The 111,851-nt window shown below is 67.9% G+C and carries 106 protein-coding genes and 2 pseudogenes (1 of these 108 running past the window's edge); 62 read left to right on the top strand and 46 right to left on the bottom strand.

Features of this window, described 5'->3' with window-relative positions; genetic code table 11:
• The 5 genes in view from fabZ to HWY37_RS23760 are tightly spaced (each overlapping or abutting the next) and all read left to right on the top strand, a layout consistent with a single transcriptional unit that may run on beyond the window.
• Positions 1-261, top strand: partial view of a 3-hydroxyacyl-ACP dehydratase FabZ gene (gene fabZ, locus HWY37_RS23780; protein ID WP_008167730.1) — the 3' portion only. Its footprint begins 195 nt before the window's first position; only the last 261 of its 456 coding nucleotides appear in the window; its start codon lies off the left edge, out of view; it ends in the stop codon at positions 259-261.
• The gene (gene lpxA, locus HWY37_RS23775) at positions 262-1,056 is read left to right on the top strand and encodes an acyl-ACP--UDP-N-acetylglucosamine O-acyltransferase (protein WP_176089996.1); all 795 of its coding nucleotides are present in this window, start codon (positions 262-264) and stop codon (positions 1,054-1,056) included. It abuts the gene before it with no gap.
• Positions 1,053-2,249, top strand: a complete 1,197-nt coding sequence (gene lpxB / locus HWY37_RS23770) for a lipid-A-disaccharide synthase (RefSeq protein WP_175208340.1) — start codon at positions 1,053-1,055, stop codon at positions 2,247-2,249. Before lpxA ends, lpxB begins: the two co-directional genes overlap by 4 nt.
• A complete protein-coding gene (gene rnhB / locus HWY37_RS23765) occupies positions 2,236-2,844 on the top strand; it encodes a ribonuclease HII (protein ID WP_373418123.1) in 609 nt (202 codons plus the stop codon). The genes lpxB and rnhB overlap by 14 nt, the downstream gene beginning before the upstream one ends.
• Positions 2,841-3,626 carry a TrmH family RNA methyltransferase gene (locus tag HWY37_RS23760; RefSeq protein WP_175208339.1) on the top strand — a complete coding sequence of 262 codons (786 nt, stop codon included), beginning with the start codon at positions 2,841-2,843 and terminating at the stop codon, positions 3,624-3,626. The genes rnhB and HWY37_RS23760 overlap by 4 nt, the downstream gene beginning before the upstream one ends.
• A 51-nt stretch (positions 3,627-3,677) precedes the next feature.
• On the opposite strand, the gene HWY37_RS23755 is transcribed toward HWY37_RS23760, so the two are convergent.
• Together HWY37_RS23755 and ppsR are read right to left on the bottom strand one after the other, a co-directional pair.
• Positions 3,678-3,860 carry a hypothetical protein gene (locus tag HWY37_RS23755; RefSeq protein WP_176089995.1) on the bottom strand — a complete coding sequence of 61 codons (183 nt, stop codon included), beginning with the start codon at positions 3,858-3,860 and terminating at the stop codon, positions 3,678-3,680.
• Positions 3,861-4,141: 281 nt separating this feature from the next.
• On the bottom strand, positions 4,142-4,969 hold the full coding sequence (gene ppsR, locus HWY37_RS23750; RefSeq protein ID WP_175208337.1) for a posphoenolpyruvate synthetase regulatory kinase/phosphorylase PpsR: 828 nt from the start codon (positions 4,967-4,969) through the stop codon (positions 4,142-4,144).
• A 192-nt stretch (positions 4,970-5,161) separates the two neighbouring features.
• Between ppsR and ppsA the strand changes: the two genes are divergently transcribed.
• Complete coding sequence (gene ppsA, locus HWY37_RS23745; RefSeq protein ID WP_175208336.1) at positions 5,162-7,528, top strand: phosphoenolpyruvate synthase; 2,367 nt, start codon at positions 5,162-5,164, stop codon at positions 7,526-7,528.
• A 146-nt stretch (positions 7,529-7,674) separates the two neighbouring features.
• Here ppsA and HWY37_RS23740 read toward each other — a convergent pair whose 3' ends face one another.
• Entirely contained in the window at positions 7,675-8,514 is an 840-nt protein-coding gene (locus HWY37_RS23740) for a bifunctional transcriptional activator/DNA repair enzyme AdaA (protein ID WP_176089994.1), read from the bottom strand.
• 114 nt (positions 8,515-8,628) lie between these two features.
• On the bottom strand, positions 8,629-9,366 hold the full coding sequence (locus HWY37_RS23735) for a glutamine amidotransferase (protein ID WP_175208334.1): 738 nt from the start codon (positions 9,364-9,366) through the stop codon (positions 8,629-8,631).
• Positions 9,367-9,535: 169 nt separating this feature from the next.
• On the opposite strand from HWY37_RS23735, the gene HWY37_RS23730 reads away from it, so the two are divergent.
• From HWY37_RS23730 to HWY37_RS23720, 3 genes are all read left to right on the top strand, one after another.
• On the top strand, positions 9,536-9,970 hold the full coding sequence (locus HWY37_RS23730) for an NfeD family protein (protein ID WP_176089993.1): 435 nt from the start codon (positions 9,536-9,538) through the stop codon (positions 9,968-9,970).
• 100 nt (positions 9,971-10,070) lie between these two features.
• Positions 10,071-10,997: an SPFH domain-containing protein gene (locus tag HWY37_RS23725; protein WP_175208404.1), complete on the top strand. Its 927-nt coding sequence runs from the start codon at positions 10,071-10,073 to the stop codon at positions 10,995-10,997.
• Positions 10,998-11,022: 25 nt separating this feature from the next.
• A complete protein-coding gene (locus tag HWY37_RS23720) occupies positions 11,023-12,210 on the top strand; it encodes a GGDEF domain-containing protein (RefSeq protein WP_176089992.1) in 1,188 nt (395 codons plus the stop codon).
• Between the two features lies 1 nt (position 12,211).
• Here HWY37_RS23720 and smpB read toward each other — a convergent pair whose 3' ends face one another.
• Positions 12,212-12,685, bottom strand: coding sequence for an SsrA-binding protein SmpB (gene smpB / locus HWY37_RS23715; protein ID WP_042793334.1), 474 nt, complete (start codon positions 12,683-12,685; stop codon positions 12,212-12,214).
• 139 nt (positions 12,686-12,824) lie between these two features.
• On the opposite strand from smpB, the gene HWY37_RS23710 reads away from it, so the two are divergent.
• The 7 genes from HWY37_RS23710 to HWY37_RS23680 all read left to right on the top strand — a co-directional run bounded on the left by HWY37_RS23710 (position 12,825) and on the right by HWY37_RS23680 (position 18,310).
• Entirely contained in the window at positions 12,825-13,259 is a 435-nt protein-coding gene (locus HWY37_RS23710; RefSeq protein ID WP_042793335.1) for a type II toxin-antitoxin system RatA family toxin, read from the top strand.
• The gene (locus tag HWY37_RS23705; protein WP_175208331.1) at positions 13,249-13,596 is read left to right on the top strand and encodes an RnfH family protein; all 348 of its coding nucleotides are present in this window, start codon (positions 13,249-13,251) and stop codon (positions 13,594-13,596) included. Before HWY37_RS23710 ends, HWY37_RS23705 begins: the two co-directional genes overlap by 11 nt.
• A 193-nt stretch (positions 13,597-13,789) precedes the next feature.
• Positions 13,790-14,944: an acyl-CoA dehydrogenase family protein gene (locus tag HWY37_RS23700; protein WP_175208330.1), complete on the top strand. Its 1,155-nt coding sequence runs from the start codon at positions 13,790-13,792 to the stop codon at positions 14,942-14,944.
• Positions 14,941-16,116 (top strand): enoyl-CoA hydratase/isomerase family protein, encoded by a 1,176-nt coding sequence (locus tag HWY37_RS23695; protein ID WP_176089991.1) that lies wholly within the window; start codon positions 14,941-14,943, stop codon positions 16,114-16,116. Before HWY37_RS23700 ends, HWY37_RS23695 begins: the two co-directional genes overlap by 4 nt.
• Positions 16,052-17,104: a 3-hydroxyisobutyrate dehydrogenase gene (gene mmsB, locus HWY37_RS23690; RefSeq protein ID WP_281372266.1), complete on the top strand. Its 1,053-nt coding sequence runs from the start codon at positions 16,052-16,054 to the stop codon at positions 17,102-17,104. The genes HWY37_RS23695 and mmsB overlap by 65 nt, the downstream gene beginning before the upstream one ends.
• Before the next feature lies 1 nt (position 17,105).
• The gene (locus HWY37_RS23685) at positions 17,106-17,543 is read left to right on the top strand and encodes a PaaI family thioesterase (protein ID WP_176089990.1); all 438 of its coding nucleotides are present in this window, start codon (positions 17,106-17,108) and stop codon (positions 17,541-17,543) included.
• 77 nt (positions 17,544-17,620) lie between these two features.
• Positions 17,621-18,310, top strand: a complete 690-nt coding sequence (locus HWY37_RS23680) for a VIT1/CCC1 transporter family protein (RefSeq protein ID WP_175208326.1) — start codon at positions 17,621-17,623, stop codon at positions 18,308-18,310.
• Positions 18,311-18,373: 63 nt separating this feature from the next.
• Here the strand turns inward: HWY37_RS23680 and ygfZ are convergent, their stop codons facing one another.
• A complete protein-coding gene (gene ygfZ / locus HWY37_RS23675; protein WP_176089989.1) occupies positions 18,374-19,378 on the bottom strand; it encodes a CAF17-like 4Fe-4S cluster assembly/insertion protein YgfZ in 1,005 nt (334 codons plus the stop codon).
• Between the two features lie 154 nt (positions 19,379-19,532).
• On the opposite strand from ygfZ, the gene mltG reads away from it, so the two are divergent.
• Genes mltG through HWY37_RS23650 form a run of 5 tightly spaced genes read left to right on the top strand, consistent with a single transcriptional unit; the run spans position 19,533 to position 24,190 of the window.
• Positions 19,533-20,735 (top strand): endolytic transglycosylase MltG, encoded by a 1,203-nt coding sequence (gene mltG / locus HWY37_RS23670; protein ID WP_176089988.1) that lies wholly within the window; start codon positions 19,533-19,535, stop codon positions 20,733-20,735.
• Positions 20,732-21,355 (top strand): dTMP kinase, encoded by a 624-nt coding sequence (gene tmk, locus HWY37_RS23665; RefSeq protein WP_176089987.1) that lies wholly within the window; start codon positions 20,732-20,734, stop codon positions 21,353-21,355. Before mltG ends, tmk begins: the two co-directional genes overlap by 4 nt.
• The gene (gene holB / locus HWY37_RS23660) at positions 21,352-22,443 is read left to right on the top strand and encodes a DNA polymerase III subunit delta' (RefSeq protein WP_176089986.1); all 1,092 of its coding nucleotides are present in this window, start codon (positions 21,352-21,354) and stop codon (positions 22,441-22,443) included. The genes tmk and holB overlap by 4 nt, the downstream gene beginning before the upstream one ends.
• A 20-nt stretch (positions 22,444-22,463) precedes the next feature.
• Entirely contained in the window at positions 22,464-23,234 is a 771-nt protein-coding gene (locus HWY37_RS23655) for a TatD family hydrolase (RefSeq protein WP_175208783.1), read from the top strand.
• 38 nt (positions 23,235-23,272) lie between these two features.
• The gene (locus HWY37_RS23650) at positions 23,273-24,190 is read left to right on the top strand and encodes an ankyrin repeat domain-containing protein (protein ID WP_175208784.1); all 918 of its coding nucleotides are present in this window, start codon (positions 23,273-23,275) and stop codon (positions 24,188-24,190) included.
• A 49-nt stretch (positions 24,191-24,239) separates the two neighbouring features.
• Here HWY37_RS23650 and HWY37_RS23645 read toward each other — a convergent pair whose 3' ends face one another.
• Entirely contained in the window at positions 24,240-24,938 is a 699-nt protein-coding gene (locus tag HWY37_RS23645) for a GntR family transcriptional regulator (protein ID WP_175208785.1), read from the bottom strand.
• Between the two features lie 165 nt (positions 24,939-25,103).
• On the opposite strand from HWY37_RS23645, the gene gabT reads away from it, so the two are divergent.
• From gabT to HWY37_RS23565, 16 genes are all read left to right on the top strand, one after another.
• Positions 25,104-26,462: a 4-aminobutyrate--2-oxoglutarate transaminase gene (gene gabT / locus HWY37_RS23640; protein ID WP_175208786.1), complete on the top strand. Its 1,359-nt coding sequence runs from the start codon at positions 25,104-25,106 to the stop codon at positions 26,460-26,462.
• A 10-nt stretch (positions 26,463-26,472) separates the two neighbouring features.
• On the top strand, positions 26,473-27,453 hold the full coding sequence (locus HWY37_RS23635) for an aminopeptidase (RefSeq protein ID WP_175208787.1): 981 nt from the start codon (positions 26,473-26,475) through the stop codon (positions 27,451-27,453).
• Positions 27,450-28,223 (top strand): enoyl-CoA hydratase/isomerase family protein, encoded by a 774-nt coding sequence (locus HWY37_RS23630; RefSeq protein ID WP_175208788.1) that lies wholly within the window; start codon positions 27,450-27,452, stop codon positions 28,221-28,223. Before HWY37_RS23635 ends, HWY37_RS23630 begins: the two co-directional genes overlap by 4 nt.
• A 29-nt stretch (positions 28,224-28,252) precedes the next feature.
• Entirely contained in the window at positions 28,253-29,452 is a 1,200-nt protein-coding gene (locus HWY37_RS23625; RefSeq protein WP_176089985.1) for a CaiB/BaiF CoA transferase family protein, read from the top strand.
• A 119-nt stretch (positions 29,453-29,571) separates the two neighbouring features.
• Positions 29,572-30,807: an ABC transporter substrate-binding protein gene (locus HWY37_RS23620; protein ID WP_246302390.1), complete on the top strand. Its 1,236-nt coding sequence runs from the start codon at positions 29,572-29,574 to the stop codon at positions 30,805-30,807.
• A gap of 28 nt (positions 30,808-30,835) precedes the next feature.
• Positions 30,836-31,711 (top strand): branched-chain amino acid ABC transporter permease, encoded by an 876-nt coding sequence (locus HWY37_RS23615; protein ID WP_175208791.1) that lies wholly within the window; start codon positions 30,836-30,838, stop codon positions 31,709-31,711.
• Between the two features lie 4 nt (positions 31,712-31,715).
• Complete coding sequence (locus tag HWY37_RS23610) at positions 31,716-32,618, top strand: branched-chain amino acid ABC transporter permease (protein ID WP_176089984.1); 903 nt, start codon at positions 31,716-31,718, stop codon at positions 32,616-32,618.
• Entirely contained in the window at positions 32,615-33,376 is a 762-nt protein-coding gene (locus tag HWY37_RS23605; protein ID WP_175208793.1) for an ABC transporter ATP-binding protein, read from the top strand. Before HWY37_RS23610 ends, HWY37_RS23605 begins: the two co-directional genes overlap by 4 nt.
• Positions 33,373-34,101 (top strand): ABC transporter ATP-binding protein, encoded by a 729-nt coding sequence (locus tag HWY37_RS23600; RefSeq protein WP_175208794.1) that lies wholly within the window; start codon positions 33,373-33,375, stop codon positions 34,099-34,101. Before HWY37_RS23605 ends, HWY37_RS23600 begins: the two co-directional genes overlap by 4 nt.
• 37 nt (positions 34,102-34,138) lie before the next feature.
• The gene (locus HWY37_RS23595) at positions 34,139-35,491 is read left to right on the top strand and encodes an amidase (RefSeq protein WP_175208795.1); all 1,353 of its coding nucleotides are present in this window, start codon (positions 34,139-34,141) and stop codon (positions 35,489-35,491) included.
• A 181-nt stretch (positions 35,492-35,672) separates the two neighbouring features.
• On the top strand, positions 35,673-36,419 hold the full coding sequence (locus HWY37_RS23590) for an IclR family transcriptional regulator (protein WP_175208796.1): 747 nt from the start codon (positions 35,673-35,675) through the stop codon (positions 36,417-36,419).
• Between the two features lie 71 nt (positions 36,420-36,490).
• Entirely contained in the window at positions 36,491-37,234 is a 744-nt protein-coding gene (locus tag HWY37_RS23585) for a transporter substrate-binding domain-containing protein (RefSeq protein WP_175208797.1), read from the top strand.
• The gene (locus HWY37_RS23580; protein WP_175208798.1) at positions 37,231-37,899 is read left to right on the top strand and encodes an amino acid ABC transporter permease; all 669 of its coding nucleotides are present in this window, start codon (positions 37,231-37,233) and stop codon (positions 37,897-37,899) included. The genes HWY37_RS23585 and HWY37_RS23580 overlap by 4 nt, the downstream gene beginning before the upstream one ends.
• Positions 37,900-37,946: 47 nt before the next feature.
• Positions 37,947-38,705, top strand: coding sequence for an amino acid ABC transporter ATP-binding protein (locus HWY37_RS23575; RefSeq protein WP_175208853.1), 759 nt, complete (start codon positions 37,947-37,949; stop codon positions 38,703-38,705).
• Positions 38,702-39,649, top strand: coding sequence for a formimidoylglutamase (gene hutG, locus HWY37_RS23570; RefSeq protein ID WP_176089983.1), 948 nt, complete (start codon positions 38,702-38,704; stop codon positions 39,647-39,649). The genes HWY37_RS23575 and hutG overlap by 4 nt, the downstream gene beginning before the upstream one ends.
• A 298-nt stretch (positions 39,650-39,947) precedes the next feature.
• A complete protein-coding gene (locus HWY37_RS23565; RefSeq protein ID WP_175208800.1) occupies positions 39,948-41,237 on the top strand; it encodes a Glu/Leu/Phe/Val family dehydrogenase in 1,290 nt (429 codons plus the stop codon).
• Positions 41,238-41,405: 168 nt separating this feature from the next.
• Here HWY37_RS23565 and HWY37_RS23560 read toward each other — a convergent pair whose 3' ends face one another.
• From HWY37_RS23560 to HWY37_RS23535, 6 genes are all read right to left on the bottom strand, one after another.
• Positions 41,406-42,224, bottom strand: a complete 819-nt coding sequence (locus HWY37_RS23560; protein ID WP_176089982.1) for an RsiV family protein — start codon at positions 42,222-42,224, stop codon at positions 41,406-41,408.
• A gap of 33 nt (positions 42,225-42,257) precedes the next feature.
• Positions 42,258-43,034 carry a lipoate--protein ligase family protein gene (locus HWY37_RS23555; RefSeq protein WP_176089981.1) on the bottom strand — a complete coding sequence of 259 codons (777 nt, stop codon included), beginning with the start codon at positions 43,032-43,034 and terminating at the stop codon, positions 42,258-42,260.
• Positions 43,031-43,306, bottom strand: a complete 276-nt coding sequence (gene lplB, locus HWY37_RS23550) for a lipoate-protein ligase small subunit (protein ID WP_013393496.1) — start codon at positions 43,304-43,306, stop codon at positions 43,031-43,033. Before lplB ends, HWY37_RS23555 begins: the two co-directional genes overlap by 4 nt.
• A gap of 34 nt (positions 43,307-43,340) precedes the next feature.
• Positions 43,341-43,805: a GNAT family N-acetyltransferase gene (locus HWY37_RS23545; protein WP_175208803.1), complete on the bottom strand. Its 465-nt coding sequence runs from the start codon at positions 43,803-43,805 to the stop codon at positions 43,341-43,343.
• 10 nt (positions 43,806-43,815) lie between these two features.
• Complete coding sequence (locus HWY37_RS23540; RefSeq protein WP_176089980.1) at positions 43,816-44,517, bottom strand: glutathione S-transferase N-terminal domain-containing protein; 702 nt, start codon at positions 44,515-44,517, stop codon at positions 43,816-43,818.
• A gap of 132 nt (positions 44,518-44,649) precedes the next feature.
• A complete protein-coding gene (locus HWY37_RS23535; RefSeq protein WP_175208805.1) occupies positions 44,650-45,555 on the bottom strand; it encodes a DMT family transporter in 906 nt (301 codons plus the stop codon).
• Between the two features lie 123 nt (positions 45,556-45,678).
• Here HWY37_RS23535 and HWY37_RS23530 point away from each other — a divergent pair, with 123 nt between their 5' ends.
• Complete coding sequence (locus HWY37_RS23530; RefSeq protein WP_175208806.1) at positions 45,679-46,146, top strand: Lrp/AsnC family transcriptional regulator; 468 nt, start codon at positions 45,679-45,681, stop codon at positions 46,144-46,146.
• Between the two features lie 39 nt (positions 46,147-46,185).
• On the opposite strand, the gene HWY37_RS23525 is transcribed toward HWY37_RS23530, so the two are convergent.
• From HWY37_RS23525 to HWY37_RS23510, 4 genes are all read right to left on the bottom strand, one after another.
• Positions 46,186-46,677 carry a glutathione peroxidase gene (locus HWY37_RS23525; protein WP_175208807.1) on the bottom strand — a complete coding sequence of 164 codons (492 nt, stop codon included), beginning with the start codon at positions 46,675-46,677 and terminating at the stop codon, positions 46,186-46,188.
• Between the two features lie 9 nt (positions 46,678-46,686).
• Positions 46,687-47,886: an MFS transporter gene (locus tag HWY37_RS23520; RefSeq protein ID WP_175208808.1), complete on the bottom strand. Its 1,200-nt coding sequence runs from the start codon at positions 47,884-47,886 to the stop codon at positions 46,687-46,689.
• 71 nt (positions 47,887-47,957) lie between these two features.
• Complete coding sequence (locus HWY37_RS23515) at positions 47,958-49,154, bottom strand: DUF1501 domain-containing protein (protein WP_175208809.1); 1,197 nt, start codon at positions 49,152-49,154, stop codon at positions 47,958-47,960.
• Positions 49,155-49,200: 46 nt separating this feature from the next.
• Positions 49,201-50,736 (bottom strand): DUF1800 domain-containing protein, encoded by a 1,536-nt coding sequence (locus HWY37_RS23510; protein ID WP_175208810.1) that lies wholly within the window; start codon positions 50,734-50,736, stop codon positions 49,201-49,203.
• Between the two features lie 223 nt (positions 50,737-50,959).
• Here HWY37_RS23510 and HWY37_RS23505 point away from each other — a divergent pair, with 223 nt between their 5' ends.
• The gene (locus tag HWY37_RS23505) at positions 50,960-51,292 is read left to right on the top strand and encodes a hypothetical protein (RefSeq protein ID WP_175208811.1); all 333 of its coding nucleotides are present in this window, start codon (positions 50,960-50,962) and stop codon (positions 51,290-51,292) included.
• A gap of 105 nt (positions 51,293-51,397) precedes the next feature.
• Here HWY37_RS23505 and HWY37_RS23500 read toward each other — a convergent pair whose 3' ends face one another.
• Both HWY37_RS23500 and phrB read right to left on the bottom strand, forming a co-directional pair.
• Positions 51,398-52,366, bottom strand: a complete 969-nt coding sequence (locus HWY37_RS23500; RefSeq protein WP_175208812.1) for a PAS domain-containing protein — start codon at positions 52,364-52,366, stop codon at positions 51,398-51,400.
• Positions 52,367-52,464: 98 nt separating this feature from the next.
• Positions 52,465-53,883: a deoxyribodipyrimidine photo-lyase gene (gene phrB, locus HWY37_RS23495; RefSeq protein WP_175208813.1), complete on the bottom strand. Its 1,419-nt coding sequence runs from the start codon at positions 53,881-53,883 to the stop codon at positions 52,465-52,467.
• 292 nt (positions 53,884-54,175) lie between these two features.
• On the opposite strand from phrB, the gene HWY37_RS23490 reads away from it, so the two are divergent.
• Entirely contained in the window at positions 54,176-55,624 is a 1,449-nt protein-coding gene (locus HWY37_RS23490; protein WP_176090068.1) for a CoA transferase, read from the top strand.
• 462 nt (positions 55,625-56,086) lie between these two features.
• On the top strand, positions 56,087-60,517 hold the full coding sequence (locus HWY37_RS23485; RefSeq protein WP_176089979.1) for an Ig-like domain-containing protein: 4,431 nt from the start codon (positions 56,087-56,089) through the stop codon (positions 60,515-60,517).
• An 18-nt stretch (positions 60,518-60,535) separates the two neighbouring features.
• On the opposite strand, the gene HWY37_RS23480 is transcribed toward HWY37_RS23485, so the two are convergent.
• The 6 genes from HWY37_RS23480 to HWY37_RS23455 form a co-directional block, all read right to left on the bottom strand.
• Complete coding sequence (locus HWY37_RS23480; protein WP_176089978.1) at positions 60,536-61,072, bottom strand: peroxiredoxin; 537 nt, start codon at positions 61,070-61,072, stop codon at positions 60,536-60,538.
• 114 nt (positions 61,073-61,186) lie between these two features.
• Complete coding sequence (locus HWY37_RS23475) at positions 61,187-62,629, bottom strand: YXWGXW repeat-containing protein (protein ID WP_176089977.1); 1,443 nt, start codon at positions 62,627-62,629, stop codon at positions 61,187-61,189.
• Positions 62,630-62,659: 30 nt separating this feature from the next.
• Positions 62,660-62,815 carry a hypothetical protein gene (locus HWY37_RS23470; protein ID WP_175208817.1) on the bottom strand — a complete coding sequence of 52 codons (156 nt, stop codon included), beginning with the start codon at positions 62,813-62,815 and terminating at the stop codon, positions 62,660-62,662.
• Between the two features lie 233 nt (positions 62,816-63,048).
• The gene (locus HWY37_RS23465; RefSeq protein WP_176089976.1) at positions 63,049-63,456 is read right to left on the bottom strand and encodes a DoxX family protein; all 408 of its coding nucleotides are present in this window, start codon (positions 63,454-63,456) and stop codon (positions 63,049-63,051) included.
• Between the two features lie 166 nt (positions 63,457-63,622).
• Positions 63,623-65,011, bottom strand: coding sequence for an ATP-dependent RNA helicase DbpA (gene dbpA / locus HWY37_RS23460; RefSeq protein WP_176089975.1), 1,389 nt, complete (start codon positions 65,009-65,011; stop codon positions 63,623-63,625).
• A gap of 172 nt (positions 65,012-65,183) precedes the next feature.
• Entirely contained in the window at positions 65,184-65,942 is a 759-nt protein-coding gene (locus HWY37_RS23455) for an IclR family transcriptional regulator (protein ID WP_175208820.1), read from the bottom strand.
• A 160-nt stretch (positions 65,943-66,102) separates the two neighbouring features.
• Here HWY37_RS23455 and xsc point away from each other — a divergent pair, with 160 nt between their 5' ends.
• The 11 genes from xsc (at position 66,103) to HWY37_RS23400 (ending at position 79,213) form a co-directional block, all read left to right on the top strand.
• The gene (gene xsc / locus HWY37_RS23450) at positions 66,103-67,914 is read left to right on the top strand and encodes a sulfoacetaldehyde acetyltransferase (RefSeq protein ID WP_176089974.1); all 1,812 of its coding nucleotides are present in this window, start codon (positions 66,103-66,105) and stop codon (positions 67,912-67,914) included.
• 84 nt (positions 67,915-67,998) lie between these two features.
• The gene (locus tag HWY37_RS23445) at positions 67,999-68,919 is read left to right on the top strand and encodes a bifunctional enoyl-CoA hydratase/phosphate acetyltransferase (protein ID WP_175208822.1); all 921 of its coding nucleotides are present in this window, start codon (positions 67,999-68,001) and stop codon (positions 68,917-68,919) included.
• 132 nt (positions 68,920-69,051) lie between these two features.
• A complete protein-coding gene (locus tag HWY37_RS23440) occupies positions 69,052-70,629 on the top strand; it encodes an ABC transporter substrate-binding protein (RefSeq protein WP_176089973.1) in 1,578 nt (525 codons plus the stop codon).
• 12 nt (positions 70,630-70,641) lie between these two features.
• A complete protein-coding gene (locus tag HWY37_RS23435) occupies positions 70,642-71,610 on the top strand; it encodes an ABC transporter permease (RefSeq protein ID WP_176089972.1) in 969 nt (322 codons plus the stop codon).
• Entirely contained in the window at positions 71,607-72,509 is a 903-nt protein-coding gene (locus tag HWY37_RS23430; protein WP_176089971.1) for an ABC transporter permease, read from the top strand. Before HWY37_RS23435 ends, HWY37_RS23430 begins: the two co-directional genes overlap by 4 nt.
• Positions 72,506-73,507 (top strand): ABC transporter ATP-binding protein, encoded by a 1,002-nt coding sequence (locus HWY37_RS23425; RefSeq protein WP_175208826.1) that lies wholly within the window; start codon positions 72,506-72,508, stop codon positions 73,505-73,507. Before HWY37_RS23430 ends, HWY37_RS23425 begins: the two co-directional genes overlap by 4 nt.
• Positions 73,504-74,526 carry an ABC transporter ATP-binding protein gene (locus tag HWY37_RS23420; RefSeq protein WP_176089970.1) on the top strand — a complete coding sequence of 341 codons (1,023 nt, stop codon included), beginning with the start codon at positions 73,504-73,506 and terminating at the stop codon, positions 74,524-74,526. Before HWY37_RS23425 ends, HWY37_RS23420 begins: the two co-directional genes overlap by 4 nt.
• 26 nt (positions 74,527-74,552) lie before the next feature.
• Positions 74,553-76,208 (top strand): amidohydrolase, encoded by a 1,656-nt coding sequence (locus HWY37_RS23415; protein WP_176090067.1) that lies wholly within the window; start codon positions 74,553-74,555, stop codon positions 76,206-76,208.
• Between the two features lies 1 nt (position 76,209).
• Entirely contained in the window at positions 76,210-77,244 is a 1,035-nt protein-coding gene (locus HWY37_RS23410; RefSeq protein ID WP_175208829.1) for a CobW family GTP-binding protein, read from the top strand.
• A gap of 124 nt (positions 77,245-77,368) precedes the next feature.
• Positions 77,369-77,761 (top strand): nuclear transport factor 2 family protein, encoded by a 393-nt coding sequence (locus tag HWY37_RS23405; RefSeq protein WP_175208830.1) that lies wholly within the window; start codon positions 77,369-77,371, stop codon positions 77,759-77,761.
• Positions 77,762-77,809: 48 nt separating this feature from the next.
• Complete coding sequence (locus HWY37_RS23400; protein ID WP_217481314.1) at positions 77,810-79,213, top strand: NAD(P)/FAD-dependent oxidoreductase; 1,404 nt, start codon at positions 77,810-77,812, stop codon at positions 79,211-79,213.
• Here the strand turns inward: HWY37_RS23400 and pdxR are convergent.
• From pdxR to HWY37_RS23365, 7 genes are all read right to left on the bottom strand, one after another.
• Entirely contained in the window at positions 79,193-80,779 is a 1,587-nt protein-coding gene (gene pdxR, locus HWY37_RS23395; protein WP_175208832.1) for a MocR-like pyridoxine biosynthesis transcription factor PdxR, read from the bottom strand. The genes HWY37_RS23400 and pdxR overlap by 21 nt on opposite strands.
• 105 nt (positions 80,780-80,884) lie before the next feature.
• On the bottom strand, positions 80,885-81,712 hold the full coding sequence (locus HWY37_RS23390; RefSeq protein ID WP_175208833.1) for an ABC transporter permease subunit: 828 nt from the start codon (positions 81,710-81,712) through the stop codon (positions 80,885-80,887).
• Positions 81,705-82,538 (bottom strand): taurine ABC transporter ATP-binding protein, encoded by an 834-nt coding sequence (locus HWY37_RS23385; RefSeq protein WP_176089969.1) that lies wholly within the window; start codon positions 82,536-82,538, stop codon positions 81,705-81,707. Before HWY37_RS23385 ends, HWY37_RS23390 begins: the two co-directional genes overlap by 8 nt.
• Positions 82,539-82,634: 96 nt before the next feature.
• Positions 82,635-83,663, bottom strand: a complete 1,029-nt coding sequence (gene tauA / locus HWY37_RS23380; protein WP_176089968.1) for a taurine ABC transporter substrate-binding protein — start codon at positions 83,661-83,663, stop codon at positions 82,635-82,637.
• A gap of 216 nt (positions 83,664-83,879) precedes the next feature.
• On the bottom strand, positions 83,880-84,425 hold the full coding sequence (gene folE, locus HWY37_RS23375) for a GTP cyclohydrolase I FolE (protein ID WP_175208836.1): 546 nt from the start codon (positions 84,423-84,425) through the stop codon (positions 83,880-83,882).
• A 157-nt stretch (positions 84,426-84,582) separates the two neighbouring features.
• Positions 84,583-85,242: a response regulator gene (locus HWY37_RS23370; protein ID WP_176089967.1), complete on the bottom strand. Its 660-nt coding sequence runs from the start codon at positions 85,240-85,242 to the stop codon at positions 84,583-84,585.
• Positions 85,239-86,657 (bottom strand): cache domain-containing protein, encoded by a 1,419-nt coding sequence (locus HWY37_RS23365; protein WP_175208838.1) that lies wholly within the window; start codon positions 86,655-86,657, stop codon positions 85,239-85,241. Before HWY37_RS23365 ends, HWY37_RS23370 begins: the two co-directional genes overlap by 4 nt.
• Positions 86,658-86,973: 316 nt before the next feature.
• Between HWY37_RS23365 and HWY37_RS23360 the strand changes: the two genes are divergently transcribed.
• Both HWY37_RS23360 and HWY37_RS23355 read left to right on the top strand, forming a co-directional pair.
• Positions 86,974-89,055: a carbon starvation CstA family protein gene (locus tag HWY37_RS23360; RefSeq protein WP_175208839.1), complete on the top strand. Its 2,082-nt coding sequence runs from the start codon at positions 86,974-86,976 to the stop codon at positions 89,053-89,055.
• Between the two features lie 20 nt (positions 89,056-89,075).
• Positions 89,076-89,288 (top strand): YbdD/YjiX family protein, encoded by a 213-nt coding sequence (locus HWY37_RS23355; protein WP_343061048.1) that lies wholly within the window; start codon positions 89,076-89,078, stop codon positions 89,286-89,288.
• A gap of 51 nt (positions 89,289-89,339) precedes the next feature.
• Here the strand turns inward: HWY37_RS23355 and HWY37_RS23350 are convergent, their stop codons facing one another.
• Positions 89,340-90,515, bottom strand: a complete 1,176-nt coding sequence (locus HWY37_RS23350) for an MFS transporter (protein WP_176089966.1) — start codon at positions 90,513-90,515, stop codon at positions 89,340-89,342.
• A 188-nt stretch (positions 90,516-90,703) separates the two neighbouring features.
• Between HWY37_RS23350 and HWY37_RS23345 the strand changes: the two genes are divergently transcribed.
• The 4 genes from HWY37_RS23345 to HWY37_RS23330 all read left to right on the top strand — a co-directional run bounded on the left by HWY37_RS23345 (position 90,704) and on the right by HWY37_RS23330 (position 95,504).
• Entirely contained in the window at positions 90,704-91,255 is a 552-nt protein-coding gene (locus tag HWY37_RS23345) for a Dps family protein (protein ID WP_176089965.1), read from the top strand.
• Positions 91,256-91,470: 215 nt separating this feature from the next.
• Positions 91,471-91,998, top strand: coding sequence for a sigma-70 family RNA polymerase sigma factor (locus HWY37_RS23340; RefSeq protein WP_175208842.1), 528 nt, complete (start codon positions 91,471-91,473; stop codon positions 91,996-91,998).
• A 7-nt stretch (positions 91,999-92,005) separates the two neighbouring features.
• Complete coding sequence (locus HWY37_RS23335) at positions 92,006-92,968, top strand: FecR domain-containing protein (RefSeq protein ID WP_176089964.1); 963 nt, start codon at positions 92,006-92,008, stop codon at positions 92,966-92,968.
• Positions 92,969-93,170: 202 nt separating this feature from the next.
• Entirely contained in the window at positions 93,171-95,504 is a 2,334-nt protein-coding gene (locus tag HWY37_RS23330) for a TonB-dependent siderophore receptor (protein ID WP_246302388.1), read from the top strand.
• A 42-nt stretch (positions 95,505-95,546) separates the two neighbouring features.
• Here the strand turns inward: HWY37_RS23330 and HWY37_RS23325 are convergent, their stop codons facing one another.
• From HWY37_RS23325 to msrB, 3 genes are all read right to left on the bottom strand, one after another.
• Positions 95,547-96,047: a hypothetical protein gene (locus HWY37_RS23325; RefSeq protein WP_175208845.1), complete on the bottom strand. Its 501-nt coding sequence runs from the start codon at positions 96,045-96,047 to the stop codon at positions 95,547-95,549.
• A gap of 133 nt (positions 96,048-96,180) precedes the next feature.
• Complete coding sequence (gene msrA / locus HWY37_RS23320; protein WP_175208846.1) at positions 96,181-96,885, bottom strand: peptide-methionine (S)-S-oxide reductase MsrA; 705 nt, start codon at positions 96,883-96,885, stop codon at positions 96,181-96,183.
• A 31-nt stretch (positions 96,886-96,916) separates the two neighbouring features.
• The gene (msrB, locus tag HWY37_RS23315; protein WP_175208847.1) at positions 96,917-97,417 is read right to left on the bottom strand and encodes a peptide-methionine (R)-S-oxide reductase MsrB; all 501 of its coding nucleotides are present in this window, start codon (positions 97,415-97,417) and stop codon (positions 96,917-96,919) included.
• Positions 97,418-97,455: 38 nt separating this feature from the next.
• On the opposite strand from msrB, the pseudogene HWY37_RS34915 reads away from it, so the two are divergent.
• Positions 97,456-97,521: pseudogene (locus HWY37_RS34915) on the top strand (hypothetical protein); the annotation flags it as partial.
• On the opposite strand, the pseudogene HWY37_RS23310 reads toward HWY37_RS34915, so the two are convergent.
• The 3 genes and pseudogenes from HWY37_RS23310 to HWY37_RS23300 form a co-directional block, all read right to left on the bottom strand.
• A pseudogene (locus tag HWY37_RS23310) lies at positions 97,519-97,797 on the bottom strand (pentapeptide MXKDX repeat protein); the annotation flags it as partial. The pseudogenes HWY37_RS34915 and HWY37_RS23310 sit on opposite strands and share 3 nt — an antisense overlap.
• Positions 97,798-97,838: 41 nt before the next feature.
• Complete coding sequence (locus tag HWY37_RS23305; RefSeq protein ID WP_176089962.1) at positions 97,839-98,630, bottom strand: molybdopterin-dependent oxidoreductase; 792 nt, start codon at positions 98,628-98,630, stop codon at positions 97,839-97,841.
• A gap of 10 nt (positions 98,631-98,640) precedes the next feature.
• Positions 98,641-99,273 carry a cytochrome b/b6 domain-containing protein gene (locus HWY37_RS23300; RefSeq protein WP_175208850.1) on the bottom strand — a complete coding sequence of 211 codons (633 nt, stop codon included), beginning with the start codon at positions 99,271-99,273 and terminating at the stop codon, positions 98,641-98,643.
• Between the two features lie 163 nt (positions 99,274-99,436).
• On the opposite strand from HWY37_RS23300, the gene HWY37_RS23295 reads away from it, so the two are divergent.
• Both HWY37_RS23295 and HWY37_RS23290 read left to right on the top strand, forming a co-directional pair.
• Positions 99,437-100,165, top strand: a complete 729-nt coding sequence (locus HWY37_RS23295) for a response regulator transcription factor (protein ID WP_175208851.1) — start codon at positions 99,437-99,439, stop codon at positions 100,163-100,165.
• The gene (locus tag HWY37_RS23290) at positions 100,162-101,634 is read left to right on the top strand and encodes a sensor histidine kinase (RefSeq protein WP_176089961.1); all 1,473 of its coding nucleotides are present in this window, start codon (positions 100,162-100,164) and stop codon (positions 101,632-101,634) included. Before HWY37_RS23295 ends, HWY37_RS23290 begins: the two co-directional genes overlap by 4 nt.
• An 84-nt stretch (positions 101,635-101,718) precedes the next feature.
• Here the strand turns inward: HWY37_RS23290 and HWY37_RS23285 are convergent, their stop codons facing one another.
• The 6 genes from HWY37_RS23285 to HWY37_RS23260 form a co-directional block, all read right to left on the bottom strand.
• Positions 101,719-104,298, bottom strand: a complete 2,580-nt coding sequence (locus HWY37_RS23285; protein WP_176089960.1) for a PEP/pyruvate-binding domain-containing protein — start codon at positions 104,296-104,298, stop codon at positions 101,719-101,721.
• On the bottom strand, positions 104,295-104,945 hold the full coding sequence (locus HWY37_RS23280) for a TetR/AcrR family transcriptional regulator (protein WP_176089959.1): 651 nt from the start codon (positions 104,943-104,945) through the stop codon (positions 104,295-104,297). The genes HWY37_RS23285 and HWY37_RS23280 overlap by 4 nt, the downstream gene beginning before the upstream one ends.
• An 84-nt stretch (positions 104,946-105,029) precedes the next feature.
• The gene (locus tag HWY37_RS23275; protein WP_176089958.1) at positions 105,030-106,187 is read right to left on the bottom strand and encodes an NAD(P)H-dependent flavin oxidoreductase; all 1,158 of its coding nucleotides are present in this window, start codon (positions 106,185-106,187) and stop codon (positions 105,030-105,032) included.
• A 102-nt stretch (positions 106,188-106,289) separates the two neighbouring features.
• Positions 106,290-107,678: a tripartite tricarboxylate transporter permease gene (locus HWY37_RS23270; protein WP_175211676.1), complete on the bottom strand. Its 1,389-nt coding sequence runs from the start codon at positions 107,676-107,678 to the stop codon at positions 106,290-106,292.
• Complete coding sequence (locus HWY37_RS23265) at positions 107,675-108,160, bottom strand: hypothetical protein (protein ID WP_175211675.1); 486 nt, start codon at positions 108,158-108,160, stop codon at positions 107,675-107,677. The genes HWY37_RS23270 and HWY37_RS23265 overlap by 4 nt, the downstream gene beginning before the upstream one ends.
• 117 nt (positions 108,161-108,277) lie before the next feature.
• A complete protein-coding gene (locus tag HWY37_RS23260) occupies positions 108,278-109,567 on the bottom strand; it encodes a hydroxymethylglutaryl-CoA reductase, degradative (protein WP_176090066.1) in 1,290 nt (429 codons plus the stop codon).
• A gap of 130 nt (positions 109,568-109,697) precedes the next feature.
• Here HWY37_RS23260 and HWY37_RS23255 point away from each other — a divergent pair, with 130 nt between their 5' ends.
• Entirely contained in the window at positions 109,698-111,116 is a 1,419-nt protein-coding gene (locus HWY37_RS23255) for an aminotransferase-like domain-containing protein (RefSeq protein WP_175211673.1), read from the top strand.
• On the opposite strand, the gene HWY37_RS23250 is transcribed toward HWY37_RS23255, so the two are convergent.
• Complete coding sequence (locus HWY37_RS23250) at positions 111,107-111,829, bottom strand: anaerobic ribonucleoside-triphosphate reductase activating protein (protein ID WP_176090065.1); 723 nt, start codon at positions 111,827-111,829, stop codon at positions 111,107-111,109. The two genes, HWY37_RS23255 and HWY37_RS23250, sit on opposite strands and share 10 nt — an antisense overlap.
• Positions 111,830-111,851 lie beyond the last annotated feature (22 nt).

Raw genomic sequence — 111,851 nt, 5'->3', positions numbered from 1 at the left:
GCTCAGGCTTCCGCCCTGTTCTCGTTCACAGACGAAAATGGCGGCCTGAAATGCGAAGGTTCCAAGACCGCGTATTACCTGGTCGGTATCGACGGCGCGCGTTTCCGCCGCCCCGTGGTGCCGGGTGACCAGCTGCGCATCGAGGTCGAAGCCGAGCGCCTGAGCCGCAGCATCTGTAAGTACCAAGCGCGCGCGACGGTCGACGGCCAGGAGGTCGCATCGGCCAAGCTGATGTGCGCGATTCGCAGCCTGGAAGAGTAAATGGCAGGAAACATCCACCCCACCGCTGTCGTTGATCCGGCGGCAAAGATCGACCCGACCGCGGTGGTGGGTCCGTTCGCGATCGTCGGTCCCAACGTGACCATCGGTGCGGGCACCGAGATCGGCCCGTACTGCATGGTGGACGGGGTGACGACCATCGGGCGCGACAACCGTTTCTACCGCTATTGCTCCATCGGCGGCATGCCGCAGGACAAGAAGTACCAAGGCGAGCCTACCCGCCTGGAAATCGGCGACCGCAACACCTTCCGCGAGTACGTCACGCTCAACACCGGCACCGTGCAGGATGGCGGCGTCACGACGCTGGGCGACGACAACTGGATCATGGCGTATGTGCATGTGGCGCATGACTGCCACATCGGCAACAACACCATCTTGGCCAATTCGGTGCAGCTGGGCGGTCACGTCCACGTCGGCGACTGGGCCATCGTGGGCGGTCTGACCGGCGTGCATCAGTTCTCGCGCATCGGCGCGCACAGCATGACGGGCGGCAACAGCTCGCTCATGCAGGACACGCCGCCTTTTGTGCTTGCGGCGGGTAATCCCTGCCGCCCGGTGGGCATCAACGTCGAAGGCCTCAAGCGCCGCGGCTTCACGCCCGCCGACATCGCGGCGCTGCGCGATGCCTACAAGATCATCTACCGCCGCGGCCTGTCCCTGGACGCGGCGCGCGCCGAACTGCGCGCGCGTCAGCAGGCGGAGCCCGAGGTCGCGCCGCATCTGCAGGCCTTGCTCGACTTCCTGGACGTCGCGAGCCGCGGCATCATCCGCCCATGAGCTCGCGGATCGGCATGGTGGCCGGCGAGCCTTCGGGCGATCTGCTGGCCGGTCGCATCATTGCCGGTCTGCAAGCGCGTGACGCCGGCGTCCGCTGCGAGGGCATCGGAGGGCCGCAGATGCAGGCCCATGACTTCGACGCCTGGCATCCCATGCACGCCCTGACGGTGTTCGGCTATGTCGACGCCCTCAAGCGGCTGCCAAGCCTGCTCGGCACCTACCGCGACGTCAAGCGCCGCTGGCTGGCGGAACCGCCCGCCGTCTTCGTCGGCATCGACGCTCCGGACTTCAACCTGCGCCTGGAGCACCAGTTGCGCCAGGCGGGTACGCCCACCGTGCATTTCGTGGGGCCTTCGATTTGGGCCTGGCGCTATGAGCGCATCCACAAGATCCGCGAATCGGTATCGCACATGTTGGTGCTGTTTCCGTTCGAGGAAGAGATCTACCGCAAGGAAGGCATTCCGGTGACCTACGTCGGCCACCCGCTGGCCGGCGCGGTGCCGATGCAACCGGATCGCGCCGCCGCGCGTGCGCGCCTGGGCATCGACCAGAATGCCCGAGTGCTGGCCATTCTGCCGGGTAGCCGTTCGTCCGAGATCCGCCTGCTGGCGCCGCGCTTCCTGCAAGCCGCCCAGATACTGCTGAAGAAGGATCCGGCCCTGCAATGCATCGTGCCCATGGTCAACGATCAGCGGCGCGCGGAGTTCCAGGCCATCCTGGCCCAATACCCAGTGCCGGGCCTGCGCTGCGTCACCGCGCATGACCTGCATGGCGAGGGCGGCGAACGCCAGGCGCCAGTGGCGTGGTCCGTCATGGAGGCCGCCACGGCGGTGCTGGTGGCCAGCGGCACGGCCACGCTGGAGACCGCGCTGTACAAGCGGCCCATGGTGATTTCCTACGTGCTGTCGCCCTGGATGCGCCGCATCATGGCGTGGAAGTCCGGCCAGCAACGCCCTTATCTGCCCTGGGTCGGCCTGCCGAACGTGCTGTTGCGCGATTTCGCCGTGCCCGAGCTGCTGCAGGACGACGCCACTCCCGAAAAGCTCGCGGAAGCGACCTGGACCTCCCTGACCGACGATGCGGGCAGGGCGCGCATCGAGGCGCGCTTCACCGCCTTGCACCAGGAACTGCTGCGCGATACGCCAGCGCTGGCCGCGCAGGCGATCCTGGAGGTGGCGGGTGGAGCAGCCTGACCTGTTCGCGGCCCCGGAGCAGCCGGCCATGGTGACGGCGGGCGTCGATGAGGCCGGCCGCGGCCCGCTGGCGGGCGCGGTGTACGCCGCGGCCGTCATACTCGATCCCGCCCGGCCCATCGACGGGCTGGCGGATTCCAAGGTGCTGAAGGCCGCCACGCGCGAGGCGCTGGCGCTTGAAATCCAGGAGCACGCCCTGGCCTGGTGCATCGCCAGCGCCAGCGTCGCCGAGATCGACAGCCTGAACATCCTGCGCGCCACGATGCTGGCGATGCAGCGGGCAGTCCAGGGCCTGTCCACCGTGCCGCAACTGGCGCTGGTGGATGGCAATCAGGCTCCCAAGCTCGGCTGCACGGTGCAGACCGTCATCAAGGGCGACGCGCTGGTGCCCGCGATTTCCGCGGCCTCCATTCTGGCCAAGACCGCGCGCGACGCGGATCTGCTGCGCCTGCACGCCTTGTATCCCCAATACGCCTTCGACCAGCACAAGGGCTACGGAACGGCGCTGCACTTGCAGATGTTGCGCGAGCACGGTCCCTGTGCCGAGCACCGGCGCAGCTTCGCGCCCATCAAGGCTTTTGGCCTGACTCCATGAAGCACATCAGTTCCCGCGACAATCCCGCCGTCAAGGCGCTGGTCAAGCTTGCCGGCACCGCCGGCAAGCGCGGCGCTCCGGTACTGCTGGACGGCGTGCACCTGTGCCAGGCCTGGCTGCAGCATCATGGCGCGCCCGATCAGGCGATCTTCGACGTCGAGCGCCTGTCCCAGCCGGATATCGCCGCCCTGGCGGCGGCGGTGCCGGACCGCGACTGCCTGGCGTTGGATGCGCGGCTGATGCAGTCGCTGGCCGCGGTCGAGAGCGGGCAGGGCGTGGCCTTCCTGGTGACGCCGCCGGTCCTGGATCTGCCTGACGCCGTGGACGAAAACTGCGTGCTGTTCGACCGCATCCAGGATCCTGGCAATGTCGGCACGCTGCTGCGCACCTGCGCGGCGGCAGGCGTGAAGCGGGTCTTTCTGGCCACCGGTACCGCCGCTGCGTGGTCGCCCAAGGTGCTGCGTAGCGGCCAGGGCGCCCATTTCGCCCTGGCGATCCATGAGCACGTCGACCTTGCGGCCTTGTTGCCGAAGCTGAACGTGCCGCTGGTGGCCACCGCGCTGGACGGCGCGCAGGACCTGTACGCCGGCCGCCTGCCGGAGCGCTGCGCCTGGGTGTTCGGCCATGAGGGCCAGGGTGTGGCTGGCGCGCTGCTGGCTGCCGCGCGTCTCAAGATTTGCATCCCGCACGATATGGCCGCCGTGGAATCGCTTAACGTGGGCGCGGCTGCGGCGATCTGCCTTTTTGAACAGCGCCGCCAGAGCTTGAGCGGCGGGCGCTGAAGCGGGTCTCGTCACCGGTTTTGCCGTTGCGCGGGCGATTGTGGCCCGCCGTTATCCCGAGGGGAACATGATGGCGCCAGAAATGCCGTACACCGAGAGGGGCCGCCGTGCACGCGCGGCGCGGGCGCTGCTGCTGGCTTGCGCATGCGCGCTGGCGCTGGGCGCTTGCGGTTCCGGCGGCGTCCAGAAGGTCGGCATGGTCCGCACGGACGCCAGCGACGCAGCCAACATCATTCGATTATCCCGGGCCGTGTCGGCGGCGCTGCCGGACAAGACGGCAGTCGACCTGCCGGCGGCCTCGCGTTGGCTGCGGGTCGGGGCTCTGCCCCAGGGCGACGTCTACCGCTCCGCCGACGCTCCGTTTACGCTGCCGGGCCGCCGGGGCGAAGCCTGCATGGTGGCTTCGTCCGGCAAGCTGCTGGGAGTCTATCTGCTGGGCGACAGCCTGTTCATGCCGCTGTCCCGCCCGGTGACGCTGCCCGTGTCGATGCGCCAATCGGCCCTGCGCGGGCTTTTCAGCCCCGGTCCAGGCCCACTTCCTGCAGCACCGTCGTGGCGATCTCCTCGATCGATTTGGTGGTGCTGGACAGCCAGGAGATGCCTTCGCGACGCATCATGCGTTCAGCCTCGGCGACTTCGTAGCGGCACTGTTCCAGCTGCGCGTAGCGGCTGTTGGGACGGCGTTCATTGCGGACTTCGGCCAGGCGCTCGGGCTGGATCGACAGGCCGAACAGTTTCGCGCGATGCGGGGCGATGGTCGAGGGCAGGGTGCCGCGTTCGAAATCGTCGGGCGTGAGCGGGAAATTGGCCGCCTTGATGGCATATTGCATGGCCAGGTACAGGCTGGTGGGCGTCTTGCCGCAGCGGGACACGCCGACCAGGATCACGTCTGCCTGGTCCAGCTGGTTCACGAATTGGCCGTCGTCGTGCGCCAGGCTGAAGTTGATCGCGTCGATGCGGTTGCGGTACTTTTCCGAGTTGGCCTGCATGTGCGAGCGGCCGATGGAATGGCTGGACTTCAGGCCCAGGGCCTGTTCGATGTGGCTGACGAAGGTGCCGAAGAGGTCCAGGAAAATTCCGTTCGCCTGGCGAACACGAGCCAGGATGTCGGGATTGACCAGGGTGCTGAACACGATCGGGGGCACGCCCGCCTCCTGGGCGCTGCGGTCGATCCGCATGGCGACTTCCGCCGCCTTTTCCAGGGTGTCGACGAAGGGCAGGCGGATGGGCTTGAAATCCACCTGCTCAAACTGCGAAAGCACTGACTGGCTGAAGGTTTCTGCGGTGATGCCGGTACTGTCGGAAACGATGTATACCGTGCGTACGATCGGGGTAGATGTCATGTGTAAAAAATTCCAACCAGGCAGATGGCCGGATGCACTCCACCGAGTACAATCAGGCCCCTATAAGTCACCCCAAGGGCGGTCCAAGGCCAGTTTGGTCAGCGCGTAAATTGGGGCTGTGATCCGGTTCCGATCCAGCTTCCTGATGCATTGACCAAACTCGCTTTCATTCCATTGTAAAAGGTGACTTCAATGTCGTACGTTGTTTTGTTCGAGCAGCTCCGCATGACGGACGTGGACTCGGTAGGAGGCAAGAACGCATCACTAGGCGAAATGATCAGCCAGCTGTCTGGCGCGGGTGTCCGCGTGCCGGGCGGCTTTGCCACGACCGCCGACGCCTTCCGCGACTTCCTCAAGGCCTCCGGCCTGGACAAGCGCATCGCTGAACGCCTGACCACGCTGAACCCCGAAGACGTGCGCGAGTTGGCCAACGCCGGCGCGCAGATCCGTCAATGGATCATCGACGCTCCGTTCTCGTCCGAATTCGAATCGCAAATCCGTGCAGCCTTTGCCAAGCTCGACGCTGATGGCAAGGGCTCGTTCGCCGTGCGTTCCTCCGCCACCGCGGAAGACCTGCCCGATGCCTCGTTCGCGGGCCAGCAGGAAACCTTCCTGAACGTCGTCGGCATCGACGACGTGCTGGACAAGATCCGCCACGTGTTCGCGTCGCTGTACAACGACCGCGCCATTTCCTATCGCGTGCACAAGGGCTATGCCCACGCCGACGTCGCCTTGTCGGCCGGCATCCAGCGCATGGTGCGTTCCGACAAGGGCAGCGCCGGCGTCATGTTCACCATCGACACCGAATCCGGCTTCCAGGACGTGGTGTTCATCACCTCGTCCTACGGCCTGGGCGAAACCGTGGTGCAGGGCGCGGTCAACCCCGACGAGTTCTACGTCTTCAAGCCGACGCTGGCCCAGGGCCACTACCCGATCGTGGGCCGCCGCATCGGCTCCAAGCTGATCAAGATGGAGTTCGACCCCGAGCGCCCCGAAGGCCGCGCCGTGCGCACGGTCGACGTGCCGGTGTCCGAGCGCAACCGCTATTCGCTGACCGACGACGAGGTCAATGAACTGGCCCGCTACGCCGTCATCATCGAAAAGCACTACCAACGTCCGATGGACATCGAGTGGGGCCGCGACGGCATCGACGGCAAGATCTACATCCTGCAGGCGCGTCCCGAAACGGTGAAGTCGCAGCAGGGCGCCAACGACGTCCAGCAGCGCTACCGCCTGAAGGCCACCGGCCAGGTCCTGATCACCGGCCGCGCGATCGGCCAGAAGATCGGCGCGGGCCCCGTGCGCGTGGTCGGCGACATCTCCGACATGGACAAGGTCCAGCCGGGCGACGTGCTGGTCACCGACATGACGGATCCCAACTGGGAGCCCGTGATGAAGCGCGCTTCCGCCATCGTCACCAACCGCGGTGGCCGTACCTGCCACGCGGCGATCATCGCGCGCGAACTGGGCATTCCGGCTGTCGTGGGCTGCGGCAACGCGACCGACGTGCTGAAGGAAGGCCAGGCCGTGACCGTGTCTTGCGCCGAGGGCGACGAAGGCCGCATCTATGACGGCCTGATCGAAACCGAAGTGGAAGAAGTGCGCCGCGGCGACATGCCCGCCATCGATCTGAAGATCATGATGAACGTGGGCAACCCGCAGCTGGCCTTCGACTTCGCCCAGATCCCGAACGGCGGCGTGGGCCTGGCCCGCCTGGAATTCATCATCAACAACAACATCGGCATCCACCCGAAGGCGGTGCTGGACTATCCGAACGTTGATGGCGAACTGAAGAAGGCCGTTGAATCGGCAGCCCGCGGCCATGCCAGCCCGCGCGCGTTCTTCGTCGAGAAGATGGCCGAAGGCGTGGCTACCATTGCCGCCGCCTTCTATCCCAAGCCCGTCATCGTGCGCATGTCGGACTTCAAGTCCAACGAGTACCGCAAGCTGGTCGGCGGTTCGCGCTACGAGCCCGAGGAAGAGAACCCCATGCTGGGCTTCCGCGGCGCGTCGCGCTACATCGCCGAGGACTTCGCCGAGTGCTTCCGCATGGAATGCGAAGCGCTGAAGAAGGTGCGCGACGAAATGGGCCTGACCAACGTCGAGATCATGGTGCCCTTCGTGCGCACCCTGGGACAGGCGGCCAAGGTGGTGGACCTGCTGGCCAAGCATGGCCTGGCTCGCGGCGAAAACGGCCTGAAGCTCATCATGATGTGCGAAGTCCCGTCCAACGCAATCCTGGCCGACGAGTTCCTGCAGTACTTCGACGGCTTCTCGATCGGTTCGAACGACATGACCCAGTTGACGCTGGGCCTGGACCGCGATTCGGGCATGGAGCTGCTGGCTGCCGACTTCGACGAACGCGACGAGGCCGTGAAGTTCATGCTGCGCCGCGCGATCAAGGCTTGCCTGGCCGCCAACAAGTACGTCGGTATCTGCGGCCAGGGCCCCAGCGACCATCCGGACTTCGCGCAATGGCTGAAGGACGAGGGCATCCTGTCGATGTCGCTCAACCCGGACACCGTGGTCGATACCTGGCAGCGTCTGGCCAAGGGCTGATCGCCTGGTTCATGTGAAAACCCCGCGCCTTCGGAGGCGCGGGGTTTTTTTATGCGCGGGACATGTGCGGCGCAGGCCAGGCCGAGCTTGTCCCGCGGCGTCCGCAACGCGGCGCAGGCCAGACCGCGCCTGTCGCGCGGCGCCCGCTATGCGGCGCGGGCTTCGCGCGCGATCAGTTCGCGCTTGCGGTCTATGCCCCAGCGGTAGCCGGCCAGCGAGCCGTCGGTGCGCACCACGCGGTGGCAGGGTATGGCCAGCGCGATGTTGTTGGTGGCGCAGGCGCGGGCCACGGCGCGCACCGCGCGCGGCGAGCCGATGCGTTCGGCGATGTCGGTGTAGGTGGCGGTCTCGCCCACGGGGATTTCGCGCAGGGCTTGCCACACCTGGCGCTGGAAGGCGGTGCCGCGCACGTCCAGCGGCAGGTCCAGGCCGCGCGAGGGGTCTTCGACGAAGCCCACGACCGCTGCCACCCAGCCTTCGAACTGCGCGTCGGCGCCGATCAGGCGGGCGGCCTTGAAGCGGTCCTGCAGGTTGCGCACGAGTTGTTCAGGGTCTTCGTGCAGGGCGATCTCGCAGATGCCGGTATCGCTGGCCGCCACCAGCAGCGCGCCCAGGGAACACTGGGCGACGGCGAAGCGTATGTCCACGCCGGCGCCGTTCCTGCGGAAGGCGGTGGGCGTCATGCCCAGGATGGCCGGGGCGGCTTCGTAGAAGCGGCCGCTCGAATTGAAGCCCGCGTCGTACATGGCATCCGTGACGCTGGCGCTTTGCTTGAGGTGTTCGCGGGCGCGGCTGGCGCGCAGGGCGTCGGCATAGGCCTTGGGGGTGATGCCGGTAGCCGCTTTGAAGACCCGGTGGAAATGGAAGCGGCTCATGCCGGCCTGTTCGGCCAGGGCGGACAGGTCCGGCGCTTGCCCGGCTTCCAGCGCGCGGCACGCGCGCTCGATGGCGGCGGCGTGCTGTTTGCTCAAGGCGGCTTGGTTCATGAATCAGCTCCCGATGCGCGCGGAAGGCGCGCTTGGACCCATCGTCTCAAATGTCGTCCGCCGCCGCACTCCGGATATTGCGCCGGCCCCTGAAGGCGCCGGCGGCCGCTGCCGCTATGCGGGCGCGTAGGCGTCGAGGAAACGCCGCAGCAGGCCGCCCGCCACCGGCGTGGCGCGGACATTGGCGGACAGTCCCGGGACGTCCAGGTTTTCGGCGGCGTAGCGGCGGCCGAAGCGTTCCAGATGGGCGCGGATGAAGTCGGGACCGAATTCGGGGTGGAACTGGGTCGAAAACACGTTGCGCCCGATGCGGATCATCTGGTGCTCGTCCAGGTCCGAGCGCGCCAGCACGGCGGCGCCAGGCGGCGGCTGCAGCACGGTCTGCGCGTGCAGCATCTGGGCGGGGAAGGTGGGCGGCAGTCCGGCCAGCAGCTTGTCGCCAACGGCGGGCGGCAGCAGTTCTACCGTCTGTGTGCCGACTTCGCGTCCGGCGGGGTTGTAGCCGACCTTGCCGCCCAGCGCGTAGGCCAGCAGCTGGTGGCCGTAGCACACGCCGAACATGGGCAGGCCCGCCGCCGCGGCTTGGCGCAGCCAGGCGGCTGCGTCTTCGCTCCAGGGTTCCTTGTCGGTCACCATGGCAGGCGAGCCCGTGATCAGGGCGGCGCGGTAGCTGGACGGATCCCGTGGCCGCTGGCCTTCGTGCACGGGCACGATTTCCATGGTTTCGGGCGTCAGGCCGGCGGCCTGAGCGAGTTGTTCGGCATAGCCGCCGAACTGGCTTTTGAGCGTGTCGTCCGGATCGCCGGTGTGCAGGATCAGGACGGGAAGAGCGGTAGGTATTGCAGCGGTCATTGGGGGCTAGTGCGTAAAGGATGCGGGCGCCGGGGTCCGGAGTGAGGTCCACCGCCAGCGCACATCATAATCCAGCGCTATTGTCCGTGACGCAAACGCCTTTCCCGTTCCGTCCCGGAAATACGTACAATTCCGCACAGATACTCATCCTTTCGGGCGAAGAAAAACTATGTGGATTTGGCTGGGACTGGCCGCGCTGGCCCTGATCGGGGAATTGGCGACGGGGACTTTCTATCTGCTGCTGGTGGCCCTGGGATTGGCTGCCGGGGGCGTGGCCGCCTGGCTCGGCACTGGCCTGGAATGGCAGTTGCTCGGCTGCGGGATCGTGCTGCTGGTGGGCCTGCTGGTCCTGCGCAAGACCCGCGTGCTGAAGAAGCGCGAGGTTAATTCGGCCCGCAATGCGGACGTCAACCTGGACATCGGCCAGACGGTCTCGGTCGAAGCCTGGTCCGACCAGGGCACCGCGCGCGTCTGGTACCGCGGCGCGCACTGGCACGCGGAACTGGCCCGCGGGCATGCGCCGGTCGCGGGCGAACAGACCATCACCGAAATGCGCGGCTCGATCCTGGTCTTGACCCCCAAAGGCAAGCCGGGCCAGGCCTGAACACCGCCGGCCCGCCGCGGGCGGGACCGGCTGCGGGCGTCCGCGCCGTCCTGGCGGCGTCCATGAATGTATTTACCAGAAGGAGAGGCTCCGAATCATGATGATCGAAACATCCACCATCGTCCTGCTCGTCATCGTCGCGTTGGCGATCCTGATAGTCATCAAGGCGATCGCCATCGTGCCTCAGCAGCATGCCTGGGTGGTCGAGCGCCTCGGCAAGTTCGACCGGGTCCTGTCGCCGGGCGCGGGCTTCGTCATTCCGTTCATCGAACGCGTGTCGTACAAGCACTCGCTCAAGGAAATCCCGCTGGACGTGCCCAGCCAGGTTTGCATCACGCGCGACAACACACAGCTGCAGGTCGACGGCGTGCTGTACTTCCAGGTGACGGACCCGATGCGCGCATCGTACGGCTCGTCGAACTACATCTCGGCCATCACGCAGCTGGCGCAGACCACCTTGCGTTCCGTCATCGGCAAGATGGAGCTGGACCGCACCTTCGAAGAACGCGACGCCATCAACAGCAACATTGTCTCGTCGCTGGATGAGGCGGCGCTGAACTGGGGCGTGAAGGTCCTGCGCTATGAAATCAAGGACTTGACCCCGCCCAACGAGATCCTGCGCTCGATGCAGGCGCAGATCACCGCCGAGCGCGAAAAGCGCGCCCTGATCGCGGCCTCGGAAGGCCGCCGCCAGGAACAGATCAACATCGCCACCGGCGAACGCGAAGCCGCGATCGCCCGTTCGGAAGGCGAGAAGCAGGCGCAGATCAACCAGGCGCAGGGCGAGGCCGCCGCGGTGCTGGCGATCGCCGAGGCCACTGCCAAGGCCATCACCCAGGTGGCGGACGCGGTGCGCCAACCGGGCGGCATGGAAGCCGTCAACCTGAAGGTGGCAGAACGCTACGTCGAGGCGTTCGGCAATGTCGCCAAGGAAGGCAATACGCTGATCCTGCCGGCGAACCTGTCGGACGTGGGCGGCATGATCGCCTCCGCCATGACCATCGTGAAGTCCACCCGCAACAGCTGATATCCGCGCCTTCGGGCGCCCGACGATGATCGCTCCCGTTAATTTGCTTCTGATAGCAGCACTGGCGGGAGTGCTTGCGCTGTGCGTGCTCGGGTCGCTGGCCCGCAGCGGCATGGCGGGCATCAAGGAAGCGATACGCGCCAATCTGCTGACGCTGGCAGCCTTCGGACTCTATGCGCTGCAGATCACCGATGCGCCGTTGTGGCTGTCGGTGATCGCGTCCAATACCGCGGTGGCGCTGGCGCTTTGCGCCTACTACACGGGCTTGCGCCGGCTGGTCGGGCTGCCGGTGCCCAGGCGCCTGATGGTGCTGGCCTCGGGCGCGACGCTGCTGGTGCTGGCTGGCTATACCTACATCGAACCCGAGGTCGGGCCGCGCATGGTGGCCATGTCGGCTCTGATGGCCGCGTTCATGGTCGCTATCGTCGTCACCGTGGGGCGCGGCATGCCGGCCAACCGGTCGCGCTACGCTTACCATTTCGTCCGCGTGGTGGCTCTGGTGTCGGCGGCCGTATGTATGACGCGCGCCGGCGTTTACTTGCTGGACATCGCAACGCCCCAGGCCCTGTTGCTGCCCACCGTGTGGAACACCGTCTTCATGACCCTGGGCGTGCTGACGATGCCGTGCCTGACCCTGGGCACCATCATGATCATCCACGACCGCATGCTGGCCGACCGCGAGCAGGAGGCCAGCACCGACTTCCTGACCGGGCTGATGTCGCGCAAAGCATGGTGGCTGCAGGCGGAGCGCTATTGCGCCCAGGCCTTGCGCACGCGGCGGCCGCTGACGCTGCTGTTGCTGGACATCGACCATTTCAAGCGCATCAACGACACCCACGGCCACGCCGCGGGTGATGCGGTGCTGCGCCATTTCGGCCTGCTGGCCACGGCCACGCTGCGCACCGGCGACCACGTGGGCCGGGTGGGCGGCGAGGAATTCGCGGTGCTGTTTCCGGACATGCGCAGCGACGCGGTGATGGAGGTGGCGGGCCGGCTGCTGGATTCGGTGCGCCGCACGCCCTGTGCGCACGGCGGCAGCATCATTTCCTATGCGTTCAGCGCGGGGGTGGCGGATTGGGTGCCCGGGGAAAGCCTGCAGGCGTTCTTCGAGCGGGCGGACCGCAAGCTCTATGCGGCCAAGGCGGCGGGGCGCAACCGCATTGTGGGCCCGGGGCAGGAGGCGGAACGCCAGCCGCTGCCCGAGGCCGCCTGAATCAGTCGTCCTTGCCGCGGCGCGGGGCGCGGGTGTCGTGCTTCATGATGCGTTCCTTCTCGCGCTGCCAGTCCTTTTCGCGCGCAGTGTCGCGCTTGTCGAACAGCTTCTTGCCGCGGCCCAGCGCGAAGTCCAGCTTGATGCGCCCGTTCTTGTAGTGCAGGTTGAGCGGCACCAGCGTGTAGCCGCGCTGCTCGACCTTGCCGATGAGCTTGCTGATTTCCTCGGCCTTGAGCAGCAGCTTGCGCGTGCGCATGGCATCGGGGTGGATATGCGTGGAGGCCGTGGGCAGGGGGCTGACGTGCATGCCCAGCAGGTACAGTTCGCCGTCGCGCACGATGACGTAGCTTTCCTTGAGCTGCACGCGGCCATCGCGGATCGCCTTGACTTCCCAGCCTTGCAGCACAAGGCCGGCCTCGTAGCGGTCTTCGATGAAATAGTCGTGCGTGGCCTTGCGATTGTCGATAATGCTCATAAAGCCCTTGTGCCTGGGTGCCGCGCCTGCAGGGCGCGCCGATGGAGTCGCCTGTGGCGGTGCCAGCGGGTTTGCCTATTTTGGCCCCAGGTCTGTTGTGCCGGTAAAATCTTGCCATTCTAGCCATTTGCGATAGTCGATGCACAAAGTACAGCGATCCGTCCTGGTGCCTTACAGCGCCGCCCAGATGTTCGATCTGGTCGCCGACGTGGAGAAGTACCCCGAGTTCATGCCGTGGTGCGGCGGGGCCGAGGTGCAGACCCGCGACGAGCACGGCATGCAGGCCTCCATCCTGATCAGTTTTGCGGGCATGAAGCAGCGCTTCACCACCCGCAACACCCATGCCTATCCCGACCGGATCGACCTGGAGTTGGTCGACGGTCCGTTCTCCAGCCTGGTGGGGCACTGGGAGTTCCAGCCCCTGGCCGAGGACGCGTGCAAGGTCCTGTTCACCATGGAGTACGCGTTTTCCAACCGGGCGCTGGAAATGGTGGTGGGCCCGGTGTTCAACCGCATCGCCACCAGCTTCATCGATTCCTTCACCAAGCGCGCGCAGGCCAAGTATGGCGAATGAGCCGTCCGCGACGCCGCAGATTGGCGTCTGCGTCTGTTATGCCTTGCCAGGCCACGTCTGGCTGCGCGAGTTGCGCCTGCCCGCCGGCGCCACCGTGGCCGAGGCGCTGGCGGCCAGCGGCTTCGCCGAGGCCTTTCCGGTGGTGCAGCCCTGGAGCCGGGGCGTGGGCATTTTTGGCAGGGCCACGGAGCCGCAGGCGCGGCTGGCCGACGGCGACCGCGTGGAGATCTACCGCGGCCTGAGTTTCGACCCTAAGGAATCGCGCCGCCGCCGCGCCGAACACCGCCGCGCCAAGACGGCGAAGAACGGCAGAATTCGCCCGGCCGGACTGTTGTAGGCAACGGCTCGCGGGGCGGCCGGCCGCCCGCACAATGTCGCAAATAGGACAAATTCCGTGCCGGCTTCCGGCGTAAGATAGGCATCGTCACGCATTTACGTTTACGTCAACGTCATGTCAAAATCGGCAGGCTGGCGTTCACGAGACGGCAGCAACGCCAACAGACAATACTCAGTACAACAGGAGACAGGCTGTGGACTTGGAACTGACCGACGAGCAACGCGCTTTTGCGCAGGCGGCGCGCGACTATGCGGAGGGTGAACTGGCGCCCCACGCCGCGCGCTGGGACGCCGAAGGCATCTTCCCGCGCGAGGCGTTCGCGCGGGCCGGCGAGATGGGCTTCTGCGCCATCTACGCCAGCGAGGACATCGGCGGCTTGGGGTTGCCGCGCCTGGACGCCACCCTGGTGTTCGAGGAAATGGCGGCGGTCGACCCCTCGACCACGGCCTTCCTGACGATCCACAACATGGCCACCTGGATGGTCGGCAACTGGGGCCAGCCCGGTTTGCGCGAGGCCTGGGGGCCGTTGCTGGCCAGCGGGCAGAAGCTGGCTTCCTACTGCCTGACGGAGCCCGGGGCGGGCTCGGACGCCGCGTCGCTGTCGACCCGGGCGCAACGCCAGGGCGACGAATACATCGTCAACGGCGCCAAGGCCTTCATTTCCGGCGCGGGCGACACGGACCTGCTGGTGGTCATGGCGCGCACCGGGGGCGAGGGCGCGGGCGGCATCAGCGCGTTCGCGATTCCCGCCGACAGCCCGGGCATAGCCTACGGCCGCAAGGAAGAGAAGATGGGCTGGAACAGCCAGTCCACACGGCCCATCACGTTCGAGAACGTGCGGGTGCCGGCCGCCAACATGCTGGGCCAGGAAGGCGAGGGCTTCAAGATCGCCATGAAGGGCCTGGACGGCGGGCGCATCAACATCGGCACCTGCTCGGTGGGTGCGGCGCAAGGCGCGCTGGACGCGGCCCGGCGCTACATGGACGAACGCCGCCAGTTCAACCGCCGCCTGGCCGAGTTCCAGGCCCTGCAGTTCAAGCTGGCCGACATGGCGACGCATCTGGTGGCGGCCCGTCAGATGGTGCGCCTGGCCGCCTGCAAGCTGGATGCCGGTGCGCCCGACGCGGCGACCTATTGCGCCATGGCCAAGCGCTTCGCCACCGACATGGGTTTCCAGATCTGCCTGGACGCGCAGCAGATCCACGGCGGCTATGGATACCTGCGGGACTATCCCTTGGAGCGTCTGGTGCGCGATACTCGCGTTCATCAGATTCTGGAGGGGACCAACGAGATCATGCGCGTGATCATCGCCCGCCAATTGTTGGAAAAAGGAGCCGACATAAGATGAATGCACCGGTGCTGTTCGAAGAAAAAACCGCTGCCAATGGAGTGGGGTTCGGGATCGCGACGCTGAATTCGCCGCAGACCCTGAACGGCCTGTCGCTGGAAATGGTGGACCTGCTGGCCTCGCAGTTGGATGCCTGGGCGCATGATCCCGGCGTGGCCCTGGTGGTCCTGCAGGGCGCGGGCGACAAGGCCTTCTGCGCCGGCGGCGACCTGCACGGCCTGTACCGCAGCATGAGCGAAAACGCGGGCAAGCCAGGCTGGAACAACGCCTACGCGCGCCGCTTCTTCGAACACGAATACCGCCTGGACTACCGCATCCACACCTATCCCAAGCCCGTGCTGTGCTGGGGCCATGGCATCGTCATGGGCGGCGGGATCGGTCTGATGATGGGCGCCAGCCACCGCGTGGTCAGCGAGAGTTCCCGCTTGGCCATGCCGGAAGTCACGATCGGCCTGTTCCCGGATGTGGGCGGCAGCTGGCTGCTGAACCGCATGCCTGGCCGCATCGGCCTGTTCCTGGCCCTGACCGGCGCGCAACTGGGCACGTCGGACGCATTCTTCGCCGGCCTGGCGGATTTCCGTCTGGACCACGCGGACTGGCCCAAGCTGCTGGCCTCGCTGGAAGAGCAACCCTGGGCCGGGCAGGCGGCGGGCGGGGCGGAAGACGCCATTCCGCCGCGCTCGATCAACGACGGCCTGCTGCGCCGCGCCCTGACGGCGCTGGAACCCAAGACGCCGCTTGCGCCGGGCCATCTGCGCCAGCATTCGTTCCTGATCAACAGCCTGTGCAACGGCAACCGCCTGGACGACATCTACGAAGAGCTGGCCGCGCTGAAGGACCACGAGGATCCCTGGCTGGCGCGCGCCGCGCAGACCATGCTGGCGGGTTCCCCGGGGTCGGTGCGCCTGGCGTTCACGCTGCAGCAGCGGTTGCGCCTGCGTTCGCTGGACGACGTGTTCCGTGTCGAGTACATCGCGGCGCTGGCTTGCACCGCCCACGGCGATTTCGCGGAAGGCATCCGCGCCTTGCTGATCGACAAGGACAAGAAGCCGCGCTGGAACCCGGCCGTCATCGACATGGCGACCGACGCCTGGGTGCAGAAATTCTTTGACGAGCCCTGGCCCGAGGGCGAGCCCCACCCGCTGGACGACCTGGGCAAGGAAGGGCGCTAGCGCCCCGCGGCGGCGGTTCCGCCGCCGCCCGCCGGCGCCGCAACGCAGTACACGATGGTTCCACACCTATAGCAATAGCAACAGGAGACAAGACATCATGAGCAGCATCGCGTTTATCGGTTTGGGCAATATGGGCGCGCCCATGGCATTGAACCTGGTCAAGGCCGGCCACAGCGTGACGGTCTACGATCTGGTGCCCGCGACAGTCAAGAGCCTGACGAACGCCGGCGCCAAGGCCGCCGCGTCCGCGTCGGAAGCGGTCAAGGGCGCCGAGGTGGTGATTTCCATGCTGCCGGCCAGCAAGCACGTGGAAGGCCTGTACCTGGGCGAGGACCTGCTGGGCAAGATCCCGTCGAGCGCGCTGGTCATCGAATGCAGCACCATCGCGCCGGATTCGGCGCGCAAGGTGGCGCAGGCGGCCGACGTGCGCGGCATCGCCATGATCGACGCCCCGGTCTCTGGCGGTACGGGCGGCGCGGCCGCGGGCACGCTGACCTTCATCGTCGGCGGCCAGACCGCGGCGCTGGAACGCGCCCGCCCGATCCTGGAAAAGATGGGCAAGAACATCTTCCATGCCGGCCCGGCCGGCGCGGGCCAGGTCGCCAAGATCTGCAACAACATGCTGTTGGGCATCCTGATGGCGGGCACCTCCGAGGCGCTGGCGCTGGGCGTGGCCAACGGGCTGGATCCCAAGGTCCTGTCGGACATCATCGCCAAGAGCTCGGGCCGCAACTGGGCCACGGAACTCTACAACCCCTGGCCCGGCGTGATGGAGCATGCGCCGGCGTCCAAGGGCTACGCGGGCGGTTTCGGCGTGGACCTGATGCTTAAGGACCTGGGCCTCGCGGCCGAGGCGGCCTTGTCGGCGCGGGCCTCGATTCCGTTGGGCGAGCTGGCGCGCAATCTGTATTCGCTGCATAGCGCCGGCGGTTCGGGCAAGCTGGACTTCTCCAGCATCGTCAACCTGGTCAAGCGCGAGCAGGACTGACATGGCACCCTCGCAAGCGCCGCTGGACCCGGCCGGCCGGGTCCAGGAGAGCTTCGCCCGGCAAAGCATCATGAAGTTGCTGGGCGCGCAGCTGGACGTGGTCGAGCCGGGCAGGGTGGACATCGTGCTGCCTTACCGCGCCGACCTGTGCCAGCAGAACGGCTTTCTGCATGCCGGCATTTCCACCACCATCGCCGACAGCGCGGGCGGCTACGCCGCCTACAGCCTGTTCGCGCCGGGCGAGGATGTGCTGACCTCGGAGTTCAAGATGAACTTCCTGGCGCCCGCCAAGGGCAGCCGCTACGTGGCCAGCGGCCGCGTGGTCAAGCCCGGCAAGCGCCTGTCCGTCTGCCAGGTGGAAGTCCATGCCTACGACGGCGAGCAAGCCACGCTTTGCGTGATAGGCTTGCTTACCGCGGTGCGCGTGACGCCGCGTTGAATCTCCCGCGCGCGGCGGGTCCGTCCAGGCGGCCGGATCCGCCGCGCGTTTGTCGCGCGTCGCACAGGTAGCTGGCAATGCCTTCAAAAGAACACCATCGGATTTTCCGCAGCAACTGGCTGCGCGCGGCAGTGCTGGGCGCCAACGACGGCATCGTCTCCACCGCCAGCATCATCACCGGCGTCGCCGCGGCGCAAGCCACGCACGGAGCCATCCTGACCTCGGGGTTGGCCGGCCTGGTGGCCGGCGCGCTGTCGATGGCGGCGGGCGAATACGTGTCGGTGCAGTCCCAGGCCGACACGGAAGCCGCGGACCTGCGCATGGAGCAGCGCTCGCTCAAGCGCAACTCCGGCGAGGAACTGGACGAACTGATCGGCATCTACGTGGACCGCGGCCTGACGCGCGATCTGGCGGAGCAGGTGGCGCGCCAGTTGACCAGCCACGACGCCCTGGACGCGCATGCGCGCGATGAACTGGGTATCTCCCTGCACAACCGTGCCCGGCCGGTGCAGGCTGCCGTGGCGTCCGCGGCATCGTTCGCCGGGGGCGCGGCGCTGCCGCTGGTGGTGGCGGCGGTCGTGCCCGTGCCGCAGCTCATCGGCTGGGTCATAGGCGCATCCGTCGTCTGTCTGGCCGGCCTGGGTGCGCTGGCGGCCCAGGCCGGGGGCGCGCCCAAGGGGCCGGCCGCATTGCGGGTGACGGTCCTGGGCGCCTTGGCCATGGCCGTGACGGCGGGCGTGGGCGCGCTGTTCGGCGTGGCGGCCTAGGGCCGCAATGAAATCGGCCCGCGCAGGGCGGGCCGGGGATTCAGCGCATGGCGGGCCGCGGACTCAGGGCGTGATGGAGTAGGGCAGCGGTGCCGCCGCAATGCGCGGACCGTCCGCGGCGCCCAGGCGCAGGTCGCCTTCCGGCAACGCCGCCAGAGTGGTTTCGAACAGCACCGACACGACGCCATCCTTGCCGGCGGCATCCACGATCCGTCCGGTGGGCTCGCCCGGCTGGGTGGCGTCGTAGACGTCCACGCCGGCCAGTGCCTGATCCTGCACGGCGGCGTCGGCGATGGTGCCGTAGGCCATGCGGCGCTTGACCGTGCCGCGGTAGTGGCTGCGCGCCACGACTTCCTGGCCGGGATAACAGCCCTTGGTGAAGCTGACGCCCTGGATCAGGTCCAGGTTGACCGTCTGCGGAATGAACACGTCCTGGGTGGCCGTGGTGATCCACGGTATGCCGGCGGCCAGGTCGGCGGCGTGCCATTGCGCGGCGGAGGCCAGGCCCAAGGCGCCTGCCAGCGCGGCCGACTGGTCCAGCTGTTCGTCCGACGCGATCCACCACCAGCGCAGGTCCGCGCCGGCGGACGGGGCGGCGATCCAGGTGCCCGAAGGCAAGTCGGCGCGCTGCCAGGGCTCGCGCGGCAGCGCGCCGGCGGCGGCTTCCAGCGCGGCGGCGTCGGCGTCCGAGGCCGCCGTGACGCCCGCCACGTGCAGCGGCGTGGCCGCCAGCTTGGCCTTGGCGCGCAGCACGAACATGGACAGGCGCTTGAGCAGGGCCGGGGCCAGGTCCTGGCGCACCATGCCGTAAAGCTGGGGCGCGTCGTCCGCGCTGCCGAGGGCGCCGCGCCACATGACCAGCGTGGCCAGCAGGCGGCCCTTGGCCGTGCAGTAGCCGGCCAGGCGGGCGGCGTCCTGCGGCAGGCCGGTGACGTCCTGCGTCAGCTGGCCATGCAGGAAGGTGAGGGCGTCCGCGCCGGAAGCCGCGAAGACCTGGAAATCTTCCAGCGGCGCGACTTGCGCGCAACCTTCGGCGCGCGCGGGAATCGAAGTATGGAAAGCGTGCATGGAGGCGGTGTTGCTCGCATCGTCAAAGAGCAGATGATAGCCGCCTTCCCCTGCCGGCAGGGCCATGTCCCCGCCGCGCGCAGGGACGTGCGCAGCGTTCTGGCCCCTCTTTTGGCGCGCCAGGTCCGCGCGATCAATTAAACTTCCGACACTTATGAAGAAGCGACTCTTTTTTTACGTCTTGTGGTTGTTCCTGCTGATCGCGCTGGCCGCCGCCGCGGCCGTGGGCGGCGCCTGGTATTGGATGCACAAACCCATGCATCTGTCGTCCGACAGGATCGATTTCGTGGTCGATCCGGGCAGCAGTCCGCGCACGGTTGCGCGCGTCCTGAACGAGGCCGGCGTGCCGGTCTGGGAGCCGGGTTTCATCTGGATGGCGCGCCTGTCCGAACTCGACAAGCAGATGAAGGCCGGCGGCTACCAGGCCATCAACGGCGACTCGCCCTGGCAACTGCTCGAACGCCTGGCGCGCGGCGACATGACGCAGCGGCAGATCACCTTCCTGGAAGGCTGGACCTACCGCCAGATCCGCCAGGCGCTGCGCTCGCATCCCGACGTCAAGCAGACGCTGGGCGAAACCACCGATGAAGAACTGATGGAACGCCTGGGGTCCGATATCAAGCAGCCGGAAGGGCTGTTCTTCCCGGACACCTACATCTTCACCCCTGGCAGCACCGACTACGATCTGCTGCGCCGCGCCTATCAGGAAGGCCAGCGCATCCTGCGCGACACCTGGGCCCAGCGCCAGTCGGACCTGCCGGTGACCACGCCCTACGAAGCCCTGGTGCTGGCGTCCATCGTGGAAAAGGAAACCGGCCATGGACCAGACCGTCGCCGCGTGGCCGGCGTATTCACCAACCGGCTCAAGATCGGCATGCTGCTGCAGACGGATCCCACGGTGATCTACGGCATGGGCGAGGCCTACCAAGGCCGCATCCGCAAGCGCGACCTGCAGACCGACACGCCCTGGAACACCTATACCCGTCCCGGCCTGCCACCCACGCCGATCGCGGCGCCGGGCCGCGCGGCGCTGCTGGCGGCGGTGCAGCCCGAGCAGCACAAGTACCTCTTCTTCGTTTCCCGTGGCAACGGCACCAGCGAGTTCTCGGTCAACCTGTCCGAGCACAACCGCAACGTTTCGCGCTACATCCTGGGCCAGGGCCAGGGCCAGAATGCCGCGCCGGCGCCGGCGTCGAACCGCGGCCCGGCCAACGGCGGCCCGGCGGCCTCCGGCAGTTCCAGTCAGGCTCCGGCGCCGTCCGCCAGCCCCAGCCCGGCTCCGGCGCCCGCTGCGCAGCCCACGCCAGAATCGAGCCAGGATCCGACCCCGGCACCAGCACAAGGACAAGACCAATGACCACGCGCGGACGCTTTATCACGCTGGAGGGCGTCGACGGCGCGGGCAAGAGCACGCACACCGTCTGGATCGCCGATTTCCTGCGCGCGCAGGGGTTGGACGTGGTGTCCACCCGCGAGCCCGGCGGCACGCCGCTGGGCGAGAAGCTGCGCGCCTTGCTGCTGTCCGACCCGATGGGCCTGGACACCGAGACCCTGCTGATGTTCGCGGCTCGCTGCGAGCATCAGCGCCAGGTCATCGAGCCGGCGCTGGCGCGCGGCGCCTGGGTGGTCTGCGACCGCTATACGGACGCGACCTACGCCTACCAGGGCGGCGGCCGCGGCCTGGGCGCGGCGCGCGTGGCGGCGCTGGAAGACTGGATGCAGGCGGGCAGCCCCGACCGCACCTGGCTCTTCGACGTGCCGCTGGAAGTGGCGCGCGCGCGGCTGGCCGATGCGCGCGAGCCCGACCGCTTCGAGCGCGAAGGCGCGGCGTTCTTCGAGCGCACCCGCGAGGCCTACCATGCGCGCGCGAAGGCCGATCCCGAGCGCATCCGCGTCGTCGATTCGACCCAGACTATCGCTCAGGTCCGCGCCGGCCTGGAAGCGGGGCTGCGCGAATTGCTGGGACAGGCGGCATGAACGCCACCCGCGCCACCAAGGACGAGGAAGGCGCTACGTCCAACGCGCCGCAATTCCTGCCCTGGCAGGAGGAAACCGCGCGGAACTGGCTGGGCAACCGCGACCGCTTCGCGCACGCCTGGCTGATCCACGGACTGGCCGGTATCGGCAAGCTGGACTTCGCGGTCGCGGCGGCCGCCAGTCTGCTTTGCGAGTCCCCCGTGAACGGGTTGGCCTGCGGCCACTGCGCCGCCTGTGCCTGGTTCGCCAGCGGCAACCATCCCGACTTGCGCCGCATCCGGCCCGAGGCCGTCGCCGTGGAAGAGGGGGCGGACGCCGCCGAGCCCTCGGAAGACGCCGAACCCGCCACGGGCGCCGCCAAGCGCGCGCCGTCCAAGGAAATACGCATCGACCAGATCCGCTCGCTGGAATCCTGGTTCAACACCGCCACCCACCGCGGCGGCTGGCGCGTGGCGCTGCTGTATCCGGCCCACGCGCTGAACGTGGTGTCGTCCAATGCCTTGCTCAAGGTGCTGGAAGAACCGCCCCCGCATACGGTGTTCCTGCTGGTCGCCGACGCGCCGGACCGCTTGCTGCCGACCCTGGTGTCGCGCTGCCGTCGCCTGCCGCTGCCGGCGCCGGACCCGGACACCGCGCTGCAATGGTTGCGCGAACAGAACGTGGAGCCGGCGCGTGAATGGCTGGCCGCCGCGGGCGGCGCGCCGCTGGCGGCGCTGCGGCTGGCGCAGTCGGGCGAGGCCGCTTGCCCGCCCTGGCTGACGCAGCTGGTCGGTCCGCTGTCCAAGGGGCAGTCGCCGGACGTGGGCACGCTGGCCGAGGCCCTGGAAAAAGTGGCGGCCAGCGAATGGATCGACGCCTTGCAGCGCCTGTACACGGACCTGATGCTGGCCAGCGCGGGGGCGCCGGCGCGCTATTTTCCGGCCCTGGCCAGCGGCGTCGCGCAGGTCGCGGCGCGCATGAATACGGCCAAGGTGGCCGAGGCCGCGCGCTGGCTGACGCGCCAGCGCGCGCTGGCCACCCATCCCCTCAACGCCAAGCTTTTTGCCCACTCGACCCTGCAGCGCGTGGTGCTATCCTGCCTGGCATAAGTAGTAGCTCCAGACTCATCATGTACGTCGATTCCCACTGCCATTTGAATTTTCCGGAACTGGCCGCCGACCTGCCGGCCATTCTTGACCGGATGGCCGCCAACCAGGTCACGCACGCGCTGGTCGTCAGCGTCAACATGCCGGAATGGCCGGGCCTGATGTCGCTGGTCGAACCGCACGCCAATCTGTGGGCCTCGGTCGGCGTGCACCCCGACTACGAAGACACCCCGGACCCCAGCCCCGAAGAACTGGCGCGCCTGTCGGAGCATCCCAAGGTCGTGGCCATCGGCGAGACCGGGCTGGACTACTACCGCCTGTCCGAACCGCTGGACTGGCAGCGCGAACGTTTCCGCCGCCACATCCGCGCCGCCCGCGACACGGGCCTGCCGCTGATCGTGCATACGCGTTCGTCCGCCGAGGACACGGTGCGCATGCTGCGCGAGGAACGCGCGGCCGAGGTCGGCGGCGTGATGCATTGCTTCACCGAAACCTGGGAAGTGGCGCAGGCGGCGCTGGACCAGAACTTCCATATTTCGCTGTCCGGCATCGTGACCTTCAAGAATGCGCAGATCGTGCACGAAGTGGCCGCCAAGGTGCCTCTGGACCGGCTGCTGATCGAAACCGACTCGCCGTACCTGGCGCCGGTGCCGTACCGCGGCAAGCTGAACGACCCGTCCAAGGTGATCCACGTCGCCGAGAAAATCGCCGACCTGCGCGGCATTTCCGCGGCTGAGGTTGCGCAAGCTTCTACGGATAATTTCTTCCGTCTTTTCAATAAGATAAAGAAATAATCTAATCCAATTTATTTAAAGTAATTTATAGGATTTCCATGGCCAAGCGCATCGCGTCCTCCCAGAAGTTCGTCCTGTCGTGTTGCCGTGGGGCATTGCTGGCGCTGGCCCTGGGGTTGAGCGTGCCGGCAGGCGCGCAGGCGGCTAATCCGGGCGATTGGTGGGTGTACGTCGCCAACGACTATCCGGACGACATCAAGGAATTGCTGGCGCGCGGCGAGGATCCGAACGTGCGCTACAAGAACGGCCAGCCGGCGCTGATGCGCGCGGTGGTGGACGGCGCGTGGAAGGTGTTCGACGTGCTCGCCGCCGACAAGCGCACCGACGTGAACGCCGAGAATCCCGCCGGCGAGACGCCGCTGATGTACCTGGCCATCGCCGGCCAGACCGAAAGGGCCAAGAAACTCATCGCCCGTGGCGCTCAGGTCAACCGCCTGGGCTGGACGCCGTTGCATTACGCGGCGTCGAAGGGCCAGCTGGAAATGGCGCGCTTGCTGCTGGCTAACAAGGCCATGGCCAACGCGCCCGCGCCCAATGGCGAAACGCCCCTGATGATGGCGGCGCTGTCGGGCCGCAAGCCCATGGTCGACCTGCTGCTGCAGGCAGGAGCGGACGTGGGCACCCGCGACACCAAGGGCCAGACCGCGGCCGACTGGGCCCGCACCGGCAAGTCCACGGCGCTGGCGGCGGAACTGGACAAGCTGATCGCGCAGCAGGAGGAAACCCACCGCAAGCTGCGCGCCTCGCGGCCGGCCGAGGAAGGCGCCGAAGCCGGCGCCGCGGCGGGCGCGGAGGCGGGGACCGCCGTTGGCGCAGAGCAGGGTGCGTCTGCCGCCCCGGCGCCGGCCCAGGCTCCTGCGCCGGCCCAGGCGCCGGAGAAGGCCCCGGCGTCTTCCGCCGTCCAGGGCGTGTCCGGCGTCAAGCTCAACAACTACGACGAACCCGCCGCGCCCTGACGCGCAGGTTCACGGCAGGCTGGCCCGCAAGGGGCCGGCCGCCATGGCTTCAGATCACGTAGTTCTTGTAGCGCTCGATATAGTCGCGGGCGCTGCCATTCAATTCGCGCACGCAGCGCTCGGCTTCGTCGGCGTCGCCGCGCACCATCGCGTCCAGCAGGGCGCGGTATTGCTTGATTCCCATCTCTGAGCGGCCCGGCAACAGGGCCACCCGGCGCATCGACACGCGCGTGCGGTCGTAGATGCGTTCGATCATGTCGCTCAGCACCGGATTGCGCGCCAGTTCCTTGATGTGGTTGCGGAACTGCTCGATCGTGGCCACATGGGCCTCGATGTCGCCGCTCTTGAGGCTTTGCTCGAAAGGTTCGCCCAGCAGGGCCTGCATCGCGGCCCAATCGGCGGGGGTGGCGTTGGCGATGGCCAACCGCACCGCCAGGCCGTCCAGCGCCTCGCGCACCTGATACAGCCGGTAGGTCGTTTCCATGTCGACCAGGGCGACGACGGCGCCTTTGTTGGGCACCCGTTCCACCAGTGCGCGGTCTTCCAGCGTGGCCAGGACTTCGCGCGCTTTGGCGCGCGGGATCTCGTAGGCCTGGGCCAGGTCTTCCTCCGGCACGCGCGTGCCGGGCAGCAAGGCCTGCGAGGCGATGCGTTCCCGCATATCCAGGATGACTTCGTGGGTGGAGGCCGGCTTGCGTGCTTCCTTGGCGGCGGCGTCAGCAGGGGCGGTGGCGCGTTTATTGGGCATGTAGGCACCTGGGTTGAGTGGCGGAAAGCATAGCATCTTTTTGAACTCAAGATTGTGCACAATTAAGGATGCTAGTTTGTAAATTAGCATTGACACAATAAAACGCACAAGAATATAGTGGCTCCACTTCGTCGCCGTACCCACGCATCCAAGGAGCCCAGGGCAATGAAAGACGCCGCGCAGTCCCCTCAACTTCCCGGCCCGCAGTGCCAGGCTTATCAGGCCCGGCGCAATGCCGCCGTCGCCCTGGGCGTGGCCAACGGGCCACCGGTGTTCGCGGGGCGCGCCAGAGGCGCCACGCTGACCGACCTGGACGGGAACGCCTTCATCGACTTCGCCGGCGGCATCGGAACCCTGAACGTCGGCCACGCGCATCCCGAGGTGGTGGCCGCCGTCCAGGCGCAGGCCGCGCGCTACCTGCACACCTGCTTCAACATCGTCATGTACCCGGAATACATCGAGCTGGCGGAAACGCTGGTCGACCTGGTGCCCGGTTCCTGGCCCAAGAAGGCCATGCTGCAGACCACCGGCGCCGAGGCCGTGGAAAACGCCATCAAGGTGGCGCGCCGCGCGACCGGCAGGCAGGCGGTGGTGGCCTTCGAGAACGCCTTCCACGGCCGCACCTACATGGCGCTGTCGCTGACCGCCAAGGCGCCGGCCTACAAGAGCGGCTTCGGTCCGTTCGCGTCCGAGGTCTACCGCGCGCCGTTCCCGGTGCGCTACCGCTCGGGCCTGAGCGAAGCCGAATGCGCCGAGGCCGCGTTCAAGCAATTCCGCCGCCTGGTCGAAACCGAGATCACGCCCGAGCAGGTCGCGGCCGTCATCATCGAGCCGGTGCAGGGCGAGGGCGGCTTCCACGACGCGCCGCCCGCCTTCCTGCAGGCCCTGCGCGCCTATTGCACCCAGCACGGCATCGTGCTGATCGCCGACGAGATCCAGTCCGGCTTCTGCCGCACCGGGGAATGGTTCGCCACGCAGCATGCCGGCATCGAGGCGGACCTCTACACCCTGGCCAAATCCATGGGCGGCGGCCTGCCGATAGCGGCGCTGGTGGGGCGCGCCGACCTGATGGACGCGCCGGCCGTGGGCGGCCTGGGCGGCACCTATGGCGGCAACCCGCTGGCTTGCGCGGCGGCGCTGGCGACCATCGCGGTCATGCGGCGCGAGGACTATGCCGCGCGGGCCCGGGATCTGGGCGCCAAGGTGCGCGAACGCTTCGCGACCTGGGCCAAGCGGTTCAGCATCGTCGGCGACGTGCGCGGCCTGGGCGCGATGGTGGCGTTCGAGGTGGTGCGCGGCCAGAGCGACGACAGTCCCGCGGGCGATCTGGCGGCCCATATCGTGCAAGCCGCCTATCAGGGCGGGTTGGTGCTGGTGAAGGCAGGCTTTTACGGCAATGTGATCCGCTTCCTGGGGCCGCTCGCCATTACCGAAGAGGAACTGGCGCGCGGCCTGGACATTCTGGAACGGGCGGTGGCCGAGGCTCAGCGCCTGGCCGACGCGCGCGCCACGCAAGCGGCCTGAGGAGCAGTCCATGCATACGCTGTTGAAACTGAAGAACGCGCGCAAGGTGGTCAGCCAGCTGGGCGCGGCAAAACCGGGCATGGAAGTGCTGGTGCTGTATGACCTGCACACCCACCATAACGTCGAACCGCTGGCCATCGCGGTGGACGAGGCGGGCGCCGGCCTGCATCTGCTGCAGATCGCCGGTTCGGCGCGCCACGGCCGGCAGCTGTCGCCGGTGGTGGCGCAGGCCATGCAGGCGGCCGACCTGGTCATCGCCCTGACGCGGGCCAATGCCGCGCACACCGACGCGCGCCAGCAAGCCACCCGCGCCGGGGTCGGCGTGATCGTGCTGCCCGAATCCCATCTGCCCGACTTCTTCCTGGCCGAAGGCTGGGACTGCGACTTCGACGCGCTGCGTCCGCAGATCCAGGGCCTGGCCGATGCGCTGACCCGGGCCGACACCGCCCGCGTCACCAGCGCGCTGGGCACCGACGTGACCATGAGCATCGCCGGCCGCCGCGGCCGCGCGCTGCACGGCTTCGCCAACACCACCGACATTTCGGCGGGCTATTGCCTGGAGTCCAGCCTGGCGCCGGTGGAAGGCACGGCCGAAGGCGTGATCGTGGTGAACGCCAGCATCCCCGGCGTATCGCTGATCCGCGACGAGCCGGTGCGCATCCATATGGAGAAGGGCATGGCGGTGGCGATCGAGGGCGGGGCGGTGGCGCGGCAGTTCCGCGACCTGCTGGCCAGCTTCAACGACCCCCAGGTCTACAACCTGGGCGAGCTGGGCGTGGGCATGAACCCGCGCTGCCAGCTGGACGGCACCATGCTGTCCGACGAATCCGTCTACGGCTCGATCCAGCTGGCGCTGGGCACCAGCGCCTACATCGGCGGCACGGTCAAGGCGGCGGCGCACTACGACACCATCGTCACCGACGCGACGCTGGAGCTGGACGGCCGGGTGGTGCTGCAGGGCACCGAGCTGCGGCTGGAGGAAGCGGCATGAGCATAGACCTGAGCCGCGACGCCGACGGCGTGGCCACCGTGCTGATGAACCGCCCGGAAAAGCGCAACGCGTTCACGCTGGACATGTACCGGGAGTTCGGCCGGGTCATGCGCGAGCTCGACGCCGACGACGCGGTGCGCTGCGTGGTGCTGCGCGGCGCGGGCGGCGCCTTTTGCGCCGGCAGCGACATCGGCGGCTTCGAGGAGGACCGCGACGGCGCGGCGCAGGCCGCCGAGTACGCGCTGTTCACCTTGTCCATGACCGACACGCTCAAGCACCTGCGCCATCCCACGGTGGCCTGCATCGAAGGCGTGTGCGTGGGCGGCGGGCTGGAACTGGCCGCCTTGTGCGACATCCGCATCGGCGGCAGGAACAGCCGCTACGGCATCCCCGTGAACCGGATCGGACTGACCGTGGACCACCAGGAACTGGCCGACCTGATCAGCGTGGTCGGGGCGGCGCGAGTGCTGGAGATCCTGCTGGAAGGGAACATCTTCGGCGCCGAGGAGGCCATGTCCAAGGGCCTCTTGAGCCGCATCGTGGACGACGAGCGCGTGGCGGAGCAGGCCTACGCCAGCGCCCGCCGCATCGCCGCGGCGGCGCCGCTGGTCAACCGCTGGCACAAGCGTTTCGTCGGCCAGTTGCGCGAAGGGCGCGAGCTGAGCGCGGACGAGCGCAGCGAAGCCTACGCCTGCTTCGGCACCGAAGACTACCGGCGTGGCCGCGAGGCCTTCGCCGCCAAGCGCATCCCCGAATTCATCGGCCGCTGAAGCGGCCACCGAACCAAGACGGACTGCATATGAGCCAAGCTGCATCCCCCCTTGCCGGCATCAAGATCCTGGATCTTTCGCAGATCATGGCCGGCCCCTACTGCACCATGGTGTTGGCCGACCTGGGCGCGGAAGTCATCAAGGTCGAGAAGACCGGCGCGGGCGACGACTCCCGCGAAATGGGCCCTTACGTCAACGGCGAGTCCACCTGTTTCGCGCAGATCAACCGCAACAAGCAGGGCGTGGCGCTGAACCTGAAGGACCCCGAAGCCCGCGAAGTGCTGTACGAGCTGGCCCGCTGGGCCGACGTGGTGGTGGAGAACTACCGGGTGGGCGTCACCAAGTCGCTGGGCGTGGATTACGAGACGCTGTCGCGCATCAATCCGCGCCTGGTGTATTGCTCGATCTCCGGCTACGGCCATACCGGTCCCTATGCGGGCAAGGGCGGCTTCGACCTGGTGGCCCAGGGCATGAGCGGCATCATGAGCATGACGGGCGAACCCGGCGGGCGGCCCTTGAAGTCGGGCATCGCCATCTATGACGTGGGGGCGGGCCTGACCGCGGTCTACGCCATCCTTGCGGCCTGCATCCACCAGATGAAGACGGGCGAAGGCCAGCACATCGACATCGCGCTGGCCGAGTGCGGATTGCCCTGGTTCGTGTGGGAGGCCGCCGCCTACTTCGCCGACGGCACCGTGCCAGAAGGCACCGGCAGCCGGCACCGAGTGTCGGCGCCGTACCAGGCCTTCGGCACGCGCCAGGGCTACATCATGATAGGCGCCGCCAATCAGCGCACCTGGGAGCGCCTGTGCGCCGACGTGCTGGAACGGCCCGAGCTCATCACCGATCCGCGCTTCATCACGAATTCCGACCGACTGGCCAACATCGCCGAGCTGGAGCCGCTTCTGGAAGCCGAATTCGCACGCGCCGACGCGGCCGAATGGATCGAGCGCTGCGAGCGGGCCTCGGTGCCTTGCGGCCCGATCAACGATTTCGGCCAGGCCATGCAGGATCCCCACTACCTGGCGCGCGGCATGGTGCAGGAGCTGGACCATCCGGCGCTGGGCCGGATGAAGACCATAGGCATTCCGACCAAGTTCTCGCGCACGCCCGGCGCCTTGCGCACGGCTGCGCCGCTGATGGGCCAGCACACCGACGAAGTGCTGCGGCGCTTCGGCGTGGCGGAGGACAGAATTGCAGGCATGCGCGCCCGAGGAGTCATCGCGTAGCAGGCAAACCGCAGCAGGCAGTATCGAAGTCGCATCCAAGCTACAAGGGGACGCCGGCCATACCAGAGCCGGCGGCTATTCGAAGTTGAACAAAGATGTTCACGCCGCAAGGAACCTTCATGACACAGCCCACCCATCTTTCCCGCCGCGGCTTCATCGCGGCCAGCGCCGCGCTGGCCGCTTGCGGCGCCGTACCTTCCCTGGTCCGGGCGCAAACGGCCCAGCCGTTCCGGCTGGGAGCGCTCAATTCCATCACCGGCGTCGGCGGCCCCTACGGGCCGGCCATGCTGGAAGCCATCAAGATCGCCATCGATGAGGTCAATGCCGCCGGCGGCGCAGCCGGCAGGAAGATCCAGCTCTACGCCGAAGACGACCAGACCAAGCCCGACGCGGCGGTGCTGGCGGTGAAGAAGCTGATCGAGATCAACAAGGTCGAGGCGGTGGTAGGCATCTGGCCGTCCTCGGTGGGCCTGGCCGCCATGCCCATCACCAACGCGGCCGGCCTCATCACCATGAACACCTGCGGCGCGCCGGAAATGCTGACCGAGAACAAGCAGGGGCTGGCCTGGATGTTCCAGGCGTCCAACGCCGTGTTCGGCCGCGCCTTCGCGGAAGTGGCGCGCCAGCGCGGCTTCAAGCGGCCGGCGGTCATGGCCTTCAACAACTCCACCTTCGTCGGCCAGGCCAACTACTTCCGCGACGCGTGGCAGGAAAAGGGTGGGCAGGTCAGCGCCTTCACCATCTACGAGCCCAACCAGACCACCTACCGCACCGAGCTGACCAAGGTGCTGGCTTCCAAGCCCGACGTGATCTCGCTGAGCGCCTACCGGCCCGACGCCACCATCATCCTGAAGGAATGGTTCCAGACCGGGCAGGATTGCAAGTTCATCATGCCCGGCTGGACCGCCAACGAAGACCTGGTGAAGGCGCTGGGCAAGGAGGCCACCGAGGGCATCATCTCGATCTCCAACGTCGCCGCCCATGAGCACCAGGCGTTCAAGAACTTCGCCGCCGAATTCCGCAAGCGCACCAAGCGCGAACCCGACATCTTCGCCTCGCAGTCCTACGACATGGTGATCACCTTGGCGCTGGCCATCGAGGCGGCGGGGCCGACGGCGGACGTGGCAGCCATCAACGGCAAGATCCGCGCCGTCACCGCGCAGGGCGGCGGCGAGAAGGTCAGCGGCTTCGCCCAGGGCCAGGCGCTGCTGCGCGCCGGCAAGCCGGTGGACTACGACGGCGCGTCCTCGCGTCTGGACTTCGGCAAGCATGGCGAGACGGTGCCGGACTTCGGCGTCTTCGACATCCATGACGGCAAGCTGGTGCTGAAAGAAGTCATCGCCGGCCAGGTCTGAGCATAAAAAAACCAAGGGGAACACAAGAATGGATGCAATCACCGTCATCAACGCCGCGATCAACGGCGTTGTGATCGGGATGCTGCTGGCCTTGCCGGCACTGGCGATCACGCTGGTGTTCGGCATCGCCCGCTTTCCCAATGCCGCCAGCGGCGACTACATGACGCTGGGCGCCTACGTGGCCGTCTTCACGCAGGCGCTGGCCGGCGGCTCGATGCTGGCCGGCGGCCTGGCCGCCGTGGCGGCGACCACCCTGGTCAGCCTTTTCTTCTATGCCTGGGTGTTCCGGCCGCTGGAGTCGCGCTCCAACGTGTCGCGCCTGATCGCTTCCATCGGCGTGGCGTTCGCGCTGCGCAGCACGATCACGTTCTTCGCGGGGCAGGACCAGTACACCTTCGACCTGCCGCTGACGCGCGCCTGGAACTTCGGCGGCGTGCGCATCCTGCCGACGGATCTGTACATCGTCGGCACGGCGCTGGCGGCGCTGGCGCTGGTCTTTGCCCTGATGCACATGACCCCGACGGGGCGGCGCATGCGGGCGGTGGCGGACAACCCGGAGCTGGCCGCGGCCAGCGGCATTCGCGGACGGCGCGTGATGATCACGCTGTGGAGCATCGCTGGCGCCTACTGCGGGCTGGGCGGCGTGCTGCTGGGCATCAAGGCGGTGGTGATCCCCGAGCTGGGCTGGGAGCTGCTGATGCCCATGTTCGCGGCCGTGATCCTGGGCGGCATCGGCAATCCGGTGGGCGCCATCGTCGGGATCATGGTGTTCAGCATCGCGCAGGAAGTCGCCAGCCTGGTGGTCGGGCCGGCCTACAAGATCGTATTCGCGTTCGCGGTGCTGCTGTGCGTGCTGCTGCTGCGTCCCCAGGGCATCTTTGGCCGTCCGATGGCGGCGAGGTGAAATCATGGAAGCCTATCTGATTGCAATCGCCATCGGGATCCTGATCTACATGCTGCTGGCTTTCGGCCTGTCGCTGCACTACGGGTTCACCGGACTGATCAACTTCGGCCACGTCGGCTTCTTCGCCATCGGCGCCTACACCTCGGCGCTGCTGTCGCTCAAGGGCGTGCCGATCCCGCTATCCATGGTGGCGGCCGCCGCCATCGCGGCGCTGGCGGCCTGGCCGCTGGGCATGATCGCGCTGCGGCTGGGCAGCGACTACCTCGCCATCGTGACACTGGGCTTTTCGGAGTCGGTGCGCATGATGCTGCAGACCGAGGAATGGCTGACCCGCGGCATGCATGGCCTGCCGGGCATTCCGCGCCTGTTCGCGGGCTGGGCCTCGCCGCAGACCGTGGACCTGTGGATCATGTTGCTGCTGGTGGCGGTCAACGCCGGCGCCTTGTTCCTGATCCACCTGGTGATACGCAGCCCCTTCGGCCGCGTGATCGAGGCGGTGCGGGACAACGAGGTCGCCGTGCGCGCGCTGGGCAAGGACCCGGCCCGCTTCAAGACCCGTTCCCTGATGCTGGGCGCGGGCCTGGCCGGCCTGGCGGGCGCCTTCCAGGCGCACTACCTGACCTTCATCAGCCCGGAGCAGTTCGTGCCGCTGATTACCTTCTACATCTGGATCGCCATCATCCTGGGCGGGGTGGGGCGCTTGAGCGGCGTGGTAGCCGGCACGGTGCTGCTGGTCGGCTTCCTGGAAGGCTCGCGTTTCGTGCGCGACTTCGTCGGCGGCATTTCCGAGGTGCAGATGGCCAGCGTGCGCATCGGCGTCATCGGCCTGGCGCTGATCTGCGTGGTCCTCTACCGGCCCCAGGGCATTTTCGGCAACGCAGGCACCACGCGCAGGAGAAAGGCATGACCTTGCTTTCCATCAAAGGGCTGAGCGCCAGCTTCGGCGGCTTCAAGGCGCTGGACGACGTATCGCTGGAAGTGCGCAAGGGTGAAATGGTCGGCGTGATCGGCACCAACGGCGCGGGCAAGAGCACGCTGTTCTCGGTGGTCACGGGCTACATCCCGCCCAGTTCCGGGTCGGTGCGCTTCGCCGGCGAGGACATCACCGGCGTGGCCGTTCACCAGCGCGTGCGCCGGGGCCTTGCCCGCACCTTCCAGGTGCCGCGCGAGTTCAGCCAGCTGACGGTGTTCGACAACATGATGGCGGCCGCGCCGGACCAGCGCGGCGAAAAGCTGGCGGCGCTGGTGTTCGCCCGCCGCGAGGTGGCCCGCGAAGAGGCGCGCAACGCCGAACGCGTGCACGAGCTGCTGGCTTTCCTGAACCTGTCCCGGGTGGCGGACGAGCCGGCCGGCAAGCTGTCGGGCGGCCAGAAGAAGCTGCTGGAACTGGGGCGGCTCCTGATGCTGGAGCCGCGCTGCATCCTGCTGGACGAGCCGTTTGCCGGGGTCAACCCGGTGCTGATCGAAGAACTGTCGGCGCGCATCGTGGAACTGAACCAGCGCGGCCTGACGGTCGCCATCATCGAACACAACCTGGAAGAACTGTCGCGCATCGTGCCGCGCATGTACGTCATGGACCGCGGCCGCGTCATCGCCGAAGGCACGCCGGACAGCGTGCTGGCCAATGAACAGGTGCGCGAGGCGTACATGGGGGGAGTGATATGAGCCAGCTCGTCATGCAGGGCCTGTCCGGCGGCTACGCCGAAGTCGATATCGTCTCCGGCATCGACATGCACGTGGCGCCGCGCGAGATCGTCACCATCGCCGGCACCAATGGCGCCGGCAAGTCCACCCTGGTCAAGGCGGTGATGGGGCTGTTGCCGCGCATCGCCGGCGTCATGAGCTTCGACGGCCAGGACCTGCTGGCGCTACCCGTCGAAGAGCGGGTGCGCATCGGCATTTCCTATGTGCCGCAGGTGCGCAATGTGTTTGGCGCGCTGACCGTGCTGGAGAACCTGCAGGTGGTCGAGCACGTGCAGGGCCGCGAGCAGCGCATCCGCGACATGTTCGACCTGTTTCCCGCGCTGGCCGGGCGGCGCAAGACGCACGCCGAGAACCTGTCCGGCGGCGAGCGCCAGCAGTTGGCCTTCGCCCGCGCGCTGATGTCCTCGCCGCGCCTGATGGTGCTGGACGAGCCTTCCGCCGCCTTGTCGCCGGCGCTGACCGAGCAGGTGTTCGCCGAAGTACGGCGCCTGCCGCAGATCGGCGTGGGCGTGCTGATGGTGGAGCAGCGCGCGCGCCAGGCGCTGGCGTTCAGCGACCGCGGCTACATCCTCGATTCCGGCCGCATCGTGCTGACCGATACGGGACCGGCGCTGCTGGCCAACCAGCATATGAGCGATCTGTATATCGGGCGGGGGGGCGGCCATGCGCAGCCGTCAGGCGCCTAGCGTTCCATTCCTACATTCTTTCCAGGAGAGCCAAATCTTGCCTACTTCCGACACGAGTGTTTCCCTCGCATCCGCCGCGCGCCGCCCGGCGCCCGGCGCCGTCGCCGCCCTGACCGCCACCGAGGGGCTGGCCGCCCTGGAGCAGGGCAAGCTCAGTTGCGAGGCCTGGGCCCGCGCCTGCCTGGAGCGCATCGAGGAGCGCAACGGCGGGGTCAAGGCCTGGGTCCGGGTCGATGCCGAGGGCGCGCTGGCCCGCGCCCGCGCCTGGGACCGCCACGGCCGCCGCCATCCGCTGGACGGCGTGCCGCTGGGCATCAAGGACACCATCGACACGGCGGACATGCTGACCGAACTGGGCGACCCCGAGATCTTTCCCGGCCGCCAGCCGCAGGCCGACGCACCGGTGGTGACGCAGGCGCGTGAACTGGGCTTTAACGTGCTGGGCAAGAACACCGTGTCGCGCCACGCCATCATGCTGCCCGGCCCGGCGCGCAATCCGCACGACCTGAGCCGCACGCCGGCGGCATCCTCGGCCGGCTCGGCCGCCGCCGTGGCCGACTTCATGACGCCGCTGTCCATCGGCACGCAGACGGCGGGCTCGATCCTGCGGCCCTCGGCGTTCTGCGGCGCGGTGGGCTTCAAGCCCACGCTGGACGCCATTCCCTATGTCGCGATCCGGCGCTATTCGCGCGTGCTGGACGTGATCGGGCCGATCTCGCGCTCGGTGGACGACGCCGCGCTGTTCATGCGCGCCTTTACCGGCGATCCGCGTTTCGATCCGGCCTCGGCACTGCGCAGCGATTTCCGCGTGGGAGTGTGGCGGCCCAAGCACTGGGCGGACACGGAACCCTGCATGCGCGACAGCTTCGAAGCCAATCTGCGCGCGCTGTCGGCGGCGGGCGTGAAGGTGATGGAACTGGACATGCCGCCGGCGTTCGACACCATGGGCGAGGCCCAGGACGTGATCATGGCCTACGACCTGGCGCGCGAATACGCCGCCATCAAGCGCGACCATGCCGCGTTGTGCGATCCGGGGCTGATCGAATACCTGACCATGGGTGAAGGGCTGTCCGCGGCCGACTACGCAGGCGCGCTGGACGCCGCCGACGCCTGCCGCCGCGCGTTCTACGACGCGGCGCGCGGCGTCGACGCCGTGGCCATGCCTTCAACGCTGGGCGAGGCGCCGCTGGCCAGCAGCACCGGCAGCTCGGCCTTCATCCGCATCTGGTCGCTGCTGCACAACCCGTCCATCACCTTGCCGGTCGCGCGCGGCCCCAACGGGCTGCCGCTGGGCTTCCAGCTGGTCGGCTTCGTGAAGGAGGATGCCCGCCTGCTGTACTGGGCCCGCTGCGCGGAGCGCATCCTGGGATCCACCGCGCACCAGGCCTGACGGGCCCGGTTTGGGCTAGGTCCGACGCGTTCCGCCGGGGCGCGCCGGATTTTCAGCGCCTTCGGGCGCTTTTTTTGCGTCCTCGTTTCGGGGTTTTCCCGAGTAATTCTCAGTATTCGGGAATCAAAAGTAGGAAAAGAACCATAAATTGATAATCTGCGCTCCGTTAGCTTGGAGCCAAATGTTGAAAGCGGATCAATCAGTCGGGGCGGGCGCGGATCGCGTGCTGTACGTGCTGGCCACCCTGGCCAGGCATGACGGCCCCCTCAGCATTGCCGCGCTGGCCGAGCAGACCGGGCTGGCGCAAAGCACCCTGTACCGGCAGGTGGCGCTGCTCAAGCGCTGGGGTTTCGTCGCCGAACACGAGGGCGAATACGGCCCGGGGCCGCTGTGCGTGCAGCTGGCCTGGGGCTTTGACCAGTCCTCGTTCCTGATCCACGAAGCGCAACCCGACATGGCGGCGCTGGCCGTGGCCTCGGGCGAAACCATAGGCCTGCTGGTGGCGGTCAAGGACCAGGCGGTGTGCCTGGACATGATCGAAAGCCAGCATCCGCTGCGCTGTTCCTTCACCAAGGGGCGCGGCCTGCCGCTGGCGCGCGGCGCCTCGGCCAAATCGCTGCTGGCCTTCATGCCGCTGGCCCGCCTGCAGGCCGCGCTGGCCTACCTGGCCGCCGAGGCCGGCGTGGACGCGGGCCGTCTCGGGCAGGAGCTGGAAACCATTCGTACCCAGGGCTACGCCGTGACCGACAGCGAGGTCGACGCCGGCGTCTGGGGCGTGAGCGTTCCGATTTTTCAACGCGCCAACCAGGCCGTGGCTTCGATCACGCTGATGGCGCCTTCGACCCGGGCTGCGCAGCGGCCCGAGGCATTGACCGAGATGACCGTGGCCGCGGCCCGGCGCATTTCGGCGAAGTTGCAGGCCCATTGACACCGCTGCCTGCCTACCTGGCCGTATCCACCCACATCCGTCCGCCGTATCCACTTTCCATAGGACTCACCATGACCACTCGCCGCACACTGCTGACCGCCGCCCTGACGCTGGGCCTCGCCTGGAGCGCCGGTCCGGCGTTCGCCCAGGAAACCATCCGCGCCGTCACCGACGCGACCTTCCCGCCGATGGAGTTCGTCAAGGACGGCAAGCGCACCGGCTTCGACATCGAGCTGGTGGAAGCCCTGGCCGGCGCCATGGGCAAGAAGGTCGAGTGGATCGACATCGACTTCAAGGGCCTGATTCCCGCCCTGCAGGCCGGCCGCGCCGACATCGCCGTGTCCGCCATCTACATCACGCCCGAGCGCGCCAAGGTGGTGGATTTCACCGATCCCTATTACGCCGGCGGCCTGGTGGTCATGACCAAGAAGGACGGCCCGATCAAGACGCTGAAGGACCTGGACGGCCGCAAGGTGTCGGTGCAGGTCGGCACCAAGTCGGTCAACTACCTGAAGGAACACTACCCGTCGGTGCAGCGCGTGGAAGTCGAGAAGAACCAGGAGATGTTCAACCTGGTGCAGATCGGCCGCGCCGAAGCCGCCGTGACGGGCAAGCCCGCCGCCAAGCTGTTCGCGCAGAGCACGCCTGACCTGACCGTGCTGGCCGATCAGATCACCACCGAGGACTACGGCATCGCCGTGCCCAAGAACAAGCCCGAGCTGACCCGTGAACTGAACGCCGCGCTGCAGAAGATCAAGGCCGACGGCAGCTACCAGGCCATCGTCAACAAGTGGTTCGAGGCCCCCGCGAAATGAACCTGGATTTTTCTCCCGTCTTCGCCGACTTCGGCGCGCTGATGAACGGCGCCGTGGTCACCGTCGAGGTGACCGCGGGCGCCTTGCTGCTGGCCTGCATCATCGGCCTGCTGGTGGGCGTGGGGCGTCTCAACCCCAAGCGCTACGTCATCTACAACCTGTGCAGCGTCTATCTGCTGCTGTTCCGCGGCACGCCGTTGCTGGTGCAGCTGTTCATCTGGTTCTTCGGCCTGCCGCATTTCGGCATCACGCTGCCGGCGTTCGCCTGCGGCGTGCTGGGCCTGGGCATGTATTCGGGCGCCTATGTGTCCGAGATCGTGCGCGGCGCGATCCAGTCGGTGGACCGCGGCCAGACCGAGGCGGCGCGCTCGCTGGGCATGTCGTCCGGGCAGGCCATGCGCATCATCGTGCTGCCGCAAGCCGTGGTGCGCATGATTCCGCCGCTGGGCAACGAATTCATCGCGCTGATCAAGAACTCGGCCCTGGTGTCGCTCTTGACGATCCACGACCTGATGCATGAAGGCCAGAAGATCATCAGCGTGTCCTATCGCTCGCTGGAGACCTATCTGGTGGTGGCGCTGATTTATCTGATCCTGACCACGGCCACCATGCTGGTGCTGCGCAAGGTTGAACACCGCCTGCGCGCGGGAGGGATGGTGCAATGAACTCCGCAATGAACTCCGCTACGGCCCGGGCCGCGGACCCGCAAGAAATGATCCGCATCCGCGGCCTGCGCAAGGCCTATGGCGACCATGAGGTGCTGCGCGGCATCGACTTCGACGTGCTGCCGTCCCAGGTGGTGGTGGTGATCGGGCCCAGCGGCTCGGGCAAGAGCACCTTGCTGCGCTGCTGCAACGGCCTGGAAGTGGCGCAAGCCGGCACCATCGACATCTGCGGCCAGACCCTGCTGGATCACGGCACGCTGCTGCCCGAAGCCGAGCTCAACCAGTTGCGCATGCAGGTGGGCATGGTGTTCCAGGGCTTCAACCTGTTCCCGCACCTGTCGGTGCTGGAGAACGTGACCGTCGCGCCGCGCAAGCTGCGCGGCATGGGCCGCGAGGAAGCCAACGCGCTGGCGGCGGACCTGCTGGACAAGGTCGGCCTGGGCCAGAAGATGTCGGCCATGCCGGCCAGCCTGTCGGGCGGCCAGAAGCAGCGCGTGGCCATCGCCCGCGCCCTGGCGATGCAGCCCAAGGTCATGCTGTTTGACGAGCCGACCTCCGCGTTGGACCCGGAACTGGTGGGCGAAGTGCTGCAGGTCATGAAGCTGCTGGCCAAGGAAGGCATGACGATGATGGTCGTCACGCACGAAATGGGCTTTGCCCGCGACGTGGCCGACGTGGTGGCGGTGATGGACGGCGGCGTGATCCTGGAGTCCGGCTCGCCGGACGTGATCTTCACCCAGCCGCGCGAACCGCGCACCCGCGAGTTCCTGCAAGCGGTGCTGAGCGCGGGGCAGGGGGCGGCATGAGCGTGGCGCAATTCGACAAAAGCCTGTGGAAGGCCCGCGACGACAGCGCCGAGCAGGGCGATACGCGCCGACTGGCGCACATCGTCGAGGCGGCCGCCGGCCAGGCCCGCAAGGGCGAGGCGGTGCTGCTGGGCTTTGCCTGCGATGCCGGCGTGGTCCGCAACCAGGGGCGCGTCGGCGCGGCCGAAGGTCCCGCGGGCATCCGCAAGTTCCTGGCGGGCCTGCCCGCGCACGGCCTGACGCGCCTGCTGGACGCCGGCGACGTGGCCTGCGAGGGCGACCGGCTGGAGGAGGCCCAGGAGCAACTGGGCCTGCGCGTGGCGGAATTGCTGGAGCAGGGCGCCCGTCCGGTGGTGCTGGGCGGCGGCCACGAGATCGCCTGGGGCAGTTTTCAGGGTCTGGCGCGCTGGCTGGACGCCCGCGGCGACACCGAACCCGTGCTGGTGCTGAACCTGGACGCGCACTTCGATCTGCGCACGGGGCGGCCGGGCAGCTCGGGCACGCCGTTCGACCAGATCTCCCGGTATTGCGAGGAACGCGGACGCGCCTTGCAGTACGCCTGCCTGGGCGTCTCGCGGCTGGCCAATACCCCGGCGCTGTATGCCCGCGCCGCGGAAGTCGGCGCCATCTGGGTCGAGGACCGCGACATGCAGGAACGCCATCTGGCGGCGCGCCTGGCCAACGTCGACGCCTTGCTGGCCCGGGCGCGGCACGTGTACCTGACCATTGACCTGGACGTGCTGCCGGCCGGGGTCATGCCGGGCGTGTCGGCGCCGGCGCCTTTGGGGGTGCCGCTGACGGTGGTCGAGGAAATCGTGCTGCGGGTCAAGGCCAGCGGCAAGCTGCGCCTGGCCGACATGGCGGAATTCAATCCGCGCTATGACCAGGACGGCCATGGCGCGCGGGCGGCGGCCCGCCTGGCCTGGCGGTTGTTGCAGGATTGAGCGGACCGGCGCTTCATCCTTTGGATGGGTGCTGGATCAGGCGGGGCGGTTTCCTTGGCAGGAAACCGCCCCGTTTTTCATCATTCTTATGGCGGGCGGCAGGGTTTGCGGCTTACGGCTGGCAGGCTGGACGCTGCCGGTTTGGCGGCTTAGGATAAGGGCAGCATCAGGCTTGGGTTTGCAGCCCGTTCAATAGCCGCAACAGTTATGCGTCCCCAATTAAAATATTTTTGTTTTAAATGGGGACGCTATAACTTTCGTGGATAAAATGGCGCAACTTTGTCAGGAGAGCCAGCTCATGTCTCAAACTCCCACCCACGCATTGCCGTCTTATCTGAACGCCGAGGATCTCGGCCCCTGGGGCAACTACCTGCAGCAAGTCGACCGGGTGACCCCGTATCTTGGTTCGCTGGCGCGTTGGGTCGAGACCCTGAAGCGCCCGAAGCGCTCGCTGATCGTCGACGTGCCGATCGAACTCGACAACGGCAGCATCGCCCACTTCGAGGGCTACCGCGTCCAGCACAACACCTCGCGCGGCCCGGGCAAGGGCGGCGTGCGCTTCCACCAGGACGTCACGCTGTCCGAAGTGATGGCCCTGGCGGCCTGGATGTCGATCAAGAACGCCGCGGTGAACCTGCCCTACGGCGGCGCCAAGGGCGGCGTGCGGGTTGATCCGCGCAAGCTGTCGGCCTCCGAACTCGAACGCATGACGCGCCGCTACACCTCGGAAATCGGCGTCATCATCGGACCCTCCAAGGACATCCCCGCTCCCGACGTGAACACCAACGCCCAGACCATGGCCTGGATGATGGACACGTACTCCATGAACGAAGGCGCCACCGCCACGGGCGTGGTCACCGGCAAGCCGATCGCGCTGGGCGGCAGCCTGGGCCGCGTGGAAGCCACCGGCCGCGGCGTGTTCGTGGTCGGCTGCGAAGCCGCGCGCGACCTGAACATCGACGTGTCCAAGGCGCGCGTGGTGGTGCAGGGCTTCGGCAACGTGGGCGGCACCGCCGCCCGCCTGTTCCATGAAGCCGGCGCCAAGGTCATCGCGGCGCAGGACCACACCGGCACCGTCCACAACGCCGAAGGGCTGGACGTGCACAAGCTGCTGTCCTACGTGTCGCAGCATGGCGGCGTGGGCGGTTTCTCCGGCGGGCAGGCCATGGACAAGGATGAGTTCTGGACGCTGGAAACCGAATTCCTGATCCCGGCCGCCCTGGAAAGCCAGATCACCGTGAACAACGCCGCCAAGGTGCGCGCGAAGATCGTGGTGGAAGGCGCCAACGGCCCGACCACGCCCGAAGCCGACGACATCCTGGCCGAGCACGGCGTCTACGTGGTGCCGGACGTGCTGGCCAACGCCGGCGGCGTGACGGTCAGCTACTTCGAATGGGTGCAGGACTTCTCCAGCTTCTTCTGGAGCGAGGACGAGATCAACCAGCGCCTGGAGCGCCTGATGCGCGAAGCCTACGCCTCGGTGTCGCAAGTGGCCAAGGAACACAAGGTCACCCTGCGCACGGCGGCGTTCATCGTCGCTTGCACGCGCATCCTGCAAGCGCGCCAGGTACGCGGCCTGTACCCCTGATACCCGATACGGCGGGACGTTTCCGGACGTCGCGCCGAGGAGGGCAGGGAGACAAGAACCGTCGCCGCGCCGCACCCGTCCTGCGGGATTGCGGTCCGGCGGCAAAAAGGAAAATCGCCCCGCAAGGGGCGATTTTCATTGGGGCGCGATTGGGGCGCGGGCGGGGGCCTATGAGCGGGGCAGCAGCTCCGGCTTGAGGATGCCGCGCAGGTCCGCATACGGAATGCTCAGCTCGGGTTCGCCATGCGAGTACGGCGCGATGGAATAGGCGTCGTACTTGACCACGATGCCGTCGCGCGTCAGCGCGTAGTTGTCGCTTTCCTGGAACGGCCACATCTTGTTGTAGGACGCAGGATCGCGGCGCGCGTCGGGATTGGTCGCCAGCCACCTGGCGTGCGCCTGCTGCAGCGCGGCCACGTATTGCGGATGGCGGCCGGGGATCAAGGCTTCCTCCAGGCCCATCACGCGGCCGCGGCTGCGTTCCCAGTTCAGGTACTGGGTGGCGGGGATGCCGTGCGCGGCGCCGGTCAGGAATTGCTCGGTGTGCAGCTCGATGGCAACGATGTCGCCCACCGTGTCCTTCACGCTGGCCTTGAAATAGGTGGCATCGCGCGGACGCGCCACCGTCCAGAAGTACTGCGTGTATTCGGACAGGGTGTCGTAGGGCCCGCGGCGGTTGGCGTCGGTGCCCGTCATGTAGGCCAGCACGTGGTCGACCAGCGCGCTCAGCTTGGGGATGCCGGGGAAGGCCACGCTGTCGATCTCGATGCGCGGGCAGTCGCCTTCGCAGCCGGGCTTGCTGGACGCCCACTTGATGCGTTCAGTGGACAGGTCGCCCACTTTTTCGGGCGTGGACGCCGTGGCCGGCGCCTGCGTGGCCAGCGTGATGTCGGCGGGCGGCGTGCTGCCGCAGCCGGCCAGCGTCAGCGCGCCCGCAGCCAGGATCAGACCGCCGATCGCGCCTTGCGGCGTGAATGTGCGATGCATTGAACTACCTCCAGAAAATCGCGACCGGGCCGTTCAGGGCACCACTCCGGTCCATTCGGCGGTGGAGAATTTCTCGGCCGCCTGCGCCTGCGCGCGCGCCAGGGTATCGCTGCCCACCTGCCCTGGAGTCAGACGGTGCAGGCCGGCAAAGGTTTCCACCATGCGGTCGATGATGGCCTCGCGCGTCAAGCCGGTCTGGGTGCGCAAGGGATCCACGCGCTTCTTGGCGCTGGTGGTGCCCTTGTCGGACAGCTTCTCGCGCCCGATGCGCAGGACTTCGACCATTTTATCCGCGTCGATGTCATAGGACATGGTCACGTGGTGCAGCACGGCGCCGCCGCGGCGGGCCTGGGCCGCGCCGCCGATCTTGCCGATGTCCGAGGCGATGTCGTTGAGCGGCTGGTACCAGGCCTTGATGCCCAGCCCTTGTAGAGCGGTCAGCACCCAGGCGTCCAGGAACGCGTAGGACTCCTGGAAGCTCATGCCATGCACCAGAGCCTGCGGCGCGCTGAGCGAATAGGTGATGGAGTTGCCGGGTTCCATGAACATCGCGCCGCCGCCGCTGACGCGGCGCACGACCTCGATGCCGTGGCGGCGCGCGCCCTCGGGATCGACTTCGTTCTTCAACGATTGGAAGCGGCCGATGACGACGGCGGGCGAGGCCCATTCCCAGATGCGCAGCGTGGGCGGACGCAGCCCGGCGCCGACCTCGTCGGTGATGACGGCGTCCAGCGCCATGTGCAGCGCGGGCTCCTGCGGCCCTTCATGGATCAGCTGCCAGTCGTAATCGTTCCAGTCGGTGCGCGTCATGCCAGCGCCCTCCGCAATACGACGGCGACGGCTTCGGCCGAAAAGCCGAACATTTCGGCATCGGCGGGCAGCGCCGATTGCACGGCCAGCGCCAGTTCCAGTTCGCCCGCGTCGGCAGGCAGGCCGTTCAGGCCGCTGTTGATGGCGTCCAGGGCCTCGGGCGGCTCAAGAAAGAAGTCGCCGCTGATGCGCACATCGGCCAGGCGGCCGTCGCGCACTTCCAGGTCGGCGACGACCAGTTTGCCGCCGGGGACTTTGTATTCGCCATGCATGGGCGCTCCTTGCTGAATCGATACTCAAAAAAAACTACAGGCTGAGCTTCATGCCGTCGTGGCTGGCCTTGAAGCCCAGGCTTTCATAGAACCGGCGCGCGTCCGGACGGGCGCGGTCCGTGGTCAGCTGCACCAGGCCGCAGCCCTGGATGCGGCATTGCTCGATCGCCCATTCGAACATCTTGCGTCCGAGGCCGGCGCCGCGCGACGACGAGGCGATGCGCACGCTCTCGATCTGTCCGCGCCACTGGCCCAGCCGCGACAGGCCGGGTATGAACGATAACTGCAAACAGCCGACCAGGTTCGCGTCCTGTTCGACCACGGCCAGGAATTGGTTGGAATCCTGGCCGATCGCGGCAAAGGCGGCAGCATAGCGCGGGTCCAGCGGCAGCGCGGCATTTTCGCGCGTGGCGCCCAGCTCGTCGTCGGCAAGCAGGGCGACGATGCCGGGCAGATCCCCCAGGCGCGCGCGGCGGAAAACCAGTTGTGGTTCAGGCATGGCGGCTCCTTCAGCGGGCGACGTTCTGGGAGGTCTGGCCGAACAGGATGCGGCGCGATTCCTCGTCGCTGATCGACGGGGCGGTGTTGATGGTGTCGGCCAGCGCATAGGCGTGCTGCGTGGCAGGGCGCGCGGCGATGGCGTCGAACCAGCGCTTCAGGTGCGGGAAGTCGTTCAGATCCTGGCCCTGCTTGGCGTGAGGCACGATCCAGGGATAGGCGGCCATGTCGGCGATGGAATAGTCGCCGGCGACGAATTCGCGGTCCGCCAGGCGCTTGTTCAGCACGCCGTAGAGGCGGTTGGTTTCCTTGACGTAACGGTCGATGGCGTATTGGATGCGTTCCTGCGCATAGCCCGAGAAATGGTGGTTCTGGCCGGCCATGGGGCCCAGGCCGCCCATCTGCCAGAAGAGCCATTGCGAGACTTCGGCGCGGCCGCGCACGTCGGCGGGCAGGAAGCGGCCGGTCTTTTCGGCCAGGTATTGCAGGATGGCGCCGGACTCGAACAGCGAGATCGGCGCGCCGCCGTCCGCGGGCGACTGGTCGACGATGGCGGGGATGCGGTTATTGGGCGCGATGGCGAGGAATTCGGGCTTGAACTGATCGCCGCGGCTGATGTTCACCGGATGGATCTTGTAGGGCAGGCCGGTTTCTTCGAGGAACAGCGTGATCTTGTGGCCGTTGGGGGTGGTCCAGTAGTAGAGATCGATCATGGGATGTCCTGTTCGTTGCGCCGGCGGCGGCCGGCGCAGGGAAAGGCCATGATAGCGGGGCCGGGTTTGCGCCGGCCCCAATAACCGGGGGCGGGGTACGGATTTGTCCCGGTCCGCACCCGGCCGCGGGCCTCAGGCCGCGCCCGCGCGCGGCCGGCCCGGCAGGCGCCAGGTCCAGTTCAGGCTCACGCCCGCCGCCGCCAGGAAGATCATGGCCACACCCGTGATCTGCGTGGCGTCCATGCGGTGGCCGTAGACCACGAAGTCCAGCAGGATGGCGACCGCCGGATAGATGAAGCTGAGCGCGGCGGTGGAGGTCGTCGGCAGCTTCTGGATGGCCGAGTACATCAGGATGTACATCAGGCAGGTGTGGATCAGCCCCAGGGCCACGAGGTAGCTCCATTGCAACGGGGCGGCAGGCAAGGCGTGGAAGTCCGCCATGGGCAGCAGCATGACGGCGCCCAGCGTCACCTGCACCAGCGCCAGCACCTGCGGCGGGATGTGCTTGAGCCGCTTGACGATGATCGCGGTGATGCCATAGAGCGCCGCCGCGCCCAGGCCCAGCAGCAGTCCCGACAGGTAGGCGCGGCCGTCCGCGCCGCCGGCTTGCGTCAGGCGCAGCACCAGCAGCAGCCCGGCGAAGGCCAGCACCGACCAGGCCAGCTTGCCCCGCGTCGGGCGCTCGCCCAGGAACAGCACGCCCAGGCCGATCAGGAAGAAGGGCTGCACGTTGTAGACGGCGGTCGCCAGAGAGATCGACGCCAGCCGGTAGGCGGAAAAAAGCAGCACCCAGTTCAGCACCAGCGCGGCGCCGGCGGCCAGGGCCAGCGCCAGCGTCCTGGCGGTAAACAGGCCCGGCTTGAGCAGGCCGCGCGCGCAGCAGTACACGAACAGCGCCAGGGCGCCGAACAGGCAGCGGAAGAAGACCACGTTCCAGGCGCTCTGGCCGGATTCCAGCACGAACACGCCCAGGGTGCCGGACAAGGTCATCGCGGTGGCCATCTGGACCAGGCCCACGCGTTCTGATGAGGGATTCATGAGGGTTCTCCGACGGGCTCGCGGCCGCGAAATTCGATGGAGAAATTATCCCAGGCGGATCAAGCTGGTTATATGATGTTGATGTGGTGAATCGAACGTCATACCTTTGTTTAGGTGGAATTTATGCAAAACGACCTAAAAAGCGAAAGCCCGATTCTGGACGGTATCGACCGCCGCCTGGTAGAGGCGCTCACGGTGAACGCGCGCACCACCACGGCTGACCTCGCGCGCCAGGTCGGCATGTCCGCGCCCAGCGTGGCGGACCGTTTGCGGCGCCTGGAAGAGTCTGGCGTGATCCGCGCCTATACCCTGGACGTGGACCCGGTGGCGCTGGGGTATGCGCTGGAGGCCATGGTCCGCATCCGCCCCTTGCCAGGGCAGCTGCGCCACGTCGAAGGCCTGCTCCAGCAGATCCCGGAATTCGTGGAATGCGACAAGGTAACGGGCGACGATTGCTTCATCGCCCGCATGGTGCTGCGCTCGATCTCGCACCTGGACGGCATCCTGGAACGCGTGACCGAGTTCGCGGAAACCAATACCTCGATCGTCAAGGCGCACACGGTGCGCCGCAGGCTGCCGCCGCTGCGCTAGCGTCCCGGCCGGTCTGCGGGCCTGCCAGGAAGCCGGCCCTCAGACCGGCGCCGACAGCGCCTTTTCGACGTCGTCCTTGAGGCCGGCGGGCGTGTCGGTGGGCGCGTAGCGCTTGATCACCTGGCCGTCGCGGCCCACCAGGAACTTGGTGAAATTCCACTTGATGCCCTCGGTGCCGAAGACGCCGGGCTTTTCGCCCTTGAGCCAGCGGTACAGCGGGTGGGCATCGTCGCCGTTGACGTTGATCTTGGCGTAGAGCGGGAAGGTGATGTCGTACTGCAGGCTGCAGAAATTGCGGATCTCGGCCTCGTCGCCGGGTTCCTGGTGGCCGAACTGGTCGCAGGGAAAGCCCAGCACGACGAAGCCGTCGTCGTGGTAGGAGCGGTAGAGCTCCTCCAGGCCAGAGTATTGCGGCGTGAAGCCGCATTTGGATGCCACGTTCACCACCAGCAGCACGCGGCCGCGGTACGTGTCCAGGGATTGTTCCGTGCCGTCGATGGCGCGGGCGGAAAAATCGTAGAGGGTGCTCATGCTGGCTCCTTAGGCGTCTGAGCGCGAGGGCGTCAGCGCGCCGGTTTGTCCTGCGAGTGTAGTCCCGGCGCGGCCGTAGTAGCGCGTGCCCCACAGGGTCAGCAGCAGCACGGCGGCCGTGATGCCCGCCGACATCCAGGGCAGGTCGGTCAGCGGCAGGCCGTGGCCCAGGGCCATGCTGCCCAGCCAGGCGCCGCCGGCGTTGCCCAGGTTGAAGGCGCCCTGGTTCAGGGTGGACGCCAGGTTGGGAGCGTCGGCCGCCTGATCCACGATGAGCGTCTGCAAGAGCGGCACCACGGCAAAGCCCAGCACGCCCCAGATGAAGGTCATGACTAGCATGGGCGCGAGCGCGTAGATGGCCTGGCTCATCACCAGGAAGACCAGCAGCAGGCCGATGAAGATGCGGCGCAGCGATACTTCCAGGCTGCGGTCGCCGAGCTTGCCGCCCAGGGTGCTGCCCACGGTCAGCGCCACGCCGAAGAGCAGCAGCACGCCGGTGACGCCGCGTTCGGACACGCCGGTCACGTCGCGCAGCAAGGGGGCGATGTAGGTCAGCACGCAGAACAGCGCGGCGGACGCCAGCACGCTGGCGGCCAGCGGCCACAGCACGCGCACGTCGCGCAGCACCTTGAACTCGCGCAGGATGTTGCCGGGCTGCATGGGGATGCGCGACGGCAGCCAGGCGGCCAGCGCGGCCACGGCCAGCAGGCCGATGCCGCTGACCACCCAGAACGTCGAACGCCAGCCGGCCACCTGGCCCAGCGCGGTGCCCAGCGGCACGCCCAGCACGTTGGCCAGCGTCAGGCCGGTGAACATCAGCGCGATGGCGCTGGCGCGCTGGTTGCGCGGCACCAGGTCCGCCGCCACCACCGCGCCCAGGCCGAAGAAGGCACCGTGGCAGAAGGCGGTGAACACGCGCGCTGCCATCAGCAGGCCATAGTTCGGCGCCAGCGCGCACAGCAGGTTGCCGAGCACGAAGGTGCTGGCCAGGCCGATCAGCGTGGCCTTGCGCGGCAGCTTGGAAGTAATGACGGCCATGATGGGCGCGCCGATCACCACGCCCATGGCGTAGCCGGTGATCAGGAGGCCCGCGACGTCGATGCTGACTTGAAGGTCCTGGGCAACGTTGGGCAAGAGGCCCATGATGACGAACTCGCTGGTGCCGATGCCGAAAGCGGCGGCGGCCAGCGCGATGAGGTGCAGGGGCATGGGAGTGGGGCCGGGACGAAAAGGAGGGCCGCGGCGGCAATGAACGGGCAAGGACGGAATTCTAGCGCAGGCTAGACCAGCTTCAGGTCCACGGGCGCGACGCCCGGAAACACCTGCGCCAGGCGCGCCTTGTCCAGGCCATACAGCCGCGAGAACAGGCCGGCGAACACGGCGCGGTACTCGTTCAGCACGGGATAGTCGCGGTCCTGGAACAGGGTCTCGCGCTTGACCTCCACCTGGCGGCCCGCGATGCGGCCGCCGCGCACATTGCCGCCCATGACCCAATAGACGGTGCCATGGCCGTGGTCGGTGCCCTTGTTGCCGTTCTCTCGGAAGGTGCGGCCGAATTCGCTGATGACCACGACCGTGGTCTGTTTCCAGGCCGGCCCCATGGCGTCGGCATAGGCGGCCAGCGCCCGCCCCAGCTGGCCCAGGCGGTTCGATAGCAGGCCGCTGGCGGCGCCTTGGCCAACGTGCGTGTCCCAGCCGCCGACGTCGACGAAACCCAGGTTGTAGCGGTCGGTCATGAAGCGCGCGATGCGGCGCGCTTCCTGCTCCAGCCTGTCGGCCGACACGGCGTTGCCGCTGGCGGCCTGCATTTCCGCATCGATCTCCTCGCGCGCCGCGCCCATGACGCGCTGTCCCTCGGCGACCGAGGCATGCAGATCGGTGTTGCGGTACATGGACTCGATGACGCGGTTGTCGTCCTCCGTCAGCCGCGACTTGCGCGCGGCGCCGATCAGGTCGACGTTGGGCACGCGCTCGTCGCCGCGGAAAATCTGCGGCACTTCGCTGGTGAATGCGGCGGGCTGGGTGCGGCCCGCGTTCAGGGTCGCCGCGAGCCGGTTCAGGAAGCCCGAACGGTAATTGCCGCCCTTGCTTGCGCCTTGCCCCAGTTCGATGCTGTTCTGGGTTTCGAAATGGCTGCGGCTGGTGTCGTCGGTGCCGGCGAACGGCAGGAACGCCAGCTGGCGCTTTTCGTAGTAGGGCAGCAGGCTTTCGGCCAGCGCCGGGTGCAGGGCCCAGCCGTCGCCCAGGGGCAGGGCGGAGCCGGGGCCGCCGCCCGGGCGGGCAATGGCGATGTTGGGCCGGGATTCGTAATAGAAGTCGCTCGTGGCCGGCACCAGCAGGCTGGCGGCGTCGTAGGCGCCGCGCATGAAGACGAGCAGCAGGCGGTTGCCCGAAGCGGCGGGGGCGGCGTACAGGCGGCTGCTTCCCAGCACCAGCGGTGCGGCGGCCATCAGTTGCAACAGGCGGCGGCGGTCCATGATCTGTTCCTTGGTTCTTGCGTTGCGTTGCTGTCTTGCGGGCTCTTCAGCGGCGCATGAATTCCGGCGAGGCCAGCAGATAGAGGTTGGCTTCGCGCGGCGTTCCGGCTTGCGCGATGGCCTCGCGCGTGGCGGGCGACAGCCCGGCGAACAGGCCGTTGCCCTCGTTGGCTTTCAGCAGGTTCGGCAGGCGCGGCGGATTGGCCGGCGCGGCGCCGTCTTCCTGGTAAAGGGCCTTGCTCGCGCCGACCAGCGCGCCGGCGACCTCGAAGCGCACGGACATCTGCCCGGACCCGGACCAGTCCGCCTTGCTCATGGGATAGCCGTCAGGCGTCAGGCGCTGGTTCAGCGGCTGGCCGAGCTGCCTCAGCATGCCCAGGCCCGGCTTGGGATTCAGGATCGGCGGCATGTCGCCATAGGCCAGCCGCAGCGAGGAATAGACGTAGTGCACCGGATCCTTGAACACACCGGTCTTGAGCGAGGCCGCGAACTCCGGCGACGCGAACAGCGTGTGCAGCGTGGCGGCGATATCGCCGTCGCTGGCGAGGAATGTCTTGCTCATCTTGTCGACCAGCGTCGCGGGCGGACTGTCGCCCACGAAGTAGGCGGCGAGCTTGCCGCTGACATGCCTGGCGGTGGCCGGGCTGCGGGCCAGCAGGTCGGCCGCCTCGTCCACTTCCTGGATGCCGGCCGCCGCGATGCGATGGCCGAGGAACGTCTTGTCGCCCTGGTCGTGGCGCGCCGGGTTGAAGAGGAACAGGCCGTCCTGCACCACCTGCGCGCGCCATTCCGGCCGGACCTTGGGCGGCTCGGGCTTGGCGGCGACGCCCATGCCGGTCAGGATGCGGGCCAATTCCTGCACGTCGGCTTGCGTGTATCCGCTGCCCACGCCCAGCGTATGCAGTTCCATCAGCTCGCGCGCGTAGTTCTCGTTGATCTTGCCCGCGACATTCTGCGTATTGTCCAGATAGATCAGCATGGCCGGCGCGCGCATGGTGGCCTTCAGCAGGTCGCGGAACTTGCCGAGCGCATGCGGGCGGATGGCGCGGTCCTCGTATTGCGAAAGAAAGATGCCCACGTCGCCTTTCTGCAGGTCGACATTGAAGTGGTTCATCCAGAACCAGGTCATCTGGTCCTGCAGCTGCCTGTCCGAATACAGCGCGCGCCACACCGCGCGCTGGTTGACCTCGGCGGCACGTTGCAGCGAAAACTGGCGGGCTTCGCGCATGGCTTTCTGCTGTTCGTCCGGCGGTAGCTTTCTGGCCTCGGTGCGCATCTCCAGCTGGGTCGCGCGCGCGTCCTCGTCGGAGTGTTGCGAGATCGAGAGGGCGTCGATGCGCGCCTGCACCTCGGCCGGCAGCTTGTCTTCGGCGGCGGGGCGCAGTTGCGCCTGCAGGTAGCGTTCGGGCCCCATCTTCTCGATGCGGGCCAGCTCGGCCGGCGTCGCGCCCCAGGTCACGCGGTTGACCAGGGCGGCTTCGCCCGCCCGGCTGTCGGGTCCCGCTTGGGCAAGCGAGGTCGCGGCCAGCGGCAGCAGGAGCAGGGGGGCGGCGCGCAGCAGGCGCAGGCACAAGAGCTTCATGGGGCGGATACCTTGCGGAAGGCAACTTGAGGTAAGACAGGATAGTCCCCAATGAATTCGGTCCGGCCCCGTCTTGAAACGCGGCGAAATGGATATCTGCGCGGATGCCTGCGCCGTCCCGCCTATCTCCGCGCGCGGCGCGGGGCCTTTGCGCGGATCGCGGCGCGGCCGTCCTATCATGGTCGCATCGCAGAGATGCACGAGCGCCCGCAGGAGGCCGACCATGGAAGGAATGACCGAACGCCTGGAGGCGATGCTGGCCAAGGGCACGGACAACATGCTGTTGCGTTTTTCGCTGGGCAAGGCCTATGCGGAGCAGGACTGCTTCCGCGAGGCCGAGACCCATCTGCGCGCGGCGCTGGCGTTCGATCCGGCCTACTCGGTGGCCTGGAAATGGCTGGGCAAGGCCTGCCTGGGACAGGGCGACAAGAGCGGTGCGCGCACCGCCTGGGAATCCGGCCTGCAGGCCGCGCAGGCGCGCGGCGACCAGCAGGTGGTGAAGGAATTGCAGGTGTTCATCAAGCGGCTGGACAAGGAGGCCGCGGCCGGCGCCTGAGGGCGGCTGCCGCAAGCCCGCGCCGGCGGCGGGCTGCACGGGGTGGCGCAAGGCCGCGCCAGGGGCGGGCTGCATGGGCAAGCGTAGGCCCGCGCCAGTGGCGGGCTACATCGGCTGACGCGCCGGCAGGGGGTGCGCGGGCCTGATCCGAAACACTTCGATCGCGTGGCGCAAGTCCTCGGCGCCAGCTGGCTCGTGGCTGTCCGCCGCCGCGTCGGCCAGGCCGGCGTGCGCATCGCGCGCAAGGCTGACCAGGTTCCGGCGCGTGGCCTCCAGTGAAAAACGCAACGCGCCGGTTTCGTCGTCCGGCGGGTCCGGCTGGTCTGGCGCCAGGGACGCGCCCAGATTGCCGGCGGCGATCTGCCGCGTGAATTCGGTTGCCGTGGCCAGCAATCTGGAGAGCGAGCGGGCGTATGCCCAGCCCGACGCGAAGATCACCAGGACGCCGCCTGCCAGCAGGACCGCCGCCACGGCCAGCTCCGCGGCGCTCATTTCGCCGGCCGCGCCGTGCAGCGCGTAGCCGCCGGCGGCCAGAAACAGCGCGGACGCCAGCGCGGCCCAGGCCAGCATGCGCGCGCGTATGCCGGCGGCCTGCCAATCATGCAGACGTCCCGCCAGGCCCGCGGGGCGGATCCGGCCCGCGTTCAGCCGCAGGCCGCGGGGCAAGCCGCTGCGCAGGCGTCGGTAGGCGCTGTCGGCGGCATCGATCTGCGCGCGCGTGGGCTTGACGCGCACGCAGGCATAGCAGACCGTCACGCCGCGCTCCACCACCGGAGTGATGCTGGCCAGCGACCAGTAATGGCCGCCATGCTTGCGGCGGTTCTTGATCACGCCCGTCCAGGATTGCCCGCGCTGTATGGTGCGCCACAGATCGTCATACGCGGCCAGCGGCATGTCGGGGTGGCGCATGGTGTCGTGGCCCTTGCCGATGAGATCCTCGCGCGCGTAGCCGCTGACCTCCAGGAACGCGGGATTGGCATAGATGATGCGGCCGCGCGCGTCAGTGCGAGTGATCAGGCAGTGCTCGTCGTGCAGCGTGTATTCCGTATCTTGGGGCGGCGGGTCGTCGCGCATGCGTCTGTCCTCCTGCTGTCGGTGTTGGGGGCGCAGGGGGATCATCCGGGACGCGGCCGGAAGCGGCGTTGACGCAGGTCAAGGCAGGCGGATGCCGCTCAGGCGGAGAGCAAGCCGCCGAACGCCTCCAGCGCGCGCAGCCGGCTCTGCGCCAGGTCGACGATGGCGAGCGGATAGCCCGCGGCCGCGCGTTCCATGGGGCTCGGGTCGTGGATGGCGCGGTCGTCCAGGTGCGCCAGCTCCGGCAGCCATTCGCGCAGGAACACGCCGTCGGGATCGAATTTGCGCGACTGCGACAGCGGGTTGAAGATGCGGAAATAGGGGACCGCGTCCGCACCCGTGGACGCACTCCATTGCCAGCCGCCGTTGTTGGCGGCCAGGTCGCCGTCCACCAGCTGCGCCATGAACCAGGCTTCGCCCAGCCGCCAGTCGATCAGCAGGTTCTTGGACAGGAACATGGCCGCCACCATGCGCAGGCGGTTGTGCATCCAGCCCAGCGCCAGCAGTTGCCGCATGGCCGCGTCCACGATGGGAATGCCGGTGCGGCCCTGTTGCCAGGCGCGCAGGTCCTCGGGCGCATCGCGCCAGGGTACGGCGGCGGTCTCGGGCTTCATGGGTTGATGCATCGAGAGCGCGGGATGGGCCGCCAGCAGATGCTGGTAGAACTCGCGCCACAGCAGCTCGTTGATCCAGGTGGAGGCGCCGGCCTTGCCGCCGTCCACTTCGCCCTGATTGGCGGCCAGCGCGGCGCGCAGGGCCTGGCCCGGCGACAGCACGCCTGCGGCGAGATAAGGCGACAGGCAGCTGGTGGCGGGCAGCGACGGAAAGTCGCGCTGCTGCTGGTAGGCGTCGATGACGCCATCGGCAAAGGCTTCCAGCCGCTCGCTGGCCGCGTCCTCGCCGGCGGGCCAGAGCGCGCGCACGGCGTCTGAGGGCGCGGCATAGCCTTCGAAGGCGTCGGGCAGCGGATCGGCCGGCCATGGCGGCGGGGTTTGAGCGCGCGGCGCGGGCACGGCGCGCAGAGGCGCCGTGCGCAGGCGTTCGCGGCAGGCGCGCGCATAGGGGGTGTAGACGCGATAGCACTCGCCCTTGCCATTGAGCACCGAGCCCGGTCGCAACAGCGAGGCGCCGTGATGCAGCGTCCAGTCCACGCCCATGGCCTGCAGGTTGCTGGCGACGGCCTCGTCGCGGCGACGCTCGTTGACGGCCCACTCGGCGTTGGCATGCACATGGCCGATGGCATGCGCGCGGCAGAAGCTGGCCAGAGCCTGTGGCGCCTGGCTCCAGTCGGGCACGGTCAGCAGGCGCAGCGGGATGCCCAGCCGGCCCAGCTCATGCGACAGCTCGCGCAGGTTGCGCAGCCAGAAATCGACCTTGGCCGGCGCGTCGCCATGCTGGCGCCATTGGCCGGGCGCCGCCAGGAACAGGGCGGTGACCGTGCCGCCGGAAGCGGCCGCGGCCAGGGCGGGGTTGTCGTGCGCGCGCAGGTCGGTGCGCAGCCAGAGCAGCGTGTTCATGGTGGGTTCTTCGGGGCAGGGGGCGGCGCGCGGCGGCGAGGCTGGCATTCTATCTTGCGCCTGGCGGCGCCGCGTCCGCGGTCCGGCTTGGAAGACGATGTAAAAACTACGAGTAGATGTGTCCACTACGGCAAGACGCTGCGCGGGGCGCCCCGCAGGGGAATCCGCGCAACGCGGCCGGATCGCGGCGCTTCGCGGTCAAACCATGAAACACGCTGTCGCGCCGCGCGTATTGACGCGGGTGGGCCCCCGCCATGTAATCCAAGTAAACGACTAGAGCAAGATGAACGCTATGGGAAATCTGATGGACCTACGCCCGTCTTTTCTGAGGGGCCGCACACCTGCAGGCAAGGCGTCCCGCGATGTTTTGCAGAAGCTCTGGCGTTCAGTGGGTTTGCCGGACGAATCGCTGGACCATGTGGTGTTGACGGGCGCCGACCCGGTGCTTCCCTCATCCTTCGCGGTCGGCACGGCGGCGCAGGCCAGCATGGCGGCGGCGGCCTTGGCCGCGGCTGAAATCTGGCATCTGCGCGGCGGCGCCAGGCAGCAGGTCGGCGTCGACATGCTGCACGCGGCGCAGGAATGCCGCAGCCACTACACCATCAACGGCGTCACGCCGAATCCCTGGGACCCCATCACCGGCCTGTACCGCTGCGGCGACGGCGGCTGGGTCCGCATCCATGCGAATTTCGCGCATCACCGCGACGGCGCGCTGGCGCTGCTGGGCTGTCCGACCGGCGAAGACACCAACCGCGCGGCGGTGGAACGCGCCTTGAGCCGCTGGAAAGCCCTGGACTTCGAGCAGGTCGCGGCCGACGCGGGCCTGCCGGTGGCCGCCATGCGCAGCTTTGACGAATGGGACCGCCATCCGCAGAGCCAGGCGGTCGCCGCCCAACCGCTGCTGACCCTGGAGCGCATCGGCGAGGCCGACCCGCGGCCCTTGCCCAAATACGGCCATGGCGCCCGGCCGCTCAAGGACATCCGCGTGCTGGACCTGACCCGCATCATTGCCGGTCCGGTCTGCGGCAGGGCGCTGGCGGCCTATGGCGCCGACGTCATGCTGGTCAATTCCCCGAATCTGCCGAATATCGACAACATCATCGACACCAGCCGCGGCAAGCTGTCGGTGCTGGCCGACCTGGACACGGCGGACGGACGCATCGCGCTGGGCAATCTGCTGCGTAGTGCGCACGTGTTCGTGCAAGGCTACCGGCCCGGCGGCCTGGCCGCGCTGGGCTTCGGTCCGCAGGACGCGGCGCGCATCCGGCCGGGCATTGTCTATGTGTCGCTGTCGGCCTATGGCGACAAGGGCCCCTGGGCTGGCCGCCGCGGTTTCGATTCCCTGGTGCAGACGGCCACCGGCTTTAACCACGCCGAAGCGCAGGCCGCCGGCCAGGATGCGCCCAAGCCCATGCCCATGCAGATCCTGGACCACGCGTCCGGCTACCTGATGGCGTTTGGCGCTCAGGCCGCGCTGGCGCGCCAGGCGACCGAAGGCGGCAGCTGGCACGTGCGCGTGTCGCTGGCGCAGACGGCGCATTGGCTGCGCAACCTGGGCCGCATCGACGGCGGGCTCGCCTGTCCCATGCCGGGTTTCGACGGCTTGCTGGAAACCGAGCCTTCGGGCTTTGGCGAGCTGGTGGCCCTGCGCCATGCCGCGCAGTTTTCCGATACGCCGGCCCGCTGGACGCGTCCGTCCAGCCCGCCCGGCACCCATCCCCCGGTCTGGCCGTTCAACTAGGGACATGGTCGGCGCCGCAAGGCGCCGTCCGTGGGGCGAGTTGCCTATTCGGGCAAACCGCTCGCATTTGATTCGGTCCTATTCCTTCACTCGCGCCGCGGCAGGGCCTGCCTGATCGGTTCCCTTGCGCCCAACCCTTGCCGAGCCGCTGCTTGCGCCTTCCCCAGCCATTTCCCGCGTGACCCCGGGCCGTTTTGCGACGGCGAAATTCCGTTCGTCCTGCGTCAGTATTGGAAAATTACATATTGACATTGAAAGACATAAAAATAGCATTCAGTCATTAATTGTCATTTTTCAATAACAGAGGAATCTTCCAGGGCCGTCGTCGAGCGCGTCTGGGGATTTCGTCCTGCAAATGAGCCAGGACGAAGCCAGCAACGCATCAATTCACTAGCTTGACGACTTTGCCGAGGCGGCGCTTCCCGTCGCTTCCCGGACTTCCTTCGACTCAGGGTTTCGACGATGCGCAAGCGATTCAAGCTATTTGCGTGGCAGCGCCTGCCTGGACGGGCAGGCGGCAAGGCGCTATGCCTGGCGCTCGCGAGCGCTCTGCTGGTGCAGGGGTGCACGGCTCCCATCGCGGGGGAAAGGCGTCAGCCGCAGCGCGCCGAGGCCGGCCCATCCACCTCCGGCACTGGCGCGCCGGGGACGGGCGGCGCGCCGGACCTGAGCGCGCCGGCCGCGCGGGCCCGCATCCTGGGGGAACTGGAACCCGCGCCCGACCTGGAAGGACGTCCCTTGTCCGTCGCGCCCGGCGGCGGCGCCAGCGCCGATGCCAGGTCTGTTGCCGGCGGCAAGGCCACCAGTGAAGCGAAGCGAGCGGCCGAGAGCTGGCTGGGCCAGTACGGGACGGCCAGGCTGGACCTGCTGGGAAGCTTCCATGGCGGCGCCCTGGACATGCTGTTGCCGATTCACGATTCGGGGATTGGTCTGATTTTTTCCCAGTTCGGCGTGCGCCGGACCAATCTATTGCAGGAGGCCTACCGGACCACGGTCAACCTCGGGTTGGGCTACCGCCATTTTGGCGACGGCTACATGGCCGGCGGCAATGCCTTCCTGGACCAGGACGTGTCGCGCGGCCACCGGCGGCTGGGCCTGGGCGCCGAATGGTGGGCGGACTACCTGAAGCTCGGCATGAACGGCTACTTCCGGCTCAGCGACTGGAAGCGCTCGCCCGATGCGCGGGATTACCAGGAACGCCCGGCCAATGGCTGGGACGTCCGGACCGAAGGATATCTGCCGCAGTATCCGCAGCTGGGCGGCAAGCTGATGTTCGAGAAGTACGACGGCGACGAGGTCGGCCTGTTCGGCGCGAGCAACCGGCAGAGAAATCCCAGCGCCTGGACCCTGGGCGTTTCCTACACCCCGGCGCCGGCCGTCACCCTGGGCCTGGACCACCGCATGGGGCAGGGCGGAAAGTCGGATACGAGCTTCAAACTGGGCCTGAAGTACGCGATAGGCGTGCCCTTGGCCAAGCAGATGCGGTCCGGCGAGGTCGCGAGCAGCCGCAAGCTCGCCGGCATGCGCATGGACCTGGTCGAGCGCAACAACGAAATCGTCCTGGAATACAAGAAGAACGATCCCATCACGATCCAGCTGCCGGCGTCCGCTTCCGGCTATCCGCAGACGGTCATCGGTTTCCCGGTGACGCTGGCGGGCGCGGGCGTTGCGCCCAGGATCGAATGGTCCGGCTCCGCGGCGGCATTCGCCATGCCCTACGGCGGCGGCGCGGCGGGATCGATGAAGCTGCCGGATTACCGCAGCGATGGCGCCAATAGCTATCAGCTGATGGCGACCGCCACCGACGCGCACGGCCGCAAGATCCGCTCCAACGTCATGAACGTGAGCGTCGATCCACTCAGCGTCAGCGTTGCCCGCTCCAAGGCCACGGCCATCGCCGATGGCGTCGACAGCGTCAGGTTCACGGCCCAGGTGCGCGGCGTCCAGGCGGAAGCCATGGCCGGGCGCGCCGTGGCGTGGGCGCTGAAGGGGGCCGGCGCGATCACGCAATCCTCGGACCGGACGGATGCCGACGGCATGGCATACGCCGTGGTCAGCAGCAAGGTGGCCGCTGTGATCGGGATCGAGGCGACGGAGTCCCTGGGGTTCAAGGGCGCAAGCGAGGCAGAGTTCCTCGACGATCACAACACGGTGGGCGTGACGCAGCTCGACGCGGCTCCCGCGGCCATACTCGCAAATGGCAAGGACAAGGCCGTGCTGAAGGCGACGGTCAAGGATGGCAAGGGCAACGCGGCAGGCGCAGGCGTGGCGGTGACCTGGACCGCCACCGGCGGCCAGCTTGCCGGCCTGGCCAGCAATACGGATGAGAACGGCGTGGCCGTGATGGAACTGCTGTCCGCCACGGTCCCTGGCGCCGCGGTCGTCACCGCCAAGACGGGACCCGCGGATCCGGGGAAGACGAGGTCCGTGGAGCTCCTGCTCGACACATCCGATGCCAAGGTCGTGCTGCTTGCGCCAAGCAAGACGACCGCGCTGGCCGGGGGCATCGATACCGTGACCTTGACGGCCACGGTCACGGACGGCCGGGGCAATCCCGTGGGCGCCGGCGTTGCCGTCAACTGGAGCGCTAGCCTGGGCGAGCTGAGCGCCGCTGCCAGCGGCACCGACGCAAACAGCCAGGCCACGGTGGTGCTGACGGCGCCTGCCGTGGTTGGCACGGCGCTCGTCACGGCGACGGCCGCCAAGGGCGATGCCGGCAAGACTGTCTCGGTCGGCTTTGCCGTCGATGCGCAGAGAGCCCGCGTGGCCGCGCTGACGTCGAGCAAGACCAGCGGCCTGGCCGATGGCGCGGACACGGTCACTCTTACCGCCACGGTCGACGATGGCCGCGGCAATCCGGTGGGCGCGGGCGTCGCCGTCAACTGGAGCGCCAGCCTGGGCACGCTGGGTGGCACCGCAAGCAACACCGATGCAAACAGCCAGGCCACGGTGGTGCTGACGGCGCCCGCCGCGGTTGGCACGGCGACCGTCACTGCCAGGGGCGCCAGCGGCGACGCCGGCAAGACCGCCGCAATCCCCTTCGTCGCGGACGCCGCGAGCGCGCGGGTGGTCTCGTTGGTTCCAGGCGAGGCCAGCGGCGTGGCCAATGGCACGGATAGCGTGGTTCTCACCGCCACGGTTGAAGATGGCAGCGGCAATCGGATAGGCGCGGGCGTCGCGGTCAACTGGACCGCCACATTGGGTGCGATCGCCACGACCAGCGTCACCGATGCCAGCGGCCAGGCCACGGCGCTGCTGATCGCGCCCGTCGCTCCGGGTACGGCGATCATCACGGCGACGGCCGCCAAGGGCGATGCCGGCAAGACTGTCTCGGTCGGTTTCGCGGTCGACGTGCAGAAGGCCCGCGTGACCGAGCTGACGCCGAGCAAGACCAGCGGCCTGGCCAATGGCGCGGATACCGTGACCCTCACGGCCATGGTTGCGGATGCCTGGGGCAATCCAGTGGGCGCGGGCGTCGCGGTCAACTGGAGCGCCAGCCTGGGCAGCCTCGGAGCGGCGGTCAGCAGGACCGACGGCAACAGTCAGGCTACCGTGGTACTGACCTCGCCGGCAGGCGTGGGCAGGGCGGCTGTCACTGCCCATGCCTCTGATGGGGACGCGGGGAAGACTGTCACGATCGCGTATATGGCCGACTTGTCCAGCGCTCGTGTTGTCGCCGGGGCGTACAGCGGCAACAAGTCCCCCGTCCTGGCGAACGGCGTGGATGTCATAACCCTTTGGGCGTACGTAAAAGACGCCACGGGCAATCGGGTGGCCGGGGCGACCGTAGACTGGACCACCAACCTGGGCACTCTGGATAGCGTTACCAGTCTCAGCGACGCCAACGGCGAGGCGCACGTCATGCTGGTGTCGACGATTGCTGGCGATCCTGTCGCGACGGCCAGGGTAGGAGCTGCGGATCCGGGCAGGACCATAGGCATGCCGTCCTTCGAGCCTGACCCTTCCACTGCCCGCGTGGTTGAGCTTACGCCAAGCAAGGCCAGCGGCGTGGCCAATGGCGTCGACACGGTGAGTTTCACGGCTGTCCTTAAGGATCGTTATGACAACCTGATGTGGAAATATGCAGCCGTCAATTGGACGACGTCCGGCGGCGTGCTGGCTGCGGCCGTGAGCGAGACTGACGCCGGTGGCAAGGCGACGATGCTCCTGTCCGCGCCGAAGGTGGCCGGCAGGGTGGACGTCACAGCCAAGGGCGCTGCGGCAGATGCAGGCAAGACGGCCAGCGTGACTTTTTCAGGCGGGGCGTCTTCCTCCCGCGTCGGCAGCGCCTCCGCCAGCAAGACCAGCATCCTGGCCAACGGCCGCGACACGGTGATCCTCACGGCAACGGTGCTGGACGGCGACGGCAATGCCGCGGGCGAGGGTCTGGTCGTCGACTGGAACACCAGCCTGGGCATGCTGGACGGACCTGCCAGCCGTACCAATGCCAATGGCGTGGCCACGGCCGTGTTGACGGCGGGGAAGGTGGCGGGCGTGGCGGCGGTGACCGCCAAGGCAGGAGCCGGGGATGCGGGTGGGGCCATCCGCGTGACCTTGACTGCCGATCCCATGTCCGCTCGCGTTGCCTCGCTGTCCTCCAGCAAGGCCAAGGGCGTGGCCAACGGACGCGATAGCCTGACTCTCACGGCCACGGTCCACGATGTCAATGGCAATCTCGAGGGTGCGGGGGTTGCCGTCAACTGGAGGACCAATCTGGGCAGCTTGGCCGCATCCAGCAGCAGTACTGACGCCCGCGGCGTCGCTACGGTCATGCTGCGCGCGCCTGCCTCCGCTGGGGTTGCGGTGCTGACCGCCAGGGCGGCCGCCGCGGATGGGGGAAAGACCATCCGGGTGGGCTTCGAGCAGGGCAACGTCGGGCCCCCGCAGCCATGACAGGCATGGCCGTGCCGGCTACTGCTTCGCCTTCCACTCGCGCAGGGCGCGCATGGTGTTGGCCACGTGGGCGTCCGGGCTCATGTCGGTGTACTCATACAGGATCTTGCCCTGCGGCGAGATCACGTAGGAGATGCGCTGGGCGTATTCAGGACGCTTGTCGTGGACGGCGTCGTAGGCCTTCATGATCTTGCCGTCGCCATCGGCCGCCACCGCGAACTTGCCGCGGCATTCGCTGACCGAAAACTTGTTCAGGGTGTCGATGTTGTCGGTCGACACGCCGATAACGGTGGCGCCCAGCGATTTGTACTCGTCCGTGGCCTCGGCGAAATTGTGCGCCTCTATCGTGCAGCCTTGGGTGAAGGCCGCCGGAAAGAAATAGAGCACCACCGGGCCCTTCTTGAGCGCCTCGCTCAGCGAGAAGGTATATACCTTGCCGCCCAGCGAAGCCTGGGTGCTGAAATCCGGCGCCGGGGCGCCCACGTTCAGGGCCGCCTGTGCCACCGGGCCGGCCAGCAGGCCGCATAACAACAAGCTGTGGGCAATACGTTTCATCCGAGTCTCCAGGTATATCGAGACCGCGCGTAGCGGCCGGGTCTACTGTAGCTCCGCGCCAGCGCGCGGGTCCAGTCCGGCCCGGCCGCGCCAGGCCAGCCATACCTGGCCGGCCTAGTCGCGGCCGCGGTTGTCGCCACCGCCTTGCTGCCGCTGCTGCTCACGCTGTTGCTGCTGGCGTGCCTGCTGCTGGGCCTGCTGTTGTTCACGCTGCTGTTGCTGGCGCATCTGTTGCTGCGCCTGGGCTTGCTGGTCGCGTTGCTGCTGTTGACGAGCCTGCTGCTGTGCTTGCTGGTCGCGTTGCTGCTGCTGGCGCGCCTGCTGCTGAGCCTGCTGATCGCGCTGTTGCTGCTGACGCATCTGCTGGGCCTGCTGATCGCGTTGCTGTTGATCACGCATCTGCTGGGCTTGCTGATCACGCTGTTGCTGCTGGCGCGCCTGCTGTTGGGCCTGTTGGTCGCGTTGCTGCTGATCGCGACCCTGTTGCCGGGCCTGCCGGTCGCGCTGCTGCTGATCCCGCATCTGCTGCTGGGCCTGTTGGTCGCGCTGCTGCTGGTCGCGCGTCTGCTGCTGGGCCTGCCGGTCGCGCTGCTGCTGATCCCGCGTCTGCTGCTGAGTCTGCTGGTCGCGCTGCTGCTGATCGCGCGTCTGCTGCTGGACCTGCCGGTCACGCTGCTGCTGATCCCGCATTTGCTGCTGCATTTGCTGCTGCGCTTGCGGCGGACGGTTCTGCTGGCCGGGCGAGCCATCGCGTCCATTGCCATTGCCCGGGCGCTGGCCTTCGGGCGGCCTGCCGTTGGGCTGATGATCCACGAAGGCCTGCGGCGGACGGCCCTTGTTCTGGTCGTAGAACTGGGATCGGTTGCTGCCGGCGTCGCGCACATAGTTGCGCTGCATGTCGGTCTGCGGCGAATGGCGTTCCTGGCGCGCCGCGAGTTCGCGCGGATCGGCCTGGCGCCGGATGCCCGAGGGGCCGCCGTTGTAGCTGATGCGGCGGTTGTCGACGTTGTTCACGACCACGGTGTGGTTGTAGACGTTGGTCACGCGCGTGATGTTCACGTTGGTGACGGACTGGTTGTAATAGAAGCGGTCGCGCTTCCAGTAGCCGCCCACGTAGCCCAGGCCGGTATAGCCGAAGCCATAGTTGATCCCGCCATAGAAGCCCACGTGAGGCCCCCAGTAGCCTGCGTTCCACAGATACACGCCGTTGACGAAACCCCAGTAGCCGGGCGTCCACAGCGCGCCGGTATAGGGCGCCAGCACCCAGGCGCCGGGCACCCAGAAGAAGCCGTAGCGGTTGAGGCTCCAGTAGCCCGGGACCCAGATATAGCCATCCGCGGGGGCTGGCGGCTGGACATAGACGGGCAGGGGCGGCGGCGGCGCCGGGCTGCGGTCCACCAGCGCCAGGTTGGCATTGGCGGGATCGCCGGCGTCATAGGCGGGCGCGGCCGGAGCGGGCGGCGGCTCATAAGTCTGCGCCACGGCGCCCGCGCTGACGGCCAGCAGCAGGGCTGCGGCCAAGGGGCGAGGACGGAAGATCCGGGAGTAGGCGTTCATGGTCATTCCTTGGCGCAACAGGCGCGGGGATCAATAGCCACGATAGTAGTAATGGGGCGCCGGATAGTAGTAATACGGCGAGTAATAGACCGGAGCCGGACGGTAGTACGCCGGCCGTGCCGGCACCACCACGCATCCGCTCAGGGCGCTGGCCATGGCCAGCATCAGCAACAGACTCTTCTTCATTTTGCGGCTCCTGCCGAGCGCCTGGCGTGAATCACGCCCTTATTGCGCTCGGTAAGGATTAGGCCATAGGCCCATGCGCCAAGTTCTGTTTTGTAATCGTTCCGAAACAGCTTTCAGGTGTCGGATGTTTGCGCCGCCGTGACGAGCGATGTCGTTCGTATCAATCTGCGCGCCCAATAAACAGGGGCCGCCTGAGCGACCCCCGTGTCTTGCGTATTGCCGTGTTACGGCGTTCAGTTCCAGCGGCCGCCGTTGCCGGCGAGGCTGAAGCGGCCGGCGCCCATGAAGGCGATCGCCAGCGCGGTGAACAGGAACATGCCTTGCAGTTCCAGCGCCCAGCCGCCGTTGTTGGTCATGCTGCTGAGCTGGCCGGTGTGGGCCAGCAGAATGGCGACGACCATGTTGACGGCGATCAGCAGGCCGCCCAGGCGGGTGTAGATGCCGACGATCAACAGGACGGGGGCGAGGATTTCGCCCACATAGGCGCCATAGGCGAGGAAGCCCGGCAGGCCGTGCGAGGACAGCATCCCGGCGATGCCGCTGACGCCGCCGCCGGTCAGTTTGAACAGGCCATGCAGCAGAATCAGGATACCGAGGGTCAGGCGCAGGATCAGCTTGCCGGTGTCGTCGGACTTGATCATGGTGAGTTTCTCTTCTATTGGTTGAAAGGGGATCGCGGCCGTTGGAACAGGTTGCGAGCCTTTGGTTCCGCGCCGCGCGCCGCCGCCAAGGCGGTCGCCAGTGCAGGCGGGGCCATTATTGCAAAACCCGAGCAAAAATCATCAAGTTTTTGTCACCGGAGGATACTCAGAATTCCTCCAGGAAGCGCATGCGGAAGCGTCGGCCCTTGATATTGCTGTTGGACAGGCGCGAAAACGCCTGCTTGGCGATCTGCCGGTCCAGCGCCACATAGGAGTTGAACTCGGTGATGTTGATCTTGCCGACCTGCTCGAACGTCAGGCCGCCGTCGCCGGTCAGCGCGCCCAGCAGGTCGCCCGGGCGCAGCTTGTCCTTCTTGCCGCCCTGGATGCTCAACGTGATCATCGGCGCGCGCAGCGGACGGTCGGCCTTGGGCCGCAGCGTCTTGATGTCGGCCCACACCAGCGGCGCGCCCTGGTACTGCTCGATCAGGTTGGCCCAGCGCATTTCATCCGGCGAGCACAGGCTCAGCGCCAGGCCCCTCTGGTCGCCGCGGCCGCTGCGGCCGATGCGGTGCACGTGGACCTCGGTGTCCTTGGTCACGTCGACGTTGATGACGGCGCTCAAGTTCTGGATGTCCAGGCCGCGTGCGGCCACGTCGGTGGCCACCAGCACGGCGCAGCTGCGGTTGGCGAACTGGATCAGGATCTCGTCGCGCTCGCGCTGTTCCAGGTCGCCATTGAGCGCCTGGGCGCTGATGCCTTCGGCCTGCAGCCGTTCGACCAGGTCATGGCTGCGGATCTTGGTGTTGCAGAAGGCCAGCGTGGACTCCGGGCGGAAGTGCGCCAGCAGGCGGACCACGGCATCCAGGCGGTCGCGCTCATCGATCTCGTAGAAGATCTGTTCGATGCGGCTGGCGTCGTGCTGCGCCTCGACCTTGACTTCGGCGGGGTTGCGCAGGAAGCGGGCGCTGAGCTTGCGGATATTGTCGGGGTAGGTCGCCGAGAACAGCAGGGTCTGGCGCTTGGTCGGGCAATGCGAGGCGATGGCCACGATGTCGTCATAGAAGCCCATGTCGACCATGCGGTCGGCCTCGTCCAGCACCAGGGTGTTCAGGCCCGACAGGTCCAGGCTGCCGCGCGCCAGGTGGTCCTGGATGCGTCCGGGCGTGCCCACGATCAGGTGCGCGCCGCGCGCCAGCGATTCGGCCTGGGGGCGCGCGGCGGCGCCGCCGCACAAGGTCAGGATCTTGACGTTGGGGATCTGCCGCGCCAGCCGGCGCAGTTCCTGCGCCACCTGGTCCGCCAGTTCGCGCGTGGGGCACACCAGCAGCGCCTGCGGCGCCAGCCGGGCGGGATTCAGTTTTTGCAGCACGCCCAGGCCGAACGCGGCGGTCTTGCCGCTGCCGGTCTTGGCCTGCGCGATGAGGTCGCGGCCTTCGAGTATCAGCGGCAGGCTTTGCGCCTGGATGGGCGTCATCTGCTCGAAACCCAGGCTGTTCAGGTTTTCCAGCAGGGCGGGCAGCAGGGGCAGGGAGGTAAAGGAAGTGTCGGTCACGATAAGAGAGAGTCGCTGTTTGCCCGAGAGTGTAATGCCTGGGGCTGGTTGCTGCCGAAATAAGGGTCGGAACATGCGGCGGCCAGACCGAGCATGGACCGCGGACCGCCGCTGCCGACGGGTCTTGGACTGCGAATCGCGGCCGCCGGCCGCGGCGATCCCGGGCGGAAGGTCAGGCCTCGGGCCCGTAGGTGCCCGCGAGCGCCCGGGCCGCCTCCTGCATGCGCGGCAGCCAGGCGCGCGCGCCCTCGATGGACAGGCGGGCCACCGGGGCGTGCAGGGCGACCGCGGCGATGGCGCGCGTGCCATGCAGGATGGGCACGGCCATGCAGACGATGCCCAGCAGGAATTCCTCGCGGTCGAAGCTGGCGCCTTCCTTCTTGATGGTCCGCAGTTCCTGTTCCAGCGCGGCCACTTCGCACAGCGTGTTGGGCGTGTAGCGCGGCAAGGGAGCCGCGGCCAGCAGGCGCTGGCGCGCCTCGCGCCGCATGTGGGCCAGGAACAGCTTGCCGCTGGCCGAGCAGTGCAGCGGCACGCGCGAACCCGATTGCAGGTTGACGCGCAGCGGCCAGGCGGTTTCGACGCGGTCCAGGTAGATGACCTCGTCGCCGTCCAGCATGGTGCAGTTGCAGGTCTCGCCGATCTCGTCGACTAGGCTGTCCAGGATGCGGTGGCGTTCGCCGCGCAGCGGCGAATTCAGCAAGGTGTCGCGCGCCAGCGCGCTCAGGCGGGGACCGCTGACGTAGCTCTTGCCGGCGGGTTCGCGCAGCAGCATGCCGGCGTCAACCAGGCGTGACAGGATGCGCAGCACGGAAGGCTTGGGCAGGCCGGTGGCGTCGGTCAGCGCGGCCAGCGACACCGGCTGCCCGGAGCGGGCGACCTGTTCCAGCAGGGTCAGCGCGCGCAGCGCTGCGGAGGATTCGTCTTTCATCTTTCAATAATTGAAGATTCGGCGGCGTGCTGTGCATCCTCGCACGGATTTTGCAGAAAATGAAACGCCGTGGGCTGGGAGCGACGGGGTTTCTGCTGCAGTATCGGTTCATGCCGGCCCAGATGCAATCCGACACCGCCGGCCTGCCAGGAGAGAGACCATGAGCAGCAAGCAACACATGACCCCCAGCGAAGCGTTTGTGGAAACGCTGGTCGCCCAGGGCGTCAAGGACGTATTCGGCATCGTCGGCTCGGCCTTCATGGACGCGCTGGACCTGTTCCCGGCGGCGGGCATCCGCTTCGTGCCCACGGTGCACGAGCAGGGCGCCGCGCACATGGCCGACGGCTATTCCCGCGTGACCGGCCGCCACGGCGTGTGCATTGCGCAGAACGGCCCCGGCATCACCAACTTCGTGACCGGCGTGGCCGCGGCGTACTGGGCGCACAGCCCGGTGGTGGCGATCACGCCCGAGACCGGTACCGCGGGCATGGGGCTGGGCGGATTCCAGGAAACCGAACAGCTGCCCATCTTCTCGCGCATCACCAAATACCAGGCCCACGTGAACCGCCCGGACCGCATGGCCGAGTTCACGGCCAAGGCCTTCGACAACGCGCTGGCCGAACGCGGCCCGACGCAGCTGAACATTCCGCGCGACTACTTCTACGGTGAAATCGACGTGGCCATACCCGAACCGCGCCGCATCCGCCGCGGGCCGGGTTCGGACGAGGACCTGGAAGCGGCGGCGCAGATGCTGGCGCAGGCCAAGTTCCCCGTCATCGTGGCGGGCGGCGGCGTGCTGTTCTCGGACGGGCAGGCCGAGTGCGTGGCGCTGGCCGAATTGCTGGGCGCGCCGGTGGTGACCAGCTATCTGCACAACGACGCCTTCCCGGCCAGCCATCCGCTGTGGTGCGGCCCGCTGGGCTACCAGGGCGCCAAGGCCGGCATGAAGCTGCTGTCGCAGGCCGACGTGGTGCTGGCGCTGGGCACGCGCCTGGGACCATTCGGCACCTTGCCGCAGCACGGGCTGGACTATTGGCCGCAGGGCGCGCGCATCATCCAGGTGGACGCCGACCACCGCATGCTGGGCCTGGTGCGGCCGGTGTCGGTCGGCATCTGCGGCGACGCCAAGCCCGCCGCCGCCGCGCTGACCGCCAAGCTGCGGGGACGCGAGGTCGCATGCGCGGCCACCAAGGCGGGGCGCGGCGAACAGATCGCGGCGCAGAAGGCCGAATGGGAAAAGGAACTGGACAGCTGGTCGCACGAGCGCGACGACTGGAGCCTGGACATCATCGAACACGGCGGCGGCCGCATGCATCCGCGGCGCATGCTGCGCGAGCTGGAACGCGCCATGCCCAAGCACGTGATGGTGTCCACCGACATCGGCAACATCTGCTCGGTGTCCAACAGCTACCTGCGCTTCGAGGAGCCCAACTCCATGCTGGCCGCCATGAGCTTCGGCAACTGCGGCTACGCCTTGCCGGCGCTGATCGGCGCCAAGCTGGGCCGGCCCGACCGCCCGGCCGTGGCCTACGTCGGCGACGGCGCCTGGTGCATGAGCTTCCAGGAACTGCTGACCTGCGTGCGCGAGAAGATACCGGTGACCGCCGTGGTGTTCCACAACGGCCAGTGGGGCGCCGAAAAGAAGAACCAGGTGGACTTCTACGGCCGCCGCTTCGTCGGCAGCAACCTGAAGAACCCGAACTTCGCCGAGCTGGCGCGGGCCATGGGCGCGGAAGGCATACGGGTGGAGCACGCCGACCAGGTGGGCGCGGCCCTGCAGGCCGCGTGCAAGGCCCAGTCCGAAGGCAAGACCACGGTGCTGGAAATGATGGTCAGCCAGGAACTGGGCGATCCGTTCCGCCGCGATGCCCTCAAGCAGCCGGTGCGCTTCCTGGACAAGTACAAGCAATACGTGAACCAGCCGTTCCATCCGGGCGAGGTGCCGCTGTCGATCGATCCCGCCAAGCGCTGATCGCGACGCTGCCGGCGCGGCGGCGGCCGCGCCGGATTTCTTCCGCCTGGCGCCGCGGTCCTTGCGCGGCAGGAGCAGACAGACATGGAAAGCGATCGATTGTTCGAGCCGCTGCGCACTGCCGCGCTGTCGGCGGGGCGCTTGCGCACCGCGGTAGCGTATCCGCTATGCCCGACCAGCCTGGGCGCGGCCGTGCAGGCGCGCGACGCCGGCTATATCGAGCCGGTACTGGTCGGTCCGGCGGCCCGGCTGCACGTCCTGATGGCCGAGCTGGGGCTGCGCGAAAACGAAGTGGAAGTGGTCGACACGCCGGATGACGAGTGCCAGGCCGCGCGCGCGGCAGCGGCGCTGGCGCGGGACGGCGCGGTGCGCATGCTGATGAAGGGCAGCCTGCACACGGACCACTTCATGTCGGCCGTGGTGGCGCGCGACGCCGGCCTGCGCACCGACAGGCGCATCAGCCACGCCTTCGTGATGGCGGTGGCGGCGTATCCCAAGCTCTTCATCCTGACGGATGCCGCGGTCAACATCGCGCCGAGCTTGCAGGAAAAGGCCGACATCGCGCAGAACGCCATCGACCTGGCGCGCGCGCTGGGCGTGGACCGGCCCAAGCTCGCGGTGCTGTGCGCGACCGAATCGGTCAATCCCTCCATGCCCGCCACGCTGGACGCGGCGGCCCTGTCCAAGATGGCGGACCGCCAGCAGATCCGCGGCGGCGACATCGACGGCCCGCTGGCCTTCGACAACGCGATCTCGCGCGAGGCGGCCGATCAGAAGGGCATCGTGTCGCGCGTGGCGGGCGACGCCGACATCCTGCTGGTGCCCGACATCGAAGCCGGCAACATGCTCTACAAGGAGCTGACCTGGCTGGCGGGCGCGGGCACGGCGGGGCTGGTGCTGGGCACGCGCGTGCCCGTGCTGCTGACCAGCCGCTCCGATTCCATGCAGGCCCGCGTCAACAGTTGCGCGGTGGCCTCGCTGTATGCGCGGGCGCTGGCGGGCTGAATCGCGTCCGCACGGCGGGCTGGCTCCAATAAGTCTGGCGGTTTGGTACTAAGCCAGGACCCGCAGGCTCGCTACGCTACCCCCAAGGCCATCCGATGAATGGTTCGCAGACATGACATCAAGGGGTAGACCATGCGCAGCGCAAGAAAATGCCTGACCACGATACTCTCGGCGCTGGCCCTGGCGGGCGGCGCCATGGCCGCGGATGCGCCCAAGCCTGGCGGCACGCTGGTCATCGGTTCCACGCAGGTGCCGCGGCACCTGAACGGCGCGGTGCAATCGGGCACGGCCACCGCCTTGCCCAGCTCGCAGCTGTTCGCCAGCCTGTTGCGCTACGACGCGGACTGGAAGCCGCAACCCTATCTGGCCGAGTCCTGGGAGCTGGCGCCGGACGGCAAGTCGCTGACCCTGCACCTGCGCAAGGACGCCTTGTTCCATGACGGCAAGCCGGTGACCTCGGCCGACGTGGCGTTCTCGGTCATGGCGGTCAAGAAGAACCATCCGTTCCAGACCATGCTCGCGCCGGTGGAGGCCGTGGATACGCCCGATCCCTACACGGTGGTGCTGCGCATGAGCAAGCCGCATCCGGCCATCCTCCTGGCGCTGTCGCCGGCCCTGATGCCGGTGCTGCCCAAGCACATCTACGACGACGGCCAGGACCTGAAGAACCATCCGCGCAACTCGGCCGATGTGGTCGGTTCCGGCCCGTTCAAGTTCAAGGAATTCAAGCCCGGGCAGGAAATCGTGCTGGAGAAGTTCGACAAGTTCTTCCTGCCCGGCAAGCCCTACCTGGACCGGATCGTGGTGAAGATCAATCCGGACGCGACCAATCTGCTGATCGGGCTGGAGCGCGGGGACATCGGCGTGCTGCCGTTCATGACCGAGCCGACCATCCTGCGGCGGGCCAAGGACAATCCCGCCATCGTCATGACCAGCAAGGGCTATGAAGGCATAGGCGCGCTCAGCTGGCTGGCCTTCAACACCGCGCGCAAGCCGCTGAACGACGTGCGCGTGCGCCAGGCCATCGCCTATGCCATCGACAAGGGCTTCATCACCAAGGCGCTGAACGCGGGCTTCGCCAAGCCCGCCGACGGCCCCATCATCGGCACCAGCCCCTACGCCACGCCGGATGTCGCGAAGTATCCGCTGGACCTGAAGAAGTCCGAGGCGCTGCTGGAAGAGGCGGGCTTCAAGAAGGACGGCAAGGGCGAGCGCCTGTCGCTGACGGTGGACTACATGCCGGGCTCCGACGTGCAGGGCAAGAACGTGGCGGAGTACCTGCGCAGCCAGTTGAAGAAGGTGGGCATCGCCGTGCAGGTGCGCGCGTCGCCGGACTTTCCGACCTGGGCCAAGCGCATCGCGAGCAAGGACTTCGACATGACCACCGACATCGTCTTCAACTGGGGCGATCCGGTGATCGGCGTGCACCGCACCTACCTGTCGAGCAATATCCGCGACATCATCTGGACCAACACGCAGTCCTATTCCAACCCCAAGGTCGATGAGCTGCTGGAGCAGGCCGGCACGGAGACCGACGCGGACAAGCGCCGCGCGCTGTATGCGGAGTTCCAGCGCCTGGTGACCGCCGACGTGCCCATCGATTTCCTCACGGTCATTCCGTACCACACGCTGTCGTCGAAGAAGGTGCATGGCCTGCCGGACGGCATCTGGGGCGTCATGTCGCCCATGGACGATACCTATCTGGAATAGGGCGGAGCTGCCATGACGCGCTATCTCTTGCGCCGCCTGGCCTATGCGCTGGTGCTGCTGCTGGCCGTGGTGACGCTGAACTTCCTGCTGATCCACGTTTCGCCGGGCGACCCGGTGGAAACCATCGCGGGCTCCATGGGCGGCATCAGCGAGGAACTGCGGGCCCAGTTGCGCGCGCAGTACGGCCTGGATAAGCCCTTTCTGGCGCAGCTGGGCATCTACCTGATGCAGGTGCTGCGCGGCGACCTGGGCTATTCCTATTTCTTCAACGTGCCGGTGGCGCAGCTGATCTGGGACCGCGTGCCGGCCACGCTGCTGCTGGTGGTGACCTCGGTGCTGAGCGCCTTCCTGGCTGGCACGCTGCTGGGCACGCTGGCCGCGCGCAAGCCCAACGGGCCGCTGTCGCAAGGCATCACGCTGCTGTCCGTGGTGGGCTATTCCGCGCCGGTGTTCTGGACCGGCATCATCCTGATCATCCTGTTCGCCTCGGTGTTGCCGATCTTCCCGGTGTCCGACATGCGTTCGGCCGGCGGTCCGCAGGACGGCTGGGCCGGCGTGCTGGACGTGCTGCACCATCTGGCGCTGCCGGCCTTCACCCTGGCGTTCGTGTACCTGGCGCAGTACAGCCGGCTGGCGCGCGCCAGCGTCATGGAGGCGCTGGCGGCCGACTACATCCGCACCGCGCGCGCCAAGGGCCTGCCGGAACGCAAGGTGCTGTACAAGCACGCGCTGCGCAACGGCGTGCTGCCGGTGGTGACCATGCTGGGGCTGCAGTTCGGCAACGTGCTGGCCGGCGCGATCCTGGTCGAAACGGTTTTCAACTGGCCCGGGCTGGGCCGCCTGGCATTCGACTCCGTGCTCCGGCGCGACTATCCCACGCTACTGGGCATCCTGCTGTTCGCCTCGCTGCTGGTGGTCGTGATGAATCAGCTCACCGATCTGGCCTACCGCCTGATCGATCCCAGGATCAAGACCTCATGAGCCAGACCCCTCCCGCCGTTCCCATTGCCGCCTTGCAGGGCCAGGCCGCCAGGCCGCCGGCCCGGCCTTCCTACGAAGCCTTGCGGGTGTTCGCGCGCAACCCTACGGCGCTGGCCGGCGTGCTGTTGCTGGCCGCCATCCTGGCCGTGACGCTATTCGGACCGCTGCTGATGGACGCCGACCCCTTCGAGATCGCCGGCGCGCCCATGACGCCGCCGGGCGCGGACGCGCTGCTGGGCACCGACTACCTGGGCCGCGACGTGTTCACCGGCATGGTCTACGGCGGCCGCGCCACCTTGCTGGTCGGCGTGGTGGCGGCGGTGCTGTCCATGGCCATCGGGCTGACGGTGGGCGCGCTGGCGGGCTACTACGGCGGCTGGATCGACGAAACGCTGATGCGCGTCACCGAGTTCTTCCAGGTGCTGCCCACCTTGCTGTTCGCCATGGTGCTGGTGACGCTGTTCTCGCCGTCGCTCGCGACCATTTCGGTGGCGATCGGCGTGGTCAGCTGGCCCGGCACCGCGCGGCTGGCGCGCGGCGAATTCCTGCGCCTCAAGCGCCGCGAGTACGTGCTGGCGGAACGGGTCATCGGCGCGGGTGACGCCCGCATCATCTGGCGCGTGATCCTGCCCAATGCGCTGGCGCCCCTGATCGTGTCCGCCACCCTGGCCATCGGCATGGCCATCCTGTTCGAGGCCGGCCTGTCGTTCCTGGGGCTGGGCGATCCCAACATCATGAGTTGGGGCCTGATGATAGGCAGCAACCGCCCCTACATCCTGACCGCGTGGTGGGCCGTGACCCTGCCGGGCGCGGCCATCTTCCTGACCGTGCTGGCCGTCAGCCTGATCGGCGACGGGTTGAACGACGCGCTCAATCCGAATTCGCGGGGGCGGGCATGAACGCCGCGCTGCAGGAACCCGTGCTGGAGGTCGATGCCCTGAGCCTCGAATTCCAGTCGCGCGGCCGCGTGGCCGAGGTGCTGAGCGCGGTGAGCTTCGAGCTGAATCCCGGCGAGACGCTATGCCTGGTCGGCGAGTCCGGCTGCGGCAAGAGCATGACGGCGCTGGCCATCATGCGCCTGATCCCGGCGCCGGGCCGCATCGGCGGCGGCAGCGTGCGCCTGCGCGGCGACGACTTGGCCGGCCGAGACGAAGAGGCGATGCGCCAGGTGCGGGGCAACCAGATCTCCATGATCTTCCAGGAGCCCATGACCGCGCTGAACCCGGTCTATACGGTCGGCGACCAGATCGGCGAACCGCTGCGGCTGCATCAGGGGCTGAGCAAGAGCCAGGCCCGCGAGCGCGCCATCGACATGCTGAAATCGGTCGGCATCCCCTTGCCGGAGCGGCGCGTGGACGACTATCCGCACCAGATGTCGGGCGGCATGCGCCAGCGCGTGATGATCGCTATCGCGCTGGCCTGCGATCCGGACGTGCTGATCGCCGACGAGCCCACCACCGCGCTGGACGTGACGGTCCAGGCGCAGATCTTCGACCTGCTGCGCGAGCAGCAGGCGCGGCGCGGCACCGCGGTGCTGCTGATCACGCACGACATGGGCGCGGTGTCGGAGATGGCCGACCGCGTGGTGGTCATGTATGGCGGGCGGGTGGTGGAGCAGGGCGGCGTGCGGGAGATCCTGGAGCAGCCCCGCCATCCCTATACCCAGGGCCTGATCGCCTGTCTGCCGGAACTGGACCGCGAACCCGACGATATCCGCCCCGATCTGCCGGAGATTCCCGGCGTGGTGCCCTCGATCTGGGAGCGCGGCGCGGGTTGTCCGTTCCTGGAACGCTGCGGACACGCCATGGCCCGCTGCCGCGACGCCTTTCCGCCGTTGACGCGGGTGGGCGCGGGGCATGACGTGGCCTGTTGGCTCTATCCGGAGGCCACGCGATGACGGCGCCGCAATCTCCCGCCTTGCTGTCCGTGCGCGACCTGGCGGTGCATTTCCCCATCGGCGGACGCGGCCGCGACGGCAAGCCGATAGTCGTGAAGGCCGTGGACGGCGTGTCCTTCGAGCTGCAACGCGGCCGCACCCTGGCGATCGTGGGCGAGTCCGGCTCCGGCAAGACCACCACCGCCTTGTCGGTGCTGCGCCTGGCGGATCCGACCGCGGGCTCCATCCACTTCGACGGCACCGACCTGACCGCGCTGAACGGATCGGCCTTGCGCCGCATGCGCCGCCGCGTGCAGCTGGTGTTCCAGGATCCGTATTCCTCGCTCAATCCGCGCCAGCGTGCGGGCGATATCGTGCGCGCGCCGCTGGACCTGATGGACATCGATCCGCCCGGCGGACGCGAGGCGCGCGTGGCCCGCATGTTCGAACTGGTCGGCCTGCGCCCGGAACAGCGCCAGCTGTTTCCGCACCAGTTTTCCGGTGGGCAGCGGCAGCGGTTGAATGTGGCGCGGGCGCTGGCCAGCGCGCCGGACCTGATCGTCTGCGACGAGCCGGTGTCGGCGCTGGACATCGCCATCCGCGCGCAGATCCTGAACCTGCTGCGGCGCATCCAGCGCGAACAGGGACAGTCGTTCCTCTTCATCTCCCACGACATGGCGGTGGTGGAACATATTTGCGACGACATCGCCGTCATGTACCTGGGCAAGATCATCGAGCAGGCTTCGCGCACCGCCTTCTTCACCCGCCCGCTGCATCCCTACAGCGTCGCGTTGATGTCGGCGGTGCCCACCGTGAAGGGCGGGCGCGAACTGGCCGCGCGCCGCGTGCGGCTGGCCGGCGATCCGCCCAGCCCGGTGGATCCGCCGCCGGGCTGCCGCTTCGTCGGCCGCTGTCCGGCCGCGCAGCCGCTCTGCGCCACGCGCGAACCGGCCTTGCGCGAAGTCGCGCCGGGCCACCGCGTGGCCTGCCATTTTGTCGAGTCCCGCGATGGCGTCCTGGTGTCGCCCTTGCAGGCATGAACCCCACCGAACGGAAGGACCAGCCGATGATCCAGCACGCCGAACGAACCACGATCTACGCCGCGCGCAGCATCCTGACCATGAACCCGATGCAGCCGCGAGCCACGCACGTGGCGGTGCGCGCGGGCCGCATCCTGGGGGTGGGCAGCCGGGAAGACCTGGCGGGCTGGGGGCCGGCCGAGCTGGATGAACGCTATGCGGACAAGGTCCTCATGCCCGGCCTGGTGGAAGGCCATTGCCATCTGCCGGAAGGCGGCATGTGGAAGTTCGTCTACGTGGGTTTTTACGACCGCCGCGGACCGGACGGAAAACTGTGGGAAGGGCTGAAAAGCTTCGAGGCGGTCGCCGTCCGGCTGCGCGAGGCCGAGCGCGCCTTGCCGGCCGGGGAAACGCTGATCGGCTGGGGCTTCGATCCCATCTTCTTCGATGGCGCGCGCATGCGCGTGCAGGACCTGGACGCGGTTTCCGCCGAGCGGCCCGTGGTGGTCATGCACGCCAGCATGCACCTGATGAACGTGAACACGCCCATGCTGGCGCGCGCCGGCATCGACCGCGACACCGACATCGAGGGCGTGACGCGCATGGAAGACGGTCAACCCAGCGGCGAGCTCTGCGAGTTCGCGGCCATGTTCCCGGTCATGCGCCTGATCGGCAGCCCGTTCCGCACCGTGGGCGTCTCGGAAGAGGGCCTGCGCATGTTCGGCAAGGTGGCGCAATGGGCGGGCGTCACCACCGCGACCGACCTGGTCAACGAACTGGGCGACGACGGCCTGGCGACGCTGGCGCGCGTCACCGCCGAACCGGACTATCCCGTGCGCATCGTGCCGGCCGCGTCGGCGCTGACCTATGCCGGCGATCCAGCGCGCTGCCTGGCCAGGCTGGAGGACGCGCGCCGGCTCAACAACGACAAGCTGCACCTGGGCATGGTCAAGCTGGTGGTGGACGGGTCGATCCAGGGGTTCACGGCCAGGCTGCGCTGGCCGGGCTATTACAACGGCGCGCCCAACGGCATCTGGGTGATCGCGCCGTCGGAACTGGACGCGCTGGTGCAGGCCTATCACGACGCGGGCGTGCAGCTGCACATCCATACCAATGGGGACGAGGCCACCCAGCTCGCCATCGACGCGGTCGACCGCGCCTTGCGCCGCAGCCCGCGGCAGGACCACCGCCATACGCTGCAGCACTGCCAGATGGCCGACGCGGCGCAGTTCCGGCGCATGGCCAGCCTGGGCATGTGCGCCAATCTCTTCGCCAACCACATCTTCTATTGGGGCGACGCGCACCATGCCCTGACCATGGGCCCGGACCGCGCCAACCGCATGGACGCCTGCGCGTCCGCGGCGCGCGCCGGCGTGCCGTTCTCGATCCACTCGGACGCGCCCATCACGCCGTTGGGACCCTTGTTCACGGCCTGGTGCGCCGTCAACCGCCAGACCGCCTCGGGCCGGGTGCTGGGCGAGTCCGAGCGCATCGGCGTGGACGCGGCGCTGCATGCCGTCACGTTGGGCGCGGCCTACACCTTGCATCTGGACCATCTGGTTGGCTCGGTCGAAGTCGGCAAGTACGCGGACTTCTGCGTGCTGGCGGACGACCCCATGGAGTTGGCGCCGGAGCGGCTGAAGGACGCGCGGGTGCTGGGCACCGTCATCGGCGGCCGGCCCTTGCCGCTGCGGGAAGCCTGAGATGACGCCCCAGGGCGGGGAACGCATCGCGCTGACGGTGGTGGGCGGGTTTCTCGGCGCGGGCAAGACGACCCTGCTCAACCATGTGCTGTCCGCGAGCCGCCGGCGCGCGGCGGTGCTGGTCAATGACTTCGGTCCGGTCGATATTGATGCCGGGCTGATCGCGCAACGCAGCGACCAGGTGATCAGGCTGGCCAACGGCTGCGTCTGCTGCTCCATGGCTGGCGGCCTGGACGATGCCCTGGCGCGCGTGCTGGCGCTGGATCCTTTGCCGGAATGGATCGTGATCGAGGCCAGCGGCGTGTCCGACCCGGGCCGCATCGCGCAAGTGGGCATGGCCGATCCCATGCTGCAGCTGGAAGGCGTGGTGGTGCTGGCCGATGCCGCCAACGTGCGGACTCTGGCACAGGATCCCTTGCTGGCGGACACGCTGCTGCGTCAGCTCAGGGCCGCCGACCTGCTGGTGCTGAACAAGACCGACCTGGTGTCGGACGAGGAGCGGGCGTCGGTGCGGCAGTGGCTGCATGCGGCGTCGCAGGGGGCCGCGATGATGGAGGCGCGGGAAGGACGCGTGGATCTGGGCCATCTGCTGGGCGAAGGCGCGGCGGGGCATTTTGCGCCGCACGATTGCGCGGGCGGCGCTTGCGGCCATCCTGCGCACCATCTCACGCAACCTCCCACGCACCAGCCGACGCACCAGCCGACGCATCCGCCGACACAACCCCGCGGCGGCCTGCAGGACGATCCCGACCACCCGTTCCAGAGCTGGCTGTGGCGCGCGCCCGCGCTGGTCGATGCCGACAGGCTGGCCAGCAGGTTGCGCGAGGCGCCCAGGCAGCTGCTGCGCGCCAAGGGCTGGGTGCGCACCGACCGGCACGGCCTGGTGCTGGTGCAGCTGGCGGGCCGGCGCGTGCGCTATGACACGCAGGCCAGGCCGCCACCCGACGTGCAGGAACCCGCGCTGGTGCTGATCGGCATGCGCGGCGCCGTCGATCCCGGCGAGGTGGCCGCATGGCTGGCGCCGGCCGCGGCATAGCTCGCGCGTTCGCGTCTGGTGCAAGCGATTTCCCGCTTCTGGTTCTAGACCCTGCCTGTGGGCTCACTTACCTTGGATCCTGAATGCTGGCGCATGCCGCGCCGGTGTCTACCGGAGGGTTGCAATGCACAAGACCGTCACCGCGGACATGCTGGCCGAGTTCGCCGCGGCCTGGAACCGCCACGATATCGACGCGCTGATGTCGTTCATGAGCGACGACTGCGTGTTCGAGACCGTGGCCGGCCCCGAGCGCTGGGGCGCGCGGCATGAGGGACGCGAGGCGGTGCGCGCGGCCTTCGCCGCAGCCTGGGCGAACTTTCCCGACGCGCAATGGAGCAACGGGAACCATTGGGTCGCGGGCGACAGGGGCGTGTCGGAATCGACCTTCAGTGGCACCGCCGCCGACGGCTCGCGGGTGGAGGCGGACATGGTGGATGTCTTTACCTTCAAGGACGGCAAGATCCGCGTGAAGAACGCCTACCGCAAGCAGCGCCCGGCCTTGCCCGCGCGCGCCTGAGGCTGAGCAACCCGCACTTCGCAACCGGAACGCAGCATGGATACTCATATGTCCTTCCAAGCAGAAGGTCCGGCCCCCGCTGGCCGGGCGCCGATCAGCGCGTACAACCCGGCCTACGATCCGCTGGTGTCGCCGCCGGGCCGAGGGCAGGATTACGCGCCCACCTACTGGGTCGCGACCGCGGGCGCGCCGCCCGAGGACGACGGTCCGGTCCCGGGCGACATCGACGCGGACGTGGTGATCGTGGGTTCGGGCTTCACCGGGCTGTCGGCGGCGCTGGCGCTGGCGCGCGACTACGGCGTGAAGGCGGTGGTGCTGGAGGCCAACCGCGCGGTCTGGGGCTGCACCAGCCGCAATGGCGGGCAGGGCCAGAACGCGTCCGGCCGCCTGTACCGCTCGCAATGGATAGCGCGCTGGGGCCTGGACACGGCCAAGCGCCTGGACGCGGAGATCCGCGAAGGCTTCGAGTACTGGAAGAGCCTGGTGGCTCAGGTGGATTGCGACGCGCAGCCGGGCGGCCACCTGTACACGGCACACCGCCAGAAGAAGATGGCGTTTCTGGAAAACGAGAGCCGCGTGATGCGCGAGGTGTTCGGCTACGACGCCAGGATGCTGAGCCAGGGCGAGCTGCGCGAGCGCTACGTCAACGACCGCGAGGCGGTAGGCGCGATGCTGGAGCCGGACGGCGTGGGCGTGCATCCCCTGAAGCTCGCCTACGGCTATATGCGGCAGGCGCGCGCTCTGGGCGTGCGTATTCATCCGGGCAGCCCGGTGCTGGGCTGGCGCGCGGAGAACGGCGGGGTGCGGCTGCAGACTCCGGGCGGCTACGTGCGCGCGCGGCGGGTGGCGTTCGCGACCGGCGGCTACACCGCGCAAGGCGTCAACCGCCTGCTGGACAACCGCATCATGCCGGTGTTGTCGAATTCCCTGGTGACGCGGGTGCTGACGCCGGCGGAACGCGATGCCGCGGGCCTGAAGAGTACGGTGTTCATCACCGACACGCGCACCTTGCGCTTCTATTACCGCCTGCTGCCCGACGGCCGCATGCAGATAGGCAGCCGCAGCGCCTTGCGCGGCGCCGACGCGCAGCATCCGCGCCACCTGGCGCTGCTGCGGCGGGGGCTGGCGCGCAAGTTCCCCACACTGGCGGGCGTGGACGTCGATTATTCGTGGTGGGGCTGGGTGGACGTGAGCCACGACATGATGCCGCGCGTGACGCAGCCGGACCCGGCGCAGCCGATCTATTACGCCTTCGGCTATGGCGGCAACGGCGTGGCGTTTTCGGCCCATGCGGGCCGCCGCCTGGCGCAGCGCATGATGGGCCAGGACGGCGTGTCCTGGGATCTGCCCATCTACGATTCGCCCTTGCCGGGCCATCTGTTCGCGCCGTTCCGCCGGATCGGGCAGGGCCTGCTGTACCGCTGGTACTACCTACGAGACGAAGTGCTCTAGCGCGTGCAGGTCCGGGCCCGGGGCTTGGCCCTGGGCCGGTTGTGCGCCGGCCGCGGCGCGGTGGCGGTCGACGACCTTGGCCAGCCTGGCAATGCCGGGCTCGATGTGTTCCGGCCGGATCGAGGTGAAGCCCACGCGCAGGAAGTTGCGCGGCGCGTCGGCACCATTCATGAAGAAGACATCGCCGGGCTCGATGACGACGCCTTCGGCCAGCGCCTCCTCGGACAGCGCGACGGCATTGAGCCAGGCGGGCCCTTGCAGCCAGCAGGACGAGGACCCCGTGATGGGGATGACCTTGAAATCGGGCAGGTGCCGCGCCAGCGCGCGGGCCAGTTCGGTGCCGCGTTCCTGGTAGGCCTGGGACTGCCTGCGCAGCAGCGAATGATGGTGGCCCAGCGAAATGAACAGCGAGAACGCGCGCTGGATATAGGCCGAGGGGTGCCGCAGCATCAGGCGGCGCAGGGCGCGCAGTTCCGCCGTGAGTTCGCGCGGCGCGACGATGTAGCCGATGCGCAGCCCCGGCGCGAAGGACTTGGCCAGGCTGCCCACGTAGATCACGCGGCCGTCGCGGTCCAGGCTTTTGAGCGCGGGGATCGCGCCTTCGCCCCAGCGGCTCTCGCTTTCGAAGTCGTCCTCGATGATCAGGCTGTCGGCCTGGCGCGCCAGCGTCAGCAGGTTCTGGCGGCGTTCCGGCGACAGCGTGACCGTGGTGGGGCACTGGTGGCCGGGCGTGACGAAGATGTAGTCGCAGCCCAGCAGGTGGGTGCCGGTGCACAGCCCCTGTTCGTCCACCGGCAGCGGCAGCAGGTTGCGCGTGTGGCTGGCGAAGATATTGCGGGCGTCGGGATAGCCGGGGTCCTCCATGCCAACCACGGTGTCGTCGTTGACCAGCAGGTCGGCCAGCAGGTAGAGCGCGTGCTGCGCGCCCACGGTGATGACGATTTCCTCGGCGTCGGCCCAGACGCCGCGGCGCGGCAGCACCTGGGTGCGGATCTGCTCGATGAGCGCGGGGTCGTCATGGGTGATGAGGTCCGGCGCCCAGCTGCGGATGTCCAGCACCGACAAGGCCTTGATGCAGCATTCGCGCCATTCGGCGGTGGGAAACAGGTCCTGGTCGAACTGGGCGTAGACGAAGGGATAGGGCTGCTTCTGCCAGTCACGCGGCTTGGTGATGTTGCGCTGGCGGGACGGGCGAAAGCGCAGCCGTTCCTCCCAGCGCACGCCGGGTTCGCGGCCATCGTCGGCGGGCGCGGCGTCCGGCGTGGAGCCCGAGTGGCCCTGCATGACCGTGTCGCTGACGAAGTGGCCGCTGCGCTCGCGCGAGACCAGATAACCTTCGCTCACCAGCTGCTGGTAGGCGAACACCACGGTGTTGCGCGCGATGCGCAATTGGTCGGCCAGGTGCCGGCTGGAGGGCACGGGCGTACCGGGCGGCAGATGGCCGCTCAGGATGGCAGACACCAGCATCTGGCGCACGCACGCCTGCAGGCTGAGGTTGGGCGCGCTTTCCCGTTCAAACAGGCGCTCCCACAACACAGGCTTGAGCATCGAGGCCTGGCTGGACATGACGGCTCCTTGTGTAGGCCGCGCAGCCGGTAGCCGCTGCGCAGGCGCCTTCTTGAGGATAGAGGAGCCGGATGGGGGAAGAAATGAGGGATTGCCCGGGCGCAGTCAGACCCGTCCCTTCCAGGGGATGGCGAACTTCTCCACATAGCGGACCAGCAGGTCGAAAGCGAAGGCGAACAGGCCGATCACGATGATGCCCATGATGACCGTGTCGCTGGCCAGGAACTGGGCGGCGTTCAGCACCATGAAGCCCAGGCCGCGGTCGGCGGCCACCATTTCGGCGGCCACCAGCGTGGTCCAGCCCACGCCGATGCCGATGCGCATGCCCGTGAAGATTTCCGGCATGGCGGCTTTCAGGATCACGTGCCAGACCACCTGGGCGGGCGTGCCGCCCATGGCGTAGGCCGCGTGGATCTGTTCGATCGACACCGAGCGCACACCGGCGCGGGCCGCGATCGCCATGGGCGCGAAGATGGCCAGGTAGATCAGCAGGACCTTGGGGAACTCGCCGATGCCGAACCAGATGATGATGAGCGGCAGATAGGCCAGCGGCGGCAGCGGGCGGTAGAACTCGATGGGCGGGTCGAAGATGCCGCGCGCGTAGCGGTTCACGCCCATCAGGATGCCGACCGGGATGGCGGTCAGGCAGGCCAGGAAAAAGGCCCCGAACACCCGCGACAGGCTGGCCAGCGCATGCTCGGTCAGCGTGGAATTGGCCACGCCGTCGGTCATGGCGGAGACGAACTTGTCGTACACCGCGAAGGGCGAGGGCAGGAACAAGGGCCGCACCCAGCCGGCGCTGGTCACCAGGAACCAGAGCCCGATAAGGGCCAGGCTGGTGATCAGGCTGATGTGGCCGCTGTAGCCCGCGCCCGGCGCGCCATAGACCTTGCCCGGCGCCGCGGGCTTGTGTCCCGTGCGGCTGCTAGCCATGGAAGCCTTGGGGGGAGGAAGCTCGCTCGTCGCCATAGATGATGCCGAGGACTTGTTCGCGCATGGCGATGAAGTCGGGACTGGATTTGATGCTGCGGCCATCGCGGGTCTCCAGGTAGCGCCGGTTGAAGTCCGGCGTGAAGGTGTGCGTGATGCGGCCCGGGCGGGGCGACATGACGATCAGCCGCGAACCCAGAAACAGCGCCTCTTCGACGCTGTGCGTGATGAAGAAGAACATCTTGTCGGTCTGTCGCCAGATGTCCAGCAGCAGCTCCTGGATGGTCTCGCGGGTCAGCGCGTCCAGCGCCGCCATGGGCTCGTCCATCAGCAGCATGGCCGGGTTGCAGGTCAGGGCGCGCGCGATGCCCACGCGCTGCTGCATGCCGCCCGACAACTGGTAGATCATGTGGCGGTGGAAGTCCTGCAGGCCCACCAGCTCCAGGTTGCGGCGGGCGCGGGCGCGGCGGGTTTCCTTGTCGACCCCTTGCAGTTTCAGGCCGAACTCGGTGTTCTCCAGCACGTTCAGCCAGGGCAGCAGGGCGTGCTTCTGGAACACCACGCCGCGGTCGGCGCCGGGGCCGACGATGGGCTGGCCGCCCAGGGTGATCTCGCCCTCGGTCGGCGACAGGAAGCCGGCCAGCAGGCTGAGCAGGGTGGTCTTGCCGCAACCCGAGGCGCCCAGCGCGACGACGAACTCGCCGGGCTGTATGGTCAGGTTGACGTTCTGCAGCGCGATCACCGGGCCGCTGTCGTGCAGGCCGGGATAGGTGACGCTGACTTTCTCCGCGCACAGGCTTTGCGCGGCGGACGTGGACTGCATGGTCATGCCGGGTCCCCTTGTTGGGGCGCAGTCCGCGCGCGGGCGGGCTGTGCCATGGCGCGAGGCGGGCGGCGCCGGTCGCGCCGCCTGCCCGGACGCCGCTTACTTTTCGGCCGCCTTGGCGTACTTGTCCGTGACGTGCGGGCTGTAGTCGGCCAGGGCCTTGTCGATCTGCTTCTGGTCCTTCAGGAAGTTGGCGCTGGCGGCGAAGGCGCGCGCGGCGCCCGATTCCTTGCCGCCGCCCAGCCAGACGTTCGAGGCCTGCTCCTGCACGGTCGGGAAGACCAGCAGCTGCAGCGCCTCGACCATGTCCTCGGGCTTGCCGCCGATCAGCTTGACGATGCTCTTGACCTGCGGCGAGTCGGCGGTCCATTTGGCGCTGTTGGCGCGGTAGTCGGCATAGGACTTGGCCAGCACGCTGGTGAAGGCAGCCATGAACTTGGGATTCTTGGCGGCCCAGGCGCGGTCGACCACGATGCCGTCGAAGGTCGGCACGCTGGCTTTGCCGATCTGTTCCGAGTCGGCAATGATCTTGCCGGTCTTGGCGATCTCGGTCAGCGCCGGCGGCCAGACGTAGGCGGCATCGATGTCGCCGCGCTGCCAGGCGGCCACGATCTGCGGCGGCTGCATGTTCAGGATGCGCACGTCGCGCGGATTGATCTTCCAGACCTGTTCCAGCCCGACCAGCAGGTGGAAGTGGGAGGTCGACACGAAGGGCGTGGCGACGCGCTTGCCCTTGAGGTCAGCCGTGCTGTTGATGCCGGAGCCGTTGCGCGCCACCAGCGCCTCGGACTTGCCGATGTTGTCCAGGATCCAGAACAGTTCGAGGTCCACGCCGCGCGTGGCGGCGGCGGTGATGCCGGTGGAGCCCAGCACGCCGACCGGCACGTTGCCGGAAGCCAGGGCCGTGGAAATATCCCCGCCCGAAGTGAACTGGCGCCAGTCGACCTGGTAGCCGGCCTCCTTCAGCGCCTTGTCGAAACTGCCGTCGGCGATCGCCGACAGGAACGGCCCGACGATGAGCTGATACCCGACCACCAGCTTGGTCTGGGCATAGGCGGGAGCGGCCAGCAGCGCGGCGGCCAGGCCGGCCAGGGTGCAGCGGCGGATGAGGCGGAATATCGCGTTCATGGAGATCTCCGGGAGGGAACGGCCGCGCTCCGGCGCGACCGGGATGCTGATATCCAGTTTGCCCGGATGGGGCCAGAACGCTAGGGCCAGATGCCCGGATCAGTAGGAGCCAAAAACGGACCAGGCCCGCCTGCCGGCCGGCAGGGCCAGGATTGGCGCGGCCGGCGCGGCGGGGCGGGCCCGCGACATGCGCCAAAAGGGGGAGGGACGATCGTGCTAGCGGATGAGGCTCAGGAACTCGGCCCGGGTCGACGGGTTTTCGTGGAATTCGCCCAGCATGACCGAGGTCACCATCGACGAATTCTGCTTTTCCACGCCGCGCATCATCATGCACATGTGCTGGGCTTCGATGACCACGGCCACGCCGGCGGCGCCGGTGACGGATTGCACGGCCTCGGCTACCTGGCGGCTGAGGTTTTCCTGGATCTGCAGGCGGCGCGCATACATCTCGACGATGCGCGCAACCTTGGACAGGCCCAGCACCTTGCCGTTGGGCAGGTAGGCCACGTGCGCCTTGCCGATGAAGGGCAGCATGTGGTGTTCGCAGAGCGAATACAGCTCGATGTTCTTGACCAGCACGATCTCGCGCGTGTCCGACGTGAACAGCGCGCCGTTGACGATTTCGTCCAGGTTCTGGCCGTAGCCGCGGCACAGGTGGCGCATGGCCTTGGCCGCGCGGGCGGGCGTGTCCGCCAGCCCTTCGCGGGACGGATCTTCCCCTAGTTCTTGAAGAATGGCGGTGTAGTTCTTTTCCAATGACATCGGGGACTCCTGGGGGCGGCGCTGGTTGCGGCGCTTGACTGTGTGTAGCCTGGTGACGCAAGTCTACCTCAGGCCAGGAAGGGTTTCCCCTTGGGACGGGCGGGAGGGGGAACCCGCGCCCGTTGGGGACAACTGGCGCGCGGTATGGGGCGCCAGCCTAGACGCCGCGGTTTTCCACGGCGTACTTGATCAACTCGGCCTGGCCGTCTATGCCCAGCTTGCGCTTGATGTTCAGGCGATGGGTTTCCACCGTGCGCACCGACAGGCCCAGCGCCTGCGCGATCTGCTTGTTGGCCTCGCCGCTGGCGATGTGGCGCAGCACGTCGCGCTCGCGCTGCGTCAGCATGGTGGCAGGCGCCGTGGCCTGCGACAGGCGCACCGCCACCGCGGCGCTGAAATAGTTGCGGCCCGCCATCACGGCGTCGATCGCGGTGACGATCTCGTGGGCCGGCTCGTCCTTCAGCAGGTAGCCGCGCGCGCCGGCCTTGACGGCCTGCACCATGTATTCGGGGTTGTCGTGCATGGACAGCACCAGCACCGCGATCTGCGGGTAGCGTTCGTGCAGCAGGGCGGTCAGTTCCAGCCCGCCCACGCCGGGCATATTCAGGTCCATCAGCGCCAGGTGCGGCAGGGTGCCTCCCTGCGGATCCTCGGCCATGCAGGCGGCCAGGAAGGCCTGGGCGGCGGCGGCGTTGCCGGCTTCGCCCACCACCCGCAGCTGTGGCACGGTTTCCAGGCGCAGGCGCAGCCCGTCCCGCACCAGTGGGTGGTCGTCGATCAGCAGGAGTCGGATGGCGTCGGGCTTGTCGGTCGTCATGCTTCGGAGCTTGCGGGTAGGGGGGCGGCGGGCAGCGGCAGCCAGGCCTGCAGGACCGTGCCCTGAATCGTGGAATGGAAGGTCAGGGTGCCGGACAGCGCGTTCATGCGTTCGCGCATATTGCGCAGGCCGATGCCGCGGCGCGGATCCTGCTGCACTTCGGCGTAGTCGAAACCGCGGCCGTCGTCGGCGATGGTCAGGCGCAGGTCGCGCGCGGAGTAGGCCAGCGTCAGGTCGGCGCGGGTGGCGTCGGCATGGCGGATGACGTTGGTCAGGGCTTCCTGGGTGACGCGGAACAGGGCGGTGGCATAGGCCTCCGGCAGCTTCACCGGTTGCCCGGCGGTATGCAGGCGCACGGCCAGGGGCGGCGCGCCGTCCTGGCTGGGAATGGCGAATTCCCGGCCCAGGTGTTCCAGCGCGGCCGGCAGGCCCAGGTCGTCCAGCAGCGTGGGCCGCAGATTGTGCGAGATGCGCCGGACCTCGCCCACGGCGGTGTTCAGCCGGTCCAGCGCGCCGCCCAGCGGGTTGTCGATGTGGGCTAGCGCTTGCGGCTCGTCGGGCAGCGTCTGCCGCAGCCGTTCGCGCGCTGCCTCCAGCGACAGCTTGATGGATACCAGCACCTGGCTGATGCCGTCGTGCAGTTCGCGCGACAGGCGGGCGCGCTCGTCTTCCTGGGAGCGCACCAGCTGCCTGGCCATCAGCCGCAGCTTGGCGTCGGACTGGCGGTGATCGCTGATGTTCAGGGCCAGCCCGCAGGCCGCCACGCCCAGGATGGACACGGCGGCAATGCCGGCGACCCAGGCGAACATGTCGCGGATATTGGCTTGTGCGGCGGCGTCGATGCGTTCCAGCGCCTGCTGCACGTCGTCCAGGTAGATGCCGGTGCCCAGCATCCAGCCCCAGCGTTCCAGCACCACCACGTAGCCCAGTTTTTCCTCGGTCTGGTGGGTGGAAGGCTTTTCCCATAGGTAATGCACCGCTTCGCCTTCCTGGCCGCCGCGGCGGGCGGCCGCCAGCAGGTTCTGGATGACGGGCTGGCCCTTGGTGTCGCGCAGGTCCCAGAGGTCCTGGCCCACCAGTTCCGGCTGGCGCGGGTGCATCAGGTTCTTGCCCTTCAGGTCGTAGACGAAAAAGTAGCCGTCGTGGCCGAACTCCATCTGCGCCAGCAGGTCGAGCGCGCGCTGGCGGGTGGCGTCGTCGTCGGCCGCCGCCTGCAGCGGCGCGATGGCGCTGTAGGCGAGGTTCACGTAGTGGCGCAGTTCGCCTTCCTTGCTGGCCAGCCAGGCGTTTTCCACCACCTGCTTTTCGCGCTGCGCCAGCTGCAGGCCCTGCACGTAGACGGCGACCGTGATGGCGGCGACCGCCACCAGCAGGGGCACCGCGGCGAGCAGCAGGATTTTCAGGCGCAGCTTCATAGTGGATTTGTATCAGCGCGGATGGCGTTGTTGCGGTGCGGTATCGAGGGCGCCGCGATGGAGATCAGGGAAATTTTTGCGTTGATTTTACGATTTCCCGCAAATTATGTTGCGGCGCATTGCGTAGTAACACGTAGTGAAGTTGCGTAGTTCCGCGCTTGTTGCTGCGTAGTCAAAACGAAATACTAGCGTCCGCGTCGACACGGCGCTGCGTGGACGCGCGCGCGTCCGCCACCCCACAACAATGAGTCTGCCTTCCGCGGGACGATAAAAGCGTTTCACGCCAAAAGCATGGCGGGAGGCTAGAGGAGCACTTATGCAAACCAGCAGTAAGGGACTGGGTCAGCACCTGGTCTGGCTGGCGGTTGCGGTACTGGGCGCGTTCGCGCTAGGCACCGTGGCGCTGGCCAGAGGGGAGACCATCAATGCGCTATGGGTGGTGATCGCCGCCGTATGCGTGTATTTGATCGCATACCGTTATTACAGCCGCTTCATCGCCAAGAACGTCTTCCAGCTGGATCCGACGCGCATGACGCCGGCCTGGAAGCATAACGACGGTCTGGACTACGTGCCCACCAACAAGCACGTGCTGTTCGGCCACCACTTCGCCGCCATCGCCGGCGCCGGCCCGCTGGTGGGCCCGGTGCTGGCCGCGCAGATGGGCTATCTGCCGGGCATGTTGTGGATCCTGGCCGGCGTGGTCTTCGCCGGCGCCGTGCAGGACTTCACCATCCTCTTCATCTCGACCCGCCGCGACGGCCGTTCGCTGGGCGACCTGGTCAAGTCCGAGCTGGGCAAGATCCCGGGCGTGATCGCGCTGTTCGGCGCCTTCATGATCATGGTCATCATCCTGGCCGTGCTGGCGCTGATCGTGGTCAAGGCGCTGACGCACTCTCCGTGGGGCACCTTCACGGTGGCCGCGACCATCCCCATCGCGCTGTTCATGGGCGTGTACCTGCGCTACATCCGTCCGGGCAAGATCGGCGAAGTCTCCATCATCGGCTTCGTCGGCCTGATGGCCGCCATCACCTTCGGCCAGGACGTGGCCGCGCACCCGGTGATCGGCCCGATGTTCGACTTCGACGGCAAGGGCCTGACCTGGATCCTGATCATCTACGGCTTCATCGCCTCGGTGCTGCCGGTGTGGCTGCTGCTGGCCCCGCGCGACTACCTGTCGACCTTCCTGAAGATCGGCACCATCGTCGGCCTGGCCATCGGCATCGTCGTGGTCGCGCCTGAACTGAAGATGCCCGCGCTGACGCAGTTCGTCGACGGCTCCGGTCCGGTGTGGTCGGGCAACCTGTTCCCGTTCCTCTTCATCACCATCGCCTGCGGCGCGGTGTCGGGCTTCCACGCCTTGATCTCCTCGGGCACCACGCCCAAGCTGATCGAGAATGAAACCCAGGCCCGCTACATCGGTTACGGCGGCATGCTGATGGAATCCTTCGTCGCCATCATGGCGCTGGTGGCCGCTTGCGTGATCGAGCCGGGCATCTACTACGCCATGAACAGCCCGGCGGCCGTCATCGGCACCACGCCCGACCAGGTCGCCCAGGTGGTGTCCAGCTGGGGCTTCGTGGTGACGCCGGCCGACCTGATCCAGACCGCCAAGGACGTGGGCGAAAGCACCATCATCTCGCGCGCGGGCGGCGCTCCGACGCTGGCCGTGGGCATGGCGCACATCCTGCACCAGGCCATCGGCGGCCCGGGCATGATGGCCTTCTGGTACCACTTCGCCATCCTGTTCGAAGCGCTCTTCATCCTGACGGCCGTCGACGCCGGCACCCGCGCGGGCCGCTTCATGCTGCAGGACCTGCTGGGCACCTTCGCCCCGTCGCTCAAGCGCACGGATTCGCTGCCCGCCAACCTGATCGCCACCGGCCTGTGCGTGGCGGCCTGGGGTTACTTCCTGTACCAGGGCGTGGTGGATCCGCTGGGCGGCATCAACACGCTGTGGCCGCTGTTCGGCATCGCCAACCAGATGCTGGCCGCGATCGCCCTGACCCTGGGCACGGTGGTGCTGTTCAAGATGAAGCGCGACCGCTACGCCTGGGTCACCGTGCTGCCGACGCTGTGGCTCTTGGCATGCACGCTGACCGCCGGCTGGCAGAAGCTGTTCCACGCCGACCCGCGTGTCAGCTTCCTGGCGCACGCCGACAAGTACAACGCGGCCATCGCCGAAGGCAAGGTTCTGGCTCCGGCCAAGTCCCTGGGCGAAATGTCGCGCGTGGTGTTCAACGACTACATCAACGCCGGCCTGTGCGCGATCTTCATCTTCGTGGTGGTCAGCATCGTGGTGTTCGGCCTGCGTTCGGTGCAGCGCGCGCGCAACGAGAACAAGCCGACCGCCCGCGAAATGCCTTACGAAACGCTGCCGGCCGCCGCCGGCGCGGACTGAGCGGATCAGGGAGACGACGCATGCTGTTTGGCAACATGAGTTCCGCGGCCGGCGCCGCCGGCCGCTACCTGGGGCAGACGCTCCGGCTGATGGTCGGCGTGCCGGACTACGAAACGTATGTCGCGCACGTGCGGCGTACGCACCCTGACCAGGAGCCGATGACGTACGAAGAGTTCTTCCGCGAGCGCCAGGACGCGCGCTATGGCGGCAAGAAACGGATCGGCTGCTGCTGAGCTGACGAAAAGGCCTCGCTTGCGAGGCCTTTTTTTCGTCCAGGGAACCCGCTAAGCAGCCTTCCTGCGCAGCTTCTCCGCGTAGATCACCAGCGGCACCGCCCCGATCGCGCACAGCGACATCACCAGGAACCCTCCCGGCGCATAGCTGCGATACAGCGCGCCGCCCAGCTGGATGCTGGCGAACATGAAGACGCCGCCCGACAGCAGGGCATAGAGCGCGATGGCCGAGGTCTTGATGGCGGCGGGCACGTGGCGCGCGATGTACCACATGATGGCCGCGTTGTTGCCCGCCAGGGTGAAGCACTGCAGCAATTGCAGCGCGGCGATCAGGGCCGGGTCGGTGGTGGCGGACAGGCCGGCCCAGCGGATCGCGGTCATGACGGCGGACGCCAGGATCAGCCATTGGGCGCCGGTGCGGGCCAGGATGCGGGGCGCCAGGAAGAAGAACAGCACCTCGCTGGCCACGCCCACCACCCACAGCATGGAAATCAGCGCCGTCGACAGGCCGCTGGCGGTCCAGTAGAGGGTGGAATAAGAGTAGAGAAAACCGTTGCTGGCCTGGACCAGCGAGGCCGCCGCGATGCACATCAGCAGCGGCCGGTCGCGCAGGACTTCAAGCATGGGCAGGCGCACCGGCGGCGCCGGCGTTTCCCCGGGGGACGGGCGGGCCGCCTGCGGCAGCAGCCGCACGCAGGCCAGGCAGGCGATGATGAGCAGGATCGACAGCCACATCACCCAGTCGGCGTCGAAGGTCTTGATCAGGTAGCCGCCGGCCAAGGTGACCACGGCGAAGCCCAGCGAGCCGCAGGCGCGCATGACCGTATAGGAGCTGCCCTGGCCGCGGCCGCTGGCGATGGCCATGCGGTCCATCAGCGGCAGCACCGCCGGGAACATGGCGTTGAGCAGCAGGGTAATGGCCAGCAGCCAGGCTGGCGTGCTGCTGAACGGATAGCAGATGAACAGCGCCAGCGAGGCGGCCAGCGCCGCCGCAATCAACGCGTGGGCGCGCCCGCTCTGGTCGGCCACGTGGGCGACCACGGGCGTGGACAGGATCTTGGGCAGGAACGAGGTGGCGACGATCAGGCCGATGAGGGCGGGATCCAGGCCGCGGCTGGCGAACCACAGGGGCAGGAAGGGAATGCTGACGCCTTGCAGGCCGTAATACAGGAAGTAAAACCCGTGCAAGGCGAGGGCGCCTTGTCTGGCGTCGGGATTGCCGCGCATAGCGATGGAGGGATCCGGCTGAATTGACGCGGCGTAGCATACTCCTGGTACAGCAGGATTTCAGGAGGGGCTTTGATTCCGGACATTGGCAAAAGTGCGCGGGCGGAACTACGCTAGGAATGTCGCGGCGCGTACAAGCTGCGCTGCGCGTGCGTTTTCCCCCCCATCATTCCTAGGAGTTGCGACCCATGGCCAAGAAACTGGATGAGAAGACCACCAAAGCCCTGAAAGAGCGGCGCAAGCGCCCGCTGGCGACGCCAACCGATCTGGCGTCGGCGGCCACCAGGGACATTTCCGCGGCGTTGAACCAGATACTGGCCGACGTGTTCGCCCTTTATCTCAAGACCAAGAACTTCCACTGGCACGTCAGCGGCCCCCATTTCCGCGACTACCATCTGCTGCTGGACGAGCAGGGCGACCAGCTGTTTGCCATGACCGACCCGATCGCGGAGCGCATCCGCAAGATCGGCGGCACCACGCTGCGGTCCATCGGCCAGATCGCGCGCACGCAGCGCGTCGCGGACAACGATGCCGACTACGTGCAGCCGCTGGACATGCTGGCCGAGCTGCGCGACGACAACAAGGCCCTGGCCGCGGCGCTGCGCGAGGCGCATAACATCACAGACGAGCACCGCGACATCGCCAGCTCCAGCCTGATCGAGAACTGGATCGACGAAACCGAGAGGCGCACCTGGTTCCTGTTCGAGGCCAGCAGGGAAGGCGATTCGACGGGGCATTGAGGCGGTCCCAGCTGCGCGCCGTTGCCCGGCCGCAGCAGGTGCCCGACCCACAGGAAGGCAGACCGCAGGTCTGCTTTTTTTTTGGGGGCGCAGTGCACACGCTAATCCGAAAAGCCCTGGGGATTCCGCGGGAGCCCGCGCGAAATTGCGCTCCGCCATCAATAATGATTACAATTCCCATTCTTAAAAACTCATGAAGCGGTCGCGCTACGGCCATGTCGTCCTTGCCATCTTTGGAGCACCGAGAGCTTGGCTTGCTCTACCGCGAGCATCACGGTTGGCTGCGCGGCTGGTTGCTGCGGCGCTTGAATGTGCCCGCCGAAGCCGCCGATCTGACTCAAGACACGTTTCTGCGCTTGCTGGCGTCGCCGGCGTCCATGGCGCAGTTGCAGGGCATAAGGCAGCCTCGCAGTTTTTTGGCCACGGTTGCGCAACGCACGCTGGTGGACCACATCCGCCGCCAGGTGCTGGAGCGTGCCTGGCTGGAGACCCTGGCGCAACAGCCGGAGGCCCATGCGATCTCGCCTGAAACCCAAACCATCCTGCTGGAAACGATCCGCGAGATCGATGCCATGCTGCACGGCCTGGGCGAGAGGGTGCGGCGCGCCTTCCTCATGTCCCAACTTGAAGGCGCAAGCTACGCGGACATCGCAGCCAAGCTGGGTGTGACAGTCAGTTCGGTGAAGAAGTACATGGCGCGCGCGACCGAGCATTGCCTGGTCTACGCCTTGGAACGGCAATAGGCGCGCGATGGCGGACAAGACTATCGCCGCGGCGGCGCAATGGTATGCGCGGCTCTGCGCTGATGATGTCAGCGCCGCCGATGTGACGGCGCATGGCCGCTGGCTGGCGGCCGATCCCGAACATGCCCGCATCTGGAGCCAGGTGGAACGCCTGCGCGGCACCTTGGGTGCGGCACCCTCGCAGCTCGCCGCAGATGCGCTCAATCGCGCAGACCTCCACTTCGCGCGTCGACGCAGTGCGCTGCGGTCCGGCCTGGGAGCGGCGGCGCTGTTCGGCGCCGGCGGCTTGCTGGCCTGGCGCATCTTGCCGGTCGAGCAGATGGCGGCGGGTTATCTGGCCGACTACCGCATGGGTACGGGCGAACGGCGCGAACTGATGCTGGCGGACGGCACGTTGCTATGGCTGGACAGCGCCAGCGCGGTGGACGTGACAGTGGACGCGCGCGGCCGGCGCATCACCGTCCATGCGGGCGAAATCCTGATCGACACCGAACACGCCGCTGCCGGCTTGCCGCCCTTGCAGGTAAGGACGCTGCACGGCACGGTGCGCCCGTTGGGCACGCGCTTCACCGTCAACCGGCAGGACGCCCACACGCGAGTCGCTGTGCTGCGGCACGCGGTGGAGCTGCGGCCCGCGGGAGCGGGAGCGCCGCTGGTGCTGCACGCAGGCGAACAGGGCGTGCTGGAAACGTCGGCAGCCCGTCATGAAGGCGCCGTCACCGGCGAACCCGACGCCTGGACCCGCGGTTTGCTGATCGTGGACGATGTGCGGCTGGGCGACCTTGTGGCGCAACTGGACCGCTACCGGCCCGGCCGTCTTAGTTGCGACGAGGCGGTGGCCGCGTTACGCGTGTCGGGCGCATTTCCGATCGACGACACCGACCGTGCGCTGGCCGCCGTGGAACGCGCGCTGCCCGTGCGTATTTCGCGCTTCACGCGCTACTACACCCGGGTCGTCGCGCGCGGCTGATTTATTTTCGCCTGGCATTGTCCTTTTTCCATGCTCATCCGACTTAGCAGGGATTACGTCGGATTTGAATCACGGAAAACCTGAACTTATGCCTTTCGCTACCTCCTTCCATCGCCATCCAGGTCCTCTGGCACCTATCGCCGGCGCCGTCTTTGTCGCATTGATGGCATTGGCGTCGGCCCCGCCCGCTATGGCGCAGACCGTGCCGTCCGCCGATGCGGTCCGGTCCTACGATGTGCCGGCCGGCCCCTTGGGCCTGGCGCTCAGCCGCTTTGCCGCCCAGGCGGGCGTGGTGCTGTCGTTCGATGCCCAACTGACGCAAGGCAAGCAAAGTGCCGGCCTGCATGGCCAGTACGGCATTGCCTCGGGGCTGGAGGCCATGCTGTTGGGCACCGGGCTGGAGGCCATCAGCCAAGGCGGCAACAACTACGGGCTGCGCATAGGCGGCGCGCAGACGCTTGCGCCCGTGGAAGTGCTGGGTTCGCGCGAACCGGCGCCAAGCGAAGGTTCGGGCTCGTACACCGTGGGCTTGTCCACCACCGCCACCAAGCTGCCGATGACACTGCGCGAGACGCCGCAATCGGTATCGGTGATGACGCGCGAACGCTTGTCGGACCAGGGCCTCAATACCTTGGAGGACGCCATCGCCAACACGCCGGGCCTGACCTTCAAGAAAAAGGGGTCGGCCGATGACAACGAAAAGGGCTTGTACGCAAGGGGCATGGAAGTCACCAATATGCAGGTGGATGGCGTGCCCACGCACAAGGATTTCAATGCGCTGGGGCTGGATACCGCGCTGTACGACCGGATCGAAGTGGTGCGCGGTTCCACGGGTTTGTTGAACGGCGCCGGCAACCCTGCCGCGTCGATCAATCTGGTGCGCAAGCGTCCGACCCGCGAATTCGAGGCCAGCGTGGGGGCGGCTATCGGCTCCTGGGACTACAAGCGCACAGAGTTCGATTTGGGCAGTCCGCTGGACGAGGCCGGCAAGCTTCGCGGCCGGCTGGTTGGGGCGTGGCAGGAAGGCGGTTCGTTCATCGACCGCGTCAAGCAGGATTCGCAGTTGCTTTACGGGGTGGTCGAGGCCGATCTGGCCGAAGGCACGCTGTTGACTCTGGGCGCGGAATACCAGCGCAAGAAGTGCACGGCGTGCTCGTACTTCGGCTTTCCCGCCGCCTACGCGGACGGTTCGAAAACGGATTTCCGCCAGCGCTTCAACTCGGCGACCAACTGGAGCCGCCAGGAACGCACGCGCTACAACGTGTTCGCCACGCTGGATCACGAGTTCGCGCCGCTGTGGAAGGGGTCGGTGACCGTCTCGCGCACGGGTGACGACAATGACCGCACCTACGGCTGGTTCAGCAGCAACGGCTGGGCAGACCCGGCGACGGGCCGGGGCGCCTCGGTGTGGGTCGCCAAATGGCCCATCCCCAAGACGCAGAACGCGGTCGATGCCAGCCTGAGCGGCGCATTCGACGCCTTCGGCCGCCAACACGACCTCGTGGTGGGCGCGAGCGCGTCGCGCACGAGGGGCGACTACGACATGTATCCGCTTTGGACAGCGCCGGGCTACGACGCGAAGATTCCAGACATGCGCGACTGGAACGGCGACATGCCCGAACCGGACTGGCAGACCACGGGGAGGCGCTATTACACCGAGAAGCAGGCGTCGATCTACGGCGCGTTGCGCCTGCGCCCCACTGATGCCCTGTCCGTGGTGCTGGGATCGCGCGTGAGCTGGTGGGACCAGCAGGCCTCGTACAACTACAACGACGGTTCGTCCTACCCGGACAATATGCGCGAGCAGGGTGTCTACACCCCCTATGCCGGCGTGGTCTACGACCTGACCAGCGCGGTGTCGGCCTATGCCAGCTACACCAGCATCTTCCAGCCGCAGCAGGCGCAGAGCGTGACTGGCAGCGTGCTGGCGCCGATCAAAGGTAATACCTACGAGATCGGACTGAAGTCGGCCATGCTGGACGGCCGCTTGAACGCGGCGCTGGCCCTGTTCCGGACCCGCCAGGACAACTACGCCATGCTGGATGGCGACCGTCTGGCGCCGAACGGCGACAACGCCTACGTCGCCGCCGACGGCGCGGTCATGCGGGGCGTGGAAGCCGAAATCAGTGGCGAACTGACGCCGGGCTGGCAGATGCAATTGTCCTATGCGTACGTGGACCGTCGTCTGCCGCAAGGATTCACCACGCAAGTCGGCCTGCCGCGCCACATCGCCAAGCTGTACACCACCTATCGCCTTCCCGGCGCATTGAGCGCCCTGACGGTGGGGGGCGGATTGCGCTGGGAAAGCGGCAGCGAGTACACCAGCCGAGGACCGGGTGGACAGCCGTTCGAGTCGTCGCAAAGCGGCTATGCCCTGGTGGACCTGATGGCGCGCTACCAGTTCAGCCGCCAGTGGTCGGCGACCTTGAACCTGAACAACGTGTTCGACAAGAAGTACTACGCCAGCACGAACGTATACAGCAACTACTACGGCGCGCCGTTCAGCGCCATGCTGGGCGTGAACTACAGGTATTGATGCGCTGAGGCGGGATGCAGGCCGACTTGAGCCGGCGGCCTGTCAGCCGTGCTTGCCGAAACCGCCGCTGGCCCACTCCGATGCGCGTTGCACGTTCAGCTTGTACGTGGGCGCGACATGGGTCTGGGCCAGCTGTTCGCCGGATTCGTCGTAGGCGCTCAGCACGGCATACGGCTCGTCTTCATCGGGAACGATATCCAGCTTGACGGTCAGGCGGCCGGCGGCGCTGTCGATCCTGACGCTCTTGTGCAGCGTGGCATGCAATTGCTGTTCGTGGCGGCGCAGCACTTCCCGGGCGGTCTTGACCAGGGTGATGAACGCCGGGGAGTCGAGCGGCTTGGGGTTCTTCTTGTCGCGGCCCATGGTCCATGGGCCGACCAGCGCCGGTTCGGCCTCGCCGTCCATGGTCATTTCCACGGCCCAGCCGTCGTCGTCCTCGTTCTTGATGATCCGGGCGGTCCAGCCGTCGTCGCGCCATAGCGTGGGTTGCTGTTCCTTGGGGGCGTCGGCGGCGTCAATGTCCGGTACGAGGGCGTCGTTCACTGCTGTATTTCTCCTGGTTTTGCTTGTCCGCAGGCCTGCATGATACCGCCCGGCGCCGCGGCCGGTGGCGCCGCCGGGCACTTTTTGGCACGCCCGGTGCGCGGCTGCCGCGGTTGCATTGTCGGACGTAGCCTCACTTCTCCGCTTTCATCACCAGCACCGGCTGATCCCGATACCGCTGCGGAAACGTCTTCGCCAGGTTTTCGACCTTGGGCACGTCGTTCACCATGATGTACATGCTGTACGGATGGCGCACCAGGTAGTCCTGGTGGTAGTCCTCGGCCGGGTAGAAGGCCTTCAGCGGTTCGATCGTGGTGGCGAGCGCCTTGGGATAGACGCCGGCCTTGTTCAGCTGCGCGATGTAGGCCTCGGCGACCTTGCGTTGGCTGTCGTCGGACGGGAACACCGCCGAACGGTATTGCGGGCCGGTATCCGGCCCCTGGCGGTTGAGCTGGGTCGGGTCATGGGCCACCGAGAAATAGATCTGCAGCAATTGGCCGTAGCTGACCTGGGCGGGATCGTAGGTGATCTCGACCGCTTCGGCGTGGCCGCTGCGGCCGCCGCTGACCGTGTCGTAGTTGGCGGTGGCCGCCTGGCCGCCGGCGTAGCCGGAAACGGCCGAGCTCACGCCCTTGACGTGCTGGAACACGGCCTGCACGCCCCAGAAGCAGCCGCCGGCGATGACGGCTTTTTGCGGCGCGGCGGCCGCGGGCGGGTCCAGCGCCGGGGGCGGGATGATGACGGCGGATTCGGCGGCGCTGGCCGTGGCGGCTCCCAGCAGGCCGCAGGCGGCTGCCAGCGCGGCGCAGAGTTGGCGGGGCAGGCGGGTGACGGACATGATGTCTCCTGATGGAAGTGGCGGCCGGTAGTCAGGCCTGGGGGGTGAACGCCAGGGCCACGCCATTCATGCAATAGCGTAGTCCGGTCGGACGCGGGCCGTCATCGAAGACGTGGCCCAGATGGCCGCCGCAGTTGGCGCAGTGCACGGCGACGCGGGTCATGCCGAAGCTGCGGTCGGTGGTCTCGCCCACGCCGCCGTCCAGCGGCTGCCAGAAGCTGGGCCAGCCTGTGCCGCTGTCGAACTTGGTGGACGACGAGAACAGCGGATGGGCGCAGCCGGCGCAGGCGTAGGAACCCTTGCGGTACTCCTTGTCCAGCGGGCTGGAATAGGGCCGTTCGGTGGCTTCGCGGCGCAGCACCTGGTATTGCTCGCGGGTCAGCCGTTCGCGCCATTGCGCATCGCTCAGCGTGTAGGGAAAGGCCTGCGCGGCGGCCGCCGGGCCGCCGCGCGCGGCCAGGACCGGGGCCAGGCCGGCGGCGATGGCCGCCGCGCTGCCCAGGCCCAGGAAATGCCTGCGGTCTAGTTTCATGACATGCTCCGGATCAGGGGCGGGCCGGGAGGGCGCTATTGCTTCATGCCGTCTTTCGACATGCCGTCCTTGGACATGGAATCCTTGGACATGCCGTCCTTCGACATGCCGCCTTTCGACATGCCGTCCTTCGACATGCCTTCCTTGGACATGGAATCCTTCGACATCGAATCCTTGGACATGCCGTCCTTGGACATCGAGTCCTTGGACATGCCATCTTTCGACATGCCGCCCTTGGACATTCCATCCTTGGACATCGAATCCTTCGACATCGAGCCGCCGCCCATGGCGTCCTTGCTCATGTTGTCGGCGGCGTGGACCGCGGCGGCGCCGAAGGCCAGGCACAGGGACAGCGCGGCGGTGGTAGCGATTTTCTTCATGATGCGTTCCTTCAAGGAGTGTGGGTAGGGAAAGATTCCACCTAGCTGCCGCCGAACCAGTTGTAGCCCTGGTCCTCCCAGTAACCGCCCGGGTAGGTGTTGGTGACGAAAATTGCCTGTATGTGCTTGGGGTTCTTGTAGCCAAGCTTGGTAGGCATGCGCAGCTTCATGGGGAAGCCGTACTCTGGTGGCAGCGTCTGGCCGTCGTAGGTCAGCGCCAGGATGGTCTGGGGATGCAGCGCGGTGGGCATGTCGATGCTGGTGTAGTAGTCGTCCGCGCACTTGAAGCCCACGTACTTGGCGCTCAGGTCGGCGCCCACGCGCTTGAGGAAGGAGGAAAACGGCACACCGCCCCATTTGCCGATGGCGCTCCAGCCTTCCACGCAGATGTGCCGCGTGACCTGGTCGATCTGCGCCATGGCGCGCAGCTCATCGAGCCGCCAGCGGCGCTTGTCCGCGACCAGGCCGCTCACTTCCAGCCGGAACGATTCCTCGTCCACGTGCCGCACCTCGTCGATGCTGTAGTAGGCATTGAAGGGAAAGGGCCGCGTCATCATGGATTCGGGATAGGTGGGCGCCAGCTTGTTCGGATCGAAGATCCAGCCCTGCACGCGGTCGTTCAAGCGCGAGACCGCGGTCAGCGCCTTTTCGACGCTTTCATCGTCCGACAGCGAGCAGCCGGACAGCATGGCCAGCCCGCCCAGGGTCAGGCTGCTGCGCAGAAAGACGCGGCGCGAAGGCTGTTCGATCCGCTTTTCCAGGATCTTTCCGGCTTCCTTCAGGATGGCAGGGCCATCCAGGCCGGGCAGGGAGGGGCGCTTTTTCGGGTTCACGGACGGCTCCTCATTTGCCGCGGATCATGGCGATCAGGCTGCGCGGCACCAGCGCGACCATCACCAGGTGGACCGCCACGAAGGCCGTGAGCAAGGCCATGGCGGTGAAGTGCACGCGGCGCGCGGTCTCGTAGCCGCCCATCAGCTCGCGCAGCAGGCTGAACTGCACCGACTTCCACAGCACCAGGCCGGACAGCACCAGCACCGCGATGTCGAGCATCACGAACAGATAGGCCAGGCGCTGCACCTGGTTGTAGCGGCGCGGGTCGGCGTGGGCCAGCTTGCCGCGCAGCGCCGCGCCCAGGTCGGCGGCCACGCCGCGGACGCTCAGGGGGAAGAACTTGCGCCACAGCCTGCCGGTGGCGAGATTCATCGCCAGGTACAGGACGCCGTTGAAGAACAGCAGCCACATGCCGGCGAAGTGCCATTGCAGGGCGCCGCCCAGCCAGCCGCCCAGCGTGATTTCCCGGGGGAACACGAAGTCGAACAGGGGGGACGCGTTATAGATGCGCCAGCCGCTGGTGACCATGATGACCACGGCCAGGGCGTTGAGCCAGTGCATGATGCGCAGCCAGCCGGGATGGATGGGGGCGCCAGGCACCGGGACGAGGGGCGCATCGTGGTTTGCAGGGGGGGCCAGCATGGCAGGGCTCCGGTGGCTTGTTGTCGTTGGAGCCATTCTTCCCCCGGCGCCATACCGAAGTCCTCACGCAAACTTAAATTAAATGTGATAACTCGGCCGCCCGGATTGGCGACAATAGGCGCATCGGCCCCTTGCATTGGCCCCTTTTAGAGCGCTTGCCCCCATGGACACGCCCCGTCGCGTACTTATCGTCGAAGACGACGCCCACATCGCTGAACTGCTGCGCCTGCACCTGCGTGACGAAGGCTACGCGGTCGAACATGCCGCCGACGGCAACGAAGGCATGCGGCGGCTGGAGGAAGGCAGCTGGGATGCCCTGGTGCTGGACCTGATGCTGCCTGGCATCGACGGCCTGGAGATCTGCAAGCGGGCGCGCGCCATGGCGCGCTACACGCCCATCATCATCACCAGCGCGCGCTCCAGCGAGGTGCACCGCATCCTGGGCCTGGAACTGGGCGCGGACGACTACCTGGCCAAGCCGTTCTCCATGCTGGAGCTGGTGGCGCGGGTGCGGGCGCTGCTGCGCCGCAGCGAGGCGCTGGAGCGCAACGCCCGCATCGACGCCGGCAGCCTGGCGCTGCACGGCCTGTCCATCGATCCGGTGGCGCGCACCGCCGAGGTCGACAACCGGCGGCTGGACCTGACGCCGCGCGAGTTCGACCTGCTGCATTTCTTCGCGCGCAATCCCGACAAGGTGTTCTCGCGCATGGACCTGCTGAACCACGTCTGGGGCTACCAGCACGAAGGCTATGAACACACAGTCAATACCCATATCAACCGGCTGCGCACCAAGATCGAGGCGGATCCGTCCAATCCGCAGCGCATCCTGACGGTATGGGGCCGGGGCTACAAATTCGCCGCGGGACCGGCCGGCGCGGGAGGCGCATCATGAAGCGGCTAACGCTCACCCAGCGGCTGTCCGCCGTTTTCGCGCTGCTGTTGCTCGCCTGCTGCGGCGCGTCGGCGTGGCTGCAGATCGCCGCCAATTCCCGCTACGAGCAGGAAGTGGTCCAGCGCCTGTCCAGCGGGCTGGCGCAGCACATCGCCGGCGCCAACGAATTGATGGACACCAATGGCTGGAAGCCGGACGCCGTGCGTTCGCTGTTCGACATGCTGATGGCCGTGAACCCCGCGGTCGAGGTCTATCTGCTGTCCAACGACGGCCGCATCGTGGGCGACGCCGCGCCCGCGGGCCAGATCAAGCGCGACCGCGTGGACCTGGGACCGGTCAAGCGCCTGCTGGCCGGCGGCATGCTGCCCATCACGGGCGACGACCCGCGCAGCCTGGACGCGCAGAAGGTATTCAGCGCCGCGCCGGTGCGCGTGGGCGGGCAGGAAAAGGGCTACGTCTACGTGGTGCTGCAAGGCCAGGCGCATGACGCGCTGGCGATGGCGGTGTCGCGCAGCTCAGTGCTGCGCACGACCCTGTGGTCCATCGCGCTGGTCGCGCTGCTGGGCCTGGTGGCGGGCCTGGCGGCGTTCGCGCTGATCACCCGCCCGCTGCGCGGCCTGACGCGGGCGGTGCGAGCTTTCGACGGAGACGACGGACAGGCCCTGGCCGCGCTGGAGCGTCCCGGCGACGCCTCGGACCGCAGCAGCGACGAGATCGCGATCCTGCGACGCAGCTTCGTACAGATGGGCAAGCGGATCTCGGAGCAGTGGCGCGAACTGACGCGCCAGGACCAGCAGCGGCGCGATCTGGTCGCCAATATTTCGCACGACCTGCGCACGCCGCTGACTTCGCTGCACGGCTATCTGGAAACCCTGAGGCTGAAGGACGAGACGCTGGATGCCGGGGAGCGCCGCCGCTACCTGGACATCGCGCTGGCGCAAAGCCGCAAGGTGGGCCGGCTGGCGCAGGAACTGTTCGAACTGGCGCGGCTGGAATCCGGATTGGTGCGGCTGGAGCCCGAGACCTTTTCGCTGCCGGAACTGGTGCAGGACGTGATCCAGAAGTTTGAATTGGCGGCGGAGGCGCGCCAGCAGCGGTTGACCACCGACATCCCGCGGGAGCTGCCGCCGGTGCGCGCGGACCTGGGACTGATCGAACGGGTGCTGACCAATCTGCTGGACAATGCCATCCGCCACAGCCCGCCCGGCGGCCATATCGAGCTGCGGCTGGACGCCGCGCAGAACCAGGTGCAGGTACAGGTCAGCGATACCGGCGAGGGGATACCCGAAGCCTTGCGCGCCGGCCTGTTCACGCGGGCCAGCGCCCTGAACCGCGGCCCGGGCGGCGGGGGCGGGCTGGGGCTGGTGATCGTGCAGCGCATCCTGCAGCTGCATCACAGCGAGATCAGGCTGGTGGACCGCGGGGGATCTGGGGCGGTGTTCCAGTTCAATCTGGCCGCGGCGCGCTAGCGGCTGCCGGCGCGCCAGGGCCGATCCGTTCCTGCCAGTCCACAGCGGCCAGTCCGGCCCGGTCGGCCTGCGTTTGCCATCCTGTCATCGCGGGTCCGCGTCCGGCGCAGCGCTGTCTGCCGCCGCCACCCGCCGCACCGTGCCGCGCGCGGCATCCACTTCCAGCATGTCGCCGCTGACGACGTGGCGCAGGATGCCCTGCACATTGACGACCGCCGGGATGCCGAACTCGCGCGCCACGATGGCGCCATGCGACAGGTAGCCGCCTGCCTCCATCACCAGCGCGCCGGCGCGCAGGAACAAGGGAGTCCAGGCGGGATCGGTGGACGGCGCGACGAGGATGCCGCCGGGCGGCATGGCCAGTCCTTCCGACGGCGTGCGGGCGACGAATGCAAGGCCTTGCGCATGGCCGCCGGCGGCCGGCGTGCCGCGCCAGGCATGCGCGCCGTCCGCGTCGTCATGCTCGGCGTCGGTCGTCATGGGGGCGCTGCCGCCGGCGTATTCGGCGATGACGTCCGGATCCGGCTCGGCGGCCCAGGCCTCCAGCTGCGCGCGGCGCAGGGCGGCGCGCCGGCCCGCCGCTGCGGGCGTGAGCCGGGCGTCGGCCAGGGCGTAAAGCTCGGCCGCCGTCAGGTGGAAGATGTCGTCGGCGGCGGTCAGCCCGTCCGGGCCTGTAAAGCGCCGGCCCAGCGCCAGCGCGCTCTTGCGCGCCGCCGCCAGATAGGCCACCAGCACGCTGCGGGCGGCCTCGCGCTGCGCGCCTTCGAGGCGGGCGGCAGCCAGCAGCTTGAAGGCCAGGGGCCGCTGCCACAACGGCAACGCGGCGCGCACCCGCTGCCGAGCCAGGCTTGCGGCAGCGTCCTGGCGCGCGCGCAGCGCGTCGGCGTCGGCGCCTATCAACTGCACCACGCTGTCCAGCAGATAGCCGGGCGCTTCGCGCCAGCGCGGATTGCGCAGATAACTCTCATAAACCGCGCGGTGGCCGTACTGGCGCAGGAAATCGGCGAACGCGCGCTTGAACGGGCTGGCGTCCGGCAAGGCGCTCTGCCAGGCCGCGCTGTCCCGTTGCGGGTCGCGCAGCCAGGCCAGCGCCTGGGCGTCGGCCGCGGCCAGCCCGGCCAGGTCCATCAGCGCATAGCTTTGCGCCGCGGTCACGCTGGGTTCGCCGCCGGCCATCAGCGCCGCGGTCAGCGCATGGCCCTCGCCGGGGCAGGCCCTTTCCACCAGCTCCAGCAGCTTGTGCAGCGCGCCGCCGCCCGAGCCTTGCAGAAAGAACAGTTCGTCCGACGCCAGGACCGTCTGGAATTGCTCGCGCAGCCGCGCGCCCAGCGCCGCGTTGGAGGCGGGCGGCGCTTCGTCCAGCCAGGACTGGGCGCGCGCGAACAGGCGCGGCAGGTCGCCGGCCGCTCGCTTGCGCAGGGGCCCGGCGCGTCGCAGATAACGCAGGACCCGCCAGCCGCGCTGCAAGCGCTGCGCCAGCGTGGCTGGCGGCACGGCGATCACGGGCTGCGGGCCACCCAGTAGCGTATTCATGGCTTGCGCGGGTATGCCCAGCGCGTCATGGCCCACCCATTGGATGACCGAGGCGTCCAGGTACATGCGGCCATGGAACAGCGCCGCCATGCGCACGCCGGGCAGGGTGTCGTAGCCGCTGAGCTGGAAGCCGCGGCTCAGCATGCGTTGCGCCATGACGCGGCCCGAATCCCATTCCATGGCCGACAGGGCTTGCGGCAGGACCTCGCGGGTGTTGCCGCGCGACCAATAGGAGGGCTGCGCGCGCAACGCGGGATAGGTATGGCGCGCCGCCGCGGTGACGGGGCGCGCCTGCACGATCCAGAAGCGCCGCCCGTCCCATACCCATTCGATGTCATACCCCGTGCCGGAGTAGTCCAGCGCGCGGGCGGCGTCGCGCGCGATGTCACCCAGGGCTTCGGCCTGCGCGTCGCTCAGCACGGCCTGCGCGGCCTGTTCCGGCGGCGTGTCGGCCAGGCGCGTACCCGCGCCATCGGCGGGCAGGCTGGCGTGGCGCTTGGCGCCGATGCGCCGCTCCAGCAGCGGCCAGGCCTGCCGCAGATAATCTTCGCGCAAGCGGTACTCGTCGCCCTCGGCCTGGCCGCCGACCAGCGATTCGCCCAGGCCCCAGTTGGCGTGGATCAGCATCTCGTCATGGCGGCCCGACACGGGATCGATGGTGAAGGCGATGCCCGATGCGACGGCATCGATCAGCGGCATGACGACCACGGCCATGCCCGCGGCCTGCACGCCCAGCTTCTGGCGATAGGCACGCGCCTGCGGCGTCCATTGCGAATCCCAGATCTGCCTGAGCGCCTCGATGGCCGCATCGGCGCCGCGCACGTTGAGGCAGGAAAGATGGATGCCGGCGAACGACGCGCCCGCGGAGTCCTCTTGCGGCGCGGACGAGCGCAGGGCCAGCGGCCGCTCCTGCCAGCCGCGCGCGGCCAGTTCGCCGCGCAAGGCCTGGGCCACGGCGGGCGGCACCTCCTGGCCCGGTTCCCGCTCCAGGCTGAGTTGGGCGGGCAGCACGAAACCGTCGGGCACGGGCACGCCCAATTGCGCCATGCGGCCCAGCTGCCAACCCTTGCCGCCCGCGGCCTGGGGCCCGGCAAGCGCCGCCGCGGGCCAGTCCAGCAGGGCGGCAGTCATGCCGGGGCTCCGGGCGTCACGCCGTGCACGAAGAGGCTGATGGCGGCGTCGAATTCCGCCTTCAGGCTGGCGCGTGGCAGGTCCAGCCAGCGCAGCATCGCGCCCAGGTACAGGAACTGAAGCTGGTGGGCCAGCTGCTCGGCGGCCAGATCGGTGCGCGCCTGGCCCTTGGCCTGCGCTTCTTCGATCAGGGCGGTGAACAGGGCCTGCATGCCGCTGCGCGGCGCGCGGCCGTCGCCGCCCGCGCCCGGCTGCAGCGTGGACAGGCGGTAGCGCAGGTACGGGCCGAGATAGGCGCGGTGCGATTCCGACCAATGCGCCGAAGCATGCAGGATCCGCCTCAGGCGCCGCGCCAGGGTGGGCAGGGCGCGCAGCGCGGGCAGGAGGTCCTGGACGCTGGCGGCCAGTTCCGCGTGGAAGCGGTGTGCCAGCAGGGCTTCCTTGACGGGGAAATGGTTGTACAGCGTGCCCTTGGATACATCCGCCTGGGCGGCGATTTGTTCCATGGTGACCGCGTCATAGCCCAGGGTTTCGAACAGGCGCCAGGCGGTTTGCGCCAGATGGTCCAGGGTTTGCAGGCGTTTGCGTTCGCGGCGTCCGGCCTCGGGCGCGGCGGATTCGGATGGGGGCGTGGCGGGAAGGTCCATGGCCTTAAAATAATTGAACGACGAATAATATTGTACGTCGTTCAATTATTTTGGAAAGTCCCCGCCGTGGCCCGGCGACAAGACTCAGGCCGCGGCGGGCATCTGGCCGTGCAGGAGATAGTCCATCAATTCACGGACCGAGCGCATGGCGTTGCCGAAGGGCAGTTTGGATGCACCGCGGAAAAACAGGCCGCGGCTGACTTCGCCGCGCATGGCGGCCGCCAGCTTCAGGTCGATGCAGAACTGTCCGAAGCGCGCCAGGCCGTCGCGCAGCCCGCATTGCGTCAGGCAATCCATGCGCTGGCTGCAGCGCCGCGCGTCGCAACGGGTGTTGGCCTGCAGTGTCTTTTCCTGGCGCAGGTAGCGCGTCAGCCAGGGCGTTTCCACGGCGCGCGCGGGCAGACCGGCCACGCTGGTGAATTCGGCCAGCTTGTCGGGGTCGGCGTCGATCAGCACGCGCTTGAAATTCTCGTGGGCGTCGCCTTCGCGGGTAACGGCGAAGGCCGTGCCCACCTGCACGCCGTCGGCGCCGTTGGCCAGCCAGTGGCGCACCTGCTCGTGGCTGCCCACGCCGCCCGCCACGATCAGGCGCGGCGCGTCCGGGCCCAGCGCCAGTTCCTGGAACAGCGTGTGGCAATCGGCCAGCACGCGCTGGAAGTCGAAGCGTTCGTTGTGGATGTCGTCCAGCCGCGCCGCGCCCAGATGGCCGCCGGCATAGCCGGGATGCTCGATCACCACGGCGTCGGCCATGCGGCCCTTCTTCATCCATTTCTTCAGCACCACGGCTACGCCGCGCGCCTCGGACAGGATGGGCACCAGCGCCACCTTGGGGTAGTCGGCCGTCATTTCGGGCAGATCCAGCGGCAGGCCGGCGCCCATCACGATGGCCTGAGCGCCGCTCTCGCAGGCCTGGCGCACCAGGGCCGGATGGTCGCGCACCGCCTTCATGACGTTCACGGCCACCAGGCCGCGGCCCTGCGCGGTGTCCAGGGCGGCGCGCACTTCGCGGTGCAGCGCTTCCTGATTGGCGCTGTCGATCACATCGCGGTCATGGCAGCGTTCGGTTTTCTCCAGCAGATCCGGATGGTGATGGCGCAAATCCACGCTGGCGATGGTGCCCATGGCGTTCTGGCTGGCAACCGCGCCGGCCAGGCGATGGGCGGATACGCCGACGCCCATGCCGCCCTGGACGATGGGCAGCAATTCGCGTCCGGCGAGGGTGAGTGATTTGAACCACGTCATGTTGAGTCTTTCCTCTGGTCAAGTGGACAGAGGCTAGAGCAAGGACTGACGGGTCGCCTTGCGCAGGATCAAGCGCGGGGCAGCTAGCCCCGCGCTAATTGTCTATCCCAGCAGCTTGACGATGGCCGGGACCGACAGCACCGCCGTGTAATACCCCATGAACTGCACGCCCGTATTGAAGCCGAACAGTCGAGACAGCAGGCCGCCGATCAGGCCCATGGTCAGGATCACGAGCAGGCCGAGGAACTGGCCTTCCCAGATGCTGATCACGATGATCAGGCCGACGAAGGTGGCGATGATGGCCTCATGGCTGACCTTGCGCGACACGAACAGCGCGGCGCGGCGCGCGAAGTTCATGGCGAAGGGATAGGAGACCACCGCGGCCAGCAGCACCGCCAGCATGCCGTAGCCCAGGAATTCCCAGTGGTTCAGCAGGTTGTGCAGATTGTGCGTCTGGCCCGAGGCGGCATCCACCGTGAAGCGCGGCGGCGCGTTGAAGAGCGGGGCGGCGGGGCCGGCGGCCACCGGGCTCAGCGGCAGGCCGAAAGCGATCAGCGGGATCAGCGCCTCGGCGATGTAGGTGGCCTCGGTCACGCCGTTGCGCGCGCTCAGCACCGTGGTCAGGCGGTGGTAGGCATGCTTGATGCGCGAGCCCACCAGTTCGCCCAGCACCACCGTCATCGCCACGGGGCTGAACACGAAGGTGGCGCTGGAGATGGCTGCGGTGGCCAGGGTCCAGCGCGTCTGCGTGCGGTCCATGACCTTCAGCGGGTTGGGGAAGTAGCCCGACCAGCCCTTGACGTCCGGCGCCAGCGAGAACGTGCGCACCTTGTCGCGCATCATCCGCGCGCGGCCCTGCGGCGAGATCACCGTGAACAGGTCGGCGATCAGCGGGCCGATGGCGATGCCCAGGAAGTAGCTGATGCTGAGTTTGACGCCATACTTGGCGGTCAGGCTTTGCAGCGCGATGATGACCACCACGAAGGGCACCAGCAAGGCCACGGCGGCCCAGCGTCCGGCCGAGAAGTAGGCGATCAGCACCGCCGCGGCCAGGAAGATCCAGGGCGCGGACTTGGTGATGGCGGCGCCGAACGGGGCCAGCAGCACCGCGAACAGCACCGCCAGCGGCACCGCCACGAAGGCCGCGACGATGGCGCCGGACACCATTTTGCGCAGCGCGATGTGCGGCACGCCCAGCTTGCGCAGCATGTTCGCGTCCTGCAGCAGCGGCGTGGCCAGGGTGTCGCCGGGGATGCCCAGCAGGGCCGTGGGCACGGCATGCGTCATGTGCTTGGCGACCGCGCCGGCCAGGAAGAAGGTGAACACGCCCGCGGGCGGCACGCCCAGCAGCACCACCAGCAAGGTCAGCGGCGCCAGCGTGGTGGTCTCGTCGGTGCCGGACACCAGGCCGATGGCCGCGAACACCACCGCGCCCAGCAACCCCATCGCGGCGGCCACCATGATCTGTTCGAGCAGGATGGGATCGCTCATGCCAGCGCCTCCTTGCCTGCGCCCTGGCGCGAGCCGGCCGCGGCTTGCGGCTGCGGCGGCTGCGCGGCTGGCTCGGCGAACAGATCGTAGAGGTCCAGCTCCTTCAGTTCGCGCTTCACGGGTTCCGGCAGGTCGGCCAGCGTGCCCAGGCCGCCGGGCTGCTCGGCCAGTTCGGCCAGCACTTCGGCGCGCCAGGCCGGATCGTGCGTGGACGTATGTTCGATGACTTCGCGCTTGGGCGGGAACAGCCGGGCGCAGATCACGCCCGCCAGCACGCAGCCGGCCAAACCGGCCAGCATGGCGTAGGCGTGCGCCAGTTCGGGCGACGCGACGATGCCGCGCAGCCAGCGGCTGGCGGCAAAGAAGCCCGCCACGCTGATGACGATGCCCAGGCCGATGGCCCAGGCCAGCTGGCGCAGGTCCACCGTGTCGCTCCAGACTTCCGCCAGGCGCCAATCAGGCGCCGGGGTGCTTGGTTTCATGTCTCTCTCCTCTGTGGTCGGGCGGCGCGCGGAGGATACCGGGCGCCGCCTCTGTTGTTGTCCGGGACCTGCGCGCGGCTATTGCCCGCGCACGGGTCCCGGCCCTGCGGGCCAGGCTTATCGCGGGTTGCGCAATTCCTCCAGCAAGGCCAGGGCGCGGTCGGTGCGGACGTCCTTTTCCGCGGCCATGCGCTTGGCGATCGCGTCGATCTCGGCGCCCGTGGCGCCGGCCACCAGCGCGATGTTGCGGGCGTGCAGGGCCATGTGGCCGCGTTGTATGCCTTCGGTGGCCAGCGCGCGCAGCGCGCCCAGGTTCTGCGCCAGGCCGACGGCCACGGCGACTTCGCCCAGTTCCTGGGCGGAGCGCACGTCCATGATCTTCAGCGCCAGGCGGGCCAGCGGATGGGTCTTGGTGGCGCCGCCCACCAGGCCGACCGGCATGGGCATTTCTATGGTGCCCACCAGCGCGCCCGAATTGTCCTTTTCCCACTGCGTGAGCGAGGTGTAGCGGCCGTCGCGGCAGGCGTAGGCGTGGGCGCCGGCCTCGACCGCGCGCCAGTCGTTGCCGGTGGCGACGATGACGGGATCGATGCCGTTCATGATGCCCTTGTTGTGGGTGGCGGCGCGGTAGGGGTCGACGGCGGCGAAGGTGTAGGCGTCCAGCACGCCTTCGATGATCTCGGCGCCGCTGCGCTCCTTGGTGTCCAGCGCCTGCGGCGTCAGGCGCACGCGGGCGCGGGCCAGGCGCAGGTCGGCCAGGTTGGACAGGATGCGCAGGCGCACCGAGCCGCCAGTGATCTGTTCGACCAGCGGCGCCACGGCCTCGGCCATGGTGTTGACGGTGTTGGCGCCCATGGCGTCGCGCACGTCCACGATCAGGTGCATCACGATCATGGGGCCGCGCGGCGTGTCGGGGAACACGTGGACCTCGATGTCCTGGCAGCCGCCGCCCAGCTCGATCAGCACCTTGTCGCGGCTGTTGGCCAGGGTGACGATGCGCTCGCGTTCGCGCAGCAGCGCCAGGCGCGCGCCGTGCGGATCGCTCAGGCCCAGCACCTGCACCTGGGCGCGCATCAGCGGCCGGGTGCTGGACGTCTCGAAGCCGCCGCATTCGCGCGCCAGCTTGGCCATGTAGGACGCGGCCGCCACCACCGAGGGCTCCTCGACCGCCATGGGCACCAGCACGTCGCGGCCGTTGACCTGGAAGTTGCCGGCCACGCCCAGCGGCAGCTCGAAGGCGCCGATCACGTTTTCGATCATGCCGTCGGCGCGGTCCAGGCCAAGCGCGCCGGGACTGGCGAGCAACTGGCGTTCCTCGGCGGTAAGGGCGGCGGCGTCGGCGATGGCGGCGAGGCGTTGCGCCGGGGTCAGGGCGCGGAAATTGGGCAGGCGTGAATCGGCCACGATGGCATGTCTCCAGTAAGAATCAAGTGGCCTGATTCTAGGTAAACTGTACCGCTATTGAGAGGTACAGTTTGGGCAAACAGTACCATTGCACTGCACCAATTTTGGCCGCCCATCCAACGGGAATTCCAGCGTGGAAGACGCAGCAACCAGCGGCAGGACCCAGCGCCCCGCGCCCATTGCCGAGAGCCTGGCCAGGCTGATCGGCCAGCAGATCGCCGACGGCGTGTACCGCCCGGGCGACAAGCTGCCGTCCCTGCGCGAACTGGCGCAACTGCACCGCTACGCCAAGAACACGGTGGTGGTGGCGTTTGAAATGCTGGTGGCGCAGGGGCTGGTGGAGCCGCGCCGGGGCTCGGGCTTCTTCGTGCTGGAAACCGATTTCGGGCGCAAGGCGGCCGAGGAAGAACCCGGCCAACTGAGCCGCGCCATGGACATCGTGTGGCTGATGCGCGAACAGCTCAAGACCCAGCCCGACGCCGTGGCGGTGGGCGACGGCTTTCCGCCGGTGGAGTGGCTGGCGGACATGCGCATGGACCGCTATCACCAGAAGGTGGTGCGCACGGGGCTGGGCGCCTTGTTCCGCTACGGCAGCCGTTTCGGCTATGCGCCGTTGCGCGAAAGCCTGGTGCGCAAGCTGGGCGATGTGGGCATCAGCGCCGCGCCGCCGCAACTGGTGCTGACGCATGGCGCCAACGAAGCCATGGACCTGGTGATCCGCTACTTCGTGCCGCCGGGCGCGGCCGTGCTGGTCGACAACCCCGGCTACTACCCGCTGTTCGGCAAGCTGAAACTGGCCGGCGCGCGCATGCTGGGCGTGCCGCGCCTGGCGGACGGTCCCGACCTGGCCGCGCTGGAAGCCTTGCTGCAAAAGGAAAAGCCGCGCCTGTTCTTCACCCAGTCGCTGGCGCACAACCCCACCGGTTCGGACATCTCGCCGGCCAAGGCCTACAAGGTGCTGCAGCTGTCGGAACGCTACAACCTGACGGTGGTGGAAAACGACCCGCTGGCCGACTTCAAGCCCACCTCGGCCGTGCGCCTGTCGGCGCTGGACCAGCTGGAACGCACGATCTACATCGGCAGTTTTTCGAAGTCGTTCTCGGCCGCGCTGCGCGTGGGCTACATCGCCTGCAACGCGGCCCTGGCCAGCGACCTGGCCGACCTGAAGGCGCTGGTGCACGTCAGCAGCTCCGAATACTGCGAACGCATGGTGGACGTGATGTTGCGCGAAGGGCACTACGAGCGTCATCTGGTCAGGCTGCGCCAGCGGCTGGAGGCCGCTACCGGCCAGGCGCTGGAGGTGCTGGACGCGCTGGGCGCCGAGGTCTACGCCCGTCCCACCAGCTCGCTGTACCTGTGGTCGGCCTTTCCCGGCGTGCCGGATTCGCTGACGCTGGCGGCGGACCTGATGCCGCAGAAAGTCATCATGGCGCCGGGGCGCGTGTTCAGCGTGGATCCGACGGCGGTGTCGCCGTGGTCCCGCTGCAATGTGGGCGCCGTGGGGTCGCCCCGGTTCCTCGCCACCTTGCAGCGGCGCCTGGCTCAGCGATAGGCGAACTCCTCGAACCACTGCATCAGCAGGGCCAGGGCTGGCGCGCCGAGCGCTCGTACCGGCGGCGCGTCGGGCGAGCGGCGCGCGCCCTGGACCGCGAAACGCCGCACGCCGCGGCGGGCCAGTTCGCGCGCCAGGGCCAGCAGGCGCGTTTCGCTCAGCCAGTCCGGATGCCAGGTGACGCGGCATTCGAAGTCGGCGCCGGCCGCGAGCAACTGCGCCAGGCAGGCCTGGGCAGGGCGTTGCGAGTCGCGCCGGCCGGTGACGTCGTCGTAGCCCTGGGCGTCGGCCTTGATGTCCAGCCCCACCCAATCCAGGTGGCGCAGCACGTCGGCCAGGCGCAAGGGATAGATGCCGGCGGTATGCAGGCCGACGCGATAGCCCATGCGCCGCACATCGCGCAGCATCTGCGGCAGGCGCGGTTCGCTCAGGGGTTCGCCGCCGGAGAACACGACCGCGTCCAGCAGGCCCTTGCGCGTTTCCAGGAAGGCGCGCGTTTCGCGCCAGTCATAGCGCGCGGCGCGGGTCTGCAGCTCGACGTTGTGGCAGTAGTGGCAGCGCCAGGGGCAGCCCGCGATGAACACGACCGCGGCCAGTTGGCCAGGCCAGTCCACGGTGGAAAACGGCACCAGCCCGCCTACCGCGGGCGAGTGCCGCGGCAGGGGCTGGGCCACCGGTTGCGGCGGAGCCGGGTAGGCCGGGCGCGCAACCAGGCGGCGCGCGCCCGGGGCGCAG

Source organism: Achromobacter anxifer, assembly GCF_903652925.1.
Taxonomy (GTDB): domain Bacteria; phylum Pseudomonadota; class Gammaproteobacteria; order Burkholderiales; family Burkholderiaceae_B; genus Achromobacter; species Achromobacter anxifer.
This window is presented reverse-complemented; position numbering and strand designations above follow the sequence as displayed.

Excerpts from the sequence above, each read along its gene's own strand:
- lpxA (WP_176089996.1), top strand. The coding sequence starts at position 262 with ATGGCAGGAAACATCCACCCCACCGCTGTCGTTGATCCGGCGGCAAAG.
- lpxB (WP_175208340.1), top strand. The coding sequence starts at position 1,053 with ATGAGCTCGCGGATCGGCATGGTGGCCGGCGAGCCTTCGGGCGATCTG.
- HWY37_RS23760 (WP_175208339.1), top strand. The coding sequence starts at position 2,841 with ATGAAGCACATCAGTTCCCGCGACAATCCCGCCGTCAAGGCGCTGGTC.
- HWY37_RS23755 (WP_176089995.1), bottom strand. The coding sequence starts at position 3,860 with ATGATGTTGGCTGCGTCGCTGGCGTCCGTGCGGACCATGCCGACCTTC.
- ppsR (WP_175208337.1), bottom strand. The coding sequence starts at position 4,969 with ATGACATCTACCCCGATCGTACGCACGGTATACATCGTTTCCGACAGT.
- ppsA (WP_175208336.1), top strand. The coding sequence starts at position 5,162 with ATGTCGTACGTTGTTTTGTTCGAGCAGCTCCGCATGACGGACGTGGAC.
- HWY37_RS23740 (WP_176089994.1), bottom strand. The coding sequence starts at position 8,514 with ATGAACCAAGCCGCCTTGAGCAAACAGCACGCCGCCGCCATCGAGCGC.
- HWY37_RS23735 (WP_175208334.1), bottom strand. The coding sequence starts at position 9,366 with ATGACCGCTGCAATACCTACCGCTCTTCCCGTCCTGATCCTGCACACC.
- HWY37_RS23730 (WP_176089993.1), top strand. The coding sequence starts at position 9,536 with ATGTGGATTTGGCTGGGACTGGCCGCGCTGGCCCTGATCGGGGAATTG.
- HWY37_RS23725 (WP_175208404.1), top strand. The coding sequence starts at position 10,071 with ATGATCGAAACATCCACCATCGTCCTGCTCGTCATCGTCGCGTTGGCG.
- HWY37_RS23720 (WP_176089992.1), top strand. The coding sequence starts at position 11,023 with ATGATCGCTCCCGTTAATTTGCTTCTGATAGCAGCACTGGCGGGAGTG.
- smpB (WP_042793334.1), bottom strand. The coding sequence starts at position 12,685 with ATGAGCATTATCGACAATCGCAAGGCCACGCACGACTATTTCATCGAA.
- HWY37_RS23710 (WP_042793335.1), top strand. The coding sequence starts at position 12,825 with ATGCACAAAGTACAGCGATCCGTCCTGGTGCCTTACAGCGCCGCCCAG.
- HWY37_RS23705 (WP_175208331.1), top strand. The coding sequence starts at position 13,249 with ATGGCGAATGAGCCGTCCGCGACGCCGCAGATTGGCGTCTGCGTCTGT.
- HWY37_RS23695 (WP_176089991.1), top strand. The coding sequence starts at position 14,941 with ATGAATGCACCGGTGCTGTTCGAAGAAAAAACCGCTGCCAATGGAGTG.
- HWY37_RS23685 (WP_176089990.1), top strand. The coding sequence starts at position 17,106 with ATGGCACCCTCGCAAGCGCCGCTGGACCCGGCCGGCCGGGTCCAGGAG.
- HWY37_RS23680 (WP_175208326.1), top strand. The coding sequence starts at position 17,621 with ATGCCTTCAAAAGAACACCATCGGATTTTCCGCAGCAACTGGCTGCGC.
- ygfZ (WP_176089989.1), bottom strand. The coding sequence starts at position 19,378 with ATGCACGCTTTCCATACTTCGATTCCCGCGCGCGCCGAAGGTTGCGCG.
- mltG (WP_176089988.1), top strand. The coding sequence starts at position 19,533 with ATGAAGAAGCGACTCTTTTTTTACGTCTTGTGGTTGTTCCTGCTGATC.
- tmk (WP_176089987.1), top strand. The coding sequence starts at position 20,732 with ATGACCACGCGCGGACGCTTTATCACGCTGGAGGGCGTCGACGGCGCG.
- holB (WP_176089986.1), top strand. The coding sequence starts at position 21,352 with ATGAACGCCACCCGCGCCACCAAGGACGAGGAAGGCGCTACGTCCAAC.
- HWY37_RS23655 (WP_175208783.1), top strand. The coding sequence starts at position 22,464 with ATGTACGTCGATTCCCACTGCCATTTGAATTTTCCGGAACTGGCCGCC.
- HWY37_RS23650 (WP_175208784.1), top strand. The coding sequence starts at position 23,273 with ATGGCCAAGCGCATCGCGTCCTCCCAGAAGTTCGTCCTGTCGTGTTGC.
- HWY37_RS23645 (WP_175208785.1), bottom strand. The coding sequence starts at position 24,938 with ATGCCCAATAAACGCGCCACCGCCCCTGCTGACGCCGCCGCCAAGGAA.
- gabT (WP_175208786.1), top strand. The coding sequence starts at position 25,104 with ATGAAAGACGCCGCGCAGTCCCCTCAACTTCCCGGCCCGCAGTGCCAG.
- HWY37_RS23635 (WP_175208787.1), top strand. The coding sequence starts at position 26,473 with ATGCATACGCTGTTGAAACTGAAGAACGCGCGCAAGGTGGTCAGCCAG.
- HWY37_RS23630 (WP_175208788.1), top strand. The coding sequence starts at position 27,450 with ATGAGCATAGACCTGAGCCGCGACGCCGACGGCGTGGCCACCGTGCTG.
- HWY37_RS23625 (WP_176089985.1), top strand. The coding sequence starts at position 28,253 with ATGAGCCAAGCTGCATCCCCCCTTGCCGGCATCAAGATCCTGGATCTT.
- HWY37_RS23620 (WP_246302390.1), top strand. The coding sequence starts at position 29,572 with ATGACACAGCCCACCCATCTTTCCCGCCGCGGCTTCATCGCGGCCAGC.
- HWY37_RS23615 (WP_175208791.1), top strand. The coding sequence starts at position 30,836 with ATGGATGCAATCACCGTCATCAACGCCGCGATCAACGGCGTTGTGATC.
- HWY37_RS23610 (WP_176089984.1), top strand. The coding sequence starts at position 31,716 with ATGGAAGCCTATCTGATTGCAATCGCCATCGGGATCCTGATCTACATG.
- HWY37_RS23605 (WP_175208793.1), top strand. The coding sequence starts at position 32,615 with ATGACCTTGCTTTCCATCAAAGGGCTGAGCGCCAGCTTCGGCGGCTTC.
- HWY37_RS23600 (WP_175208794.1), top strand. The coding sequence starts at position 33,373 with ATGAGCCAGCTCGTCATGCAGGGCCTGTCCGGCGGCTACGCCGAAGTC.
- HWY37_RS23590 (WP_175208796.1), top strand. The coding sequence starts at position 35,673 with ATGTTGAAAGCGGATCAATCAGTCGGGGCGGGCGCGGATCGCGTGCTG.
- HWY37_RS23585 (WP_175208797.1), top strand. The coding sequence starts at position 36,491 with ATGACCACTCGCCGCACACTGCTGACCGCCGCCCTGACGCTGGGCCTC.
- HWY37_RS23580 (WP_175208798.1), top strand. The coding sequence starts at position 37,231 with ATGAACCTGGATTTTTCTCCCGTCTTCGCCGACTTCGGCGCGCTGATG.
- HWY37_RS23575 (WP_175208853.1), top strand. The coding sequence starts at position 37,947 with ATGATCCGCATCCGCGGCCTGCGCAAGGCCTATGGCGACCATGAGGTG.
- hutG (WP_176089983.1), top strand. The coding sequence starts at position 38,702 with ATGAGCGTGGCGCAATTCGACAAAAGCCTGTGGAAGGCCCGCGACGAC.
- HWY37_RS23565 (WP_175208800.1), top strand. The coding sequence starts at position 39,948 with ATGTCTCAAACTCCCACCCACGCATTGCCGTCTTATCTGAACGCCGAG.
- HWY37_RS23560 (WP_176089982.1), bottom strand. The coding sequence starts at position 42,224 with ATGCATCGCACATTCACGCCGCAAGGCGCGATCGGCGGTCTGATCCTG.
- HWY37_RS23555 (WP_176089981.1), bottom strand. The coding sequence starts at position 43,034 with ATGACGCGCACCGACTGGAACGATTACGACTGGCAGCTGATCCATGAA.
- lplB (WP_013393496.1), bottom strand. The coding sequence starts at position 43,306 with ATGCATGGCGAATACAAAGTCCCCGGCGGCAAACTGGTCGTCGCCGAC.
- HWY37_RS23545 (WP_175208803.1), bottom strand. The coding sequence starts at position 43,805 with ATGCCTGAACCACAACTGGTTTTCCGCCGCGCGCGCCTGGGGGATCTG.
- HWY37_RS23540 (WP_176089980.1), bottom strand. The coding sequence starts at position 44,517 with ATGATCGATCTCTACTACTGGACCACCCCCAACGGCCACAAGATCACG.
- HWY37_RS23535 (WP_175208805.1), bottom strand. The coding sequence starts at position 45,555 with ATGAATCCCTCATCAGAACGCGTGGGCCTGGTCCAGATGGCCACCGCG.
- HWY37_RS23530 (WP_175208806.1), top strand. The coding sequence starts at position 45,679 with ATGCAAAACGACCTAAAAAGCGAAAGCCCGATTCTGGACGGTATCGAC.
- HWY37_RS23525 (WP_175208807.1), bottom strand. The coding sequence starts at position 46,677 with ATGAGCACCCTCTACGATTTTTCCGCCCGCGCCATCGACGGCACGGAA.
- HWY37_RS23520 (WP_175208808.1), bottom strand. The coding sequence starts at position 47,886 with ATGCCCCTGCACCTCATCGCGCTGGCCGCCGCCGCTTTCGGCATCGGC.
- HWY37_RS23515 (WP_175208809.1), bottom strand. The coding sequence starts at position 49,154 with ATGGACCGCCGCCGCCTGTTGCAACTGATGGCCGCCGCACCGCTGGTG.
- HWY37_RS23510 (WP_175208810.1), bottom strand. The coding sequence starts at position 50,736 with ATGAAGCTCTTGTGCCTGCGCCTGCTGCGCGCCGCCCCCCTGCTCCTG.
- HWY37_RS23505 (WP_175208811.1), top strand. The coding sequence starts at position 50,960 with ATGGAAGGAATGACCGAACGCCTGGAGGCGATGCTGGCCAAGGGCACG.
- HWY37_RS23500 (WP_175208812.1), bottom strand. The coding sequence starts at position 52,366 with ATGCGCGACGACCCGCCGCCCCAAGATACGGAATACACGCTGCACGAC.
- phrB (WP_175208813.1), bottom strand. The coding sequence starts at position 53,883 with ATGAACACGCTGCTCTGGCTGCGCACCGACCTGCGCGCGCACGACAAC.
- HWY37_RS23490 (WP_176090068.1), top strand. The coding sequence starts at position 54,176 with ATGGGAAATCTGATGGACCTACGCCCGTCTTTTCTGAGGGGCCGCACA.
- HWY37_RS23485 (WP_176089979.1), top strand. The coding sequence starts at position 56,087 with ATGCGCAAGCGATTCAAGCTATTTGCGTGGCAGCGCCTGCCTGGACGG.
- HWY37_RS23480 (WP_176089978.1), bottom strand. The coding sequence starts at position 61,072 with ATGAAACGTATTGCCCACAGCTTGTTGTTATGCGGCCTGCTGGCCGGC.
- HWY37_RS23475 (WP_176089977.1), bottom strand. The coding sequence starts at position 62,629 with ATGAACGCCTACTCCCGGATCTTCCGTCCTCGCCCCTTGGCCGCAGCC.
- HWY37_RS23470 (WP_175208817.1), bottom strand. The coding sequence starts at position 62,815 with ATGAAGAAGAGTCTGTTGCTGATGCTGGCCATGGCCAGCGCCCTGAGC.
- HWY37_RS23465 (WP_176089976.1), bottom strand. The coding sequence starts at position 63,456 with ATGATCAAGTCCGACGACACCGGCAAGCTGATCCTGCGCCTGACCCTC.
- HWY37_RS23455 (WP_175208820.1), bottom strand. The coding sequence starts at position 65,942 with ATGAAAGACGAATCCTCCGCAGCGCTGCGCGCGCTGACCCTGCTGGAA.
- xsc (WP_176089974.1), top strand. The coding sequence starts at position 66,103 with ATGAGCAGCAAGCAACACATGACCCCCAGCGAAGCGTTTGTGGAAACG.
- HWY37_RS23445 (WP_175208822.1), top strand. The coding sequence starts at position 67,999 with ATGGAAAGCGATCGATTGTTCGAGCCGCTGCGCACTGCCGCGCTGTCG.
- HWY37_RS23440 (WP_176089973.1), top strand. The coding sequence starts at position 69,052 with ATGCGCAGCGCAAGAAAATGCCTGACCACGATACTCTCGGCGCTGGCC.
- HWY37_RS23435 (WP_176089972.1), top strand. The coding sequence starts at position 70,642 with ATGACGCGCTATCTCTTGCGCCGCCTGGCCTATGCGCTGGTGCTGCTG.
- HWY37_RS23430 (WP_176089971.1), top strand. The coding sequence starts at position 71,607 with ATGAGCCAGACCCCTCCCGCCGTTCCCATTGCCGCCTTGCAGGGCCAG.
- HWY37_RS23425 (WP_175208826.1), top strand. The coding sequence starts at position 72,506 with ATGAACGCCGCGCTGCAGGAACCCGTGCTGGAGGTCGATGCCCTGAGC.
- HWY37_RS23420 (WP_176089970.1), top strand. The coding sequence starts at position 73,504 with ATGACGGCGCCGCAATCTCCCGCCTTGCTGTCCGTGCGCGACCTGGCG.
- HWY37_RS23415 (WP_176090067.1), top strand. The coding sequence starts at position 74,553 with ATGATCCAGCACGCCGAACGAACCACGATCTACGCCGCGCGCAGCATC.
- HWY37_RS23410 (WP_175208829.1), top strand. The coding sequence starts at position 76,210 with ATGACGCCCCAGGGCGGGGAACGCATCGCGCTGACGGTGGTGGGCGGG.
- HWY37_RS23405 (WP_175208830.1), top strand. The coding sequence starts at position 77,369 with ATGCACAAGACCGTCACCGCGGACATGCTGGCCGAGTTCGCCGCGGCC.
- HWY37_RS23400 (WP_217481314.1), top strand. The coding sequence starts at position 77,810 with ATGTCCTTCCAAGCAGAAGGTCCGGCCCCCGCTGGCCGGGCGCCGATC.
- pdxR (WP_175208832.1), bottom strand. The coding sequence starts at position 80,779 with ATGTCCAGCCAGGCCTCGATGCTCAAGCCTGTGTTGTGGGAGCGCCTG.
- HWY37_RS23390 (WP_175208833.1), bottom strand. The coding sequence starts at position 81,712 with ATGGCTAGCAGCCGCACGGGACACAAGCCCGCGGCGCCGGGCAAGGTC.
- HWY37_RS23385 (WP_176089969.1), bottom strand. The coding sequence starts at position 82,538 with ATGACCATGCAGTCCACGTCCGCCGCGCAAAGCCTGTGCGCGGAGAAA.
- tauA (WP_176089968.1), bottom strand. The coding sequence starts at position 83,663 with ATGAACGCGATATTCCGCCTCATCCGCCGCTGCACCCTGGCCGGCCTG.
- folE (WP_175208836.1), bottom strand. The coding sequence starts at position 84,425 with ATGTCATTGGAAAAGAACTACACCGCCATTCTTCAAGAACTAGGGGAA.
- HWY37_RS23370 (WP_176089967.1), bottom strand. The coding sequence starts at position 85,242 with ATGACGACCGACAAGCCCGACGCCATCCGACTCCTGCTGATCGACGAC.
- HWY37_RS23365 (WP_175208838.1), bottom strand. The coding sequence starts at position 86,657 with ATGAAGCTGCGCCTGAAAATCCTGCTGCTCGCCGCGGTGCCCCTGCTG.
- HWY37_RS23360 (WP_175208839.1), top strand. The coding sequence starts at position 86,974 with ATGCAAACCAGCAGTAAGGGACTGGGTCAGCACCTGGTCTGGCTGGCG.
- HWY37_RS23355 (WP_343061048.1), top strand. The coding sequence starts at position 89,076 with ATGCTGTTTGGCAACATGAGTTCCGCGGCCGGCGCCGCCGGCCGCTAC.
- HWY37_RS23350 (WP_176089966.1), bottom strand. The coding sequence starts at position 90,515 with ATGCGCGGCAATCCCGACGCCAGACAAGGCGCCCTCGCCTTGCACGGG.
- HWY37_RS23345 (WP_176089965.1), top strand. The coding sequence starts at position 90,704 with ATGGCCAAGAAACTGGATGAGAAGACCACCAAAGCCCTGAAAGAGCGG.
- HWY37_RS23340 (WP_175208842.1), top strand. The coding sequence starts at position 91,471 with ATGTCGTCCTTGCCATCTTTGGAGCACCGAGAGCTTGGCTTGCTCTAC.
- HWY37_RS23335 (WP_176089964.1), top strand. The coding sequence starts at position 92,006 with ATGGCGGACAAGACTATCGCCGCGGCGGCGCAATGGTATGCGCGGCTC.
- msrA (WP_175208846.1), bottom strand. The coding sequence starts at position 96,885 with ATGTCCGTCACCCGCCTGCCCCGCCAACTCTGCGCCGCGCTGGCAGCC.
- msrB (WP_175208847.1), bottom strand. The coding sequence starts at position 97,417 with ATGAAACTAGACCGCAGGCATTTCCTGGGCCTGGGCAGCGCGGCGGCC.
- HWY37_RS23300 (WP_175208850.1), bottom strand. The coding sequence starts at position 99,273 with ATGCTGGCCCCCCCTGCAAACCACGATGCGCCCCTCGTCCCGGTGCCT.
- HWY37_RS23295 (WP_175208851.1), top strand. The coding sequence starts at position 99,437 with ATGGACACGCCCCGTCGCGTACTTATCGTCGAAGACGACGCCCACATC.
- HWY37_RS23290 (WP_176089961.1), top strand. The coding sequence starts at position 100,162 with ATGAAGCGGCTAACGCTCACCCAGCGGCTGTCCGCCGTTTTCGCGCTG.
- HWY37_RS23285 (WP_176089960.1), bottom strand. The coding sequence starts at position 104,298 with ATGACTGCCGCCCTGCTGGACTGGCCCGCGGCGGCGCTTGCCGGGCCC.
- HWY37_RS23280 (WP_176089959.1), bottom strand. The coding sequence starts at position 104,945 with ATGGACCTTCCCGCCACGCCCCCATCCGAATCCGCCGCGCCCGAGGCC.
- HWY37_RS23275 (WP_176089958.1), bottom strand. The coding sequence starts at position 106,187 with ATGACGTGGTTCAAATCACTCACCCTCGCCGGACGCGAATTGCTGCCC.
- HWY37_RS23270 (WP_175211676.1), bottom strand. The coding sequence starts at position 107,678 with ATGAGCGATCCCATCCTGCTCGAACAGATCATGGTGGCCGCCGCGATG.
- HWY37_RS23265 (WP_175211675.1), bottom strand. The coding sequence starts at position 108,160 with ATGAAACCAAGCACCCCGGCGCCTGATTGGCGCCTGGCGGAAGTCTGG.